Annotated in this window: 101 protein-coding genes, 1 pseudogene and 3 riboswitches (2 of these 105 running past the window's edge); of the genes and pseudogenes, 85 read left to right on the top strand and 17 right to left on the bottom strand. The window is 43.3% G+C overall.

The genetic code is table 11. From position 1 onward, the window contains the following. The 22 genes and pseudogenes from BMZ58_RS08600 to BMZ58_RS08495 form a co-directional block, all read left to right on the top strand. A protein-coding gene (locus BMZ58_RS08600; RefSeq protein ID WP_075036147.1) for a CapA family protein crosses the window boundary here: on the top strand, positions 1 to 1,063 show its 3' portion. 191 nt of this gene lie to the left of the window's left edge; 1,063 of the gene's 1,254 nt are visible here — the last part of the coding sequence; its start codon lies beyond the left edge, outside the window; the stop codon is at positions 1,061 to 1,063. 13 nt (positions 1,064 to 1,076) lie between these two features. Next, positions 1,077 to 2,924 (top strand): gamma-glutamyltransferase family protein, encoded by a 1,848-nt coding sequence (locus BMZ58_RS08595; RefSeq protein WP_075036146.1) that lies wholly within the window; start codon positions 1,077 to 1,079, stop codon positions 2,922 to 2,924. A gap of 254 nt (positions 2,925 to 3,178) precedes the next feature. Next, complete coding sequence (locus BMZ58_RS08590; RefSeq protein ID WP_075036145.1) at positions 3,179 to 4,162, top strand: ring-cleaving dioxygenase; 984 nt, start codon at positions 3,179 to 3,181, stop codon at positions 4,160 to 4,162. Positions 4,163 to 4,297: 135 nt separating this feature from the next. Next, on the top strand, positions 4,298 to 5,704 hold the full coding sequence (locus BMZ58_RS08585; RefSeq protein ID WP_075036144.1) for a CDP-glycerol glycerophosphotransferase family protein: 1,407 nt from the start codon (positions 4,298 to 4,300) through the stop codon (positions 5,702 to 5,704). 11 nt (positions 5,705 to 5,715) lie between these two features. Then, the gene (locus BMZ58_RS08580) at positions 5,716 to 7,134 is read left to right on the top strand and encodes a glycosyltransferase family protein (protein ID WP_075036143.1); all 1,419 of its coding nucleotides are present in this window, start codon (positions 5,716 to 5,718) and stop codon (positions 7,132 to 7,134) included. Positions 7,135 to 7,335: 201 nt separating this feature from the next. Then, a complete protein-coding gene (locus tag BMZ58_RS08575; protein WP_075036142.1) occupies positions 7,336 to 8,583 on the top strand; it encodes a surface carbohydrate biosynthesis protein in 1,248 nt (415 codons plus the stop codon). Further along, entirely contained in the window at positions 8,580 to 9,947 is a 1,368-nt protein-coding gene (locus BMZ58_RS08570) for a hypothetical protein (RefSeq protein ID WP_075036141.1), read from the top strand. Before BMZ58_RS08575 ends, BMZ58_RS08570 begins: the two co-directional genes overlap by 4 nt. A gap of 201 nt (positions 9,948 to 10,148) precedes the next feature. Beyond that, positions 10,149 to 11,153: a UDP-N-acetylglucosamine 4,6-dehydratase family protein gene (locus BMZ58_RS08565; RefSeq protein ID WP_075036140.1), complete on the top strand. Its 1,005-nt coding sequence runs from the start codon at positions 10,149 to 10,151 to the stop codon at positions 11,151 to 11,153. 22 nt (positions 11,154 to 11,175) lie between these two features. Continuing rightward, positions 11,176 to 12,582: a CDP-glycerol glycerophosphotransferase family protein gene (locus BMZ58_RS08560; RefSeq protein ID WP_075036139.1), complete on the top strand. Its 1,407-nt coding sequence runs from the start codon at positions 11,176 to 11,178 to the stop codon at positions 12,580 to 12,582. A gap of 69 nt (positions 12,583 to 12,651) precedes the next feature. Continuing rightward, a complete protein-coding gene (locus BMZ58_RS08555; RefSeq protein WP_075036138.1) occupies positions 12,652 to 13,596 on the top strand; it encodes a dTDP-glucose 4,6-dehydratase in 945 nt (314 codons plus the stop codon). A 14-nt stretch (positions 13,597 to 13,610) separates the two neighbouring features. Further along, on the top strand, positions 13,611 to 14,819 hold the full coding sequence (gene pseC / locus BMZ58_RS08550) for a UDP-4-amino-4,6-dideoxy-N-acetyl-beta-L-altrosamine transaminase (RefSeq protein ID WP_075036137.1): 1,209 nt from the start codon (positions 13,611 to 13,613) through the stop codon (positions 14,817 to 14,819). Then, positions 14,816 to 15,865 (top strand): UDP-2,4-diacetamido-2,4,6-trideoxy-beta-L-altropyranose hydrolase, encoded by a 1,050-nt coding sequence (gene pseG, locus BMZ58_RS08545; protein ID WP_075036136.1) that lies wholly within the window; start codon positions 14,816 to 14,818, stop codon positions 15,863 to 15,865. Before pseC ends, pseG begins: the two co-directional genes overlap by 4 nt. Then, on the top strand, positions 15,858 to 16,409 hold the full coding sequence (gene pseH, locus BMZ58_RS08540; protein WP_083412632.1) for a UDP-4-amino-4,6-dideoxy-N-acetyl-beta-L-altrosamine N-acetyltransferase: 552 nt from the start codon (positions 15,858 to 15,860) through the stop codon (positions 16,407 to 16,409). The genes pseG and pseH overlap by 8 nt, the downstream gene beginning before the upstream one ends. Beyond that, positions 16,387 to 17,439, top strand: a complete 1,053-nt coding sequence (pseI, locus tag BMZ58_RS08535; protein ID WP_208601414.1) for a pseudaminic acid synthase — start codon at positions 16,387 to 16,389, stop codon at positions 17,437 to 17,439. Before pseH ends, pseI begins: the two co-directional genes overlap by 23 nt. A 16-nt stretch (positions 17,440 to 17,455) precedes the next feature. Beyond that, positions 17,456 to 18,190, top strand: a complete 735-nt coding sequence (locus tag BMZ58_RS08530) for a cytidylyltransferase domain-containing protein (RefSeq protein WP_075036133.1) — start codon at positions 17,456 to 17,458, stop codon at positions 18,188 to 18,190. Positions 18,191 to 18,243: 53 nt separating this feature from the next. Further along, positions 18,244 to 18,951 (top strand): hypothetical protein, encoded by a 708-nt coding sequence (locus BMZ58_RS08525; protein ID WP_139207314.1) that lies wholly within the window; start codon positions 18,244 to 18,246, stop codon positions 18,949 to 18,951. A gap of 19 nt (positions 18,952 to 18,970) precedes the next feature. Then, complete coding sequence (locus tag BMZ58_RS08520) at positions 18,971 to 20,287, top strand: methyltransferase domain-containing protein (RefSeq protein ID WP_075036131.1); 1,317 nt, start codon at positions 18,971 to 18,973, stop codon at positions 20,285 to 20,287. 480 nt (positions 20,288 to 20,767) lie between these two features. Beyond that, positions 20,768 to 21,733 (top strand): AAA family ATPase, encoded by a 966-nt coding sequence (locus BMZ58_RS08515; protein WP_075036130.1) that lies wholly within the window; start codon positions 20,768 to 20,770, stop codon positions 21,731 to 21,733. Continuing rightward, positions 21,730 to 22,995, top strand: coding sequence for a DUF58 domain-containing protein (locus BMZ58_RS08510; protein ID WP_075036129.1), 1,266 nt, complete (start codon positions 21,730 to 21,732; stop codon positions 22,993 to 22,995). Before BMZ58_RS08515 ends, BMZ58_RS08510 begins: the two co-directional genes overlap by 4 nt. After that, positions 22,995 to 25,196 carry a transglutaminase TgpA family protein gene (locus BMZ58_RS08505; RefSeq protein WP_075036128.1) on the top strand — a complete coding sequence of 734 codons (2,202 nt, stop codon included), beginning with the start codon at positions 22,995 to 22,997 and terminating at the stop codon, positions 25,194 to 25,196. Before BMZ58_RS08510 ends, BMZ58_RS08505 begins: the two co-directional genes overlap by 1 nt. Positions 25,197 to 25,230: 34 nt before the next feature. Next, positions 25,231 to 25,332, top strand: a riboswitch (purine riboswitch). A gap of 141 nt (positions 25,333 to 25,473) precedes the next feature. Continuing rightward, on the top strand, positions 25,474 to 27,012 hold the full coding sequence (guaA, locus tag BMZ58_RS08500; RefSeq protein WP_075036127.1) for a glutamine-hydrolyzing GMP synthase: 1,539 nt from the start codon (positions 25,474 to 25,476) through the stop codon (positions 27,010 to 27,012). 79 nt (positions 27,013 to 27,091) lie between these two features. After that, positions 27,092 to 27,194, top strand: a riboswitch (purine riboswitch). A gap of 226 nt (positions 27,195 to 27,420) precedes the next feature. Further along, a pseudogene (locus BMZ58_RS08495) lies at positions 27,421 to 28,754 on the top strand (NCS2 family permease). Between the two features lie 174 nt (positions 28,755 to 28,928). Here the strand turns inward: BMZ58_RS08495 and BMZ58_RS08490 are convergent. After that, on the bottom strand, positions 28,929 to 29,354 hold the full coding sequence (locus BMZ58_RS08490) for an Hsp20/alpha crystallin family protein (protein ID WP_075036126.1): 426 nt from the start codon (positions 29,352 to 29,354) through the stop codon (positions 28,929 to 28,931). 143 nt (positions 29,355 to 29,497) lie between these two features. Here BMZ58_RS08490 and BMZ58_RS08485 point away from each other — a divergent pair, with 143 nt between their 5' ends. The 14 genes from BMZ58_RS08485 (at position 29,498) to purD (ending at position 43,189) form a co-directional block, all read left to right on the top strand. Then, positions 29,498 to 30,067, top strand: a complete 570-nt coding sequence (locus BMZ58_RS08485) for a DUF2179 domain-containing protein (RefSeq protein WP_075036125.1) — start codon at positions 29,498 to 29,500, stop codon at positions 30,065 to 30,067. Continuing rightward, positions 30,036 to 30,236, top strand: a complete 201-nt coding sequence (locus tag BMZ58_RS08480) for an NETI motif-containing protein (protein WP_075036124.1) — start codon at positions 30,036 to 30,038, stop codon at positions 30,234 to 30,236. The genes BMZ58_RS08485 and BMZ58_RS08480 overlap by 32 nt, the downstream gene beginning before the upstream one ends. A gap of 81 nt (positions 30,237 to 30,317) precedes the next feature. After that, positions 30,318 to 30,418, top strand: a riboswitch (purine riboswitch). A 113-nt stretch (positions 30,419 to 30,531) separates the two neighbouring features. After that, a complete protein-coding gene (purE, locus tag BMZ58_RS08475) occupies positions 30,532 to 31,023 on the top strand; it encodes a 5-(carboxyamino)imidazole ribonucleotide mutase (RefSeq protein ID WP_075036123.1) in 492 nt (163 codons plus the stop codon). Further along, positions 31,013 to 32,140 carry a 5-(carboxyamino)imidazole ribonucleotide synthase gene (gene purK, locus BMZ58_RS08470; protein WP_075036122.1) on the top strand — a complete coding sequence of 376 codons (1,128 nt, stop codon included), beginning with the start codon at positions 31,013 to 31,015 and terminating at the stop codon, positions 32,138 to 32,140. The genes purE and purK overlap by 11 nt, the downstream gene beginning before the upstream one ends. A 10-nt stretch (positions 32,141 to 32,150) precedes the next feature. Beyond that, the gene (purB, locus tag BMZ58_RS08465; protein ID WP_075036121.1) at positions 32,151 to 33,443 is read left to right on the top strand and encodes an adenylosuccinate lyase; all 1,293 of its coding nucleotides are present in this window, start codon (positions 32,151 to 32,153) and stop codon (positions 33,441 to 33,443) included. An 87-nt stretch (positions 33,444 to 33,530) separates the two neighbouring features. Next, positions 33,531 to 34,253 carry a phosphoribosylaminoimidazolesuccinocarboxamide synthase gene (gene purC, locus BMZ58_RS08460; protein ID WP_075036120.1) on the top strand — a complete coding sequence of 241 codons (723 nt, stop codon included), beginning with the start codon at positions 33,531 to 33,533 and terminating at the stop codon, positions 34,251 to 34,253. Continuing rightward, positions 34,241 to 34,486: a phosphoribosylformylglycinamidine synthase subunit PurS gene (gene purS / locus BMZ58_RS08455; protein WP_075036119.1), complete on the top strand. Its 246-nt coding sequence runs from the start codon at positions 34,241 to 34,243 to the stop codon at positions 34,484 to 34,486. Before purC ends, purS begins: the two co-directional genes overlap by 13 nt. Position 34,487: 1 nt before the next feature. Continuing rightward, complete coding sequence (gene purQ, locus BMZ58_RS08450; protein WP_075036118.1) at positions 34,488 to 35,171, top strand: phosphoribosylformylglycinamidine synthase subunit PurQ; 684 nt, start codon at positions 34,488 to 34,490, stop codon at positions 35,169 to 35,171. Next, entirely contained in the window at positions 35,155 to 37,380 is a 2,226-nt protein-coding gene (purL, locus tag BMZ58_RS08445) for a phosphoribosylformylglycinamidine synthase subunit PurL (RefSeq protein ID WP_075036117.1), read from the top strand. Before purQ ends, purL begins: the two co-directional genes overlap by 17 nt. Then, on the top strand, positions 37,356 to 38,768 hold the full coding sequence (purF, locus tag BMZ58_RS08440; RefSeq protein WP_075036116.1) for an amidophosphoribosyltransferase: 1,413 nt from the start codon (positions 37,356 to 37,358) through the stop codon (positions 38,766 to 38,768). The genes purL and purF overlap by 25 nt, the downstream gene beginning before the upstream one ends. A gap of 12 nt (positions 38,769 to 38,780) precedes the next feature. Further along, complete coding sequence (purM, locus tag BMZ58_RS08435) at positions 38,781 to 39,785, top strand: phosphoribosylformylglycinamidine cyclo-ligase (RefSeq protein WP_075036115.1); 1,005 nt, start codon at positions 38,781 to 38,783, stop codon at positions 39,783 to 39,785. Continuing rightward, positions 39,782 to 40,360, top strand: a complete 579-nt coding sequence (gene purN / locus BMZ58_RS08430; RefSeq protein ID WP_075036114.1) for a phosphoribosylglycinamide formyltransferase — start codon at positions 39,782 to 39,784, stop codon at positions 40,358 to 40,360. Before purM ends, purN begins: the two co-directional genes overlap by 4 nt. Beyond that, positions 40,357 to 41,889, top strand: coding sequence for a bifunctional phosphoribosylaminoimidazolecarboxamide formyltransferase/IMP cyclohydrolase (gene purH / locus BMZ58_RS08425; protein ID WP_075036113.1), 1,533 nt, complete (start codon positions 40,357 to 40,359; stop codon positions 41,887 to 41,889). Before purN ends, purH begins: the two co-directional genes overlap by 4 nt. 19 nt (positions 41,890 to 41,908) lie before the next feature. Beyond that, positions 41,909 to 43,189: a phosphoribosylamine--glycine ligase gene (gene purD / locus BMZ58_RS08420; RefSeq protein WP_075036112.1), complete on the top strand. Its 1,281-nt coding sequence runs from the start codon at positions 41,909 to 41,911 to the stop codon at positions 43,187 to 43,189. Here purD and BMZ58_RS21745 read toward each other — a convergent pair. Next, the gene (locus BMZ58_RS21745; protein WP_425268649.1) at positions 43,151 to 43,258 is read right to left on the bottom strand and encodes an EYxxD motif small membrane protein; all 108 of its coding nucleotides are present in this window, start codon (positions 43,256 to 43,258) and stop codon (positions 43,151 to 43,153) included. The genes purD and BMZ58_RS21745 overlap by 39 nt on opposite strands. A 270-nt stretch (positions 43,259 to 43,528) precedes the next feature. Continuing rightward, positions 43,529 to 43,783 carry a YgaP family membrane protein gene (locus BMZ58_RS08415; protein ID WP_075036111.1) on the bottom strand — a complete coding sequence of 85 codons (255 nt, stop codon included), beginning with the start codon at positions 43,781 to 43,783 and terminating at the stop codon, positions 43,529 to 43,531. Between the two features lie 72 nt (positions 43,784 to 43,855). Here BMZ58_RS08415 and BMZ58_RS08410 point away from each other — a divergent pair, with 72 nt between their 5' ends. The 17 genes from BMZ58_RS08410 (at position 43,856) to BMZ58_RS08335 (ending at position 65,067) form a co-directional block, all read left to right on the top strand. Next, positions 43,856 to 45,601, top strand: coding sequence for an adenine deaminase C-terminal domain-containing protein (locus BMZ58_RS08410; protein WP_075036110.1), 1,746 nt, complete (start codon positions 43,856 to 43,858; stop codon positions 45,599 to 45,601). 36 nt (positions 45,602 to 45,637) lie between these two features. Beyond that, on the top strand, positions 45,638 to 46,687 hold the full coding sequence (locus BMZ58_RS08405) for a DUF3048 domain-containing protein (RefSeq protein WP_075036109.1): 1,050 nt from the start codon (positions 45,638 to 45,640) through the stop codon (positions 46,685 to 46,687). 14 nt (positions 46,688 to 46,701) lie between these two features. Next, positions 46,702 to 47,004, top strand: a complete 303-nt coding sequence (locus BMZ58_RS08400; protein ID WP_075036108.1) for a YerC/YecD family TrpR-related protein — start codon at positions 46,702 to 46,704, stop codon at positions 47,002 to 47,004. Positions 47,005 to 47,217: 213 nt separating this feature from the next. Further along, the gene (locus tag BMZ58_RS08395) at positions 47,218 to 47,805 is read left to right on the top strand and encodes a YitT family protein (protein ID WP_075036293.1); all 588 of its coding nucleotides are present in this window, start codon (positions 47,218 to 47,220) and stop codon (positions 47,803 to 47,805) included. A 232-nt stretch (positions 47,806 to 48,037) separates the two neighbouring features. Beyond that, the gene (pcrB, locus tag BMZ58_RS08390) at positions 48,038 to 48,748 is read left to right on the top strand and encodes a heptaprenylglyceryl phosphate synthase (protein WP_075036107.1); all 711 of its coding nucleotides are present in this window, start codon (positions 48,038 to 48,040) and stop codon (positions 48,746 to 48,748) included. Next, on the top strand, positions 48,745 to 50,985 hold the full coding sequence (gene pcrA / locus BMZ58_RS08385) for a DNA helicase PcrA (RefSeq protein ID WP_075036106.1): 2,241 nt from the start codon (positions 48,745 to 48,747) through the stop codon (positions 50,983 to 50,985). The genes pcrB and pcrA overlap by 4 nt, the downstream gene beginning before the upstream one ends. Before the next feature lie 14 nt (positions 50,986 to 50,999). Then, on the top strand, positions 51,000 to 53,000 hold the full coding sequence (gene ligA / locus BMZ58_RS08380; protein WP_075036105.1) for an NAD-dependent DNA ligase LigA: 2,001 nt from the start codon (positions 51,000 to 51,002) through the stop codon (positions 52,998 to 53,000). A 40-nt stretch (positions 53,001 to 53,040) separates the two neighbouring features. Beyond that, positions 53,041 to 54,216: a CamS family sex pheromone protein gene (locus BMZ58_RS08375; protein ID WP_075036104.1), complete on the top strand. Its 1,176-nt coding sequence runs from the start codon at positions 53,041 to 53,043 to the stop codon at positions 54,214 to 54,216. A 323-nt stretch (positions 54,217 to 54,539) separates the two neighbouring features. Further along, complete coding sequence (gene pruA / locus BMZ58_RS08370; RefSeq protein WP_075036103.1) at positions 54,540 to 56,090, top strand: L-glutamate gamma-semialdehyde dehydrogenase; 1,551 nt, start codon at positions 54,540 to 54,542, stop codon at positions 56,088 to 56,090. A gap of 362 nt (positions 56,091 to 56,452) precedes the next feature. Further along, positions 56,453 to 56,578, top strand: a complete 126-nt coding sequence (locus tag BMZ58_RS21590) for a hypothetical protein (RefSeq protein WP_255534807.1) — start codon at positions 56,453 to 56,455, stop codon at positions 56,576 to 56,578. A gap of 6 nt (positions 56,579 to 56,584) precedes the next feature. Beyond that, entirely contained in the window at positions 56,585 to 58,096 is a 1,512-nt protein-coding gene (gene putP, locus BMZ58_RS08365; RefSeq protein WP_075036102.1) for a sodium/proline symporter PutP, read from the top strand. Between the two features lie 479 nt (positions 58,097 to 58,575). Further along, positions 58,576 to 58,866, top strand: coding sequence for an Asp-tRNA(Asn)/Glu-tRNA(Gln) amidotransferase subunit GatC (gene gatC / locus BMZ58_RS08360; protein WP_075036101.1), 291 nt, complete (start codon positions 58,576 to 58,578; stop codon positions 58,864 to 58,866). Between the two features lie 12 nt (positions 58,867 to 58,878). Then, the gene (gene gatA, locus BMZ58_RS08355) at positions 58,879 to 60,351 is read left to right on the top strand and encodes an Asp-tRNA(Asn)/Glu-tRNA(Gln) amidotransferase subunit GatA (RefSeq protein ID WP_075036100.1); all 1,473 of its coding nucleotides are present in this window, start codon (positions 58,879 to 58,881) and stop codon (positions 60,349 to 60,351) included. Beyond that, the gene (gene gatB / locus BMZ58_RS08350) at positions 60,348 to 61,778 is read left to right on the top strand and encodes an Asp-tRNA(Asn)/Glu-tRNA(Gln) amidotransferase subunit GatB (RefSeq protein WP_075036099.1); all 1,431 of its coding nucleotides are present in this window, start codon (positions 60,348 to 60,350) and stop codon (positions 61,776 to 61,778) included. Before gatA ends, gatB begins: the two co-directional genes overlap by 4 nt. Positions 61,779 to 61,937: 159 nt before the next feature. After that, a complete protein-coding gene (locus BMZ58_RS08345; protein WP_075036098.1) occupies positions 61,938 to 62,849 on the top strand; it encodes a diacylglycerol kinase in 912 nt (303 codons plus the stop codon). Between the two features lie 187 nt (positions 62,850 to 63,036). Continuing rightward, positions 63,037 to 64,413: a 23S rRNA (uracil(1939)-C(5))-methyltransferase RlmD gene (rlmD, locus tag BMZ58_RS08340; RefSeq protein ID WP_075036097.1), complete on the top strand. Its 1,377-nt coding sequence runs from the start codon at positions 63,037 to 63,039 to the stop codon at positions 64,411 to 64,413. 30 nt (positions 64,414 to 64,443) lie between these two features. Next, positions 64,444 to 65,067 carry an RQC-minor-1 family DNA-binding protein gene (locus tag BMZ58_RS08335; RefSeq protein ID WP_075036096.1) on the top strand — a complete coding sequence of 208 codons (624 nt, stop codon included), beginning with the start codon at positions 64,444 to 64,446 and terminating at the stop codon, positions 65,065 to 65,067. A gap of 137 nt (positions 65,068 to 65,204) precedes the next feature. Here BMZ58_RS08335 and BMZ58_RS08330 read toward each other — a convergent pair whose 3' ends face one another. Further along, positions 65,205 to 65,504, bottom strand: coding sequence for a hypothetical protein (locus BMZ58_RS08330; RefSeq protein ID WP_244151517.1), 300 nt, complete (start codon positions 65,502 to 65,504; stop codon positions 65,205 to 65,207). A gap of 276 nt (positions 65,505 to 65,780) precedes the next feature. Between BMZ58_RS08330 and BMZ58_RS08325 the strand changes: the two genes are divergently transcribed. The 3 genes from BMZ58_RS08325 to BMZ58_RS08315 all read left to right on the top strand — a co-directional run bounded on the left by BMZ58_RS08325 (position 65,781) and on the right by BMZ58_RS08315 (position 68,757). After that, positions 65,781 to 67,031 carry a flavin-dependent oxidoreductase gene (locus tag BMZ58_RS08325; protein ID WP_075036095.1) on the top strand — a complete coding sequence of 417 codons (1,251 nt, stop codon included), beginning with the start codon at positions 65,781 to 65,783 and terminating at the stop codon, positions 67,029 to 67,031. Between the two features lie 12 nt (positions 67,032 to 67,043). Beyond that, complete coding sequence (locus BMZ58_RS08320) at positions 67,044 to 67,337, top strand: Dabb family protein (protein ID WP_075036094.1); 294 nt, start codon at positions 67,044 to 67,046, stop codon at positions 67,335 to 67,337. A gap of 64 nt (positions 67,338 to 67,401) precedes the next feature. Then, the gene (locus tag BMZ58_RS08315) at positions 67,402 to 68,757 is read left to right on the top strand and encodes an MFS transporter (RefSeq protein ID WP_075036093.1); all 1,356 of its coding nucleotides are present in this window, start codon (positions 67,402 to 67,404) and stop codon (positions 68,755 to 68,757) included. Positions 68,758 to 68,830: 73 nt separating this feature from the next. Here BMZ58_RS08315 and BMZ58_RS08310 read toward each other — a convergent pair whose 3' ends face one another. From BMZ58_RS08310 to BMZ58_RS08300, 3 genes are all read right to left on the bottom strand, one after another. Continuing rightward, a complete protein-coding gene (locus BMZ58_RS08310; RefSeq protein ID WP_075036092.1) occupies positions 68,831 to 69,349 on the bottom strand; it encodes a hypothetical protein in 519 nt (172 codons plus the stop codon). 326 nt (positions 69,350 to 69,675) lie between these two features. Beyond that, positions 69,676 to 70,131 (bottom strand): hypothetical protein, encoded by a 456-nt coding sequence (locus BMZ58_RS08305; protein ID WP_075036091.1) that lies wholly within the window; start codon positions 70,129 to 70,131, stop codon positions 69,676 to 69,678. A 187-nt stretch (positions 70,132 to 70,318) separates the two neighbouring features. Next, positions 70,319 to 70,975 (bottom strand): DUF4396 domain-containing protein, encoded by a 657-nt coding sequence (locus BMZ58_RS08300; RefSeq protein ID WP_075036090.1) that lies wholly within the window; start codon positions 70,973 to 70,975, stop codon positions 70,319 to 70,321. A 332-nt stretch (positions 70,976 to 71,307) separates the two neighbouring features. Between BMZ58_RS08300 and coxB the strand changes: the two genes are divergently transcribed. From coxB to BMZ58_RS08285, 3 genes are read left to right on the top strand one after another with little or no spacing between them, the layout of a single operon-like run. Further along, complete coding sequence (gene coxB / locus BMZ58_RS08295) at positions 71,308 to 72,006, top strand: cytochrome c oxidase subunit II (protein ID WP_075036089.1); 699 nt, start codon at positions 71,308 to 71,310, stop codon at positions 72,004 to 72,006. A gap of 19 nt (positions 72,007 to 72,025) precedes the next feature. Further along, on the top strand, positions 72,026 to 74,515 hold the full coding sequence (locus BMZ58_RS08290) for a cbb3-type cytochrome c oxidase subunit I (protein ID WP_075036088.1): 2,490 nt from the start codon (positions 72,026 to 72,028) through the stop codon (positions 74,513 to 74,515). 12 nt (positions 74,516 to 74,527) lie between these two features. Beyond that, entirely contained in the window at positions 74,528 to 76,105 is a 1,578-nt protein-coding gene (locus BMZ58_RS08285) for an FMN-binding glutamate synthase family protein (RefSeq protein ID WP_075036087.1), read from the top strand. A 340-nt stretch (positions 76,106 to 76,445) separates the two neighbouring features. On the opposite strand, the gene katG is transcribed toward BMZ58_RS08285, so the two are convergent. Further along, positions 76,446 to 78,680 carry a catalase/peroxidase HPI gene (gene katG, locus BMZ58_RS08280; RefSeq protein WP_075036086.1) on the bottom strand — a complete coding sequence of 745 codons (2,235 nt, stop codon included), beginning with the start codon at positions 78,678 to 78,680 and terminating at the stop codon, positions 76,446 to 76,448. Between the two features lie 597 nt (positions 78,681 to 79,277). Here katG and BMZ58_RS08275 point away from each other — a divergent pair. Further along, entirely contained in the window at positions 79,278 to 80,579 is a 1,302-nt protein-coding gene (locus BMZ58_RS08275; protein WP_244151516.1) for a hypothetical protein, read from the top strand. Between the two features lie 47 nt (positions 80,580 to 80,626). Here the strand turns inward: BMZ58_RS08275 and BMZ58_RS08270 are convergent, their stop codons facing one another. Together BMZ58_RS08270 and BMZ58_RS08265 are read right to left on the bottom strand one after the other, a co-directional pair. Next, on the bottom strand, positions 80,627 to 81,811 hold the full coding sequence (locus BMZ58_RS08270; protein ID WP_075036085.1) for a cation:proton antiporter: 1,185 nt from the start codon (positions 81,809 to 81,811) through the stop codon (positions 80,627 to 80,629). 473 nt (positions 81,812 to 82,284) lie between these two features. Continuing rightward, positions 82,285 to 83,451, bottom strand: coding sequence for a DUF4317 domain-containing protein (locus tag BMZ58_RS08265; protein ID WP_075036084.1), 1,167 nt, complete (start codon positions 83,449 to 83,451; stop codon positions 82,285 to 82,287). 129 nt (positions 83,452 to 83,580) lie between these two features. Between BMZ58_RS08265 and BMZ58_RS08260 the strand changes: the two genes are divergently transcribed. Next, positions 83,581 to 84,081 (top strand): hypothetical protein, encoded by a 501-nt coding sequence (locus tag BMZ58_RS08260; RefSeq protein WP_075036083.1) that lies wholly within the window; start codon positions 83,581 to 83,583, stop codon positions 84,079 to 84,081. 59 nt (positions 84,082 to 84,140) lie between these two features. Here BMZ58_RS08260 and BMZ58_RS21065 read toward each other — a convergent pair whose 3' ends face one another. Continuing rightward, positions 84,141 to 84,314: a hypothetical protein gene (locus tag BMZ58_RS21065; protein ID WP_167360053.1), complete on the bottom strand. Its 174-nt coding sequence runs from the start codon at positions 84,312 to 84,314 to the stop codon at positions 84,141 to 84,143. Positions 84,315 to 84,612: 298 nt separating this feature from the next. Here BMZ58_RS21065 and BMZ58_RS08255 point away from each other — a divergent pair, with 298 nt between their 5' ends. The 3 genes from BMZ58_RS08255 (at position 84,613) to mmuM (ending at position 88,620) form a co-directional block, all read left to right on the top strand. Beyond that, complete coding sequence (locus BMZ58_RS08255; RefSeq protein ID WP_075036082.1) at positions 84,613 to 86,814, top strand: ATP-dependent helicase; 2,202 nt, start codon at positions 84,613 to 84,615, stop codon at positions 86,812 to 86,814. 280 nt (positions 86,815 to 87,094) lie between these two features. Continuing rightward, positions 87,095 to 87,484, top strand: coding sequence for a DUF4870 domain-containing protein (locus BMZ58_RS08250; protein WP_244151515.1), 390 nt, complete (start codon positions 87,095 to 87,097; stop codon positions 87,482 to 87,484). Between the two features lie 188 nt (positions 87,485 to 87,672). Further along, entirely contained in the window at positions 87,673 to 88,620 is a 948-nt protein-coding gene (gene mmuM, locus BMZ58_RS08245; protein ID WP_075036081.1) for a homocysteine S-methyltransferase, read from the top strand. A gap of 228 nt (positions 88,621 to 88,848) precedes the next feature. Here the strand turns inward: mmuM and BMZ58_RS08240 are convergent, their stop codons facing one another. Both BMZ58_RS08240 and BMZ58_RS08235 read right to left on the bottom strand, forming a co-directional pair. Continuing rightward, positions 88,849 to 89,715 carry an alpha/beta fold hydrolase gene (locus tag BMZ58_RS08240; RefSeq protein ID WP_083412627.1) on the bottom strand — a complete coding sequence of 289 codons (867 nt, stop codon included), beginning with the start codon at positions 89,713 to 89,715 and terminating at the stop codon, positions 88,849 to 88,851. Next, positions 89,687 to 90,745, bottom strand: a complete 1,059-nt coding sequence (locus BMZ58_RS08235) for an SDR family oxidoreductase (protein ID WP_075036080.1) — start codon at positions 90,743 to 90,745, stop codon at positions 89,687 to 89,689. The genes BMZ58_RS08240 and BMZ58_RS08235 overlap by 29 nt, the downstream gene beginning before the upstream one ends. A gap of 346 nt (positions 90,746 to 91,091) precedes the next feature. On the opposite strand from BMZ58_RS08235, the gene BMZ58_RS08230 reads away from it, so the two are divergent. The 15 genes from BMZ58_RS08230 (at position 91,092) to BMZ58_RS08170 (ending at position 105,049) form a co-directional block, all read left to right on the top strand. After that, on the top strand, positions 91,092 to 91,559 hold the full coding sequence (locus BMZ58_RS08230) for a UPF0158 family protein (protein WP_075036079.1): 468 nt from the start codon (positions 91,092 to 91,094) through the stop codon (positions 91,557 to 91,559). Positions 91,560 to 91,713: 154 nt separating this feature from the next. Then, entirely contained in the window at positions 91,714 to 92,397 is a 684-nt protein-coding gene (locus BMZ58_RS08225) for a phosphatase PAP2 family protein (RefSeq protein WP_075036078.1), read from the top strand. Between the two features lie 65 nt (positions 92,398 to 92,462). Next, on the top strand, positions 92,463 to 92,891 hold the full coding sequence (locus BMZ58_RS08220) for a cell wall hydrolase (RefSeq protein WP_075036077.1): 429 nt from the start codon (positions 92,463 to 92,465) through the stop codon (positions 92,889 to 92,891). Between the two features lie 160 nt (positions 92,892 to 93,051). Further along, positions 93,052 to 93,516 carry a divergent PAP2 family protein gene (locus BMZ58_RS08215; RefSeq protein WP_075036076.1) on the top strand — a complete coding sequence of 155 codons (465 nt, stop codon included), beginning with the start codon at positions 93,052 to 93,054 and terminating at the stop codon, positions 93,514 to 93,516. Positions 93,517 to 93,559: 43 nt separating this feature from the next. Then, complete coding sequence (locus BMZ58_RS21060) at positions 93,560 to 93,721, top strand: hypothetical protein (RefSeq protein ID WP_167360052.1); 162 nt, start codon at positions 93,560 to 93,562, stop codon at positions 93,719 to 93,721. Between the two features lie 543 nt (positions 93,722 to 94,264). Continuing rightward, complete coding sequence (locus BMZ58_RS21695) at positions 94,265 to 94,810, top strand: DUF3231 family protein (protein WP_341864772.1); 546 nt, start codon at positions 94,265 to 94,267, stop codon at positions 94,808 to 94,810. Continuing rightward, positions 94,770 to 95,246 carry a DUF3231 family protein gene (locus BMZ58_RS21690; protein ID WP_341864771.1) on the top strand — a complete coding sequence of 159 codons (477 nt, stop codon included), beginning with the start codon at positions 94,770 to 94,772 and terminating at the stop codon, positions 95,244 to 95,246. Before BMZ58_RS21695 ends, BMZ58_RS21690 begins: the two co-directional genes overlap by 41 nt. Positions 95,247 to 95,463: 217 nt before the next feature. Then, a complete protein-coding gene (locus BMZ58_RS08205) occupies positions 95,464 to 96,294 on the top strand; it encodes an amino acid ABC transporter substrate-binding protein (protein ID WP_075036075.1) in 831 nt (276 codons plus the stop codon). Continuing rightward, positions 96,281 to 96,982 (top strand): amino acid ABC transporter permease, encoded by a 702-nt coding sequence (locus BMZ58_RS08200; RefSeq protein WP_075036074.1) that lies wholly within the window; start codon positions 96,281 to 96,283, stop codon positions 96,980 to 96,982. Before BMZ58_RS08205 ends, BMZ58_RS08200 begins: the two co-directional genes overlap by 14 nt. Positions 96,983 to 96,991: 9 nt before the next feature. Then, positions 96,992 to 97,729, top strand: a complete 738-nt coding sequence (locus BMZ58_RS08195) for an amino acid ABC transporter ATP-binding protein (RefSeq protein ID WP_075036073.1) — start codon at positions 96,992 to 96,994, stop codon at positions 97,727 to 97,729. Positions 97,730 to 97,908: 179 nt separating this feature from the next. After that, complete coding sequence (locus BMZ58_RS08190) at positions 97,909 to 100,986, top strand: GNAT family N-acetyltransferase (protein ID WP_075036072.1); 3,078 nt, start codon at positions 97,909 to 97,911, stop codon at positions 100,984 to 100,986. 4 nt (positions 100,987 to 100,990) lie between these two features. After that, on the top strand, positions 100,991 to 101,842 hold the full coding sequence (locus tag BMZ58_RS08185) for an amidohydrolase family protein (protein ID WP_075036071.1): 852 nt from the start codon (positions 100,991 to 100,993) through the stop codon (positions 101,840 to 101,842). A 217-nt stretch (positions 101,843 to 102,059) separates the two neighbouring features. Continuing rightward, entirely contained in the window at positions 102,060 to 103,502 is a 1,443-nt protein-coding gene (locus BMZ58_RS08180) for a protein adenylyltransferase SelO (protein ID WP_075036288.1), read from the top strand. A gap of 199 nt (positions 103,503 to 103,701) precedes the next feature. Beyond that, positions 103,702 to 104,130: a MarR family winged helix-turn-helix transcriptional regulator gene (locus BMZ58_RS08175; RefSeq protein WP_075036070.1), complete on the top strand. Its 429-nt coding sequence runs from the start codon at positions 103,702 to 103,704 to the stop codon at positions 104,128 to 104,130. Positions 104,131 to 104,191: 61 nt separating this feature from the next. Continuing rightward, positions 104,192 to 105,049: a pirin family protein gene (locus BMZ58_RS08170; RefSeq protein ID WP_075036069.1), complete on the top strand. Its 858-nt coding sequence runs from the start codon at positions 104,192 to 104,194 to the stop codon at positions 105,047 to 105,049. Between the two features lie 277 nt (positions 105,050 to 105,326). Here the strand turns inward: BMZ58_RS08170 and BMZ58_RS08165 are convergent, their stop codons facing one another. Then, on the bottom strand, positions 105,327 to 105,788 hold the full coding sequence (locus tag BMZ58_RS08165; protein WP_279626124.1) for a GGDEF domain-containing protein: 462 nt from the start codon (positions 105,786 to 105,788) through the stop codon (positions 105,327 to 105,329). A gap of 32 nt (positions 105,789 to 105,820) precedes the next feature. Further along, positions 105,821 to 106,267 carry a hypothetical protein gene (locus BMZ58_RS08160; RefSeq protein ID WP_075036067.1) on the bottom strand — a complete coding sequence of 149 codons (447 nt, stop codon included), beginning with the start codon at positions 106,265 to 106,267 and terminating at the stop codon, positions 105,821 to 105,823. A gap of 147 nt (positions 106,268 to 106,414) precedes the next feature. On the opposite strand from BMZ58_RS08160, the gene BMZ58_RS08155 reads away from it, so the two are divergent. The 4 genes from BMZ58_RS08155 to BMZ58_RS08140 all read left to right on the top strand — a co-directional run bounded on the left by BMZ58_RS08155 (position 106,415) and on the right by BMZ58_RS08140 (position 109,606). After that, the gene (locus BMZ58_RS08155) at positions 106,415 to 107,623 is read left to right on the top strand and encodes a GNAT family N-acetyltransferase (protein WP_075036066.1); all 1,209 of its coding nucleotides are present in this window, start codon (positions 106,415 to 106,417) and stop codon (positions 107,621 to 107,623) included. Positions 107,624 to 107,708: 85 nt separating this feature from the next. Then, positions 107,709 to 107,999 carry a hypothetical protein gene (locus tag BMZ58_RS08150; protein ID WP_075036065.1) on the top strand — a complete coding sequence of 97 codons (291 nt, stop codon included), beginning with the start codon at positions 107,709 to 107,711 and terminating at the stop codon, positions 107,997 to 107,999. Between the two features lie 239 nt (positions 108,000 to 108,238). Next, positions 108,239 to 108,436 carry a cold-shock protein gene (locus BMZ58_RS08145; RefSeq protein WP_075036064.1) on the top strand — a complete coding sequence of 66 codons (198 nt, stop codon included), beginning with the start codon at positions 108,239 to 108,241 and terminating at the stop codon, positions 108,434 to 108,436. 972 nt (positions 108,437 to 109,408) lie between these two features. Beyond that, complete coding sequence (locus BMZ58_RS08140; RefSeq protein WP_075036063.1) at positions 109,409 to 109,606, top strand: cold-shock protein; 198 nt, start codon at positions 109,409 to 109,411, stop codon at positions 109,604 to 109,606. Between the two features lie 203 nt (positions 109,607 to 109,809). Here the strand turns inward: BMZ58_RS08140 and BMZ58_RS08135 are convergent, their stop codons facing one another. Together BMZ58_RS08135 and BMZ58_RS08130 are read right to left on the bottom strand one after the other, a co-directional pair. Further along, on the bottom strand, positions 109,810 to 111,771 hold the full coding sequence (locus BMZ58_RS08135) for a hypothetical protein (RefSeq protein ID WP_075036062.1): 1,962 nt from the start codon (positions 111,769 to 111,771) through the stop codon (positions 109,810 to 109,812). A gap of 30 nt (positions 111,772 to 111,801) precedes the next feature. Further along, the gene (locus BMZ58_RS08130; RefSeq protein WP_083412623.1) at positions 111,802 to 113,061 is read right to left on the bottom strand and encodes an ATP-grasp domain-containing protein; all 1,260 of its coding nucleotides are present in this window, start codon (positions 113,059 to 113,061) and stop codon (positions 111,802 to 111,804) included. A gap of 302 nt (positions 113,062 to 113,363) precedes the next feature. Between BMZ58_RS08130 and BMZ58_RS08125 the strand changes: the two genes are divergently transcribed. Beyond that, positions 113,364 to 113,807 (top strand): YkvA family protein, encoded by a 444-nt coding sequence (locus tag BMZ58_RS08125; RefSeq protein ID WP_075036061.1) that lies wholly within the window; start codon positions 113,364 to 113,366, stop codon positions 113,805 to 113,807. 94 nt (positions 113,808 to 113,901) lie between these two features. Beyond that, positions 113,902 to 115,343, top strand: partial view of a Z1 domain-containing protein gene (locus BMZ58_RS08120; RefSeq protein ID WP_075036060.1) — the 5' portion only. 751 nt of this gene lie beyond the right edge of the window; 1,442 of the gene's 2,193 nt are visible here — the first part of the coding sequence; the start codon lies at positions 113,902 to 113,904; its stop codon lies off the right edge, out of view.

The following is a 115,343-nucleotide window of genomic DNA, read 5'->3' as shown; positions in this document are numbered from 1 at the left end:
TATGATGCTCGGTCGTCACGTGCGGGATGCTGCTGTAAGAAGTGGAGAACCGATCGGACGAGTGTTCGATTATGTAACACCATTTTTTGAGGAATCCGATTATGTGACAGGGAACTTTGAGAACCCTGTCATTGATGCGAAAGATCCAGAAGTGAAAAGTGTAATGGAAGACTTCGAGCTGAGAAACAAAGATATCCATTTATACGCGGAAAAAGGGGCAGAGCAAGCCATTGAAGACGCAGGGTTCAGTTCAGTGAATCTAGCAAATAATCATATGCTCGATTATGGAAACCTTTCTTTAGAAGAGACGCTGAAGCATATGGAAAATGTGGACGTTGATTTACTAGGAATAGGCCGCGCTTTGGATCCAGCAGAAGGAATGTTTGACGAAGAGGAAACTATGACAGATGCTGGGGAAATCCATTATTTTGATGCGGATGGAAGAAATATAGCCATTCTAGGGTTCACGGATGTTTTTGTTCAAGGGTATAGCGCGAGTGAATACGTGGGTGGTGTGCTGACGAACGCAGGTCTTGGTGTTCTGCAAAGTCGTATTCGTGAGGCAAAAGAACAGGCGGATATTGTTATGGTTCATGCCCACTGGGGAGACGAATACCAGGTTGGCTCGAATGATACACAGGAGACGCTTGCGTATTTGATGACTGATATGGGAGCGGATGTTATTATCGGTCACCACTCTCACGTACTTGAGCCTGTCACCCGGGTGCATATCGAAGCTGATCCTGAAGATCCTGATAGTGAAGATAAAACATCGATTGTTATGAATAGTCTTGGAAACTTTGTTTTTGACCAGGGCTGGTCAAGAACGAAGGATTCAACCATGGCTCAGCTTGACTTTTTAAATGATGACGGTGTGGAATTGTCGTTTGTACCTATGCAAATATCGGATACGAGACCACGGGAAACGGATGGTATTTTAAAACCTTTCCGTGACTATCGTATTTTCCGTACATTACGTAAAGAGCTTGATTCAGAATTTTGGCGGATGGAAGATGGCCGTTTCGTCATTGATTTGAAAAAAGCGGGCGTTATAGGGGGATAGGAGGTCTATCGGTTTGAATGATTTGAAAGTGACCTATATACTTGCGGGTATCATTTTCATCGGTTTAGTTGGGTGGAACGTTTATTTTGAGGAAGAGTTCGACCAGTTCCGGGAGCCTTATACTGTTGAGGATCGTGAGGAAACGGTGGAAGTGGATACTTCAAGTGAGGAAGAAGCTTTTGTATACGGTGTAAGTGCTGTCCACCCGCTTGCGGTTGAAGCAGGGATGAAGGTCCTTAATCAAGGAGGGAATGCGGCAGAAGCAGCTATTGCTGTTTCTTTCGTATTGAATGTTGTTGAACCATATGGGTCAGGCATTGGTGGTGGCGGTCAAATGATCGTGCACGAACCGGATGAAGGAGCTATCACTTATGATTATCGGGAAGCGGCACCTATTAGTGGGGCACGCCCACAAAGAGGGATTGCGGTTCCTGGTTTTGTCAAAGGGATGGAAGCGGTCTATGAAGACTATGGAGATGAAATGGAGTGGAGTGCGTTACTTGAAGACGCCGTAACTCATAGTGAAGAAGGAATTCAAGTAGGTCGGATTTTTCATGAACAATTGCAAAACTCACAGCGGTTTATACAGTCTGGTAACGAAAACCCAGAGATTTATAGTATGTTTTATCCGGAAGACAGACCTCTACAAATCAATGATATGCTCGTCCAAGAGGAACTTGCGGCAACATTGAAAGATTTGCAGGAAAACGGACCGGAGGCTTTTTATGAAGGGAAAATTGCCGATTCTCTTACTTCACAACTGGGATTCGAACCTGGGGATTTGGCAGCATATGAAGTTGGAAAACGTACAGCGCCAAAGGGAGAATTCAAAGGGCAGACCCTCTATGCAGGATCTTCGCCCACCTCAGGCATCATCGTCATTCAAGCACTGAAAATGCTGGAACAGTTGGAATCCAACCTTGAGGAAGTGTTGAAAGAAGAGTACGCTTTACCAGGTGGTGATTGGCCAGCATTTTTAAATGGGAATGTACCGGAAAGCCTGGAGGAAATCGTTAATGATCCTCAATATGAAGATGTCTATATTCATTTAGTTAACAAAATAGTCAATCGTGTATACACGGATCGAGTATATACACTGGGCGATCCTGCATTTGAAGAAGTAGACCAGGAGAAACTGACTTCCACAGAATATGCAGAAGAATTATTTCAAGAGGAATTTTCCTTAGGAGAGGACAACCTGACGAGTTCAGCAGATCTTTATACCGCTCCTGGTGAGAAAGAAGATAACCGGAATACAACGCACTTTGTTATCGTTGACAAAGATGGAATGATGGTATCGACAACAAATTCTCTTGGGAAATTCTTCGGTTCTGGTTTGTATGTTGATGGTTTCTTTTTGAATCACCAAATGAACAACTTTGATACGGCCGAGGATGCTATGAATTCCTATGAACCTGGGAAGCGTCCGCGTTCTTTTGTATCGCCGATGATTTTTGAATCAGACGGAAGAGCGGTTCTTGGTATAGGCTCGCCAGGCGGAAAGAGAATTCCTGCAATGTTGATCCAAACGTTGATTCAATATGAGTATGGAATTAATGAGGATACGGGCGAACAATTGACTTTACAGGAAGCTATTAGCCGTAGTCGCTTCTATACAGAAGACAATGTAGTCCATGTTGAAAATTTGATTGAGCAGGCACCGATTGCCAGGTTGCGCGATATGAAAGGATACTCAGTGATCGAACATGATTCTCCAGTATTTTATGGTGGAATCCAGGGGCTTGGTATACGTACGAATGGTGATGTCCTCCAGATGTATGGAGGAGGAGACCCTCGACGTTTAGGGACTTGGCAAATCGGGAATCAAGATGGTATGGATGATGTGAGTACAGCAGAATAGATGCAAAAAGGAGCGCTCCATTGTGGAGGGCTCCTTTTTCGTATCAATGAATGGAAATAAATGTATGACCTGGTCACCCAAGTTTTGGGTGACCAGGTCATACATTTATTTCCAAATGGCATTTTGGTGAATGAGCTTTCTTTGGTTAAGAATAAGAATGGAATCGCAATAAATTGACAAGGGGAGTGATATATATTATATTTATCTTGAAACTGAGATAATTTACGGAGAATATAGAAATCGGAGGGGATTACATGAATGAATTGAAAGGAATCCACCACGTTACAGCTATAACAAGCAGTGCAGAGAAGAACTATGAATTTTTCACTTATGTACTCGGTATGCGCCTCGTTAAAAAGACAGTCAATCAAGATGATATCGAAACATACCATCTATTTTTCGCAGATGATAAAGGGAACCCTGGGACAGATATGACATTCTTTGATTTTCCTGGCATTCCAAAAGGCTCGCACGGGACGAATGAAATAGCGAAAACATCTTTCCGGGTACCGAGTGACGCTGCGCTTGATTATTGGGAAAAACGCTTCGATCGTTTAGAAGTGAAGCACAAAGACATTCAGGAACGATTCGGAAAGAAAGTTTTACCTTTCGTTGATTTTGATGACCAGGCATATGAGCTTATATCAGATGAAAATGATGAGGGGGTAGCTTCTGGCACACCTTGGAAAAATGGGCCAATCCCTTTGGAATATGCCATTACAGGACTTGGCCCTTTGTATGTGAGAGTCGATAATGCAAAATACTTTAAAGAGATGCTCGAAAAAGTGATGAAATTCCACCAAGTCGGTGAAGAAGGATCTTTTACTCGTTTTGAAGTGGGCGAAGGAGGAAATGGAGCGGCAGTCATTGTAGAATATAATGCGATTTTGCCTCCTGCTCGACAAGGATTTGGAACTGTCCACCATGCTGCATTTCGTGTGGAAGATCGGGACGCATTAGAAGAGTGGATTGATCGTTTGCCGAAATTCGGATTCCGTACATCTGGGTTTGTGGACCGATTTTATTTTGGATCACTATATGCTCAAGTCGCACCACAAATACTATTTGAGTTCGCAACAGATGGACCAGGATTCATGGGCGATGAACCTTATGAAACGCTCGGGGAAAAACTGGCTTTACCGCCGAAATTGGAACCGAAGCGTGAAGAAATCGAAAACTACGTTCGTCCGATTGATACAGTGAGAAGTACGAAGACCATAGAAAAAGAATATGAGTAAATGGAAGCCAAGGTGCATGGATGCACCTTGGCCTTTTACTTTTATTAATTTTTCTCCACCATCTAACATAAGATGGTTCAGGGTAGAACTATGCCGACGAGATCTCCTATCTTACAGACATAAGGAGGGATTAGAATGAACACCTTCGAACGCAATTACTGGGCCTCCTGCCTGGACTTTATCAATGCTTTCAAGCATTTCTCTTACCTGGGTGTACCACTTCCTTTAGTTTGTCCATACTATTTGCTGGTGAATGAGAACGAAGCAGTTTTAAAAAAACTGGAAGGTAAGTCCACGGTGATGAATACTCAAATAACCAGCGAAAGTCAAATTCAGGCGTTGTTTGATAAGCACTTTGCTCCATTTAAAAAGAAGGTTAATAATACCAAAGGGAAAGTTGTTTTCTATGAAAATGTTCTCCGGTTCCCTGAACAGCTCATGAGAGCAAATTTTACGCCATCCAAATGCATTATGCTGAAGAGAAAGTCAAAGGTTTATGGATCGAGCTCCAAAAATGAAATTGCCGTTGATAGTCTGGAAGGTTATCAAAAAATCCAAAAGAATACTATTAATGCCTATCAGCGGAAGGCTATGGTGCACTTTGAAAAAGCCAAAAAACATCCCATCTATAGTAATAAAGGGTTCCGCGAGAAGTTTATTAAGCAAATCCCCAGCATGATGATACAGATTCTTTCTGCGAAGAATTTTTTTGAAAAAAATCAAGTTTCCTGTCTAGTGACAGGAACCACGAACAGTAGTGATACAAGGATCCTCACTTTAGTTGCTGCATCTAAAGGGATCCCGAGTATATGCCTTCAGCACGGAGTGGTTATGCTCGAATTTGGTTATCTCCCGAGGGTCGCTACGTACCAGGCGGTTTACGGACCTTCAGACATTGAGTGGTATAAAACGAAAGGGCTGTCAGATGATTCATTAAAATCGATTGGTCATCCAAGATTTGATGAATTGGTAACAAGGAACACATTGAGTAAGAAAGCTTTTGCCGGCCACTTCAATTTGGATGTAGGGAAGAAGACGATATTAATGGTCATCCATCATATCGAAACAGAATTTCCGGAAGCCATAATTGAGAATCTCGATAAGAAAGACAGTGTCAATATCATCATTAAGCAACGGAACGGGAAACAAAGGAAATCAGAGAAGACACTGGCTTTACAAAAAAAGTTCCCACATCTAAAATTCGCGGATGATATGCACCTTTACGATTTGTTGAATAATGTGGATGCTGTGGTAAGTTATGAATCTACTATTGTTCTTGAAGCAATGCTTGCCAAGAAACCTGTCTATATATGGAGGCTGAAAAGTCTGCATTCAAGTTCAACGAATTATTATGAGGATCTTCATATGTATATTCACGACAACCCTCAAACGCTGGTCGATCAGATGATTGCTGTTATGAATGCTCAGAGAAATAAAAATTGGGAAAAGCGTTGCCAAAAATTTCTTTCCACACATTACCCGCATAAGTCAGGAACCAGCAGTGCGAAATTAAAAGCATTGGTTGATTCTATTACAAAATAAGGGGTGAAAATATGGAAACGTTTGAAAGGAATTTTTGGTCTCTATACCTGGATTTCATTGAAGTCTTCCAAGAAGTAAAGTATAAAGGGATTTCCATTCCATATTTGTGTCACTTTCGCAGTCTTTTTTCTAATAATGATGAATTGAAGAAAAGCCTCTCCACTGAAGAAATGATTCACCGACTATTCCACGTAGTTAAAGATAAACGTTCCTTCCAACAGCAGTTTACAGACTTTAAAGCTTTGCATACCAATAAAAATGTAAAAAGGAAAGCGAATGGAAAAGTAGCCTTATATAATGCCGCTAATCTTCTTCGTTTCCCAACCGAAATTACAAAAAAGCATTTTAAACCGGAGAATGCTTTTGTTATTCGCGATATTCGGGGGAAGAAAACAACGGCGAATCCCGTGACGGCAGAAGGGCTCACCGCTCACTACTTGATAGATTATGATGAATCGATTGATCATCATGTAACGGCGATTCAAAAACAAGCAGCGGCAATTATCGCCAAACATAAGGATCATCCATTGTTTAACCACCCCACATTTAAGATGGCATTTAACAATCAAATTGATCGTATTGCTCACCGTATTGTTGAATCGTATAACATGATCAAAAAATTGCCGATTTCGTGTATTGTTTTTTCTTCGACTCATTATTACCAAAGCAGGACACTTTGTGTAGTAGCGGCGAAATATAATATACCAACCATCTGTATGCAGCATGGGATTGTGGGCAGTGAGAATGGATATATGCCTAAAATTGCAGATGTTGATGCGGTTTATGGGCAATTTGAGGTGGACTGGTTTCAAAAAATAGGTATATCCAGTGAGGCAGTGAAAGTTGTCGGTCATCCCCGTTTTGACTTGATAAGTAAAAATTCAACCATCCCAAAACAAGAACTGTCTGAAAAGCTAGGTCTTGCCCCCAAGAAGAAAACAATTTTATTGATTGTACGAGGAAATGCTTATATGAAGTATTGGCGTAAGTTGATGGATGAATTTGAGAAATTCGGATCTTATAATGTAATCATTAAGGACTTCCCTGTTCGGACACCCCACCCATTGACTGAAAATTATGCGTTTGCTTTCTCCTCCCAGAGTTATCACTTGTACACTATTTTACCTCATGTGGATGTAGTGGTAGCCTACCTATCCACGGTTGGTTTAGAAGCGATGCTTGCTGGAAAGCCGGTCTTTCTAATGTCCACCCCTGCTCCAACGTATTCCGGTTATTATGACCGGCTGGGACAAATGGTTCAAGATGATCCACAAGGCTTGGCTAATCTTGTGCATCGGTATTTTAATAGTGAAAAGTTCCGTGCGAAAGTTTCCTCTAAGCGGAAGAAGTTCCTTGCTTATGCTTATCCAAATGGAAGAACTTCCGGACAGAAACTGTTGGATCTCATTGGAGAGATGACGAAATCGTAAGGAAAACGTGATGGTTCTGGTTCATCACGTTTTTCCTTTTCCTTGAATTCTTCCGTTTCCTTCTTTGTGTCCAAAGATTATTGCGTGTTTTTATTCATCACCTACAAAACGCTGTGTATGTTGCTTAGCTCCTTATTTTCCATGAAGAATTAGGCAAGATTGTATTTTTTACTCATAAAGTGAAGCAAAGGGGTGGGGATGATGCTTTATTTGCCGATTGAAATTAAATCGAGGGAACTGCATGGGAAGCTTCTTCTTGCTTATCATACTTTATTTCAAGGGGACAGTGTAATCATCGGGGAGCACAGTAAAGTGGAAGAGGCGGCTCAAGTCTATCCAACCGGTGTTTTTTTATGCAAAGGGTATCCGGGTGGCTATATGAAGCGAGTAGTCGTCCCTGCTAAACAGGCTGGCCATATGGTTACTAATCTGGATGAGGAAGGGTTGATTTATACTGACTCGGCCTTGTACTTGAAAACTAGGATGAACAGGAAGTGGATGCCATATCATGATCATGTGTATTGCTGGGGACAGAAACAGAAACAAATGATTGAAGAGGCTTATCCTGAAATGAAGGGTAAATGCACACCGACAGGGAATCCGCGGTTCGATCTGTTGACCCCTAAGTATAGGGAGGTGTACCGGCAGGAAGCGACCAGGTTGAAGAAGACGATCGGCCCTTACATATTGGTCAACACACGTTTCACTTTGTATAATGCCATCAAAGGTAAAAAAGAGAAAGATTTAACTCCCCATGCAAGATATATACGGAATCTTTATCATCAATTCATATATATGGTTAAACAAATAAGTAAGGAATTTCCTGAAGGGGTGATCATCGTCCGTCCCCACCCTGCAGAGAGGAAAGGGAGTTATATCGAAGATTTGAGGGATTGCAGGAATGTGCTGGTGAAGAATGAAGGACCAGTTATTCATTGGCTCATGGGGGCAGAAGCACTTGTCCATAATGGCTGTACAACGGGAATTGAAGCATACCTGCTTGAAAAACCTGTTTTTTCCTATGAACCTATTACCTCCCCTATTTATGATGTCCCCCTTACCCAGGATGTAAGTATAAGAATAAAAGAGCCTGAAGAATTATTAAGTCAGCTGAGAGAAGTTTGGAAAAAGGACGAAGGAGCACAGAAGCCGGCATCGTCTTTATTCAGAGACCATTATGCCAATTTAAAAGCAGGAGAGTATGCTTACCTGCTTATTCTGAATCATATAAGAAAAGAAGGTAGCCAAGCCCATCCCTCTGTTCAACCGATTGCTCATCGCTATCCAAAAGACAGTAGACAAAAAATTCGCTTTATGTTCCCTTCTTTAACAGAAAGTGAAATTCAATCTTTTTTCAATAAACTAAATGGAATTGAGCAGGAGGGGCTGCTTATCAAAACCATTCCACTGGCAGATCGCTTGTTCCTGTTGACTGCGGAGGGGCAATGAATACATTTGAAAAAAACTATTGGGGCCTCTACATGGACTTCTTAGCCGCATTTAAGGATTGGGACTATCAGGGCATCTCTTTGTCTTTGTGTACCCATTTTTACAGTCTGGTTCAGAGCATACCGAATTTGGAAAAGTCGATCATAAAACCATCCTATTCAAAGTTGTGGGCAGATAAGTCCGTTTTACAGGGACGGTTTGAAACCTATCTCCCTGCATATCAAAGACAAATCTGTCGAGGGAAAGTCATTTATTATGACAAATTGCTGCGTATCCCTTATCCATTTTATAAGGAACTCTCCCCTCTAACGGAAACGGTCTTACTTAAACCGGAGGTTACAAATATGATAGCCCATCCAGTTCCTGGGGCGACTTTGAGGGGGTTGAAACAATACGGGAAGGATGTTGATGGGCAGGTCAGGAAACAGGAGAAAAGGTTTACCAAGATCGCAGGTGCCTATAAAAGTCACCCTTTGTTCGGAAAACGGCAATTCTTAACAGCGATGAAGAAGCAAATAGCTAAAATCATTCATTTTGTAGAGGCATCGGAAAGTTTCCTTATGAAAGAAGAGGCTTCCCTTATTGTCCTTGGAGAAACGAACAGTATCGATACCCGAGCACTCACGTTATCAGCGAGAAAAAGGGGAATCCCTACCATCTGTCTCCAGCATGGTGCCATGGTATCTTCATTTGGTTATCTTCCAAAAGTGGCTGATTATCAAGGCGTTTACGGAAGGTATGAACAAACGCTTTTTGAAAAGCGGGGAATAGATCGGGAACTTGTGCCGATGATCGGGCATCCACGCTTTGATGAAATGGTAACGAGAAAACCCCTCCCCCCTTCACAGCTCGATAGAAAAACGAAAGCTGAAAAAAAGGTTCTGCTCATAGACCACCATACAGATAAAGCTATGATTCATAGGGTCATAAAGCTTTTGTTAAAAGATGCACCGGATTTGGACTTGGTTATTAAAGTTCAAAAAGGGGGCGGGACTTTTGATATGTACGCGAAACATAAACGGGTCCATCTAGTAAGACGGGTACATCTCTATGACTTGCTAGCTTATGTGGATGCTGTAATCAGTTACGAGTCTACCGTTGTGCTGGAATCCCTTTTATTAGGCAAAAAAACGTTTGTATGGAACCTAAATCAGTCCGGGTTAACGGACTACTTTAATCAGTTACCTGTTTCCACTTATCAGAAAGAGGATCTTCTTGTTCATGACTTGCTGACCTTTATGAACGAAAGGAACCCAAGTGATGGGGATAAGCTCTCGAAACAGGTTCGTCCCAATTTTTACATTCCTTCCAATCAAAAATCTACTCTTCTCTTGAAAGCGTTGATCGATTCCATACGTGACTAATGTGCGTATGGTAGGTCGACGCTTTTTTGGTGGCTGGAAAAAGATATCGGCGGTCCTCCCTTAAAGCTTGCTAGGTACTAATCTATTATTTTCACCGAATTCTAGTTCTTGAATATATATACTAATCAGCAGCGTGAATTAGAGTGGTTCATAGTTGCTGGGTGGAGGAACTAGATTAGGAAAAGAAGGGAAAGGGATCGAGTGTTTTTCAAAGGAAAGAAGGTATTAGTCATAGGAGGTACGGGAACGATTGGGCGAAGTATTGTAAAGACGCTCCTTCAGGATTCTCCAGAAGTCATCCGGGTTTTCAGCAGAGATGAACATAAACAGCACGAGTTACAGAATCACCTAGGTTCAAGGATTGACGTCCGCTATTTAATCGGGGATGTCAGAGATTATGACCGGGTGTATACGGCGATGCAAGGCATTGATTATGTCTTTCATCTAGCTGCAATGAAGCATGTCCCTTCATGTGAATACAACCCATATGAAGCCGTACTCACGAATGTTCATGGAACGAATAATGTGGTGCGGGCAGCTCTGTCCCAAAATGTGAAGAAAGTAGTTTTCACAAGTACAGATAAGGCGATCTCCCCGACCAATGCTTACGGGGCGACCAAACTCACTGCCGAGCGTCTGATCACGGCAGCTGAATATAGTAAAGGAGAGGGACAGACGGTGTTTGCAAGTGTACGTTTCGGGAATGTCATGGGATCACGTGGGTCTGTCATCCCACTTTTTAAGAGACAGATCCTTGATAATGGGAAAATCACGGTGACCGATCGCACTATGACGAGGTTCATGATGACATTGGAACAGGCGACATCTTTAACAATCAAAGCGTTGGAGGAAGCACAGGGCGGAGAGATTTTTGTCTTGAAAATGCCTATTGTTTCTCTAAACGATCTAGCAACCCTTGTCATTAAAGAAACGTGCAGACAAATCCATAAGGACCCTGAAGAAATAACTATCGAGGAAATCGGCTTGCGCCCCGGTGAAAAAATGTATGAGGAATTGATGACACATGAAGAGTCCCTGTCGGCTTGGGAGCTGCCCGATATGTATGTCATTCCTTATTCTTTTAAAAAGGATGTTCCCTATGAGAACGCCAGAAAAGCTACGCCTGGAATGTACAGTTCTTCGGGAATCGCTCCGATAACCTTAGATCAATTGTATCAGCTGTTGAAAAATCAGCACTTAATATAAGAAAAAAGAAAGGAGGAAGATGATGGATACGTTCTCCAAAAATTATTGGGGATTATACCTTGATTTCTTAGATGAGTTCAAAGGGTTGATCTATCAAGGTTACTCTATTGCTTATTTGTGCCACTACCGAAGTTTAATTAGTGGCAACAAGAAGCTGATGGGGAAGTTTGAATCCGCTGCCTTTACAAAAAAACTAAAAAATAGAGTGGAAAAACCTACAGCCGTCCAAGCGAAGTTCAATAACTACAAAGCAACTATCAAGAAAAAGCAGCAGAAGAGAAAGGGGGGGAAAGTCGTTCTCCATGATGTCTATGATTTGCTTCGTTTTCCAGAGGAAACGCTCCAAAATCATTTTAATAAATCGAGGACTCTCATCCTTGAAGAAAAAGGAAGGAAAAAAAGAAAAGAATCTTTCCCACGGGCAAAAGGCTTTAAATATCAATATTTCACTCAGTACAGTGTCGACGTAGCAGAGGCGATAAAAAAAGTTAAACGTAAAGCAAGAGAAATGATCGCCTCCCATCCTGGGCACCCCATGTATACCAACCCAATATTCCAAAAGAGATTTATGCTTCAAATTGTAAAAATTATGAATCGGATTAACGAATCGATCCGTTTGTTCAAACGTGTGAATGTTTCGGTTATTGTTGTTCCTTCTACGCATTATCCTGAATCGAGAACATTAGTAATGGTAGCGGCCAAATATGGTATCCCGACTGTTTGTATGCAGCATGGAATCATTTCCGGAGAATTCGGTTATTTGCCAAAAATAGCAGATATAGACGCTGTTTATGGGCAATTCGAAAGGGATTGGTTTAAAGCGAAGGGAGCCACAACAGGAACTGAAATTATCGGACATCCAAGATTTGATTTAATTAATAAACAACCAACGGTCAGTAGGGCGAATTTGACAAAGAAACTTGGATTGAATTCTTCCAAAAAGAATGTCTTATTAATCGTCCGCGGACAGAAAAAATACAAAGAGTGGGACCAATTTTTGAAGAAACTCACCGTTAAACAAAAAGTCAACATAGTCCTAAAAGACTTCCCAAATCATAGTAATCATCCTCTTATTAAAAACCATTCCTATGTTCACAACTCCGCCGGATATAAATTGTATGACTTGATTCATATGTCTGATGTCGTGGTGACCTACTTTTCTACAGTTGCGCTAGAAGCCATGCTTGCGGGAAAAACAGTGTTTATTTTGGACAGTCCCTTTGGGGGATATTCCGGCTATTTTTCAAGAATGAATAAACTTCAACAAGAAGACCCCGGAAAATTGGCAACTATATTCTCCGATTATATTCGGGCGAATAAGAACAAGACCTTCGCGGATCGAACAGTGAAAGAGTTTGTTTTTTACAACTATCAGCCGAAACAGTCATCAAGCAAACGATTAATGAATTTATTGAAGAGATGGCTATGATGAAGGAAATCAAGAATATTGTCACCCGTTGAAAAATAAGAATGGTGAATATAAGGGAGGGGTGTGTCCGTGAATATTCTCGTAACAGGAGGCGCCGGCTTCATCGGCCGCTGGGTAGTGAAGAAATTATTGGATGATTCGCACCAAGTTTGGGTGGTGGATGATTTATCGAATGGAAGAGTGGAGAATATTGAGGAATTACTTTCACACAAAAATTTCAGGGCATTTATCCACGGAGATATCAAAGAGGAGAAAACGATTGAAAGTATTTTTTATCCTGGAATTGATATTTGTTACCATCTCGCTGCAAGCATCAATGTACAGGATAGTATCGATGATCCAGAAACCACATTCAATAATGATACCATCGGCACCTTCCACCTGCTTGAGCAATGTCGGAAGCACAAAGTGAAAATGGTCTTTATGAGTACGTGCATGGTCTATGATCGAGCCGGTGATGAGGAAGGTATTTCTGAAAAACATCCAATCAAGCCAGCTTCTCCATATGCGGGAGCAAAAATAGCTGCTGAAAATATGGTCTTGTCCTACTATCATGCCTATGACCTTCCAATGACAGTTATACGTCCCTTTAATACGTACGGACCGTTTCAAAAGACGGGAGGAGAAGGCGGAGTAGTCGCCATTTTCATTAAGAATAAATTGAATGGTTTGCCGTTACAAATCTACGGTGATGGCATGCAGACGCGGGACCTTTTATATGTAGAAGATTGCGCACGTTTTGTTGTGCAGGCCGGTTACCGGGATGAAGTTAACGGAGAAATTGTGAATGCTGGTCTAGGGAGGGATATAGCGATTAATGAGTTGGCTGAATTGATTGTTGATGACTCAAGCCGGATTAAGCATATCGAACATATACATCCGCAAAGCGAGATACCAAAATTATTATGCGATTATAGCAAAGCTAAGCGATTATTGGGCTGGGAACCTGATGTGACATTAGAAGAAGGGATTAAAAGGACAGAGGAATGGATTGAGAATACGAAATTAATTTAAAGGAGTACATCAGAGTGGGAGATAAGTTAGCGATATTTGGGGGGGAACCCGTTCGAAATACGTTGTTGCCTTATGGCAGACAGTCCATTGATGATCAAGATATTGAAGCGGTTGTGGCCACATTGCAGAGTGATTATATTACCACCGGGCCTGAAATCGATGCTTTTGAAAAGGGTTTGGCTGATCATGTAGGGGCTGCGTATGCGGTCGCTTTTTCCAATGGCACAGCAGCTTTACATGCGGCATGCTTTGCTGCAGGAATTACAAAAGGTGATGAGGTTATTACGACCCCATTAACTTTTGTTGCAAGTGCGAACTGTGTCCTTTATACAGGGGGGAAACCGGTGTTTGCGGATGTCAACCCGAAGACGTACAACATTGATCCTTCTTCGATAGAATCATTAATCACACCACGAACAAAAGCAGTTATTCCGGTGGATTTCACAGGGCAGCCGGCCGATTATGAGCAGATAAAAGCGATAGCCGATAAGCATGGGATTGTCATCATCGAAGATGCCGCCCATGCATTAGGAGCTGATTATAAAGGGGAAAAAGTAGGGTCCTACAGTGATATGACCATGTTCAGCTTTCACCCTGTGAAGCACATTACCACAGGGGAAGGAGGGGTGATTACCACAAACGATCGAGACTATTACGAGAAATTATTGATGTTCCGTACACATGGAATTACCCGGGACCCAGCTCAACATTTAGAAAATCGACACTCATGGGAATATGAAATGCAATTTCTTGGATTCAATTACCGAATGACAGATCTGCAGGCTGCCCTTGGGAGCAGTCAACTAAAAAAATTAAATACTTTTGTGGCGAAACGAAGAGCGTATGTGGAAGCTTATAACAAGGCGTTTAACAAGATGGGGAATGTCATCATTCCTGCCCAGCTCCCTGATACGACTTCTTCTTATCATCTTTATATTATCCGCTTGTCAGGTCCACTCAAAGGATTAAGAAAAGAGATTTTTGAAGCACTGCGCGCAGAGAATATCGGGGTCAATGTCCACTATATGCCTGTCCATACCCAACCCTATTACAGAGATCGTGGCTATACAAGAGGGATGTGCCCTGTCGCGGAAGAGGTATATGAACAAATCATCAGTCTGCCACTATTTTCAGGAATGACGGAAGAGGATGTAGCAGATGTGGTGAAAGCCGTTAAAAAAGTAATAGCTCATTATGAAGCGGTTACGGGTGGAAATGGATGAAAATCGGATTTAGAGTGGATGCTTCTATCAATGATGGAACAGGCCACGTGATGCGCTGCCTCACGCTTGCTGATGAGCTTCGTGAACTTGGGGCGGAAGTTTTTTTTATGTGTAGAAGGCGTCCGGGTGATTTGGTTGAGTTCATCCAGAATCAGGGTTATCCCGTTTACGAAATGACAGGGGCAGACCAAGTATCCTGGGAAGAAGATGCTGTGCGCGTGATACAGATATTGGATCATGCAGGGGTGGTGGATTGGCTTGTGGTCGACAATTATGAACTGGATGCACGCTGGGAGAAGGCCATAAGGCCCCACGTCAAAAAACTGATGGTGATTGATGATCTTGCGGATCGCCCGCACGATTGTGATTTGCTGCTCGATCAAAATTTATATAAGAAAATGGAGGTAAGGTATACAGGGCTTGTTCCTGAACGGGCCACGCTTCTTCTAGGGCCAGCTTACACACTTTTGCGGAGGGAGTTTTTGCAAGCTTCTCCTCTAGAAAGGGAGAGGGATGGAACAGTAAGAAGAATCTTAGTGTCTTTTGGGGGTAGTGATCCAACGAATGAAACATTGAAAACTCTTCAGGCGATTGAGAGGCTTGAAATCACTCCAGAGGTGGATGTGGTTATTGGCGAATCTCACCCTTACAAACAAGCCATCATTCGTTTTTGTGATCGAAATGACAAGATGGAGCTTCATATCCAGACAAAAGAAATGGCCCGGCATATGGAATGTGCAGATTTAGCTATAGGGGCTGGGGGGAGTTCTGTGTGGGAACGGTGCTACATGGAGCTTCCATCTTTGATCATTGAAACAGCCCCCAATCAAACAGAAGTCATTTCTTCTTTACTAGAAAAGGGGGCCATATTCTATTTGGGTAAAAGTGCTGAAGTAAATGTAGAGCACCTTTCACAATGTCTTGCAAAATTAATGGGAAATCCCTCACAGATGAAGAATGCCTGGGCTTCTGTGAAAGAAGTGATGAAAAATCATAAGCGTTACGGAGTTTCTAAATTGATGATGGGTGGTGCTGCAAATGGATGAGTTTCGTTTGCGTGACATCGAGCGTGCGGATCTGCCTGTGATATGGAATTGGCGAAACTCAGAGTATATACGTAAGCATATGTATAATGATCAATGGATTCCGTGGGAAGATCATATCGCATGGTTTGAAAAGGAACAGCAAAACCCATCTTCTTACGCAAAGTTATTCATCCACAAAGATCGTCCGCTCGGGGTTGTGAGATTCACGAATGTTGACCTTGAACACGGGACTTGCGAATGGGGCTTCTACATCGGAGAGCAAAATGCTCCAAAAGGGGCAGGTACCATTATGGGATTATTAGCTCTGAATTTTATTTTCGATAAGTTAGGCATGAGAAAAGTTTGTGCAGAAGTACTGGACTTCAATGTAATGAGTCACCGTTATCATAAGAAACTCGGTTTTGTGCAGGAAGGGCGGTTTACGGCACAAATGAAACGTGGGGATAGGCTCGTAGATATTATCCCTATGGCGCTGTTTGATGAAGTATGGGAAGAGAGACGTAAGATTATAAGGAGGAAGGTTGATGGAGATCAAAATCGGTGAGCAGAGGGTCGGCCCTGACCATCCTCCATTCATCATTGCTGAAATGTCAGGCAATCACAATCAGTCCATTGATCGTGCCCTGGAAATCGTGGAGCAGGCAGCGAAAGCCGGCGCTCATGCCCTGAAAATCCAGACCTATACGGCAGATACCATGACTCTTGATCATAAAAGTGACGAATTTCATATCGGAGATGCTGAGAGTCTTTGGAAAGGAAAGAGTCTCTACGAACTTTATCAGGAAGCCTATACCCCATGGAATTGGCATAAGAAGATTTTTGAAAGATGCCGTGAACTGGGCATGATCGGCTTCAGCACACCGTTTGATGAATCATCAGTCGACTTTCTAGAAAGCCTCCGTGTTCCCCTGTATAAAATCGCTTCTTTTGAAAATACAGATCTGCCTTTAATAAAGAAAGTTGCGAAGACAGGGAAGCCTGTAATCATCTCGACAGGAATGGCGACTGCGGGTGAAATTACGGAGATGGTCGAAGCTTTCGAATCAGCGGGAGGGAAGGACCTTATTTTGTTGAAATGCACAAGCAGTTATCCGGCCACGCCGAAAAATTCTAATATAGTTACCATCCCTCATATGAAAGATCTGTTTCAATGCCAAATTGGTTTGTCTGATCATACCCTCGGCACAGGTGTGGCAGTTGCGAGCGTGGCCCTCGGCGCAACTGTCGTCGAGAAACATTTTACACTAGCACGGAAAGATGGAGGGGTTGATGCACAATTTTCACTGGAGCCGGAGGAAATGAAGGAGCTGGTCGAGGAAACCGAACGTGCTTGGCAATCGCTTGGAAAGGTGAATTACGGACCAACAGCCAGTGAAAAGAAATCAGGGAAGTACCGCCGGTCCTTGTACATTACGGAAGATTTAAAGTCAGGAGATACATTGACGGAAAGCAATTTTCGGGCGATCCGGCCAGGATATGGATTACCCCCGAAATATTATGAATTGCTTTTAGGGAAAAAAGTGAATGCTGATGTCAAAAGGGGGACTCCTATGTCATGGGATCTGATTGGTTAACGAAGGAGGTGAACCAATGAAAGTCACCGCTGTTGTTCAGGCGCGAATGGGATCTACAAGGCTTCCGGGAAAGGTTTTAAGACAAGTCAATGGGAAACCCTTGCTAGAGTACCAGATTGAGAGGATGAAGCGCTCGGAGAGAATCGACCAGCTCGTTGTCAGCACATCGAGGAGGTCCTTGGACGATCCGATCATAGAGTTGTGTCAGCGTTTGAAAGTCGATACATTCCGTGGGTCGGAGAAAGATGTCTTAGGAAGGTTCTATGAAACATGTGCGTACTATAAGGCAGACGCTGTTGTCAGGCTGACAGCAGATTGTCCATTAATCGATCCGGCTGTCATCGATAAAATCATCCACTACTTCTTAAAAAAATATCCCCGATACATGTATGTTTCCAACACAAGAAAACGCTCGTATCCTAGAGGGTTGGATACCGAAGTGTTCACATACGAAGCTCTCAAAGATGCCTACATGAATGCTAATTCCCCTCACGACCTTGAACACGTCACCCCTTTTATTATGAAACGGATCGGAGACGCAAGTATAGCCCAGGTATTGCATGATTCCGATGAAAGTCATCATCGCTGGACGGTGGACACACCGGAGGATTTTCAATTCGTATCGAAGGTTCTTGAGAGACTGTATCCGACAAATCCAACTTTTACATTTCAAGATATACTGGAAGTCTTGAGAAAGAACCCCGATTGGCAGGAGATTAATCGTCAAGTCAAGCAGAAAGGCGATCCTTAATTCGCTAACAAGAAAGGCTGTGAAGGAGATGAATTTAAAAAGGGTGGATGGTTGTGGATGTTCCAAGAGGGTTTAGTGCCATAGAAAGTTCTGCAGAGATAGTCAATATGCCATTATCGATGTGCTGTGACTGGCAAGGATTCACCTACACAATGAGTGGTTGGCATTATTTATGTGAGATGCTGCGAGAGTATAAATTGAAACCTAAAAACAATTACCGAAAATCTATTTTAAAGAAGTATTATGACAAGTATCAGCCATACTCCACGTTTGAATGTTTCTTATGTGAAGAAGAGTATGATCCGCTTCGGCATTCTACCCCATGGGTGCCGCTTCCATGGGAAAGCGCCTTTCGAATAAGGCTTTCAGATAATCAGCATTTCGGTCCCAATTCCAATACTTTCATTAGAAAAGAGTTTGTGCGGACCATTTCGCTTTATCACAGGTTGGAAAGTCAAGGATATCAGCCACAGGAAAATAAAGATGGATATATCCGTGGACATTTTTTGAAAAAGGGAGATGATTATCGATTCAAAGTTTCCGGGGGACAACATCGAATGGCTGCATTAGGAGTGCTCGGTCAAAAAGATCTCCATGTTAAAATCCAGCCGGATTGGAAAAGAGTCATCGATATCCAGCACATCCATCATTGGGAGCATGTCAAAAATGGAACTTATAGTGAAGAGGCAGCTAGAAAAATATTTAACTTCTATTTTGAAACGACAGGAATAGAAAAAGCAAAAAAATACGGGTTGCTATAAGGGGGGAGAAATCTGGGATATGACGATACCATCGGGGGCGGAGGCTTTGGATAGTTCTTCTCCAACTGTTAAGGTGCCTTTGAACAAGTGTGTGGATTGGCAAGGGTTCACTTATACGGCGCAAGGTTGGCACTATTTGTGTGAGACGATCAAAGAATATAAAAAGAAACCAAAAATTCAATATCGGAACTCAATACTGTATAAATACTACTCTCTTTATCAACCAAAATCGATGTTTGAATGTCTTATGTGTGAGGATGCGTATGATCCGTTGAACGGAGATGGACCGTGGGTACCTTTGCCCTGGGGAATGGGACATAGACGTGTCCTGGAAGAAGGGAACCAACATTACGGCCCGAATACGAACACATTCATAAGAAAAGAGTTTAAGAGATTAATTTATGTTTACGAAAAAATGAAAGTAGAAGGGTATCAACCTACCCAATATCATGATGGGTTCATAAAAGGTTATTTCTTGAAGAAGGGAAAGGATTACCGTTTTTTAATCACGGGAGGGCAACACCGGATAGCTGCTTTGTCCTTGTTAGGATATGACTCTATTCTGGCGAGAATTCCACCACGAAGAAAGAGAATCATCAATCTAGATGACATGATGGAATGGGAACAAGTCGTGAACGGGAATTATCCACCAGAGGTGGCCTCTCATGTGTTTCTTATGTACTTTGAGGCAAACGGAAGGGAAAAAGCGTTCTTGTATGGGCTGGCAAACATGAATGAAAGTAATTATTTTTTAAGGGGGAATCGGTTCGTGTATCAAGATATTTGGGTAAAAGGGAAACTCGTCAAGAAAGGGCTGAGGGAGTGTGTGAACAGGTATGAAAAAATAAAAGAGAAAATGATGGAATGGGATGATCCATTTACCGTGCTTGACCTCGGAGCTAACAATGGATATTTCTCTTTCCGGATAGCTGAAGACTTTAAAGTACCTGTGACTATGATAGAAGAGAAAAAAGAAGCCCGGAAAATTTATGATATGAATGAAAATCCTTATGTGACGCTTATGAACAGAAGGGTGGATATTGAAGAATTGAAGGAACTTTGTAAAGAAAAGAAGTTTGATGTAGTCCTCGCTTTGAGTGTCCTGCACCATTTCGATAACTATGAGGAAGTCATTGATGTGCTTTTTGCTCATTCGGAACATCTTTTTATCGAATCATCGGCGCAGGAAGAAGCGAAAGGTGGATATAGAAATTATACAGTGAAAGGAATTAACGATCTTTTAATGGGTAAACACCCTGAAATTTTGGCGTACACGGATAATATCAGGGGACTCGGGAAGCGTCCTCTTATGTATTTTAATAATCAGAAAGGTTAATGCCATCCCCTTTACTGGATACTTTTCCGGATAAAGGGGGTTTTGTTTTTTTGTCCTGGTTTTCACAAACCTGTTTCCTCGGGCATCAGAAATTATTCAACCGGACAGAAGCCGATATTGGCATCGCATTCCCAAGACCACAAATATAAAAGCCTCAGCTTTTCAAGCTGAGGCCCCTGCCACCTATACCTATACAAACTTTCGTCTCTTTTTATTAATATCTCTAATTAAGATGGCTCAAATTAAAGATATCATATTATGTAACATAAGTTAACCATTTATTGAAAAAATAACCTTTTATTTTCCAATTCAATTTGGGCTCTTCGACAATTTTTTCTGTTGCATGTATTGTTGATATGGCGGAATTTCCTTTAATACCCAGTGGGTCACATCCTTTGTCGATGTTTCCACCTTATAGTATAGTTATAATAAGCATGATAATTCTGAAAACAGTAATTCAGGGAGAAAGGGGTACACCAAATGACTCAGCAAACATTTTTGTATCAACCGAAAATATCGGATGTACTTAAAAATATAAGAAAAGTCATGATCGGAAAGGAAGAAGCGGCAATGCTAAGCGTCGTGGCATTACTCGCAAAAGGACATGTTCTATTGGAGGATGTTCCTGGCGTTGGAAAAACGATGCTGGTAAAGACGCTCGCGAAATCACTGGATTGCGATTTTAAGCGTATCCAATTCACTCCAGATCTACTCCCTTCTGATGTGACGGGTGTATCCATATATAATCCGAAAAGCATGGAATTCGAGTTCCGTCCAGGGCCTATCCTTGGAAATATAGTTTTAGCAGATGAGATCAATCGTACATCTCCGAAAACTCAGTCCTCCTTGTTAGAAGGCATGGAAGAGACGAGTATCACAGTGGATGGGAATACTGTTCCGCTTAGTGATCCATTTTTTGTCATGGCTACGCAGAACCCCATTGAATACGAAGGAACTTACCCTTTGCCTGAAGCACAGCTCGACCGTTTTCTGCTGAAAATGAAGATGGGGTATCCGAGTGCGAAACAGGAAATGGAAATGTTATCGAGGACTTCCAACGGTCATCCGATCGAAGAGATTTCTGCTGTGCTTACTCGTGAAGAGTTGGTAGGATTGCAAAAAGAAGTGGCAGAAGTGTATGTCGATCAAACCGTGAATCGCTATATCATTGATCTTGTTACAGGTACTCGTGCACACGAATCTGTCTATTTAGGTGTGAGTCCTCGTGGGTCGATTGCATTAATGAAAGCGGCAAAAGCCTATGCCTTTGTCCATGATCGTGATTATGTAATACCGGATGATGTCCAGTATATGGCTCCTTTTGTGTTGTCCCATCGGATGATTCTTACGTCTGAAGCACGATTTGAAGGGCACACTTCGGAGTCCATCATTGATAGTCTTGTATCTTCAACTTCCATCCCAGTTAAGAGGAACATCAGTGAATGAGACGAACGCTAGGATTCATTGGCAAATGTTGTGTCGTAGTGATGTTGTTTACTGTCCTATTTTCTTATGCCATGTTCCAGGGTGGCTTCGTTAGCTGGTTTCTCTTCTATGCCTTCCTGCCTTTCCTCGTTTATATGATAGCTGTTCTTTTTTATCCGATTAACAACTGGAAGATTGACCGAAAGCTTTCGAAGCGGATGGCGATGGGCAGTGAAACCGTAGATGTTGAGGTGACGATGGAGCGGAACATTCCCTTTCCTATCTATTATTGTGTCATTGAAGAGTATTTGCCAGAGTCACTGAAGAAAGTGGATGAACATCTTGAGAAATTCAAGGATATGGATAAAGAGAATCATTTTAATGAATCTCGCAAAGTAAAGCGAGTAGTGTTTCCATGGTTCAGCAAGAAAATCACATATCGCTATTCCTTAGAGAAACTGCCACGTGGAGAACATGTATTAAAGTCGATTCGTATTAAAACAGGAGACTTTTTCGGCTTTGTAAAAAAAGAGCACGTTTATCATCGGGAAAGTAAACTGCTTGTTTTTCCTTATTTGCGTCCTGTCAAAATGAAGGAACGTGTGTACAGTTTTGAGCAAGGCTCAAGTCCTTCGTTCAAGCTTAATGAAAAGAATACGAATGTTGTTTCAGGTGTCCGTGACTACATGCCGGGTGACCGGTTTGCGTGGGTGGACTGGAAGACGACAGCCAAGAAAAACGAAATGATGACCAAAGAGTTTGAACAGGAAAAAAGTGTTGATATGATGCTCATTTTGAACGCTGTTTATCATCCGGACCTGGGGGAGTTGAGTTTTGAAGGTGCGGTAGAATTTACCGCTTCTTTGCTGAAAGAATGTCATAAAAATTCGTCCCCAGTGGCATTCATGTCCCTTGGTGATGAGCGGAGGTATTTTCCTTTTCATCAGGACTATCAACATCAACAACAAATGCAAGGCCATTTGGCGAAGATTCGTCCGGTCGGCCGGATTCCTTTTGCTCAACAGTTAGAAAGGGAAAAATCGTCGATACCCAGCGGTGTAATGTTGATGGTTGTCAGTCATCATTTAGATCATGATATTCAAACGGCGATGAGTAAATTGGCGAAAAAAAGTAAGCGCCTCCTCTTTTTTTATGTACGCCCTCACGATCAGATGACCTTCCAGGATCACCAAAATGTGAAGCAATTGAAAAGCCAGGGTATCATCGTCAATGTTTTGAATGAAGAGCAATTAACGCAACAAGAATTCGAGGTGAACACGTGATGCAGGAGCGACAAACGTTCATCTATAAGCTTGTTTTGTATATTACGGGTTTCCTATTGTTTTGTGAGTGGCTTAGACCGTTGGAGTCTATATCGGAAACAAATGATGTGACCGTTTTCTTCATCTATGCAACGTTCTGCTTTTTTGTATCCTTTTTGCAGATCCCCTGGTATTTATCCATCCCGCTAAAAGGGCTTGGACTTGCCTTTATCATCGATGGGTTATACATCGCTGAGAGGATTTTTTCTCCTGATTGGTTCACTGTCATTTTTGAGCAAATCGTATTTAACATCCAGATGATCCAATCTCAGGAATGGTGGCAGATGACACCGTTGTTCCGCAGTTTATTGTTTTTGATTCTTCTATGGCTGATGAGTTATTTGCTCTACTATTGGTTTGTAGTGGCAGGAAGAATGCTTTTTTTCGTATTATTGACGCTTATCTTTGTTACCGTCACCGATACGTTCACACTGTATGATGGAAAGTGGGCCATTGTGCGTACCTTTATTTTAGGAATGGTCGCTCTTGGTCTATCAAGTTTTGCAAAAGAAATGGATAAAGAATCGATTGCATTTAAAGGGTTACAAAAAGCACATGTGTGGGCGCTTCCTTTACTTGCTATTATCCTTTGTTCATCAGCTGCTGCTTATGCGTCGCCAAAACTATCACCGCAATGGCCGGACCCTGTGCCGTACTTAGAGAGTGCAACAGGTGGACCTGGTCCTGGCGGAGAGGGGAATGGAACGGTTCAGAAAGTAGGTTATGGGGAAGATGATAGCAGACTCGGAGGTTCGTTCATCCAGGATGATACGCCTGTGTTTGAAGCTGTGGTTGATGGGGAGCGGTACTGGCGTATTGAATCAAAAGACACATACACAGGAAAAGGATGGGAAGACACGCTCGAAGAGCCTGTGACAAACATGGACCCCGGGAATATCACCTATGAAACCTTCGCAGACACCGTGGAAGTAGAGGAGCAGACTGCCCTCATAACCATGTCGGATCAAGCGTCCTTTCGTAAGTTGGTTTATCCGTATGGCTTAAGTTCTCTGATTAGGTATCCTGCGAATTATGATCTCCTTGTACACGAAAACACAGGAGAAATGGATACGGTTAAAGGTGATTCTCCGGCTAAATTGAATACAGCGATTATCAATTACGATTTTCCTGCATTTGAATATAATCAACTGAGGGAAGCAGGAGATGATGATCCTCAAGAAATTCGAGATCGCTATTTACAGCTCCCGGACGATTTGCCGAACAGAGTAAGAAATCTGGCTGGTGAAATCGTTCAGGAAGAGGAAAATCGGTATGATCGAGCAAAAGCGGTAGAATCCTATTTTTCATCGAATGGATTTGAGTATTCGACGACAGATGTAGCGGTACCGAGTGGGGATGAGGATTATGTCGATCAATTCTTGTTTGAAACGCAACTTGGTTATTGTGACAACTTCTCAACATCGATGGTTGTGTTGCTCCGCTCGGAAGGAATACCCGCCCGTTGGGTGAAAGGTTTTACTGGTGGTGAACGCGTAGATTCTCGTGAAACGTCTTTTACGGATGGAGTCAAAGACGTGTATGAGGTTACGAGTGAAAATGCCCACTCATGGGTCGAAGTGTACTTTCCTGATGTCGGTTGGGTTCCTTTTGAACCGACAAAAGGGTTTACGAACTCTACAGACTTCTATACAGATATCGATACAGATGATAGTGAAGACTCAGTAGCAACACCGGAAGAAAATGAGACTCCGGAGAATGACATGGGGAACCCTCAGCAAATGGAAGAAGAAGAGCAAAACTCAGATAGTGCGGGTGCAGATGGTTCTTCTGATCAAAACTATACATGGCTGTGGGTGATGCTTGCTATAGTAGGTGTTGCAGGGCTTGTGCTTTATGTGACCCGTTTCCGTTGGATGTCATTCTTCCTGATCTGGAAGTACCGGAAAAATAAGGATGAGAATACGTATGAAAAAGCGTATCTTTATCTACTGAAATTGCTCCACCATAAAGGGATTAAACGAGAACCGGAGCAAACGCTTCGTGATTACGCTAATAAAGTGGACCGGCATTACCAATCTAACGATATGCGTCGTCTCACTAACCATTACGAACGTGTGATTTATCGTAATGAATCCCAATACTCGCATTGGCCAAAGGTCACTGAATTATGGGAAAATTTAATTAAAAAGACATTGTCTTGATTCCTTTTCATGCGATTGATAGAATGAATGAAAATTATCAAATGCATTCTTCCTTCGTATATCCTCGAGAATAAGGCTCGAGAGTCTCTACCGGGGCACCGTAAACGCCCTGACTATGAAGGTGGGAATCACGTGACATGTATGTACATGGATGGATTTCTGCCTTCGTCGTTTTTTGAACAAGGTAGAAGCCATCCATTTTTTGTTTTGAAAAAGGTATACAATAGTTGAAGATCACTGAACAATAAAAGTATTATCAGACGAGGAGTGGAACAGTATGGAACAAGTGCAAGGTATGATTCTTGTTCTGGACTTCGGGAGCCAGTACAATCAGTTGATTACACGAAGAATCCGGGAATTTGGAGTGTACAGTGAGCTTCACTCTCACAAAATGAGCATAGAAGAAATTAAGGAACTGAATCCAAGTGGAATTATTCTATCCGGTGGGCCGAATAGTGTATATGGGGAAGAGAGTTTCCGTTGCGATGAGGATATTTTTGAACTAGGAATTCCTGTGCTTGGCATTTGTTATGGCATGCAATTGATGACACATCATTTTGGTGGAAAAGTAGAACGTGCCAAACAACGTGAATATGGAAAAGCGGACATCAATGTCGCTAAAGAGCCGGTCATTTTTGCTAAAACTCCTCGTGAACAGGCGGTGTGGATGAGCCACAGTGATAAAGTCATCGAAGCACCCGAAGGTTTCCAGGTGGATGCAACAAGTCCATCTTGTCCTGTTGCGGCAATCAGTAATGACGAAGCACGTATGTATGGCGTGCAGTTCCACCCAGAAGTCCGTCACTCGGAATACGGCAATGACCTTTTGCGCAGCTTTGTTTTTGACGTGTGTGAAGCGACAGACGACTGGACGATGGAGCACGTCGTCGAAATGGAAGTAGAAAAGATCCGCGAAAAAGTCGGAGATCGCAAAGTGTTGTGTGCGCTTAGTGGAGGTGTCGATTCTTCTGTGGTAGCGGCTTTAATTCACCGTGCGATTGGTGATCAACTGACATGTATTTTTGTCGATCACGGTTTACTGCGAAAGAATGAAGCGGACGATGTCATGCGGACGCTTGGAGACGGCTTTAACATGAACATCATCAAAATCGATGCCAAAGAACGCTTTATGAGTAAGCTTGCAGGTGTTTCGGATCCCGAGAAAAAGCGTAAAATCATCGGGAACGAATTCATTTATGTGTTTGATGATGAAGCAGATAAATTGAAAGAGATCGACTTCCTGGCTCAAGGGACGCTTTATACAGATATTATTGAAAGTGGTACAGAAACAGCGCAAACGATCAAGTCGCATCATAACGTCGGAGGACTTCCGGAGGATATGCAGTTTGACCTGATTGAACCGCTCAATACTTTATTTAAAGACGAAGTGCGTGCGCTTGGGACAGAGCTCGGTGTGCCGGAGCATATCGTCTGGCGTCAACCATTTCCTGGTCCAGGCCTTGCCATTCGTGTTCTTGGTGAAGTGACAGAAGAAAAACTGGAAATCGTCCGTGAATCAGATGCAGTCTTACGTGATGAAATCAAAAATGCCGGTTTGGATCGGGACATTTGGCAATACTTTACTGTACTTCCTGATATTCGCTCGGTTGGTGTCATGGGTGATGAACGTACCTATGACTATACCATCGGCATTCGTGCTGTCACATCGATTGATGGAATGACATCTGACTGGGCACGTATTCCATGGGATGTTTTGGAGAGAATCTCGACACGTATTGTGAATGAAGTCGACCATATTAATCGTGTAGTTTATGACGTAACTAGCAAGCCGCCTGCGACAATTGAATGGGAATAATCGGACGAAATAACATTTTAAAATTAAAATGTTCGTGTTTAGGGTTGACGAAAGTTGTCGAACCTTGTAATATAAAGACAAATTAATAAAGCAACACCGTCGTATAATTTTGGGAATATGGCCCATGAGTTTCTACCAGGCTACCGTAAATCGGTCTGACTACGTTGGTGAATAGACGATGATGGATCTTTAATCGGTCTGTCTGTCGTCCGTTTCCTTCGTATATATGTAGACACTTATGGAATTTCCATGAGTGTCTTTTTTATTTTAGAGGCATCCAATGAATTGTTACCGGTATAAGAAACAGAATAAAGATATCGGACAGACGGTAGACTACCAGGTATGAAAAATAGAGAGAGAGTGTGCCTGGTACGAATAAAGAGAGAGGGAAAAGGGGAGGAAACAGGAATGAGTAAGTTTTTTAAATTTAAGGAGTTTGGAACATCTTATCGCAGGGAGTTCATGGCGGGTCTTACAACATTCTTAGCAATGGCCTACATTTTATTCGTTAACCCATCTACATTAGCACTGGATGGAATCGAACAGCTTCCAGACGGGGTGACGCGAATTGACAAAGGAGCGGTCTTTACGGCGACAGCGATTGCTGCTGCGATCGGTACGCTGATCATGGGTCTTTTCGCAAGGTATCCAATCGCCTTGGCTCCAGGAATGGGATTGAACGCATTCTTTGCTTATACGGTTGTTTTAGGTTTTGGTATTCCATGGGAAACGGCCCTCGCAGGCGTCTTAGCTTCTGGACTTATTTTTATTGTATTAACAGTTACCGGCCTGCGTACGTTGATCATTGATGCTATCCCGGCCAACTTGAAGCTTGCGGTTGGAGCTGGTATTGGATTGTTCATTGCTTTTATCGGTTTTCAAAACTCCGGAATTGTCCAAAATAGTGATGCAACCTTGGTGGAGTTGGGTGATTTAACAGCTGGTCCGACCCTGCTAGCGATTTTCGGGATCATTGTCAGTGTAATGTTGTTGGCAATGGGATTAAAAGGTGGCATCTTTTACGGAATGGTATTGACTGCGATTGCTGGAATGGTGACAGGGCTGATCGCTCCGCCTTCTGGTATGGGGGATATTATTGGTTCCGCACCGAGTGTAGCGCCAACATTCGGCGCAGCATTTACTCATTTCGGTGATATTTTCACGATTGAAATGCTTGTCGTTATTTTGACGTTCTTGTTCGTCGACTTTTTCGATACTGCAGGAACACTAGTAGCCGTAGCGACTCAGGCAGGATTTATGAAAGACAATAAATTGCCACGTGCCAATCGTGCATTGTTCGCTGATTCTGCAGCAACTGTTGTAGGTGCGGTTGTCGGAACATCGACTACGACTTCTTACATCGAATCGACAGCGGGTGTCGGAGCCGGTGGGCGGACAGGATTTACTTCTGTTGTAACGGCTGGTTTTTTCATTCTGGCTCTTTTCTTCTCACCTTTATTATCTGTGGTAACTGCAGAGGTGACGGCCCTGCGTTGATCATTGTCGGTGTGTTGATGGCTTCTACGCTGAAAAATATCGACTGGGATCAGTTTGAAATTGCGGTACCTGCATTCCTCACTATTGCAGCGATGCCGATGACGTATAGTATTGCAACAGGGATTGCGATCGGCTTCATTTTCTATCCGATCACAATGTTGTTAAAAGGCCGTGCTAAAGAGATTCACCCGATCATGTATTTCCTTTTCGTCATTTTTATCTTGTACTTTATCTTCCTGGCGTAGGGAATACGGATAAAATAGGGCGAGTAGCGGATATATATATAAAGTAGCGGATATATCGCAAGAAGTGGCGGATATATTTAAAAAAGTAGTGGATATATCAGGTGGAGCGGCGGATATATCCACAAATGCAAAAAGAAAAAAGAAACCGGCAGTTCGCCTATGTGGCTGCCGGTTTTATTCATCTTCAAGGTGGCGAATGGTAATCGGACGCTGGCGGGTCGAATCAGAAATGTAGCGGTGTAACTGAACAATGAGCAGTCCATGTTTATAAGTCGCTTCCACTTTATCATGCCTTACTGGAAAGGGGAGATCGATGCTGCGTTCAAAAGTTCCATCTGCGATTTCTGATTTAATCTGATGTCCCCCACGGTTGTTGATCTCAATCTTGCCACGTAATGTTAGCGTAGAATGGTCCACAAGAACGTCCACGTTTTTCGGGTGATTCATGCCGGGGATGTTCACAAAACAAAGCAGTTCGTTGTCATACTGATACAAGTTGATGGCTGGAATGGATGGTTTCATCATTCCTTCGAATTCGCCCCAAAAATCCTGGCCGAAAAAGCGATCGAGGTTGCCTTTCCAATCTTTGAACTGGTTCATTTGATCAGCCTCCAAAAAATGTCATAGATTGCGATGAAAACTTATTGTGCATGCCTCTTCTCATGGTTTATAGTTTATGCAAAGAACATCGTCTAGGTGAATGTCCTAATTTGTGGATGCCCCTGGCGTAGGAGGCTGCATCTATGTTAGAAAACCCATTAATGCTTATTGCGATTATTTTGGCTGTCAATGTTGTTTATGTCTCGTTTTTTACCCTCCGGATGATTTTCACTCTGAAGGGACAGCGTTATTTTGCCGCATTCATCAGCATGTTTGAGATTGTCGTGTACATTTACGGTCTCGGTTTGGTGCTTGACCGTTTGGATCAAATTGAGAACGTCATCGCGTACGCCGTCGGGTATGGCCTTGGTGTAATTGTGGGGATGAAGATTGAAGAGAAGCTCGCACTCGGGTATATTACAGTTAATGTGATATCTTCAGACCCAGACATCGAATTTACCCGTATGCTCCGTGAGAAAGGGTACGGTGTCACGAGTTGGTATGCTTATGGTATGGAAGGTGACCGCCTGGCGATGCAAATTTTGACTCCACGGAAATATGAGCTTGCTTTGTATGAAACGATTCGGTACATCGATCCGAAGGCATTTATCGTGGCTTATGAGCCAAAGCAAATCCATGGTGGGTTCTGGGCAAAATCTGTAAAGAGAGGAAAGATTCGCGATGCCCAAAAAGAACAACAAGAAGCGCTTTGAAGTCGGTGAAAAAGAAACGATCGGTCAATGTCTCGATCGAATGAAAAAAGAAGGGTACACTCCGATCAGGCGAGCGGAAGAACCGATATTCCGTGAAGAAACACGGAATGGAGAAAAAGTGATGGAGCCTGTCGGGAAGACCATCGTTTTTCAAGCGGTGAAAGAATAAAACCGAACAATTATTTATCAAGTTTCTATTAATGTTCGATATTAGCGTTGACATTTGCTAGTCAGTCTTGATAAGATGAAGGCAGAATTGCATAGACGACCTCATATATGACGGGGATATGGCCCGTACGTCTCTACCTGGGAACCGTAAATTTCCGGACTATGAGGGGAGTTTAAGCTTTTTAAGCTTTCTCAGGCCGGAGACACGTATGCCTGTTCGACTCCTCTCATTATAGAGGGGCGTCGAACAGGTTTTTTTATGTTTTAAATCACTTTTATAGGAAAAGAGGGATTGGATGACAAGTGTTGGCGTGATCATGGGGAGTATATCAGACTGGGAAACAATGAAACCCGCGTGCGATATTCTTGACGAATTGGCAATCGGTTATGAAAAGGAAATTATTTCTGCGCACCGTACGCCTGAAGATATGTTTACTTACGCTGAAACAGCCCGTGAAAAAGGTTTGAAGGTGATCATCGCAGGTGCAGGTGGAGCGGCTCATTTGCCAGGTATGGTGGCTGCGAAAACCACGCTTCCTGTTATAGGTGTCCCGGTTGAATCGAAAGCATTGCAAGGATTGGATTCCCTTTTGTCAATCGTTCAAATGCCAGGAGGGGTTCCTGTAGCTACCGTTGCTATCGGGAAGGCTGGAGCGAAAAATGCAGGTTTGCTCGCTGCAGAGATGATTGGAGCCTTCGATTCGGAAGTTGCTTCAAGGCTCTCCGATTACCGCCAGCAAATGGTAGAAAAAGTCGATGGAATGAGGAGGGATTTGCTTGAAACATAATGTGGTCCGTACAGGAAGAACCATCGGTATTCTTGGTGGAGGACAACTTGGCAGAATGATGGCTGTCGCTGCCAGACATATGGGGTACCGGATAGCTGTCCTTGATCCTACAGAAAATTGCCCCTGTGCATCGGTAGCTGATGAACAGATTATCGCTGCGTACGATGACTTAGAAGCGGCGGAACAGTTAAGTCGCTTGAGTGATGTGATTACGTACGAGTTTGAAAACGTCGACCTTGAAGTGGCGCGATTGTTTGAGTCTAAGAGGAAAATGCCCCAAGGATCTCTCGCCCTGGAAGTGACCCAAAATCGTGAGAAGGAAAAAGAGGTGGCGGTCGAAGCAGGGCTCGTTGTTCCGACTTATCGTATTGTTCATAGTTTTGACCAATTAGTGGATGCGCTTGATGCCATTGGTTTTCCGGCTGTTATCAAGACGGTAAGCGGGGGATACGATGGAAAAGGTCAATTGAAAATCGAGCAGAAGGATAACTTAGAGGATGCTCGTTTGTTTATGGAAAATGGAGATACTTATATTGTTGAAGAGTGGCTATCCTTCGATTTGGAAGTCTCTCAAGTTTTTACCCGGGGGATGGACGGACGAATCGAACTGTTCCCACTTGCAGAAAATATTCATAAAAACCATATCTTGCATGAAACGCGGGTACCTGCAGCTGTGCCAGAAAATGTTCGGGAAAAAGCGCGTCAGGTGGTAGAGGCATTGGCGGAGCGGATCGGTGTTGTCGGCACATTTGCTGTGGAAATGTTCGTCCGCGGGGAAGATGTGTTCATCAATGAAATGGCACCACGCCCTCATAATTCCGGGCATTATACTATTGAAGCTTGTAATGTTTCGCAATTCGAACAGCATATCCGCGCTATTTGTGGCCTGCCTCTTCTTCCTGTCCATTCTTTCGGAGCAGCGGTGATGGTGAACATGCTCGGTAAACACCGTGGTATTCTCGTGGATCGATTAGAAGAGTATAGCGGCTTCCATTTTCATGATTATGGAAAAAAAGAAGCGCGGACGAATCGAAAGATGGGCCACCTCACTTTTATAGGAGAAAATTTAGAAGAGATAGACGAACGAATATCACAAAATCAGATTCATTTATGGTAGGAGGAAGACAATGATAGAACGTTATACACGCCCTGAGATGGGGGCGATTTGGACAGAAGAGAATCGTTATCAAGCATGGCTGGAGGTAGAACTTTTAGCCTGTGAAGCGTGGAGTGAACTTGGGGTCATTCCTAAAGAAGATGTAGAGAAATTGCGTGAAAAAGCCTCTTTTTCCATTTCACGAATTCATGAGATTGAAGCAGAGACGCGTCACGATGTTGTCGCTTTTACAAGAGCTGTTTCTGAAACAGTCGGGGATGAGCGGAAATGGGTGCATTATGGACTGACTTCGACGGATGTCGTTGATACGGCACTTTCCTATCAATTAAAGCAAGCGAACGAAATCATCCGCAAAAACTTAGTGGACTTTATTGAGATTCTTGCTGACAAAGCACGCGAGCACAAACACACAGTCATGATGGGGCGTACGCACGGGGTGCACGCAGAGCCGACAACGTTCGGTTTGAAACTGGCTTTGTACTACGAAGAAATGAAGCGAAACCTGGAGCGTTTAGACCTTGCGATGAAGCAAATGGAAGTTGGGAAGCTATCAGGAGCTGTCGGTACGTATGCGAATATTGACCCGTATGTAGAAGAGTATGTGTGTGAAAAGCTTGGCCTATCAGCTGCTCCAGTTTCCACTCAGACGCTGCAGCGGGATCGCCATGCTCATTATGTATCCACGTTAGCTTTGGTAGCGACCTCTATAGAGAAAATCGCTGTTGAAATTCGCGGCCTTCAAAAAACGGAGACAAGAGAAGTGGAAGAATTTTTCGCTAAAGGTCAAAAAGGATCTTCTGCGATGCCGCACAAACGTAATCCGATCGGGTCCGAGAACATGACGGGGATGGCGCGCGTGTTGCGCGGAAACATGATGACAGCATTTGAGAATGTTCCTCTGTGGCATGAACGTGACATTTCCCACTCTTCTGCTGAGCGTATTATTCTGCCTGACGCTACGATTGCATTGAACTATATGCTGAACCGCTTTGGTAACATCGTGAAGAACTTGACTGTCTTCCCTGAGCGTATGCAGGAAAACATGGAGAAGACTTATGGATTGATTTTCTCCCAGCGTGTATTGCTGACGTTGATCGATGAAGGAATGGTGCGGGAAGAAGCCTACGACCTCGTTCAGCCGAAAGCAATGGAAGCGTGGGAGCGCGGGGTGCCGTTCCGTGACTTGATTGAAGCGGACGACAAGATTACCTCCACCTTATCTCAAGAACAACTGGATGCGTGCTTTGACTACAAGCACCACCTAAAACAAGTCGACCGCATCTTCGACCGTATCGGACTGTAATGGTAAAAACTGTAAGACCTGGTACACCATTTTATGGTGTACCAGGTCTTACAAAAAAATCCAATTCTTAAGCGGGGTGTTTCTTCTATGAAGGGTTCATTATTATACGAAGGAAAAGCGAAGCGAGTTTATCATACAACAGACGAGTCTGAACAACTCATTTTATCTTATAAAGACGATGCAACAGCATTCAATGGCGAGAAGAAGAGCGAGTTTGCGGGGAAAGGACGCCTCAATAACTTGATCACCTCGAAAGTTTTTCAATATTTACATCAACACAACATCACGACCCACTTTATCGAAGCTTTGAACGAGACCGAACAACTGGTCAGACGCACGACAATCATTCCTCTTGAAGTAGTCGTCCGCAACCAGGCTGCTGGCAGTATCACCCGCCGGCTTGGAATCCAGGAGAAAACGGGCTTCACCCCACCAATCATTGAATTGTTTTACAAAAAAGACGAATTGAATGACCCGCTCATTAACGATGTCCATGCATATCATCTGACGGACATCACGGAACAGGAACTCACATTCATCAAACAGGAAGCACTTGAAATCAATCAAACTTTACAACAACTATTCCTTAAAGCAGGGCTGACGCTTGTCGATTTTAAACTGGAATTCGGCCGTCTCGCTGATGGATCTATCGTATTATCAGATGAAGTATCTCCTGACACCTGCAGGCTTTGGGATAGGAATACAGGAGAAAAATTGGATAAAGACGTATTTCGTGAAGGCACAGGCAATTTGATTGATACGTACGAGAATATCTTACATCGACTGGAGGAGAGCGTATGCGTAAAGTAAAGATCCATATCACATTAAAAGAAGGAGTCCTTGACCCTCAGGGAAAAGCGGTCCAGAATTCACTGAAATCCCTCGAATATAACAATGTCCAGGAAGTTCGTGTCGGAAAATACATGGAAGTACTGGTAGAAGATACGGAAAATATCGAAGCACAAATCGACCAGATGTGTGACCAGCTCCTTGCAAATCCTGTCATCGAGAATTACAGCTATACCATTGAGGAGGCTGTCTAACATGAAGTTCGCTGTGATTGTTTTTCCGGGTTCGAATTGCGACCGTGATATGTACTTCGCTGCCAAAGATCAGCTTGGGGAAGAAGCAGATCTTGTCTGGTATAAGGAAGCGAATCTAGCAAACTATGATGCCATTCTATTACCGGGAGGCTTCTCCTATGGAGACTACTTGCGTTCAGGGGCGATTGCATCCACTTCAAATGTGGTCGAGCAAATCCGCCAAGCGGCAGAAGCTGGTAAGCCTGTCCTCGGAGTGTGCAATGGCTTCCAGATCCTTCTCGAAATGGGCCTCTTACCTGGCGCCATGCTGCCGAACGAAAAGCTGAAGTTCATGTGCCATTATGAAACACTGAACGTTGAGAACGCAGATACGATTTTCACCAAACATTACGAACAACAGGAAAAAATCGAAATTCCAATCGCTCATGGAGACGGGAATTATTTTTGCGATGAAGAAACGCTCCAGCAGCTTCGTGAAAACAATCAGATTGTCTTCACTTATGAGGAAAACCCGAACGGATCTGTCGGCAATATTGCTGGTATTGTCAATGAAAAGGGCAATGTGCTTGGGATGATGCCTCACCCGGAAAGGGCTGTAGAAGCTCTGCTCGGTCATGATGACGGCTTACGGTTATTTCAATCGATTTTGACAAACTGGAGGGAACAACATGCCATCAATGCTTGAGATCAGTCCAGAAATGATTGAAGAACAGCGTGTCTATGCAGACATGGGGCTGACAGACGAAGAATACACATCGGTTCGCTCGATCCTCGGTCGCCGTCCGAATTACACGGAAATAGGTTTGTTCTCGGTCATGTGGTCCGAACACTGCAGCTACAAAAACTCGAAGCCACTTTTGAAAAAATTCCCGACAGAAGGGGCACATGTGTTGCAAGGGCCCGGGGAAGGTGCCGGAATCATTGATATCGGAGATGAACAGGCTGTCGTTTTCAAAATCGAAAGTCATAACCATCCATCTGCTGTAGAACCGTATCAAGGGGCAGCAACAGGTGTCGGCGGAATTTTACGCGATGTTTTCTCGATGGGAGCCCGTCCGATTGCTTTGCTGAACTCCTTACGTTTTGGTTCTTTGCAACAGCCCCGTGTGAAATACCTTTTTGAAGAAGTTGTCCGCGGAATCGCTGGCTATGGCAACTGTGTCGGTGTTCCGACGGTTGGTGGCGAAGTTCAATTTGACGATGCATACAACGGTAATCCGCTTGTCAATGCGATGTGTGTCGGGTTGATCGAACACAAAGATATACAAAAGGGGATCGCGGCCGGAGTTGGCAATACGGTCATGTATGTCGGTGCTAAAACAGGACGTGATGGGATTCACGGTGCGACCTTCGCTTCAGAAGAATTATCGGAAGCTTCTGAAGAAAAGCGTCCATCTGTCCAGGTTGGGGATCCGTTTATGGAAAAATTACTCATCGAAGCTTGCCTGGATGTCATCCAGCATGATGCCCTCGTTGGTATTCAGGATATGGGTGCAGCAGGGCTCACGTCTTCAGCAAGTGAAATGGCAAGTAAAGCAGGTACAGGCATGACGATGAACCTCGATCTTATTCCACAGCGGGAACAAAACATGTCTGCCTATGAAATGATGCTCTCTGAATCTCAGGAACGTATGCTTCTTGTTGTGGAAAAAGGACGGGAAGATGAGATTGCGAGTGTTTTCCGTAAGTATAACCTGGAAGCGGTAGCCGTAGGAGAAGTGACGGACAATAAACGTTTCCGTCTTGAGCACCACGGGGATGTAGTCGCTGACGTACCGGTCGATTCGCTTGCGGAAGATGCTCCTGTCTATCATCAGCCGTCCCGCATTCCAGACTATTATCAATCGTTTCAACGGATGGAAAACTACCTGCCTTCCGTTACTGATTACCGCGAAACATTACTAGATTTACTGAAGCAACCAACCATCGCGAGCAAAGAATGGGTGTATGATCAATACGATTCGATGGTTCAGACGAATACGGTCATCACTCCTGGATCTGATGCAGCAGTTCTCCGGGTACGTGGAACGAAAAAAGCGTTAGCGATGACAACAGACTGTAACTCCCGCTACATTTACGTCGATCCCGAAGTTGGCGGAAAAATTGCTGTTGCCGAAGCAGCAAGGAATATCGTTTGTTCTGGTGGCCGCCCACTCGGAATTACAGATGGATTGAATTTCGGATCTCCTGAGAACCCGGAGATTTTCTGGCAAATGGAGAAAAGTGTGGAGGGCATGAGTGAAGCATGCCGCGAACTCGAAACACCTGTTATTGGTGGCAATGTCAGCTTGTACAATGAATCTTTCGGAGGAAAAGCGATCTATCCAACACCGGTAGTCGGCATGGTAGGTTTAATTGACGACGTGGAACATATCACTACTTCACACGCTAAAAAAGCAGGCGACTTGTTGTATGTGATTGGAGAATCGAAACCAGAATTTGGTGGCAGTGAATTGCAGGGGGTACTAGAAGGCGGACACTTCGGCCAGGCGCCGGTTCTTGATTTACAAACAGAAGCTATCAGACAAAAGCAACTGCTTACAGCTATCCGTTCTGGTCTTGTAGAGTCAGCACATGATATCGCAGAAGGCGGTCTTTCTGTCGCCCTTGCAGAAATGTTGTTCCATGACGAACTTGGGTGTGAGGTAACTCTTAGTGGAGAGCTAGTTTCCGAACTCTTTGCTGAAACGCAATCCCGTTTCCTTGTCACCGTAAACCCGGCACATCAACAAGCATTCGAACAGGCAGTCACAGATGCACGTGCAATTGGAACCGTAACGGATGATGGCATCTATCGAATTCGCCAGAAAGAAGTCGTGCTGGAAGAAAAGACATCAGTGCTCAAAGAAGCGTGGAAAGGAGCCATTGCATGCTTGGTGAAATCAAAGGTTTAAATGAAGAATGCGGGATTTTCGGTGTGTGGGGGCATTCAGAATCAGCGCAGTTGACGTATTATGGTTTGCACGCCCTGCAGCACCGCGGACAAGAAGGGGCGGGCATTGTCACGACTGATGGAGAACAGTTGAAGCTTGCCAAAGGTCACGGTTTGATCAATGAAGTCTTTTCTCAACACCGTCTCGAAGATTTGAATGGCCATGGATCCATCGGTCATGTTCGCTATGCGACCGCAGGAGACGGGGGATATGAAAATATTCAACCGCTCCATTTCCGTTCCCAAACAGGTGGACTCGCCCTTGCTCATAATGGAAACCTCGTCAATGCGCAAGCTTTGAAAAATCAACTGGAGGCGCAAGGAAGCATTTTACAGACGACATCGGACACAGAAGTGGTCGCCCATTTAATCAAGCGGGCCCGTCATTTACCGCTTGAACAAGCGATCATGGAAGCTTTGTCGATGATTAAAGGGGCGTATGCCTTTTTAGTGATGACAGAAGATCGGATGTTTGTCGCCAATGACCCGCGTGGGTTACGCCCGCTTAGCCTCGGCCATCTTGGTGATTCATGGGTCGTCTCTTCGGAAACGTGCGCCTTTGATGTGATCGGTGCGACATATGAGCGGGAAATTAAACCAGGGGAACTGCTCGTCATCTCTGATGAAGGCATCGAATCCAAACGCTTTTCCGCCCCTATTCAACGGACGCTCTGTTCGATGGAATATGTATACTTTTCAAGACCAGACAGTAACCTGGACGGGAAAAATGTACACGCATCAAGGAAAAGAATGGGCAAATCGCTGGCAGAAGAAGCTCCTGTTGAGGCAGATGTCGTGACAGGCGTGCCTGACTCAAGTATTTCAGCAGCTATCGGTTATGCAGAGGCTTCAGGAATACCTTATGAGCTCGGCTTGATCAAAAATCGTTATGTCGGTCGAACCTTTATACAGCCGTCCCAAGAGCTTCGCGAGCAAGGAGTAAAAATGAAATTGTCTGCAGTAAGGGGAATTGTCGAAGGGAAAAGGGTCGTGATGGTTGATGACTCCATTGTAAGAGGTACGACAAGTCGGCGGATCGTCAAAATGCTGAAAGAAGCAGGTGCGAAAGAAGTTCATGTAAGAATTGCTTCCCCTCCGATTGAAAACCCTTGTTATTACGGGATCGACACGTCCAATAGCGGGGAATTGATTGCTGCCAATCATTCCGTAGAGGAAATCGAGACGCAAATTGGTGCCGACAGTCTCTCCTTTTTATCTGTAGAAGGATTGAATGACAGCATCTATCAGGGGGAGGAGTCGCTTGAACATGGTGGCTGCATGGCTTGTTTTACAGGCAAATACCCGACAGAAATTTATCCGAATACGATGCATCCATATGAAAAGGCATAGGAGGGAAGAGAGATGAGTCAATCGTACAAACAAGCAGGTGTCGACGTGGAAGCAGGATACGAAGCGGTCGAACGTATGAAAAAACATGTCGGTAGGACGATGCGCAAAGAAGTGCTCGGTGGTCTCGGATCATTTGCCGGTTTATTTGACATTAGTGGCATGACTTATGAAGAGCCGGTACTTGTCACTGGTACGGATGGGGTCGGAACGAAGCTGAAGCTCGCATTCGAAATCGATCGTCATGATACGATAGGTGTAGATGTGGTTGCCATGTGTGTCAACGATATTGTCGCACAAGGAGCCGACCCTCTTCTCTTCTTAGACTATATCGCCTGTGGAAAGAATGATCCGGCCCGTATTGAGCAAATCGTCAAAGGTATTGCGGATGGTTGTGAACAGGCAGGAGCTGCCCTTGTCGGTGGAGAAACGGCTGAAATGCCCGGCATGTATGAGGAGAGTGAGTATGACCTCGCAGGTTTTGTTGTCGGGATGGCTGATAAGCGGAAGATCATCACCGGAGAGTCGGTCCAAGCAGGGGATGTCCTGATCGGTTTACCTTCTTCGGGTATCCATTCCAATGGCTTTTCTCTCGTAAGGAAATTGGTAGCAGATCTTGATTTGGAAAAAGTGTACCCAGGGTTACAGAAGCCTCTCGGTGAACAGTTGCTTACGCCTACTCTTATTTATGTGGAGGCAATTCAAACGCTGAAAAAAGAACTTACCCTTAAGGGTGTCGCTCATATTACTGGCGGAGGTTTTTATGAAAATATCCCTCGCGCTCTTCCTGAAGGACTCGGAGTCGTTATTGAAAAAGACAGTTGGGAAGTGCCGGCAATCTTTCGCTTTTTGCAGGAAAAAGGTTCGCTCACAGAAGAAGATATGTTCGGGGTATTCAACATGGGGATCGGAATGGCCGTCGTTGTCGATGAAGCGGAAGCTGACCAAGTACTTGAGACGGTAGAAGATGCTGTCGTAATTGGAAAGGTAACGAGAGAAGAAGGAGTGCAATGGTCATGACTAACATCGCTGTTTTCGCTTCCGGTACTGGTTCCAATTTTGACGCAATTATCGATGCGATTGAAAATGGAATCCTGGACGCACGAGTCCGCTTACTCGTCTGTGACCGTATCGGTGCACCGGTAATCGAAAAGGCGCAAAATCATGAAATTGATACGGTCGTCTATCGTCCTAAATCTTTTGAAAATAAGGCAGCATACGAAACCGCGGTTCTTGAAGACTGTAAACAACGCGATGTGGATTTCATCGTCCTCGCTGGCTACATGCGACTGATCGGTCCGACATTGCTAAAACCGTATGAGCGAAGAATCGTTAATATCCATCCATCTTTGCTGCCTGCTTTTCCGGGTAAAGATGCGATTGGGCAGGCGCTTGCGCAAAAAGTGAAAGTCACTGGGGTCACCGTCCATTACGTCGATGATGGAATGGATACAGGACCGATCATCGCTCAAGAAGCCATCAAGATTGAAAAAAACGCTACAGCAGAAGATGTGAAACAAAGCATTCAGGCGGTCGAACACCGTCTCTATCCAGAAGTGATCCAATCATTATTCATCAAGGAGGAATCTCTATGAAAAAACGTGCCCTACTCAGTGTATCCAATAAACTAGGATTGACCGAATTTGCCAAACAGCTGCATGACCTCGATTATGAACTTGTTTCGACAGGTGGCACGAAACGAACGATTGAAGAAGCAGGGATTCCTGTACGATCCATTTCTGAAGTGACCGAATTTCCGGAAATCATGGACGGACGTGTGAAGACACTTCATCCTTCGGTCCATGGTGGGTTACTCGCGAAACGCTCGTATGAGAGTCATATGAAGCAACTTGAAGAGCTGGATATCAAAACGATCGACCTAGTAGCTGTCAATTTGTATCCCTTCAAAGAAACCATTGCAAAAGAAGGGGTAAGCGAAGCGGATGCAATAGAGAACATTGATATTGGCGGACCAACCATGCTTCGTGCTGCTGCCAAAAGTTTTGAAGATGTAGCCGTGGTTGTCAATCCATCCGATTACGAAGAAGTGATCGCCGGTATACAGGAGGGCGGACTTTCCTTTGAAACGCGACGTAAATTGGCTGCTAAAGTGTTCCGTCATACTGCGAATTATGATGCGATGATCGCTGGTTATTTTTCCGAGTTGACCGAAGAACCGTATCCGGAAACATATACCGTCACCTATGAAAAAGTACAGTCCCTCCGTTACGGAGAAAACCCGCACCAGAGTGCTGCTTTTTATAAAAAAGCGAACGTTGAAGGAACTTCTCTAGCTGAAGCAGAGCAGTTGAACGGCAAGGAGCTTTCTTACAACAATATTCAAGATGCCAATGCAGCGTTAGAGGTGGTCCTTGAGTTCCATCAACCCGCAGCTGTCGCCGTGAAACATATGAACCCTTGTGGTGTGGGTGTTGGAGAAAATCTTTATGATGCCTATGTAAAAGCCTATGAAGGTGACCCTGTTTCTATTTTCGGAGGTATTGTTGCTTTGAACCGTGAAGTCGATGGAGAAACAGCTGCGAAATTGAAGGAGATTTTCCTTGAGATCATTATCGCGCCATCCTTCAGTCAAGAGGCGTTAGACCTTTTGACAACGAAGAAAAACTTGCGACTGTTGAAAGTCGATATGAAGAAAGCGGACCGACCTGCTCATAAGCTTGCGACTGTCAATGGAGGATTGCTTGTCCAGGACACAGATGAGGGTTCGCTTGACGGAGTCGACCTGGAAGTGGCGACTGAGCGTGAGCCGACAGAACAAGAAATGGAAGATATGAAACTTGGCTGGAAAGTTGTAAAGCATGTAAAGTCGAACGCTATCGTTGTAGCAAAAGGCGATCGGACACTTGGGGTCGGAGCAGGACAAATGAACCGCGTCGGAGCGGCAAAAATCGCTTTTGAACAAGCAGGTGAAAAGGCGGCAGGCAGTATTATGGCCTCGGATGCATTTTTCCCAATGCCGGATACTGTCGAAGCAGCCGCTGAAGCCGGTGTCACGGCGATCATTCAACCCGGAGGATCAAAACGGGATCAGGACTCAATCGATGCCTGTAATAAGCATGGCATAGCGATGGTCTTTACAAAAATGCGTCATTTCAAACACTAATCGAAAGGGTGGGCGTTCTATGAATATCATGGTAGTCGGACGTGGCGGTCGTGAACATAGCATTGTTCAAAAATTGTCGGAAAGTGCGCAGGTGAAGCACATTTTTGCAGCTCCAGGGAATGCTGGAATCAAGAAGGGCGCTGAGTGTATCAATATCGATGAAAATGATCATGAGTCTCTGGTCGCTTTTGCGAAAGATAACCAGGTCGGTTTAACAATTGTGGGTCCTGAAAATCCTTTGATTGATGGTCTTGTCGATCGTTTTTTGGCAGAAGGTCTGTTGGTTTTTGGTCCTTCAAAGGCAGCCGCACTTCTTGAAGGAAGTAAGCATTTTGCTAAACAAATCATGCAAAAATACGAAATTCCTACTGCAGAGTACCAAGCTTTTTCAGAGGTGGAAGCTGCAAAAGCTTATATAGAAGAAAAAGGGGCCCCAATTGTCGTGAAAGCCGATGGTCTGGCTGCGGGTAAAGGAGTGGTCGTTGCAGAAACAGAGGATGAAGCTCTATCTGCTGTAGACGAAATGCTGAAACATGGTCAATTTGGTGCGGCGAGTCGGGAAATCGTTGTCGAAGAATATTTAGCTGGAGATGAATTTTCATTAATGGCGTTCGTGAACGGGACGGACGTCTACCCGATGATCCCCGCGAAAGATCATAAACGGGCATTGGAAGGGGATCAAGGTCCGAATACAGGTGGCATGGGGGCATTTGCTCCTGTGGCAGATTTGAAAGATGCCTCCTATGAAACTGCCCTTGAGTCGATTGTCCGCCCTGTTGCTGAGGCGATGGTGCAGGAAGGGCGGCCGTTTACAGGAATATTATATGCTGGCCTCATTGAAACAGAGGACGGTCCAAAGGTCATCGAGTTCAATGCTCGCTTTGGGGATCCTGAAACACAAGTTGTGCTGCCACTTCTCGAAAATGATTTGGAACAGGTGGTGATCGATGTTTTGGAAGGGAAGGATCCTGGTTTAGAGTGGTCGAACGAAACTTGTGCGGGTGTCGTTGTCGCATCAAAGGGGTATCCAGGGGAGTATGAAAAAGGACGTCCTCTCCCCGAACTGTCCGTAGATGAAAAAGTGTTCGTAGTTCATGCAGGAACAGCCTTTGCCGATGAGGAGTATGTATCCAGTGGCGGGCGCGTCCTATTGGTCGGCAGTAAAGGTAGCGATTTAGCGCAAGCTCTGGATCAGACGTATCAGTCGTTACATGTGTTCGATGATTCGGATGACTTTTTCTACCGCCGGGATATCGGTCGGTCAATCCTTTCGTCGCTTATGCATACCGACAAAAAATAAAGCTGCAACCGATCCGATAATGATCGCAATAACGAATCCGACATCTGTAAAGTACTCCAAAAATTCCATAGTATTCATCCTTTTTAGAAGAGCGGGGGAGGCCCCGCTCTCTTACTATTATTGGGGCAGGAAATAATTCCATGCTTTGTTATTACTAAAATGGTTACCCATTAAATTTAAAACCCTCATCATTCTACTTTTATCCAGCACACTTGGTCCCTCTCAAGGTCATAAGCAGCTCCTGTTTTGGCAAAGGACATCACCTCTAAGTCTGCTTTAGTTTGCCAGAAGCCGCAGGACGTGGAGTTCTATGGAACATCGTCTGACCGAGGACTTTTTTCATTGATTATGCGGAATGTCTTGTTGCCAGCTTTCCTCTATTCCGTCTGTTTCCGCTGCCATGTCTTCATAAACGGCAGTAAGGGGACAAAAACGGACGATCCCTTCAGCGACTTTTAAAGCGGAGAGTATGATCAGCAATGGATGAGAGGAGCTATTCTCATGACGTGCCCCGCGAATGGTCAAATAGGTGAGCATACTAAGTCCGGCAGTGATGCGAATCATACTGTTTACAATTCCGATGTTTGGTTTCATAATGTTCCTCCTTACCAGATTGGAATATCCTGTGTTACGATAGAAGATAATGAAATCAGGGAGGGAAGCTCCATGAATGAAACGCGATTTCGTTGGCGGAACCGGCAGCTGAGAGAACATGCAGCTGTAATCGATGGCAAAACGGCGCCGACAAAACTAATCAAAAATACGACCTACTTGAATGTTTATTTAAAACAATGGATGACCGGCCATATTTGGCTATATGAAGATCGCATTATTTATACAGGTAAAGAACTACCTTCTAATACGGAAGGCACGGAAATGATAGATGGACAGGACAGTTATATCGTCCCGGGTTATGTGGAACCTCATTCCCATCCATTTCAGTTATATAATCCCCAAAGCTTAGCTGAATATGCGGCTGAGACAGGAACGACGACCCTCGTCAATGACAACTTGATGTGGCTTTTTTTAACAGAAGAAGAGAAAGCGTTTTCTTTGTTGGAAGAATTCATGAATTTGCCTGCCACAATGTATTGGTGGGCGCGCTTTGATCCACAAACGGTACTCAGGGAAGAAGATAGAGAAGCTTTTGATGAGCAAATTCCAGATTGGATTGACCATGATGCGGTAATACAGGGGGGAGAATTGACGGCCTGGCCTGATGTCCTTCATAAAGGGGATGAGCAAATTTTGCATTATATGCAGGAGACGAAACGTTCCCGAAAACCTCTGGAAGCTCATTTGCCTGGTGCTTCTGAGCAGACGCTTGTGAAAATGAGATTACTTGGCATGGATTCAGAACATGAATCGATGACAGCAGAGGATGTCCTGCAACGGCTGGAGATCGGATATCAGACTGGATTAAGGTATTCTTCCATCCGTCCGGATCTTCCACAAATTCTGCAGGGACTTATAGAAAAAGGACATCGTCACTTTGACCACCTCATGTACACGACAGATGGATCGACCCCTGGCTTCTATCGTGAAGGACTGATCAATCAATGTGTCCAAATTGCTCTTGAAGCAGGTGTGCCGGAAGTAGAAGCTTATATGATGGCTACATATCAAGCAGCAAAGCATTTCGGGATCGAAAACCGTGTCGGAAGCTTGAATGCAGGCCGTGTGGCTCACTTGAACTTTTTATCAGATCCAAAAAATCCTACCCCTCATTCTGTCATCGCCAAGGGGGAGTGGATCAAGCGTGATGATAAAACGGTGAAACCGACCACCCACATTCAATGGAATAAGAATGGAATCAAGCCGCTCGCACTTGATTGGGAAGTGACGGATGGGGATATGCAATTTTCCATGCCGGTTGGACTTGAGATGGTGAATGATGTCATCATGAAGCCTTATGCAATTTATACTGAGTCTGCTGCGGAACGCCTTTCAGATGATCATGATGAATCATTTTTGATGTTAATGGACCGTGATGGAGAATGGATGGTCAATACATTGCTTAAAGGTTTCACCAAGACGCTTGGGGCGCTTGTCAGTTCTTATAGCAATACAGGTGACATCATATTGACAGGGAAGTCGCGTAAAGATATGAAGAAGGCATTTCATCGGATGAAGGAAATTGGGGGAGGGATTGTCCTCGTCAATGAAGGAGAAATTCTCTTTGAACTTTCTTTACCTCTTGGAGGGGTGATGTCAGATCTTCCAATGCGTGATTTGATAGAGGAAGAAGCGAAGTTGAAAGCATATCTGAAGGAAGAAGGGTTTGCTTTTTCCGATCCTGTCTATACATTACTTTTCTTATCATCCATGCATTTGCCTTATATTCGAATCACACCTCTTGGCATTATGGATGTGAAAAAGAAAGAGGTACTCTTTCCTTCGATAATGCGTTAAAATAGAAGAGGAATTATTGAGAAGGGGAAGTGCTACATGAGAAAGCTCACTTTTTTCAGTGTTCTTGTTGTCCTTTTTTTGGCTGCATGTAATGAAGAAGCCGGGGCAGCAGAACCTGAAAAGAATACAGAGAAAGATACAGAGGTCGTAGAAAAAGAGACAAAAGAAAAAGTGACCGTTGAAGATGAGGAAACTGTTGAGGATTTTGAGATTTTTCCACTGACTGGGGAACGGACAGATGAAGGGACGAATGGTCGCATCCTATCTGTCATGGTCAATAATCACCCGAAAGCGCGGCCGCAGTCAGGTTTGAGTCAGGCGGATGTCGTCTATGAAGTATTAGCAGAAGGGCAAATCACCCGTTTCCTTGCTTTGTTCCATAGTGATATTCCTGATACAATTGGGCCAGTAAGAAGTGCCCGTCCGTATTATTTCCAGATTGCTGATGGTTATGATGCTGTATATACCTATCATGGCGCTTCGACAGCTATTAACCATAAGGTCGCGAACAGTGGGATCGATTATTTAGATGGCGCGTTATATGACAACAATGGTTGGTTGTTCGATCGTTCCACAGACCGAATCGCCCCGCATAATTCTTATCTTTTGACGGAAGGTTTGGCAAAGGCAATGGAAAGGAAAAGTTATGAAACAACAAAGGAAGTTGAAGCTCTGCCCTTTGCCGATAGCGAGAATTCGGCAGGTACGCCTGTGGATGAAGTATCAATTTCGTATGGGGCTCATACAAATGTAAGTTTTACGTATGACCAAGAAGGAGGACACTTTCTGCGCTCGAGTGACGGAGAACCGACGATGGACCGTAGCAATGACGAGCGTGTGAGTGTGGAGAATGTATGGATCATCGAAGCGGACCACCGCATTATAGATAATGCTGGCCGCCGTGATATCGACCTCACTTCAGGTGGGAATGGTTTTCTTTTACAAGATGGAAAAATGAAAGAAGTACAATGGAAAAACGTCGAAGGGCGACTGCTTCCGTTTAAGAATAATGAGCCGCTCGCGTTCACTCCTGGTCAAACGTGGGTGAACATTATTCCAGGTAATGCGGTTGTTGAGAATGAGTAAGGGAGGGAACTGGCATGCAAATCGATAAACTGAGAGGGAAGACGCTAGACCAGCTATTTGAAGCGATTTTATCACTGCAAAACGTTGAAGAATGCTATGAATTCTTTGATGACTTAGCGACAATGAATGAAGTCCAATCACTTGCCCAACGATTAGAAGTAGCCCGCATGCTACGTGAAGGCTATACCTATCATAAGATTGAAACAGAAACAGGCGCGTCGACAGCGACGATTTCCCGTGTGAAACGTTGTTTGAATTACGGAAATGACGCATACACGAAAGCACTTGATCGTGTCCAGGAAAAGAGAACCGAATAGTGGAGATAGGCTGCCGCAAGGGATGTGGCGGTCTTTTTTTATGGCTTTGTACTTTCCGGCCCGCTGTGATCATCTATTGTTGTATATGGAATATCCTATATTCAATTTTACTCTGTAGGCATTACGAGCATGTTATAGGCAATTCTTTCATTCTATATGGAGGAGGACAGGCATAACCTTTTATTAAGAAAGGGGACCTGTCCGATGAAAGAGATGATGAAAAAAGGCGCAATGATCATAAGCGGCAGTTTGATCCTTTCTCTCGGCATCAATTTTTTCCTAATCCCGGATCATGTCCTGGATGGCGGGATCATTGGTATAGGTATGATTGCTAATTATATATGGGGGCTGAAAGTTGGCCTCACGATTATCTGTTTTAGTATTCCGATTTTTACACTCGCCTGGTTCTTCTACAGGGGTTACTTTTACAATAGTTTACATGGATTGTTGATTTCTTCGTTCTCTATTGACGTTTTGCAAGGATTGAGGGCATATCATCTGCCGCTCGATCCTGCTATCAGCTCGATTATAGGAGGAGCGCTAGTCGGAGGGGGCATTGGATTGATGCTTCGGGTCCATACAAGCACTGGGGGGACAGACTTATTGGCACAAATGATTGCCGATTGGTTCAAAGTGAATGTTGGATTTGTCATTTTAGCGATCGATGCGCTCATCATTGGGGCGAGCGGGTATTTATTTTCAATGGAAACATTGTTGTTGTCAGCTATTACCATATTAAGTGTCGGCCTCGTAACGATGACGTTCACATCTTCCCGTCTCCTTCCTGAACATCCTTCATAAAAATCCGCTGCTCCTTAAACAGAACAGCGGATTTTTTGCGTCCGTGAAGCAATCAAAATATTTACAAATATTCCCACACCAGGTCATACAAAAATTACCGTACCAGGTCTTACAAATTATTCCAGTAAGTGCAATCAAATTGGTCATAGAATTCTCATTGTCCAGCCCTCAACCCCGGGGCAAAAATTTGCTATAATGGGTAGATGGATAATTGTTGTTTTGGAGGACGGAAATGTACAATATAAGCGAGTGGGATCATGTATTCAAGCTTGATCCGAATAAAATGATCACCAATGCAGCGTTAGAGAAAGTGTGCACATCAGGAACAGATGCAGTCATCGTCGGTGGAACGGATGGGGTGACGTTCGAAAATGTCGCAGATCTTCTGGAGCGCCTGGAGCCTTACAATGTTAGTACAGTTCTTGAGGTGTCGGACCTTGAGGCAGTCGTACCGGGATTTGATGCGTATTTTATCCCGCTAGTGCTGAACAGTCGTCATAAAAAATGGTTGCTTGATGTACAACACCAGGCGATTAAGGAATATGCAGATATGATTGACTGGCAGGATATGCTAACAGAAGGATACTGCGTACTCAATCCAGAAGCGAAAGTCTATCAGAAGACGGATTGCACCTTACCAAATGTACAAGATGTCCTCGCCTATGCGAAGATGGCGGAGCACGTATTCCGTCTGCCCGTTTTTTATATGGAATATAGTGGCACGTACGGCGATCCGGAATTAGTAAAAAAGGTCGCAAGACAATGTCACCATACGACCCTTGTTTATGGCGGAGGCATTCGGACAAAAGAACAAGCCGAACAAATGGCTGAATTTGCGGATGTTATCGTCGTCGGTGACGTGATTTATGATAACCTAGAGGTTGCTCTCGAAACGGTCGAAGCAACTAAATCAATGAAAATGAAGGATGGTGGCCCCTCATGACCCAGGCATTGAATGCTTTGATTCAAGGCTTGAATACAGAACAAAAGAACGCGGTGACCCACACGGAAGGCCCGCTTCTGATCATGGCAGGTGCCGGGAGTGGAAAGACTCGAGTCTTGACGCACCGCATTGCTTATTTACTTAGTGAAAAAGATGTAGCTCCCCGTAATATCCTAGCGATTACGTTTACAAATAAAGCGGCACGTGAAATGAAAGAGCGTGTCGAATCTCTTGTCGGAAAAGATGGCGAAAAAATTTGGATGTCGACGTTCCACTCGATGTGTGTGCGCATTCTGAGGCGTGACATCGACCGCATCGGTTATGATCGCAACTTTTCCATCCTGGACTCAAGCGATCAGCTTTCCGTCATTAAGCAAGTACTGAAAGAGATTAATCTTGACCCGAAAAAGTGGGACCCACGCGCGATGCTTGGAGCGATCAGTAATTCGAAGAACGAATTGATGACAGCAGAAGACTATGCCAAGCAAGCCGGTAATATGCATGAAGAACAAATTGCAGAAATTTATAAAGGCTATCAAAAAAAGCTGCGGAAAAACCAGTCCCTCGACTTTGATGATTTGATTATGCAGACCCTCCGCCTTTTTGATGAAGTGCCGGAAGTATTAGAAACATATCAGCGCCGTTTCCAATATATCCATGTGGATGAGTATCAGGATACGAACCACGCACAATACCAGCTCGTCAAACATTTGGCTAGTCGTTATCAGAACCTTTGTGTTGTTGGAGACTCGGATCAGTCGATTTATGCATGGCGCGGAGCGGATATCCAGAACATCCTCAACTTTGAAAATGATTACCCGAATGCAAGAACGATTTTGCTGGAACAAAACTACCGATCAACCGAATTGATTTTGAACGCGGCAAACAATGTCATTGATAAAAACAGCGGGCGTAAACCGAAACGCCTTTGGACCGATAACAAAGGTGGCGAGAAAATCCATTATAAACAAGCGGGAACAGAACGGGAGGAAGCCCTTTTTGTGACTGATAAAATTGAAGATTTGGTGCGCGCAGGCAGATTCCGCTATCAGGACGTTGCACTGCTGTATCGTACGAATGCACAGTCCCGTACGATTGAGGAAACGTTCGTCAAAGCAGGCGTTCCTTATCAAATGATTGGCGGTACAAAATTCTATGATCGAAAAGAAATCAAGGACATGCTTGCATATCTTCGTTTGATTGCTAACCCGAATGATGACTTGAGCTTTCAACGAGTCGTCAACGAACCGAAACGTGGCGTCGGAAAAACGAGTATGGACAAAATGCTCGCCTATGCGGCGGATCATGACATTTCTCTATACGAAGCGGCAGCAGAGGTGGATTTTGTCGGTGTCAGTGCCAAAGCAGCCAAAGCTATCATGAGTTTCCGAAAAATGATTCAGAACTGGTGCGATCAACAAGAGTTCCTATCGGCTACAGACATGGTTCAGGAAGTCATCGATAAAACAGGCTATGAAGAAATGTTGAAAAATGAGAAAAGTATCGAAGCGCAAAGCCGATTGGAGAACATTGAGGAATTTAAGTCGGTTACGAAGAATTTTGAAGAGAATGCAGAAGATAAAACACTTGTCGCTTTCTTGACAGACCTTGCGTTGATTGCGGATATCGATTCTATGAATGAAGACCCTAGTAGTGATGATACTGTTACATTGATGACCCTGCACTCGGCGAAAGGACTCGAATTCCCTGTTGTTTTCTTGATTGGCATGGAAGAGAATGTTTTCCCGCACAGCCGCGCTCTCATGGATGAAGAAGAAATGGAAGAAGAGCGCCGGCTTGCTTATGTAGGGATTACCCGGGCAGAAAGGGAATTATATATTTCTCATGCGAAAATGCGTACATTATATGGCCGCACGAACATGAACCCGATCAGCCGGTTTATCAACGAAATTCCCGAGGAACTGATTGAAGGCAAGGAGCAAAAAGAGGAACTGCCATTTTTCAATAAAAAACGGGAAGCAAATCCGTTCGATGCTAAGCCACAACAGGCGGCACCGAAAAAGCGTGCAGCAAAGAAACCGGAGAAAAAAGCCTCGACAGGTGGCGAAAAGATTGGCTGGCAGCCTGGAGACAAAGCTCAGCATAAGAAGTGGGGCGAAGGAACGGTTGTTAAAGTACAGGGCGAAGGAGATGGCATGGAGCTTGATATCGCCTTTCCTGCACCAACCGGCATCAAACGCCTGCTTGCCCGATTTGCTCCGATTACGAAAGTATAAGGAAGTGGATGGATATGAACGCAACGGAAGCTCAACAGAAAATAGAGACACTCAGACAAGAACTCGAGCAATATAGTTATGAATATCATACGCTAGACACCCCGAGTGTGTCGGACTATGAATATGATAAAAAAATGCAGGAACTCATCTCGCTTGAAGAAGAGTACCCAGATTTACAAACCCCTGATTCACCATCACAGCGTGTTGGCGGGAAACCTCTGGATGCTTTTGAAAAAGTACAGCACGACATTCCGATGCTCAGTCTTGGCAATGCGTTCAATGATGAAGAATTACGCGATTTCGATCGTCGTGTCAAGAATGGTACTGATACAGACGTGAACTATGTGTGTGAACTGAAAATCGATGGTCTTGCTGTGTCTTTAAAATATGAAGATGGTGTGTTCGTTCGCGGGGCAACTCGAGGAGATGGGACAACAGGAGAAGACATTACAAAAAACTTGCGTACCATTCGCAATATCCCCCTCCGTTTGCAAGAGCCTGCCACAGTGGAAGTTCGTGGGGAAGCTTACATGCCGAAGCGATCTTTCCTCGCTTTGAACGAAGTAAAAGAAGCCAACGGAGACGAACCGTTTGCCAACCCTCGGAACGCAGCAGCGGGGTCCCTGCGCCAGCTTGATCCTAAAATTGCAGCTAAGCGTAATTTGGACATTTTTTTATACGGGATCGGTGTGTGGGAAAACGATACATCCGAATCGCACAGTGAACGTCTTGAGAAAATGCAAGCACTTGGCTTGAAGACGAATCCTGAGTGGAAAAAGTGTAACGATATGGAGGAAGTCATCGACTATGTTCATAGTTGGGTCGAACGACGTCCGGATCTAGACTATGAGATTGACGGAATCGTCATCAAAGTCGATAACCTCGATCAACAAGAGGATCTAGGGTTTACTGCGAAAAGTCCGCGTTGGGCGACGGCATATAAGTTTCCAGCAGAAGAAGCGGTTACGAAACTTACCGAGATTGAATTGAGTGTCGGACGTACAGGAGCTGTGACCCCGACGGCGATTCTTGAACCTGTCAAAGTGGCGGGTACCACGGTTCAGCGTGCTTCCTTGCATAATGAAGATCTAATCAAGGAGAAGGATATCCGTATAGGCGACACGGTCATTATAAAAAAAGCAGGCGACATCATCCCGGAAGTAGTCCGTGTTTTAGAAGACCAGCGCACAGGCGAAGAAGAACCTTATCGAATGCCAGAGGAATGTCCGGAATGTGGCAGCAATCTTGTCCGGCTTGATGAAGAAGTAGCATTGCGTTGTATCAATCCGAACTGCCCGGCTCAATTGCGGGAAGGGTTGATCCACTTTGTTTCCCGAAATGCTATGGATATCGAGGGGCTTGGAGAAAAAGTGATTGCACAACTTTTTCAAGAAAATTTGATCCATAATATTGCTGATTTGTACAAGCTCAAGCGAGAGGAGTTGCTAGAGCTTGATCGCATGGGGGAAAAGTCAGTCGATAATCTATTGAACGCAATAGAAGCATCTAAAGAGAATTCATTAGAACGTCTGCTATTCGGACTAGGTGTTCGTTATGTCGGGTCAAAAGCAGCAAGCACGCTCGCCCAGCATTTCGAACATATGGATGCACTTGTACAAGCAGATGCGCCTGCACTAGAAGCTATTCCGGAGATTGGCAGCAAAATGGCGGATTCGATTGCCAGCTATTTCGACAAGGAACAAGTCATTCAGTTAGTGGAAGAACTCAAACAGCTCGGTTTGAATATGGAATACAAAGGTGCGAAAAAGAGCGACCAGCCAGCAGATTCTCCGTTCATCGATAAAACAATTGTTTTGACAGGGAAAATGGAGCAGTACAGCCGTTCAGAAATGAAGAAAATCGTCGAAGAACTTGGTGGGAAAGTGACAGGCAGCGTCAGTAAAAAAACAGATCTCTTGATTGCTGGTGAGGATGCCGGGTCCAAATATACGAAAGCATCAGATTTGGGGATTGAAATTTGGGATGAAGAGCAGTTCAGGAATGCTCTATCCTGATCAGTAGGTCAGTTTTAGGTTTATTAAGGGAGTGGAAAGCATGAGGAAGATGCACGCACTGTTACTAAGTTCACTGCTCGTCATAAGCGCGTGTACGCCTGTTTTTGACAACAGGGAAGAAGTCATCCAGGAAACAAAGGATGAAAGCAACAACCAATCCGCCATTATTCCGAACTACAATATGTCGGAACAAGATTATCGGATGATTTTAACGGAAAGCAGTCCCAAGGTGTCCAGCGCCCGGACTGTCACGACGAATCAAATGGGAAACAGGATGGATATCGATGAATTCGAACGAGGACTAAGGCGTCATTCGAAAGAATACTTCAGTCCCGATGATTATTTTTTCCAGCCGGGGCAATACCTGGATGGGGATACTTTGTTCACCTGGCTCGGACGTGAAGGCAACGTACAACCTGACGAAGACCAGGATCCCGAAGATGTAGAAGACGGTCTCAACCCTGAATTGAATGAAGAGGAGGCGAGTGAGGAAGAATTCCGGGAAAACCCTCGATATATCTCCAATATCATCGAACAAAATTACTTAGTGAAAAAAGATGAGAACGTCGTGGAGCTAAGTGGTGTCACTATCGGAATTTCCTTGCGAACTGTCTACAACTTTACGGCAGATGATCGGAGTTATTCTGTAGACCATTCGACAGAAGAACTTCTACAAAAAGGGAAAGAGTACGCAGATGAAATCTTACAGCGAATTCGTGAGAGAGAAGAACTGAAAGATGTTCCGGTCGTATTCGCGCTGTACGAAGAGGAAGAAGCAAGTTCCAAAATCCCAGGCAAGTTTTTAAGCAAAGCATATGTCGATGAATCGTCTAGTACTGTCAGCGGATGGAATTCGATTAATGAAAAACATGTTCTTTTTCCATCAGATGAAGCAGAAGAGAATCATTTCGATGACGCTCAGATTTTCTCCGACTTTAGAAAAGAGGTATCTGATTACTTTCCTAATTTCGTAGGGATGATCGGAAATGGCTTTTATGTGGATAACAACTTGCGCGACATATCCATCGAAATTCCGATACAGTTCCAGTCAGAATCGGAAGTCGTTGGTTTTACCCAGTATGTCTATAGTCTAGTCAACGAAATGTTTGCTGACCATTATAATGTCCAGATAAATATTCATAGTATGGATGAAACGGAAAGCTTGATTGTCAAAAAAGCAGGAGAGCAAGAACCGTTTGTGCATGTGTATGAATAACTCAAACCGTCCAGATTATCTGGGCGGTTTGTTATTATCAAGATTTTTTTGTGGTTTTTAATAAGTACCTGTATACGTATCTTATTATATGGAAGAAACTTGATCGTATTTTTCGACAAAATAAGAAAAAATACGAGGAATAAAGACTATATAGTATTATTAAGATAATAAATTATATATAAAGTGATATTTGGACTAAAATGAGGCATATTGATTTGAAGTTACATTCAAGTTACGGTAGAATAGTTTTGGAAACGCTTAATGTGGTAATTTTCTAAAAATTACATAGCGTCACCCATTTACTTTCAAGGAGGCGGTTTTTTATGGTGGTCCCTTACAAACATGAACCATTTACTGACTTCACAGTGGAAGAAAACCGAAAGGCTCTAGAAGCTGCAATTAAACAGGCTGAAGCAGACCTTGGCAAGGACTATCCACTTATTATCGGCGGAGAGCGTATCATGACAGATGAAAAAATTAAAGTTGTGAATCCTGCCAATAAAAAAGAAGTGATTGGCTATGTATCGAAAGCGAATCAGGATCTAGCTGAAAAAGCTCATAAGATAGCAGACGAAACGTTCGACTGGTGGCGCAAGACGAAAGCGCAGTTCCGTGCAGACATCTTGTTCCGCGCGGCCGCAATCGTTCGTCGCCGCAAGCATGAGTTTACCGCTCATCTTGTAAAAGAAGGTGGAAAGCCATGGAAAGAAGCGGACGCGGATACCGCAGAAGCGATCGACTTTTTGGAATTTTATGGGCGGCAAATGTTAGAAATCGATAAAGGGGTGGAAATCAATTCTCGTCCAATTGAGAATAACCGTTTCCATTACATCCCTCTGGGTGTAGGAGTAGTCATCTCCCCGTGGAATTTCCTTTTTGCGATCATGTGTGGAACAACGGTCGCAGCGATGGTGTCTGGAAATACAGTGCTTCTGAAGCCGGCCAGTGCAACGCCCATCATTGCTTATAAAATGATGGAAGTGTTAGAAGAAGCAGGTCTTCCGAATGGGGTTATTAACTACATTCCTGGCAGCGGGAAAGAGGTGGGCGACTATCTTGTCGATCACCCGCGCACACGGTTTATCAGCTTCACTGGTTCTCGTGAAGTCGGTACCCGTTTGTTTGAGCGTGCTGCAAAAGTCCATGAAGGTCAAAAGTGGTTGAAACGTACGATCATTGAAATGGGAGGGAAAGATACCATCGTCGTCGATAGTGAATCCGATCTTGAGCTTGCAGCAGATGCCATTACGTATTCCGCGTTTGGCTTCTCTGGTCAAAAATGTTCGGCATGTTCACGAGTCGTTGCCCACGAAGAAGTATACGATGAGCTCCTAGACCGAGTAGTCCAGAAAACGAAGGAACAAGTCAATTACGGGGATCCGACTGATAATAGCAATTATATGGGCCCAGTCATCGACCAGAGCGCCTATGATAAAATTATGGACTATATTGAAATCGGCAAGAAAGAGGGTAAGCTGATGACAGGTGGAAAAGGGGATGACAGCAAAGGGTGGTTTGTCGCACCGACCGTTTTTGCTGACCTTGCCCCGGATGCTCGCCTCATGCAAGAGGAAATCTTCGGTCCTGTTGTCGGATTTACGAAAGCAAAGTCGTTTAAGGAAGCGATTGAAATTGCTAATAATACAGAGTACGGTCTGACAGGTGCGGTCATCTCCAATAACCGTGAGCACATTGAAATGGCCCGTGAAGACTTCCATGTCGGGAACTTGTACTTTAATCGCGGGTGTACGGCAGCTATCGTCGGTTATCATCCATTTGGTGGATTCAACATGTCCGGTACTGATTCCAAAGCGGGTGGTCCTGATTATTTGATCCATCATATGCAAGGAAAAACCACTTCCGAAATGTTATAATGAACGGACTGAAAAAATCCCTTTTCTCCCACAAAGAGAAAGGGGATTTTTTTATAGGGAATGGAACATACTAACTACATCTCGAAAAGGGGAATATTCCCCATTTTTACATCCATATAAAAATTTAAAAAATAAATTTTGTGAATGTTTATCATAAAAATGTCACATATGTGTATTTTTATACCGGTTATATGTATAAAAATTCAAATATGATAAAATATCTAAATTTTTGCAATGTTCCGATTAAAGTTATATGATATAGTGGTACCTGTGTTTGGATTTTTTAAGTCTTTGTGACTTAAGAATCATGCGTCGGTGCGATTGCATAGGATTGTATATACTAAGGCCTGGGAGGTGGAAATGTGTTTGAACTCGCTACTGCAACATCAGCATCAATCGCTGGGGCAACATGGTTCTGGTTATTTGTCCCAATGCCAATCTTAATCATTCTATCTATCATTACACTATTCACTGAGAGGAGCGAATAACAAAACATGAGTACTGCAACGTTAATAACGTTTATTGTTTATTTAATCGGTATGCTGGGGATCGGTTTTGCAGCTTATCGTCTAACATCTGATTTATCAGATTATGTCTTAGGTGGTCGTCGTTTAGGTCCAGGAGTAGCCGCACTATCAGCTGGTGCTTCTGATATGAGTGGCTGGTTGCTGCTAGGTTTACCAGGTGCCATTTATGCAGGTGGTCTATCTGGAGCCTGGATTGGTGTCGGCCTAGCTATTGGTGCATACTTAAACTGGCAGTTTGTAGCGCGTCGTCTGCGTATATTCACGGAGGTTGCGAACGACTCCATTACTGTTCCAGACTATCTTGAGAACCGTTTCCAAGACCATTCCCATATCTTACGTGTCATCTCTGCAGCTGTTATTTTATTATTCTTTACCTTCTACACCTCTTCCGGTATGGTCGCTGGTGCGAAGCTGTTCGAAGCTTCTTTTGCATTGAGTTATACACAAGCGCTGTGGTTAGGCGCAATTGTAACCATTTCTTACACTTTCTTAGGTGGATTCCTAGCGGTAAGTTGGACAGACTTTGTTCAAGGTATCCTAATGTTCTTCGCCTTGATTGCAGTGCCGATCGTTGCTGTATCTGAGTTAGGTGGATGGAATGAAGCGACAAATGCAGTTGCTCAAATCGACCCAACCTACTTGAACATGGTTCAAGGTGTCGGTGCCCTGGCCATCATCTCCTCCCTTGCATGGGGGCTTGGATACTTCGGTCAGCCACATATCCTTGTTCGTTTTATGGCTCTACGCTCAGCTAAAGATGTACCGAAAGCTCGACTGATCGGTATCGGTTGGATGGTTCTAGGTCTATATGGTGCAATTTTCACAGGTCTATTCGGACTTGCTTATATCAACACAGCAGATGTAGCCGATCTTTCTACATTTAACGCAGAAGTTATAACAGAAGGCGGCATCCAAATGCTTGCCGACTCTGAGAAAATTTTCATTACGTTTTCACAAATCTTGTTCCACCCTGTCATTGCAGGTATCTTGCTGGCAGCAATCCTATCTGCCATCATGAGTACGATTGACTCTCAGTTGCTTGTATCTTCTTCAGCACTTGCAGAGGACTTCTACAAAGCAATCTTCCGTAAGAATGCATCAGAAAAAGAATTGGTATGGGTTGGTCGTTTTGCGGTAGCTGCAATCGCTTTGATTGCTGTTCTACTTGCTGGTAACCCAGACAGTACCGTTCTTAGCCTTGTATCTTACGCTTGGGCAGGTTTCGGTGCCGCATTTGGTCCGATCATAATCTTGTCCTTGTTCTGGAGCGGAATCACACGTAATGGTGCCCTCGCAGGTATCATCGTCGGTGCTGTTACAGTCGTTGTATGGGGAGACTTCTTGAGTGGCGGGTTCTTCGATCTTTATGAACTCGTACCTGGTTTCTTATTGAGTGGTCTTGTTGCTATTCTTATAAGTTTAGCTGGTACACCACCAAAAGCTGTAGTTGAATCTTTCAACAAAGCTAAAAATCATTAATTTATAAGAAAGAAATCCTCGGCCCCAAAGGTCGAGGATTTCTTTCGTCAACTCTTCCATATAAGCTCCCTATTCTTGAAGGTTCCGTTTCGAGACATCTGTTGAAGTGCGAATGGGGGCTTGGAAGCTACTCGCTTTCCGCGGGGAAGACGGCAAGCTTCCTCGGACTGTGCGCCCTGTGGGATCTGCGGGACAGGTGAGACCCCGCAGAGCTTTAGCTCGATGAGGCTCACCGCCCGCCCCACGGAAAGCGAACCTTTTCCCGTAGCCCCCAAACTCCCACTAAAGTCTCGAAATCGAGTTCTCCAAATGCTGCCATATATCGGAACAACGAGGCTTATTAAAATCCTCCTTGTTCCGATATAAGACAGCGCCAGGCTGATATGTTAAGATAAGAAAGGTGTGCAACGTACGTTGAAAATGGATTCTGAAATTTGGTATGATCATATATTATGTGAGATCGAAATGGAGGTCGCATTATGTCCAGAATTAGCAAAGACGAAGTGAAGCATGTCGCGAATCTTGCGCGTCTTGCAATCACGGAAGAAGAAGCAACAACATTCACAAAACAACTTGATGACATCATCACGTATGCCGAACAATTGAATGAACTCGATACAACCGGCGTTGAACCTACGACACACGTTCTTGACTTGAAGAACGTTATGCGTAAGGACGAGCCGAAGAAGTGGATCACACAGGATGATGCACTGCAAAATGCACCAGACAAACAGGATGGGCAGTTCAAAGTGCCATCCGTATTGGAATAAGGAGGTTCGACGATGTCTTTATTTGACTATACATTGCGTGAGCTTCAAGAGAAGCTACATAACAAAGAAATCTCTGTGACCGATCTAGTGGAAGAGTCCTATAAGCGAATTGAAGAAGTAGACGAAGAAGTCCAGGCGTTCATCACCTTGAACAAAGAAGCGGCGAAACAGAAGGCGGCTGAGCTTGATCAAGAACGAGGAAATGCTGATGCGAAGTTGTTTGGTCTTCCAATCGGTGTAAAAGATAATATCGTTACTAAAGGTTTGCGGACAACAGCAGGAAGTCAGTTCCTTTCTAACTTTGAAGAGCCACTTTATGATGCGACGGTCGTCAATAAGTTGAACGATGCAAAGTCCGTCACGATTGGTAAATTGAATATGGATGAATTTGCGATGGGTTCTTCCAATGAAAACTCCAGCTATGCAGCTGCCCGCAACCCTTGGAACACGGATTATGTTCCAGGTGGATCAAGTGGTGGCTCGGCTGTTGCGGTAGCCGCGGGAGAAGTTCCTTACTCCTTAGGTTCTGATACTGGTGGTTCAATCCGTCAACCAGCTGCATACTGCGGTGTTGTAGGGTTGAAGCCGACTTATGGTCGTGTTTCCCGTTTTGGTTTGATTGCATTCGCGTCCTCGCTAGACCAGATCGGCCCAATTACTCGTAACGTTGAGGACAATGCCTTTTTACTAGAGACGATTGCAGGACACGACAAAATGGATTCGACTTCTGCGAATGTAGAAGTTCCAAAGTACACAGAATCTCTTACAGGTGACGTAAAAGGCCTGAAGATCGCTGTTCCGAAAGAATATCTCGCTGAAGGTGTTTCTACGGAAGTAAAAGAAGCGGTGCAAGCTGCTCTTAAGGAATATGAAAAAATGGGCGCTACATGGGAAGAAGTTTCCCTTCCTCACTCTAAGTACGCGCTATCCACTTACTATTTGCTCTCTTCTTCTGAAGCGTCCGCTAACCTGGCCCGTTTCGATGGTGTTCGTTACGGCAAGCGCGCCGAAGATGCAGAAACAATGCTTGATATGTTCAAGCGGTCCCGTGCAGAAGGCTTCGGAGATGAAGTGAAGCGCCGAATCATGCTTGGAACATTCGCATTGAGTTCTGGTTATTATGATGCGTATTACAAGAAGGCTCAGCAAGTACGTACATTAATTAAAAACGATTTTGAAAAAGTATTCGAAGATTATGATGTCATCATTGGACCGACAACGCCGACACCCGCCTTTAAAGTCGGGGACAAAGTGGATGATCCGATGACGATGTATGCCAACGATATTTTGACGATTCCTGTAAACCTTGCCGGTGTACCTGGAATCTCTATTCCTTGTGGGTTCTCTGGTGATGGACTTCCAATCGGATTGCAGATCATCGGGAAGCACTTTGATGAAGGTACGGTTTATCGTGCCGCACACGCCTTCGAACAGGCAACTGAATATCATAAACAACGCCCGTCCCTTGGAGGTGCGCGCTCATGAATTTTGAAACGATTATCGGACTTGAAGTCCACGTAGAACTAAAAACTGATTCTAAAATCTTCAGCCCGTCTCCGAACATGTTCGGAGATGACCCGAATACAAACGTCAACCCGATCGACCTCGGATACCCTGGAGTTCTTCCTGTCTTGAATGAAGAAGCTGTCAATTTCGCAATGAAGGCTGCTATGGCCCTGAATTGTGATATTGCTACTGATACGAAGTTTGATCGTAAAAACTATTTTTATCCAGACAATCCGAAAGCTTACCAAATTTCTCAATTCGATAAGCCGATCGGTGAAAATGGGTACATTGATATAGAAGTGGATGGCAAAAAGAAACGGATCGGGATCACTCGTCTTCACATGGAAGAAGATGCTGGTAAACTGACACACAGTGATGATGGCTATTCGCTTGTCGATTTTAACCGCCAAGGGACACCACTTGTGGAAATTGTATCAGAGCCGGACATCCGTTCACCGAAAGAAGCATATGCCTATCTGGAAGCATTGAAAAACATCATCCAGTACACTGGTGTTTCTGACTGTAAAATGGAAGAAGGGTCTCTAAGATGTGATGCTAACCTGTCCATCCGCCCGATTGGTCAGGAAGAGTTCGGTACGAAGACAGAGCTTAAAAACTTGAACTCCTTCTCTTTCGTACAAAAAGGACTCGAATTCGAGGAAAAACGTCAGCAGAAAGAATTGCTCTCTGGTGGGGAGATTCTTCAAGAAACACGCCGCTATGATGAGCAGACCAAGGAAACAATTTTAATGCGTGTAAAAGAAGGTTCTGATGATTATCGTTACTTCCCAGAGCCGGACCTTGTTCCACTCCACATCGATGAAGCGTGGAAACAACGCATTTATGAGCAAATTCCTGAGCTTCCGGATGCCCGTAAGAAACGCTACATCGAAGAGTTGAAGCTACCAGAATACGACGCAATGGTCCTGACTAACAACAAAGAGCTTTCTGATTTCTTTGAAGAGACGATCGCTCAAGATGCAGATATCAAGCAAGCATCCAACTGGTTGATGGGGGAAGTTTCTGCTTACATGAATAAGCACTATAAGGAACTTCATGAGCTTGAACTTACACCACAATCACTAGCCAAATTGATCCAACTGATCGAAGATGGTACGATTTCTTCGAAGATTGCGAAGAAAGTCTTCACTGAGCTAGTCGAAAATGGTGGCGAGCCGGAAAAAATCGTCAAAGAAAAAGGACTCGTACAAATTTCTGACGAAGGTCAATTGACAGAAATCGTTGTTAACATTATGGATAACAACCCACAGTCCATAGAAGATTTCAAAAACGGTAAAGACAAAGCACTCGGCTTTTTAGTCGGTCAAGTGATGAAAGAGACAAAAGGGCAAGCGAACCCACCGATGGTTAACAAAATCATCCTTGCTGAAATGGAAAAACGCTAAAGCTTCTCATATACACGAAAAAGCACGCACAGTGACACAAGTGCGTGCTTTCGTATGGTTTGGGACTTCCTATCATATAATATATAAATAGTTTGCAATTTCAGGAAAACACGCTATGATGTAGAATGGAACACGCTTGGAATAAAAGGGGGTCATCTAATGAAACGTGCCCGAATTATATATAACCCGACCTCTGGAAGAGAAGTCATACGTAAGGTTCTCCCGGACATTCTGCAACGATTCGAACAGTCCGGATATGAAACATCCGCCCATGCGACCACATGTGCTGGCGATGCCGTCAAAGCCGCTCAGTATGCTGTCGATCGTAAGTTTGACGTCGTGATCGCAGCCGGAGGAGACGGAACCATAAATGAAGTGATCAATGGACTTGCCGAGCAACCTCACAAGCCGAAACTCGGTGTTATTCCAGTCGGGACAACTAACGATTTTGCCCGTGCATTGCACATACCAAGAAACATCCATAAAGCTGTCGATATTATTTTAGAAGGTTATACTCATGCCCTCGATATCGGCCGCGTTAATGACCAGTATTTCATGAACATTGCTGGTGGAGGGAAAATCACCGAAATTTCCTATGAAGTGCCAAGTAAGCTGAAGACGATGATCGGTCAGCTCGCTTATTATTTAAAAGGAATCGAAATGCTGCCTTCTATCCGACCGACCCGGGTGGAAATGGAATATGATGGGAAATGGTATGAAGGCGAGATCATGCTTTTTCTTGTCAGTAATACTAACTCTGTCGGTGGGCTGGAAAAATTAGCTCCCTCAGCACGCATGGACGACGGCCTTTTTGATTTGATGATCATTGAAAAAATGAACATTGCCGAATTTGTCCGGCTGGCCACGCTCGCTATTCAAGGCAACCATCTAAACCATCCGAAGTTCATTCACACAACGGCTAGCCGGGTGAAAGTAAAGACAGATGAGAAGATGCAGCTGAATATTGACGGGGAATTTGGTGGATTATTGCCCGGGGAATTTGTCAATTTGTACAAGCACCTGGATTTTTTTGTCCCGGAAGACAAGTTTAAGGAAGAAGAAGTGGAATAATGGGGAGCGCTGCTGTGGATGACAGTGGCGTTCTTTTGTTTTTTAGTGCCTAAGACCACCGTTTCTGAAAAAGAAAAGCATTTTTCAGCTCCGTTGTTCTTATGCTTGTCGCAGCTATCAGGGCGACTTCGCACTTAAGGATATGATAAACTACGTATAGAGTATATATAAAAAGGACGGATGAATGATGGCGAAACCAAAACCGCCGGTGCAGAAAAACCAGACGATTGAACTCAGCTTTGAAGATTTGACACATGAAGGTAATGGGGTAGGGAAAGTCGATGGCTATCCACTTTTCGTACCGTATGGCCTTCCTGGTGAAAAGGCTGAGGTGAAAGTCATCAAAGTGAAAAAGAATTTCGGGTTCGGCAAGCTGATCAATGTCACAGAAATGAGTGACGATCGCGTAGAGCCGCCTTGTGATGTTTTCTATCAGTGTGGCGGCTGCCAGCTTCAGCACATGAGTTATCAGATGCAGCTTGATATGAAGCAAAAGCAAGTGAAAGACAACATGAAAAAAATCGGACACTTGGAACACGTCCCCGTCCATCCAACCATAGGGATGGATGATCCGTGGCGCTACCGTAACAAAGTGCAAATTCCTGTAGGTCAAAAAGATGACGGGGAGCTAATGACAGGTTTTTATCAAAAGCGAAGTCATAACATCATCGATATGGACACTTGCTTGATCCAGGATGAAATGAATGACCGCATGGTGGAAACTGTCCGTCGTATCGCATCCAAGCACGGTATTGATGCTTATGATGAACAAACACACCGTGGCGTCTTAAGGCACATCATGGTACGGACTGGTCAGAATACGAAGGACATTATGATTGTCATCGTAACGAAAACGAAGAAACTTCCACACAAAGACAAAATGATCGATGAAATCCGCGATGCCTATCCGAATGTGAAATCAATCGTCCATAACGTCAACAGTGCAAAAACGAACGTGATCCTGGGGAAAGAAACGAACATCCTTTGGGGAGATGAATATATCTATGACACAATCGGCGACATCAAATTCATGATTTCCCCAAAATCGTTTTATCAAGTGAACCCCACACAGACGAAAAAGCTTTATGACCAAGCGCTTGAGTACGCTGATCTAAGAGGTGGCGAAACCGTCATTGATGTATACTGCGGCATCGGTACCATTTCATTATTCCTCGCACAGAAAGCGAAGAAAGTATATGGAATTGAAATCGTGCCGGAAGCTGTTACAGATGCAAAGAAAAACGCCCGCCTAAACAAAATGGAAAACGCCGAATTCTATGTCGGACAAGCCGAAGAACTCATGCCATGGTGGCGCAACCAGGGGCTACGCCCAGACGTCATCGTTGTCGACCCGCCACGAAAAGGCTGTGATGAAGAACTGCTGAAAGCGATGCTCGATATGGAGCCAGAGCGAATCGTTTACGTATCTTGTAATCCTTCCACGCTTGCTCGTGATTTAAGGGTATTGGAAGATGGCGGATATGAAACGAAAGAAGTCCAGCCTGTCGATATGTTCCCACAGACAAGTCATGTGGAGTGTGTGACGTGGTTAGAGAATAAATAGTATACTAAATAATTCGGAGGTGTGTGTCCAATGACAACTACTCCATTAAATCACAAAGAAATAAAGATTATCCTGGCTACAGCAGATTCAATTATAGCTCAGGGTGGAAGGACACAACTTGCCAAGATACTGAAGGGATCAAAGGAGAAGAAGTTGTTGGAGCTTGGTTTGGATAAAAATCCTGGCTATGGTTTTTATAAAGACGAAGGCCTTGATGACATTACAAAAAAGATCAATTGGATGATTAAACGTGATTTTTTAGAACTCGAAAAATTCGGGAGGCTTCCTTTGATTGTTTTCACTGACAGGGGGTGGCTGATTCAATCTGATCAATATGCAGATAAATTGATTCGTGAATGGGAAGAGTGGCTCGAACAAGGAAAACAGAATCCGGATATGACCTACCTGAAGGATCGGAACAGACAGATGATTCTCTTAATGCTTGAAAAAATCAAAGAATCTCGCAACAAAGCGTTCATTCCTTATTTACAACTATGGGGAGAAGTAGATTATAAAAAAGTTCGTGCGGCTATTCGAGAGACGATAAGTGTACTGGAAGGCAACGAACCTTTTGATGACTCGTTTCTAATAGAAAGAAAAGAGCAGATTCAGAGAGCATTAGAGGGTTGTTGGTGGTACGAGGTTCTAGGGTAGGTATATAAATGATGGATAGTTAGTCTACTTGAGATATTAAAGTGTTCATCGACATTACACTTATGCTTTTTATATTTTAATGCCTGCCCCACATTGTTAAAGAATTAACGGAGTGGGGCAGACACCATCAAAAAGGCTTACTTCAAATTTCTATGGCTTATTAACTCAGATACAACAAAAGCGAGGTCGTCATTTCCATAGAGAGACAACACTTCAAGCAAAGTCTCAGAATCAATGTGATCGGACTCCTCTTTCGGGACGGTCAACTCCAAGGCATCGACCAGTTCTTTATTTTTATCCTGATATGGATAGGCTTTTTTATAAATGGCTACAGGGTCCAGTTCATGATTGATACACCACTGGGCAAAAAGCAAAATCATCATTTTTTCGCCTTTTTGATAATTACGAATAACTTCTTCTTCATTGCTCCGGTCCACACAGCATACCTCCTTTGTGAGTGGCGCACGTTTTTATGTCGTTTACCCTCAGCAGTAGTCTTCCCCATACCATGATAGCAGATATCTATTAAAGTATGGTCTGTTGTCTCATGTCGCGTTTAGTTGTTTTTGCTTTATTGGTAGAAGTCAGGCACTGGGACTCCATACAAGTAAATTTAATATTGAAATCTTAATTTTTTATGTAATAATAGTAAAACAGATTAAATTGTTAGAAAAAATACAATATTATTATTTTTTAACCAGGGAGGAATCGAGATGTCTGATACCAGGACGGCGATGATCGTCGGCGGGGGGATAGGCGGACTTGTTACTGCTCTTAAACTTCACCGCGTTGGCGTGTCAGTGCGTGTCTTCGAAAGTGTAGAAACAATTAAAGCGTTGGGAGTCGGAATTAACCTTTTGCCTCATGCGGTGAAGGTTCTGACGGAATTGGGTCTGGATGATGAGCTTAAAAAGATAGGGCTTCCGACTGCAGAGCTTATGTTTGTGAATAAGTTCGGCAAGAAGATTTGGCAGGAGGATCGAGGGCTGAATGCCGGCTATCATTGGCCCCAATATTCAATCCATCGCGGCCGCCTGCAAATGCTTCTACTGAAAGCAGTCAAAGAAAGGCTTGGTGAGGATGCGGTTTATACGGGTCATCATTTGACTTCATTTAGTATGTTCGGTAACAAGGTAACCGCTCATTTTATAAATAAAAAAACAGGGGAACAAGCAGGTACATATAGCGCTGATACAATGATTGCAGCGGATGGTATTCATTCGGCTGTCCGTAAATTCTACTATCCAAATGAAGGGGAGCCGAAGTTCAGTGGCAGGATTTTATGGCGTGGTATCACAGAATCCACTCCTTTTCTGACAGGAAAGTCAATGATTATGGCCGGTTACCAGGATCAAAAGTTTGTTGCCTATCCAGTATGTCCGGATGCACATGAAAAAGGAAGGTCTCTTGTCAATTGGATTGCTGAACTGAAAGTGGATGACGGATTGGTTTCACGGGCAGATTGGAATAGGGAAATTGATAAGGGGAAATTTGAGCCTCATTTTGCTGGTTGGGATTTTGGCTGGCTGAATGTACCTCAATTGATTGATGAAACAGATGCTGTCTATGAATTCCCGATGGTGGACCGTGATCCGGTACCTCGGTGGACATTCGGGCGTGTAACGTTGCTCGGAGATGCAGCTCACCCTATGTACCCGATTGGATCAAATGGTGCATCACAGGCAATTCTTGATGCTGATGCTTTAGCACATGCCTTAGTAGAACAGCCGCATACAGAGGCTGCATTAAGAGCATATGAATATGCGAGGTTGGAACCAACAGCCAATATCGTTCGGACAAATCGTCAGAATGGGCCAGAAATAGTGATGCAGATTGTCGAAGATCGGGCACCTGAGGGTTTTGATAAGTTGGACGATGTGATTTCGTATGAAGATCTAGAGGAAATTGCTAATAAATATAAAAAACTTGCCGGCTTCGACCGGGAGACATTAAATAGTAAATAGGGGAGTGCAACTATGATAGAACACATTGTATTGGTCAAGTTTTCTCAGGAAACAACAAATGAACAAAAGCAGGAATTGATCCGCAGGACACTGGAGTTGAAAAATATTATCCCGGGAATCGTTGATATTCAGCAGGGGATCAATTTTTCCAATCGCAGCCAGGGGTATGAAGTAGGACTGACGGTGCGGTTCAAGGACAGGGAGGCCTTGGAGACTTATGGCCCACATCCTGCCCATCAGGAAATTGTTTCTTATTTGAATAACATTGGCATGGAAGACAGTGTTATTGTAGATTTTGAAATATAGGTTTATTTTAGTTTTGTACTTTAGCGCTTAAACGCGTTAATTTGATTTTGATAGGGGGGATTCCATGAAAGCTATACATGCAGGAAAGATTATTGATAATAGCCGTTTTAGTTCCTTCCATTTTTCTATTATTTTCTGGTGCTTCTTCATCATTCTTATGGATGGATATGATGTGGTCATTTATGGCTCCGTTGTACCTTCATTAATAGAAGAGTGGAATATATCTTCCGTGACAGCAGGGGCAATCGGGAGCTATACCGCTGCTGGCACGGCTGTTGGTGCTGTGTTTTTCGGATTATTGGCAGATAAACTTGGCCGGAAGAATGTCATCCTGCTATGCACCGTCCTATTCAGTTTATTCACCGCACTGTCGGCATTTTCTGCAGGACCAACGATATTTACGGTCTTCCGGGTTATTGCGGGATTGGGGCTTGGTGGTGTTATGCCGAACGTTATCGCACTATCCACGGAATATGCCCCGAAAAAAATCAGAGCTGCTATGGTTTCCTTTATTTTTTGCGGGTACTCGATCGGAGCTATTGCGGCAGCCCTGTTCAGTAAATCCATTTTGCCTTCGCTTGGCTGGCAGCCGGTTTTCTGGATTGCTGGTCTGCCGTTATTGCTGATCCCTTTTATAGCAAGAAGTCTTCCAGAATCAGCAAGCTTCTTGTTAGCCAAAGGGAAGGAAGAAAAGTTGAGGGAAACCCTGCAAAGAATCGATCCAGAAATACGAATGGATGACAGAACTTCCTTTGAAAAACCTGAGCCTGCAAGGAAAGGACTTCCATTGGTGAAACTTTTTGAAAAGAAACGTGCCATCAGCACAATTATGTTCTGGATTTCGTGTTTTTCCTGTTTTGTACTGATTTATGCGATGAATACTTGGCTACCACAACTGATGATAGATGCGGGATACAGTTTAAGTTCGAGTTTAGTGTTCGTCGCTATGATGAATGTCGGTGCCATCGTCGGCACGGTGGTTTTTGGAAGACTGGCGGACAAGTGGGGCTTTAAAAAAGTGATGGTGCCTCTTTATATTGTCGGGGCGATTGCACTAGCCAGTATTGGACTGACGCAGAAGCTTATATTGGCTTATCTGTTAATAGGGATGATCGGGGCTGCATCTGTTGGTGTCCAGAATATTAGCAATGCCTTTGTTTCCCAATACTATCCGCCTTCCATGCGTTCCACCGGTATTGGTGCCGCAATGGCCTTCGGGAGGGTAGGCGGCATCTTCGCTCCTACGTTTGTCGGTGTTCTGTTGACGTTGAACATGTCTCCCCAGGTGAATTTCACTGTTATCGCCATGGCCGCCGTCCTCGGAGGAGTATCGATTCTGTTTGTTCAGGAAAAACATGCCTATTATAACAGGGAAAGTGAATCTCATAAGGGGGACACTGAAAGGAAAGAAGTGGTGTGAATTTAGAAGGTATTAAAAACAAGCTGGGTTATTGCCCAGCTTGTTTTTTAATACGGAAAGCTCTATTTCTTTGTCACATGTTAAACATGTTTTTGAATGTCTGAAAAGTTTCTTCCTGTTTCTCTCGTGAACTCTCAGGAGCCGTGTTTTTAATGAATTTATCCATTAAGGCAATGTAACGATTGAGAAGCATTGTTTGCTGCAGGGCCATATGTATATGAATATTACGGACATTTTCAGCTTTCATCCTTAATCCTGAATTGAAATTTTTATTCGCCATTGTTTCCGCAGAGGTTTTGAGTTCTGTTAATATATTCTCTTGACTCATACCTAAGGAGATTTGTTGACAGTCTATCTGAACAGGTTCCCACTTGTGTAAATCTTGGATGCCGATGGTTTCATTTTGAGCGGGATTCATAAGTGCAATCATTACTTTCACATGGTTCTTCATGATCATGTATTGCTCTGTCGCAACCTGTTTGATCTCCGGTTCTTGGATGCTGCAAATGAAAGTGGCTAATTTATCCAATTCAGCTTTATGAACGGTCAAGTGTTCTGCCATTAAACTTAAGTCGATCATTTTTAGAATCATAACTGTCATCCCTCCATATCTTTATATTTATTTCTTTCATAAAAAATAATGACTGGAGGTACCAAGTAACAATATGGCATTTGAATGAGAAATAGCGATGTGTGCTCTCAGGAGGGTTTTATCTATAAAAGGGAGGTTTGAAGCTTGCAAAAGGAAAGGTAACATAGAAAGGTCAAAACGTTGTATAAAAGGTTAACTGAATAATTACAAGGAAAAAGGCCCAGCTGTTATCTTCTTGACTGTTGGAATTTGGAATGGAATATCTGAAGGTGAATAAATAAGGCAGCCTGCGTGTTATTTTTTTCTGGTTAGTGATAAGCCTCAAATTATTTATTACGGGAAGTAATTAAGCGGATGACAATGATGAAACCTAAAATTAATATTGGCCAAAATTCTCTGGTTACAATGGAATAGGAGAAATTTCTATCGGTTATAGGAAAGAATAGGTGTGCTCCATTTCCAAGAAAGTCTATTAAGATACCACCAATCAATAACACGCACATAATTCCGATCCATTGCATAATAAAAGATTCTGTAATCATTTTTCTTGTCAACAAAGCAATTCCTGCACCAATAAAGGGTACAAAAAATAGCGAATGAGTAAAAATAAAACCAAACAGTTTAGGGATATCTAATATAAAAACCAATAGACTGCCTAATAGGATAATGGATAAGCGCCTTTTTACAGGAAGTTTACTCCCAAAGAAAATATCTATTATTAAGGCACCTGCTAATGCATGGAGTAAACTGGAAGGGATATGATCGATTATCATCTGTAGCATGTTGGTCATCCTTCTTTCTTACATAGGTATGGTCAGTGATATATGGACTTTTCGGAATTCATTTCATTGTAGAAATAGAAACCTGAGGGGGACATAGAGTGGGAGAAAACAGGGGGAATAAAGAGAGGTTGGATAAACACTACAGACCAATGAAGAGGAACAATCAGCTCCCTGGCCGGTCAGGGAGCTACATAGCCTCTTTTATACCTTTTCTTACAAGCCACCAGTTAGGCGGGAAACTAACCAGGAAGCCGATAATCATCGCTATTTGCATCATAAACCAGTACGAAGGTTCACTAGGGTTAGGAGGATTCGTGAATAATAGATAGTGCACAATTGCCATCCAGCCGAACATACCGATTTGAAATGTGATTACGGATAAGGTATCTGCCTTAATGGATTTCTTAAAGGATTGCATTACTCCTTGGTCCTTATCCATTGGATAAATCGCGAGGAATTGGAACGCGATACCGAATAGATAGGCTAAAATGAATTCCACCAGATAGTGGGCAAACAAGGTAGAACCTGCGATCGCTATTCCAGTCATCGCAACAATAGGGACACCTACTATATCTCCGAATGTACATCCACCGGCACAGTGACTGGCGGAAACAAAGACTTTAGCAGATTTGTTCCGATCATCCTCTTTGTTAGCATCTTTGGCTTTCAAACGACCCCATTTGAAATATGCCCACACAGCAAAGGGGCCAAAGAACCAACCATTGATTGGCCAGACAATATTCATGATTCTCATCATTTGTGGATGTCTGATGACATCAATTGCAATAATGATAGTGCATATGATCCCAATAGCTAATGCTATCCACGATATAGTAGTTAACATGCAGTCACTCCTTTCTGTTTTTTATTGGTGTACCCGTTACTGTGTAAGATGAAAACATAAAGTATGGTCCTTACTTAAGATGCAGGATATAAGTTACTAACAAAAGACTACTTCCTTTACCGGGAAGTAGTCTTTTTCGATAACTAGTAGTGTTGCGGGAGTCAGACACCTAAAAAGAACCAAAAATTTAAGTTTTGTTTATAGTTGTCAGGGTAAAGACCTATGTTGCTAAAATACTGTATTTAAATATGAAAGAACTCGGAAAAGAAATGTTTTACCATGTCTGGAAGCAATTATGAAATTATTGAATCAATAGGGAAGGAGATGGCTTTATGGGAATTCGCTGGGCGCCACTCATCGTTCTACTCATGCTGGTGAGTGGGTGCGGGATACGAGTGCTCGACCCGCAAAGTGATACGGCGAAAGTTCAAACGGAGCTGATTTATTTTAGTTTCGGTATTATGGTGCTCGTGCTGCTAACCGTTTTCGGTCTTATGGCAAGGTTCGTAAAAAAGTATCGGGATGATGGTTCTAGTGATTACCTCCCCACCCAAACCGAAGGAAATAAGAAACTAGAAATCACTTGGACCGTAATACCGATTCTGATCGTTATCATTCTAGCTGTGCCGACAACGATTGTCACAATGAATCAATCCCCGAATAGTGAGGCGATAAGTACAGCTGAAGATTCCACTGGCGAAGAAGTACACGTGAGAGTAGAGGCTGAACGGTTTTCCTGGACTTTTCGTTATGAAAACGGCAAAACTTCAGAGGATTTGTATTTGCCAGAAGGCGCTACGGCAGTTCTAACACTAAGATCCAAAGATGTCATCCACTCTTTCTGGGTGCCATCGTTAGGCGGTAAAGTTGATGTGCTTCCTCATAAGGACAATGTCTATGAAATCGAAAATGTGGAGGAAGGTGTCTATCTGGGCAAATGTGCCGAATTCTGTGGTACATATCATACGAAAATGCGGTTTACTACGCATGTCGTTTCAGAACAGGAATACCGTGAATGGTTAGAAAATTGATGAAGGAAGGGGGATAAGCATGCTTTTTGGAATTTCCAAAGATACGCTATATCAACAGTCTGATGTCATACTCGCTTGGATTGTAACGCTCCTTGCAGGGGGGTGGCTATTGTATTACATTACTAAAAAAGAGAAATGGCCATTAATCATGGATTATATTCAATCAACGAATCACCGAAAAGTCGGGATCATGTATATGTTGAGCGGCCTTCTGTTTTTCTTCAGAGGGGGGATGGATGCTTTATTAATTCGTACTCAGCTCGCTTTTCCTCAGTTTGAATTTTGGGTGATCCAGGGGGATAAATATAGTGGTGTGTTCACCACACATGGGACGGTTATGATTTTCTTTGTGGCAATGCCATTATTGATCGGTTTGATGAATATTGCGGTACCGCTCCAGATTGGCGCGAAGGATCTTGCGTACCCCTTTTTGAATTCACTCAGTTTTTGGTTGTTTTTCAGTGGGGCGGTCTTATTTAACTTATCGTTCTTTTTTGCAACACCTCCTTCGGCTGGCTGGACGGCCTATGCCCCTTTATCACTCGATGAATTTACAAAAGACCCAGGAAACTCCTTTTATATTTTCAGTATTCAAATTTCTGGACTAGGTACATTACTTACGGCGGTTAATATGATTTCGACGATTATAAGACATCGTGCTCAAGGCATGAAGTATACGAGAATGCCATTGTTCCCGTGGGCGACCTTAATCACCTCTTTCTTAATTTTAATTGCCTTCACTGCCTTATCGTCCGGTCTGTATTTATTGATGTTTGATCGGTTATTTGGTACAACCTTTTTCATGGGTGAAGGGGGAAATCCGATTTATTGGCAGCATTTATTTTGGATCTTTGGTCACCCTGAAGTGTATATTTTAGCACTGCCTGCATTCGGTATTTTTTCAGATGTCATCTCAACGTTTTCTAAAAAAGTGGTTTTCGGCTATACAGTCATGGTCATTTCAATAGGACTAATCGGATTATTAGGCTTTATGGTATGGGTCCATCACATGTTCACAGTGGGTCTTGGACCGATGGTGAATACTTTTTTTGCGATTACGACGATGTTAATTGCTGTACCTACAGGGATAAAGGTGTTCAACTGGTTATTCACAATGCGTGGCGGGCGGATTCAAGTGACGACGCCGATGCTATTTGCCCTTGGTTTCATTCCTACCTTTGTAATGGGGGGAGTGACCGGGGTCATGCTGGCCATTCCCGCTGCAGACTTTCAATTTCATGATAGTCATTTCGTCGTTGCCCACTTTCACTACACTATCATTGGGGCAACGGTGCTGGGGATTTTTGCAGGGATGTACTATTGGTATCCGAAAATGTTCGGGAAAAGTCTTGATGAAAAACTTGGGAAATGGCATTTCTGGCTGTTCGTTGTCGGTTTCCATTTAACGTTTTTACCGATGCATTTCTCTGGCCTCCAGGGAATGCCGAGAAGAACGTACACCTATATAGCAGAGGATCAAGTGTTCACCTTTAATGCAATGAGTACGGTCGGAGCTTTCTTGATGGGCGTTGGCATGCTGTTTTTCGCTTGGAATATTTACCGTACTCATAAATCATCTAAGGAAGTTTCTGCGGACCCATGGGATGGACGAACACTGGAATGGGCTGTATCTTCCCCTCCATCTGAGGAAGCATTTGAGAGACCGCCTGAAGTTTTTGCTTCCGATCCGTTGTGGAAGTCGAAAATGGGAGAAAAGGAACTCAAGTTTATAAAAAGTACTCGCCCTGGCCCTGTTGCGACGAATAGCTTTATTCCGATCTTATTCGCTGGCGCCTTGTTCCTGTTCAGTATGGGAATGATATATCAATGGTACTGGCTGGCTGCTGTATTTGCCATAGCGGGCTTTGGTTTATTGTTTCTACGTTCATTTTTGGACGAGCGTATCGAGCATTATAAACAAAAACGCTATAAGCCAGAGGATTTGAAGAAGCTCTTACACGATAAGCGTACAGGATTCTTTAGTTATTTGGTGATCGACTCGATCATGTTTTTAATTCTTTTTACTACTTATGTTATGTTCACCCCTGCTCCGACAGGTCCAAAACCAGAAGAAGTTTTTGAGGCCCGGACCCTGATTATTTCTTCTTTATTTTTGTTACCGAGCAGTTTGACAATGCTTCTTGCCGAGTACGGTTTAAAAAAAGGGAAGAAGGGTGCGTTAAGAGCTGGAGTTTGGCTCACTTTACTCCTTGGCATAGGGTTTTTAGTAGCAGAAGGTCACGAATTTTATACGTATATTCATGAAGGCTACTTGATCGATTCTAATGTATTCATGGCTTCTTTTTACGTACTTGTCGGGTTGCATTATTCCCATGTACTTTTCGGCGTAGGGTGGTTATCAAACCTGCTGATACAGCAAGGTTTCCGTTCCTTGCCGGAAGGTTTGTATGAAGAGAAGCAGACGATTTTTAGTTATTATTGGCACTTTGTCGATCTGATTTGGATTTTTATTATCGGCATTGTCTATCTACCATATTTAATCAGTTAGGAGTTGAACAGTTTGGATAGCGTACTTTTAATCATTTTAATCACTCTATTCGGGCTATTCACCTTCATTCCGCTAATTCTAGTCTTTTGGTTGTATGTTCATGATGAAAAGCAAAACGAACATTCTGTATTGCAAAACTATCCATTGTTAGGGAAATTCCGTTACATCATTGAGAAAATGGGGCCGGAGTTCCGCCAATATTTATTTCATAACGACCGTGAAGGAAGGCCGTTCAACCGTAAAGAATTTGAATACGTCAATAAAGCGGGAAAGTATAATACGCGAATGATGGGTTATGGAGCGGAACGGGACTTTACCCAAGACGGCTGGTTTTTAGTGAACGATATGTTTCCAGTTCAAGATGAAGAATTACGAGTGGATAAAAGTGAAACAATTAAGACGAAACTTTACGAAATAGATAAAGAGCAACTTTTTAAACGAAAAGAACATCGTTTCGAATCAGAGCTTGACCCTGTTTATTTACATGACGATGATTGTGTAGTGCTTGGGGAGCATACGGTCGATCAGCCTTTTCGTTTGAAGGGATTGATTGGTCAATCTGCCATGAGCTTCGGGTCCCTTGGTGATCATGCCATTACAGCGTTATCGAAAGGACTCGGACGTGCGGGCGGCACATGGATGAATACTGGTGAAGGCAGTGTATCCCCTTATCATTTGAAAGGGGACGTAGATATCATCATGCAGATCAGTCCAGGCCTGTTTGGTGTTCGTACAAAAGACGGGGATTTCTCCTGGGAAGCCTTTAACCATAAGGCATCGAATGAACAAATCAAAGCATTCGAACTGAAGCTAGCGCAAGGCGCTAAAACTCGTGGTGGCCACGTAGATGGAGATAAGGTTACGGAGGAGATTGCAGAGATACGAAAAGTCGAGCCGGGAGAAGATATTGATAGTCCAAACCGCTTCCCCGGGATCGATACCCCTGCTGAGCTGCTTCACTTTTTGGATGAGCTGAGATCTGTTGGTGGTAAACCTGTCGGGGTGAAAATTGTGGTAGGTAACGAACAACAGGTAGAACGGTTGATTTCAACTATGGTGGAGGAAGACATTGTGCCTGACTTTATTACGATCGATGGAGGAGAAGGGGGAACAGGAGCCTCGTATTATGGCCTTGCTTATTCTGTGGGCTTGCCTGCTTTCTCTGCCATTCCGATGGTAGACGACACCTTGAAAAAACACGGCATCCGAGAACGCACAAAAATCATTGCATCAGGTAAACTGCTGACACCTGACAAAATTGCGATGGCGTTATCTTTGGGAGCGGATTTAATTAATATTGCACGCGGATTCATGATGAGTGTTGGCTGCATCATGTCCCAGGTCTGCCACAAAAATACTTGTCCAGTAGGAGTGGCGACCACGGATGATGAACTACAAGAGGCCCTTGTTATCGAAGAAAAAGAATACCGGGTGACCAATTACTTGATTGCATTGCGCCAAGGATTATTCGATCTGGCAGCAGTGGCTGGACTAGATTCACCGACAAAATTCAAGAGGAGACATACGGTCTATCATTCGGATTTTCGTAAAGTGATCAATGAAGGTGGGGAAGTGGATAGTAGAGTGTAAAGGCAGAATGCGGCTAGTAATACTACGCCGTAAAGAGGAAGCGGCGAAAGGAAGTATTTTAGCATATGAAAATGCAGAAACTGTCGAATAAATTAGGAAGAGTAATAGAGATGGATGAATGAAAGAAAAGCAGGAGGCTGAAACCAGCCTCCTGCTTTTTGAGATTCTACGAAATAAAATAATAATTGTGGATACCTATATTTATTTGGGTATCACCGAGCTTTAGCATCCAGTCACTCGCGCCGTTAGCAATCCGTCTTGTGGAGGAAGGGAAGATCACCTTCCTACGGGCTGTTTTGCTGAGGTGTTCCGTTTCTATTGAGAGGATTGTGCTATTGATTTATGCGTTATGGTACATCAAATCTTTGTTCTTCTTCAAATCGAAACGGTCCGCGTTCATCACTTTCACCCATGCGGCTACGAAAGCGAGAACAAATTTCTGTTTGTTGTCGTCTTGAGCATAAACTTCGGCAAGTGAACGCAGGACAGAATTGGAACCGAAGACAAGGTCGACGCGTGTCGCTGTACGAACGAGTTCGCCTGTTTGGCGATCGCGTCCTTCATATTCGTTATAGTCAGATGGTTTCCACTCAATATTCATATCCAGCAGGTTGACGAAAAAGTCGTTGGTCAGTGTTCCGACTTTGTCTGTGAATACGCCGTGTTCTGTTCCGCCATGGTTTGTCCCAAGGACGCGCATTCCGCCGACAAGGGCAGTCATTTCCGGTGCGGAGAGTCCTAAAAGCTGTGCTTTATCTACGAGGAGTTCCTCTGGACTCAATGTGTATTTTTTCTTCTCATAGTTACGGAATCCATCAGCCATCGGCTCCAGGACTTCGAAGCTTTCTACATCTGTCTGCTCCTGGGTAGCATCTCCGCGACCAGGGGCAAATGGAACAGTGATATCGACTCCGGCATCTTTGGCTGCTTTTTCTACGGCTGCACTACCTCCAAGGACAATCAAATCAGCCAGGGATACTTCCTTATCAAGGTCATTTTGAATGTCTTCATAAACAGAAAGCACTCTTGAAAGCTGTTCTGGTTCGTTGACTTCCCAATTTTTCTGAGGCTCCAGACGGATGCGGGCACCATTGGCACCACCACGATTATCCGAGCCGCGGAACGTGCTGGCAGAAGCCCAGGCTGTTGTCACAAGCTCACCAACAGTTAACCCTGTATTAAGAATTTTTTCTTTCAAGTCTGCGATTTCAGTGTCTGTCAAATCATAATCAACCGATGGAACAGGATCCTGCCAAATTAGATCTTCTTCGGGAACTTCAGGTCCGAGATATCTATCTTTAGGACCCATGTCACGGTGAAGCAATTTGAACCATGCGCGTGCAAAAGCATCTGCGAATTCATCTGGATTCTCATGGTAATGGCGTGATATTTTTTCATACTCAGGATCCATGCGCAAGGCCATATCGGCTGTAGTCATGAAAGTAGGAACTTTGATAGTTGGGTCTTCAGCGTCCGGTGCAAGATCTTCATCTTTAGGGTTTACCGGTGCCCATTGATTGGCGCCTGCTGGACTCTTCGTAAGCTCCCATTCATAGCCGAATAAAAGATCATAATATCCGTTATCCCAAACTGTCGGATTGGCAGTCCATGCTCCATCAACGCCACTCGTAATTGTGTCACGGCCTTTTCCGCTTCCATGAGAGCTCTGCCAGCCTAAGCCTTGAGCTTCAATGGGTGCCGCTTCTGGTGATGGTCCTACTTTTTCAGGATCTCCTGCACCATGGGCTTTACCGAATGTGTGGCCACCGGCAATAAGGGCAACTGTCTCTTCATCATTCATTCCCATGCGGGCAAATGTTTCACGGATATCGCGGGCACTTGCGAGTGGGTCGGGGTTTCCATTTGGTCCTTCAGGGTTTACATAGATCAGTCCCATTTGAACGGCCGCAAGTGGGTTTTCCAGCTCCCGGTCCCCGGAGTAACGGTTGTCACCGAGCCATTCCTTCTCCTGACCCCAGTAGATGTCTTCTTCCGGGTGATAAATATCTTCTCGTCCCCCTCCGAAACCGAATGTTTTCAATCCCATCGATTCCAGCGCAACATTACCTGTCAGGAGAAGAAGATCGGCCCAGGAAATCTTGTTGCCATATTTCTGTTTGATCGGCCATAGCAATCGGCGGGCTTTATCAAGGCTTGCATTATCTGGCCAGCTGTTCAGTGGGGCAAAACGCTGGTTACCTGACCCACCGCCGCCACGTCCGTCACCAGTACGGTAAGTTCCGGCTGCATGCCATGACATACGGATAAATAGTGGTCCATAATGTCCATAGTCTGCCGGCCACCAGTCTTGACTGTCTGTCATCAAGTTATGAAGATCCTGTTTCAAAGCCTCATAGTCCAGTTTTTCGAACTCTGCAGCATAATTGAAATCTTCCCCCATTGGATTCGTTTTTTTATCATGCTGACGTAAAATGTGCAAATTCAGTTGGTTTGGCCACCAATCTTTATTGGTTGTACCGACTTTTGTAGTCGTAACAGCACTTTCTTCCTTAGTTTTCCCGTGGGATACTGGGCATTTCCCAGCTTGGCTATCATGCATTTCATTCTTGTCCATTTGTGATGCCCCCTTGTTTAATTGTGAAAAAATTATAATTTATCTTAGATTATAATTATAATAAAAAAGTCCATGCTTGGAAAGAAAGACGCACTAGTTTTCAAAAAAATTATAGAATGAGAGAGTCTTCTTGATTCTAATTCATTAGATATTAAAATAATGAGGGAGCAGTAGAAAATCAGCTTACTGTCCACATGTTTCCCCTTTAAAAATAGGGGTCCTGTTATTTTTAGAGCATCCCGGGAAACGGAATGCCCATGTCTTGGAGCCTTATCATGTATCTTAAGGGATTATCTGTAATCGATTTGAAGGAAGGTCCGGTGTTAAGAAATACTCGTCTGGAATTATACGCAAGATAGTGGGAGTTAAACACAAATACCCAGGTCATGAGCCTCGATATTTTTTGCCTTTTAGTCAAGTGTGGATCATTGAAAAATCCCCCATTAGTGTATAGGATAGAATCATTGATTGTATTACTTAGAAGCACGCCAAACAACTATGAAAACCGTCTCACTAGATAGGAGAATCGATGTGCGCCATATATCAAACTATTTATACATATTTTATTCATTTGTTTTTATCCTGAATGTTGTTCATGTGTTTTGGAATAACTCCATCTTATACTCTATCATCGGGATTTTTGGAATTGTGATGACGGCAATCAGCTTTCCGCGTGCAACCCGGGTGTTTAAAATTCTTGGAATCGTTCTCTTGTCTGTAGGGACCTTTTTCTTTATTTCCAGTGAAGCAACTGTTGCAGATATTCCAGTGTTTTTCGCGGGTAACATTGGACTTCTTTTTCTCTTGTCGATGCTTCCATGGATGAATAGTGTGGTGAAGGCGGGGAGGTATAATAAACTTCTTCAGTCTCTGCTTGGAAATAATGCAAAAGGGTTAGGCTCCTTGTATGTGCGCAGTGAGATTACAATGGTATCGCTTGCGGCCTTTTTGAACTTGTCATCAGCTACGATTTCACAGGATTTGTTGAAAGAACAATTGAAGGATGTAAAAACGAAGGTAAAGAACAGCTTTATTTTGATGGCGACCTTGCGTGGTTATTCCCTCGCACTGCTTTGGAGTCCGCTTGAAATTTTGCTCGCCACTTCGATTTTCATTACAGGTGCAAATTATTTAGAAGTATTGCCCTGGATGTTATTGATTGCAGCTCTCGGTATCTCCATGGATTCTTTGGTTGGAAAAATGATGTTCAGGAAATATGAGATCGAGGCGCCTCCGTCTATGGAAAAAGGGGCAGGGCAAAGCAAAAGCAAGCTCATCCAATTCATCATTGCACTGGTACTCTTTTTATCTGTTGTCGTCTTTTTAGGCAATGTCATACAACTGGACTTCTTGTTTGCCGTCACTATTTCTATTTTTCCGTTCGCTTTAGGGTGGGCGGTACTTGCAAAACGTAGAAAGAGCTTCATGAAAATCGGCTGGCCGACATGGAAATGGAAAACGAATAATTTGAGCAATTTCATCGTCTTGTTGTCAACGCTCTCTTTTTTTACAGGGACATTAAATGCATCTCCCTATTTAAAATACTTACAAGACCCTCTCGTTTCTCTTGAAGGAAGTCCGCTGTTGATCATGCTGTTCATTCAAGCTGCTTTTTTAGGATTGACGATATTAGGTGTCCATCCGATTGCTACGATGGGGATATTCGGTGGTGTCAGTGGATTGTTGACCGGGGCTTTTCCCCCTGTGACGTTGACGGTTCTTCTTTCAGCCTGTGCGATTGCCACCGTTCCATCCGCTCCTTATGGTTTGATCGTCACGATCACTTCTGTGGCTTTACGGATGAATCCGTACCAAATTGTTTTGAGAAATCTACCATATAGTGTCTTGCTAGGTTTTTTAGGGATAGGGGTAGCATTATTAACCTTGTTGATTTATTAACGCTGATCGAGAATGTCTCGATCAGCGTTTTTTATGTCGAACTAGGTTTATAGAAGTTTTTTCGATAATGGATAAACGCCTAAGCTTTGAATGACTAGTGAAATCAATACCGTTGTAAAGGCTAACGATAATAACATTTCATTGTCGCCTGATTGTTTGACTTGAAAACTTAAGATAAGAAAGACAGACATGGTGCCTTTGAGGCCGGACCATGAAATCATGGCTGATTCCCGCCAGGAAATACTATTCCGCCACCGTGGAAAAAGAGCTGTACTGCCTCCGATGATGAGGAACCGGACGACTAATGATAGTAGAAATAGGAGGGAAGCGAATCCCCAAGCAGGTGTGCTTAAATGTGGAACAGCTACAATGCCAATCAATAAGAACAGTAAAGAAAGCGCAGAAATTTCTACAATCCCCCAAAAACCATCCAGTGACTCTTTGAAGTGTTCCTCTTTAATCGTCCTTCCGTATTCGAAGGAGAGCATGAGACCAGCTGATACTGTTGCAAGAACCCCGGAGACCCCAACCGTTTCTGCCAAGTTAAAGGCCCCGTAAGCAAGAACAATACTTAACATCACCTGGTATTCTTTGTTATGCGTGTAGTGAATCCCCTTACTCACTAACCAGCCAAAAACAATGCCTAAAGCGGCTCCACCTAAGGAAACAACTAAAAACTCCTGCATGAAAGAGAGAATTGAGAAATCATGATTGCTGGTGAAAATTCCTAAAAGCACCGTAAATATAACGATACTTGTCCCGTCATTGAGAAGGGATTCTCCTTCCACGACATCCGCTATTTTTTCGTCCCCCGTGGAGTTTTTCAAAATAGATACGACAGAAACAGGGTCCGTCGGAGTTAAAATGGAGGCGAGTAGTAAACCACCAATCAAAGAGAGGGATAGGAAAGGCCCGCTGACAGCATAAGCAACTCCCCCTAAAATCCCAACCGTCAACAGAATCCCGATGGTAGCGAGAAAAAGGATTAACCCCATATGTTTCTTAAATTGATCTGCCGGAAACTGGTAGGCAGAAATGAACAATAGGGCAGGAAGAAAAACATGATAAATCATATGCTCTGTTACTTCTATGGAAGAGAAATAAGGGATGAAAGATAAACCGATCCCAATAAAGATAAGAACGGTCGGCACAGGTACGTTCTCTTGTTTTTTATCGAGAGTAAAAATAAAGAAACCGATGAATAATAATAAAATTCCTTGTGTGATAGACAACGTAATCCCTCCTTTTGTTAAAGATAAGAAAAAAATCGACGACTTTGGAGAGTTTTTTTTATAACCTCCTTCGGCCACCAAATAAGACGTAAATAACATGTCTGGAGAAAGGTTACCTTCCTCCAGGCGATTGGTTCTGCATGCTGATTCTTTATGCACGACATGTGTTTTTAAGTGTATGTTTCCTTCTTAACCTCTGGAAAAAGTAATTAAACTTCTTTGGGGAAGGCTTATACTATGCGATGGTCAAAGAAATCAATGAAATGGAGGTCGTGAACGCTTTTGATGTTCCTGCAGAAGAATAGTGGAAATATGGTACGGGGCACCGTTAAGGTTTTACGTGGATCATGCATGTACTTTGGAACCGGCCGGCAGACAGGGGGAGGGGTTGTTATTCAGGCATGCTTACAAAATTAAAGAAAAGCCCATACATTCTCTCGTACAGGCTTTTCTTAATAGACAGTTAACTTCCACTATTCTCCGAAAGCTTCTGGCAGCATCTTGAATCCTTCAATCTCTGCATCCTCTTCGATTTCGATCATAATACAACGTTTCCCTTTGTAATTGACCTGCCTGACATACTCCAAATCCTGAGGACTGATGGAGATGTTGGCGACCTTCGTGTTGATTTTAATGGACTTTGATTTATATTTTGGAACAATGCTGCTTGCTTTAAGCTCATACCCTTCGTTGTCTGTGATCTGCTGGAAGGCATGCTTCACTTTTTCTCCTTCCACCTGTTCACCACTTTGATTCAAGACACGTTCCACGTCGCGGTAATCGAGTTTTGGTGGTTCGTCTTCTTCATTTTCTTCGACAACACGGTTAATCTCCCCATAAACACTAGCGAGGGTAGAGGGGTTGAGCTGGTCACCGACGACATCACGAATGACTTCCTCGAACACAGCTTTGTCTTCTTTTGCTGTCATAATTTCTTCGCCGTTTAGTACGTCTTCAATAAATCGATAGTCTGGTTCGTTTGCTTTTCCGGCTGCGTAGAGCACATGGTTCACATCGGAAGTACCTTCTGTAATCGCTGGAAAAAGGAAGCCTGTCATCGGATTTTTCAGGTCTATGATGGGATCGACTTCAATTTTGTATTTGAATTCTTTTTCGACATAATCGAATTGGATTTCTTTTTTAGGTTCTTCGGTTTTGTTGATGCTGCAAAGAATAAAAGGATTGGAATAGACGGCATCGCGTCCACTTTCTTCTGATTCTTCGCTGCGGCGCCGTGTCGGTTTCATGTATTCGGCCCTAATGAAGCTGATAACTACATCTGTTTCATAAGGATGATCTTTGATGATTTTTTCTGTCATCAACAGCATCTGATCTTTCCAATCATCGACATGGTTGCTTAACAGGCCCTTATGTAATATAAGCTGACTATGATCTTCTGCCTCACGCTGGAATTTCAGTTCAAATAATTTCTCATCGAGCTGACCTGTCAGCAGCTTTTTGAAATTGTTCATGAAAAGCTCCTGTTGATCTTTGTCGAGTAATTCAAATGGCTGGCTCTGGTGATGATAGATCTCTGTACTTTCCTTCATTATATAGACGTTGAAGATGTTCGAGATCTTCAATAAGTCATTTTCCACTTTCAATTGTCTGCGGATGCCAGCTATGTCTTTTTTGTCCATCCATCGTCACTCCTATGTTGATGTATCGTTTTCTTGATTGTTTTATTTTAACATAGAGAAAATAGAAACATCTCACGGAAGGAAACAAAAGAGTCCCTCTTTACGTAAAGGGAAAGAGGTGGTGACAGAATGAAATGGACTATTTATCAGTTATTAGTAATGATAGGTGTGACCTTCTTCATGTGGGGTATGGAAAATATCAATAATGAAAATTTGATAGCACAACCTCCAGGTGAGTGGACAGCTGTCAATTCACCGCTGTTGACTTTTTTGGCAACCGGGTTATTGATAACTGGATTTTACTTTATTTTCTTATTCGAGGTGAAAAAGAAAAAGAATAGATTTCAACATCCCGTTTGGATCTACATGCCTCAACTTTGTATGGCGATTGGGGGTGTATCATTCGTTCTTTTCTTAATAGGGGGTACGATAGGCCCGCTTGGAGGGTGGGTCGAACAGATGCGTTCACTCCTTTATCTAATTCTGGCATATTTTCTCTTTTTGATTTTTTTATTTATTTTTTCTTTTGAGCACAAACGGAACCGGTCAGCACAAGCAACGGAAAAGACCATTCACTTAACGTTCTTTTGGACACTGATGTTGTTTTTTGGACTGTTTTTCTTATTTTAAGATAAAGCTTCTTAGCGGATACAAAAAGGATTTCTTCGTAGTGAAGAAATCCTTTTCAGTTAATTATCTTGCTTAGCTTTTTTGGATTTGCGGGCCCGTTTTGCTTCTTCTTTATGTGCCTTGTTGGCTGCAGCACTTCCGAATTCTTCTGAAAACTCAGTATCCGCTTTTTTCGGGTCAAAACCCTTCTTATTCTTTTGTTGTGGATCGTGTTTCTTCGTTCTCTTCGCCATATGTGGCCACCTCCTTTTCAATCCTTAGTATGAAACATCATAGAAATTCTCATGTGTAAGAGAAGAGAAAATCATCTAGAATCAATCGCTCATCGAAGGTATAATAAAAGAGGAAAAAAAGACTGGGTGGAAGAAGCTGGGCATGCTTCTTCCATCTGTTTTTTCTTAAACTGATAAATTTTTGAATTAAACAATGGGACAAATGTAGTAGCGACATTCACCACCAGTGTTCCTGTCAAAAAAGGGACACTGGCGCTTTTAAAATTAGATTCGACTAAAAGGAAAGAGGAAGACGATCATGAATTTCTTTGAACAAATGGAAAAACAAACCGGTGTCCGCCTGAATGAGGTCCAAAAACAAGCAGTCCTGCATACGGATGGACCCCTGCTTCTTCTTGCATCGCCAGGTTCAGGGAAAACGACGACGTTGAATATGAAAATCGGTTATCTTCTCCTCGAGAAAAAGGTGAAAGCCGACCGCATCATGGCAATCACATTCAGCAAAGCCTCCGCACAGGATATGTCAGAGCGCTTTGATCAATTTTTCTCTAATATCACAAACGAAAAAGTCCATTTCTCGACGATTCACAGCTTCGCTTTCAAAGTAGTCCGTGAATGGTTTAGAAACAACAGACAGGACTTCCAATTGATCGAGGGGAATATTAGTGAGGAAGAATTGAAAAAAGGCTGGAACGGTCCGGACATTCCGTTACACAAAAAATTCATTTTGAAAAAACTATATGAAGATACCAATGGCACGCAAATGACGGATGATGAAATAGATGAACTGATGACGTATATCAGCTTTGTCAAGAACCGGATGATCGGGCAAAAGGAGCTTGCTCAAGTTCCGTGCAACGTCAAAAACGCCAGTTCCATCTATCAGTCCTATGAGGGCTTTAAGGAAAACCATCACGGCAAACTGTTGTTGGATTTCGATGATATGCTGACATACTGCCACCGAATCTTGCTGGAGGATGCAAAGATTTTATCCAATTATCAACAACAATATGCATACATTTTGACCGATGAGAGTCAGGATAATTCAGTTGTTCAGCATGAAATTGTCGAGCTATTATCCAAACCGCAAAATAACCTTTGTGTGGTGGCTGATGATGATCAGTCCATTTTCATGTGGAGAGGTTCCGATGTGACGAAACTATTGCAGTTTGAGAAGACGTATCCTGATGGTGCGGTGATGACAATGTCACAAAATTACCGTTCATCCCAAGAAATCGTCAAGGCTTCGAATCAGTTCATCAAGCGTAATAAAAACCGTTATGAAAAGGAAATGTTCACAGACAATGCCTCTCACAAACCGGTCGAGCTGAAGTCTTTGAGTAACTATGAAGAGCAATTACAGTATGTGTGTGAGGAAATAAATAAGAGTGCGCCTGGCGAAGAAGTAGCGGTTTTGTATCGGAACAATTCTTCGGCAGTCCCGCTTGCAGATAAGCTGGACAAAGCGGGGATCCGTTTTTATATGAAAGACATTGATGCAAAGTTCTTTAAGCACTGGATCGTTGAAGACATGCTGAACTTTATGCGTTTTTCATATAACGATCGCCGTGTCGATATTTTAGAAAGAATTCATACGAAGTTCAATGCCTATATATCCAAACAACAAATTGAATATTTGAAAAAGAAGAACGACCAGACGTCCGTCTTTGATACGCTATTGAAAAGGGATTTGCCTGATTATCAGTCTAAAAACATCAAGCAAGCGAAGAAGTTGTTTAAAGATATCAATGAAATGCAGCCAGCCAAAGCAATCCGCACGATACGCGAAAAGCTCGGGTATGACCATGCGCTCAATAAAATGTGTGAGAAATTCGGATTCAACTCTGAACACCTCTTCAGCATTTTAGACACACTGGAAAAAATAGCAGAAGGTCTCGGCTCTCTCAAAGGCTTTGCAGATCGCCTAAAAGAGTTAGAGACCCTGATTCAAACATCGAAGTTCAATAAACATAAAAGTTCCCTCACTCTGACAACTTTTCATAGTGCCAAAGGGCTGGAATATGACAAAGTCTATATGATCGATCTCATCAATGGCGTCATCCCCTCCAAGGATGATATGGAAACCTACCGAAATAAAGATACAGGGCCTATGGAAGAAGCTGTACGCCTTTTCTATGTAGGGATGACAAGAGCGAGAAAGAATCTTGAGTTATTAACTTACAACTATAAAGGAAAAGAACGGGTGACAGAATCCATTTTTGTCATGAACGTAAGAAGGATTGTCCAGCCTGCGGGTGAAAAGAAAAATTCTAAGAAGCGTAAAAGACCGACCGCTGATTTATCTGATGAAAGTCTTCTGACGATCGATGAAGTGGAGCTAGGGAAGATGGTTGAGCATCGTACATTTGGTGCTGGCGTCATTAAAGCATATGGAGGGGACCAAATCGGAATTCAGTTTGCGGAGACTGGTTATAAAGAGTTGTTGTTAGAGGTTTGTCTGGATAATGGATTGCTGCGGAAAGCTAAGGAAGAAGTATAAAGTCAGTCTCTCATGAGGCTGGCTTTTTTGATTTCGAAATCTTCAATTATTGGAATGATGGAATCGCCGACAACATTGACTGTTTTCTACATCGTGTCTCTTCCTTTCATATTAAGAAAAATAGAAATCGGAATAACCACACTCCAATTAGGTATCAAGTATTTTTTATAAACAATTGTCATGTTATTTAACCGAAGCGATATGTATAAGTAAAAAGGAAGGGGGACTTTGGATCAGAAAACCTCCATAACATTTATAAGGAAAGGAGGGGGGACAAAGGGTGGATGAAAAAATGAAACAAAAGTCAGCCGAAAAGGAAGAAGTAGCAGAAGGGAAAAAATCTTCGACAGGTTTAGATGAGAATGTCGGTGGTGTTCTTGCTTATTTACTGGGGTTCATAAGCGGGATTGTCTTCTTGTTAATTGAAAAAGAAAACGAAACTGTCCGTTTTCATGCGATGCAATCCATCATTTTATTTGGGTCCTTCTTCGTTTTAGGTTTTGTCGTAAATTTCATTCCGATTATTGGCCTTCTTGTCAGTTTATTGATTGCTCCTGTTACACTCATTTTATGGATCGTTTTGATGGTTAAAGCATATCAGGGAGAAAGATATCACCTTCCTATCACCGGAAAACTTGCGGAACAACAGCTGGAGAAAATGGCTAAATAACAAAATGGAACCCCCTTTTAAAAAGGGATTAAGAAGATCATCTCACAATTGATACATGGGAGGTGGTCTTTTAGTTTGTTATTTTATTGTGCTTGAAAGGTTAGCAGGATAAAGATACAAGACTGTCGAACAGTGGAATATACGCTAGGTGTGAATATGTAGGTGAAAGAAGAGAGGAAGCGATGATAATGAACATACATAAAAGCAATCCTATAGAGGAAATCTTAAACCAGCAATCTGTTTTGATTCTTGATGGTGCTCTGGCGACGGAATTAGAAGCTTATGGATGTGATTTGGACGATCCCTTATGGTCAGCGAAGGTTTTACTGGAACATCCCGAAGCGATTGTCCAAGTGCACAAGGACTATTTTCGGGCTGGAGCAGATTGTGCCATCACTGCGAGTTACCAGGCGACAGTGGAGGGGTTTGGTGAACGAGGCTTGTCCGAAAAGGAGTCAGTCGCATTAATCAAGAGAACCGTCGAACTTGCAAGAGAGGCGAGGGATGAGGTTTGGGAGGAATCAGCATCTTCGCGAAACTTCAAGCCACTTGTAGCCGCATCTGTAGGGCCTTATGGCGCTTATCTTGCAGATGGGTCAGAATACACCGGCAATTACGAAGTAAGTGATGAACAATTAATTGCATTCCATCGTCCAAGAATGAAAGCATTGGTAGAAGCAGGTGCCGATTTATTAGCATTGGAAACAATGCCGTCTTTTCAGGAAGCGAGAGTACTAGTTTCCTTATTAAAAGAGTTTCGAGGAACTTATGCTTGGCTTTCGTTCACTTTGAAAAATGGGAAGGAAATCAGCGATGGAACAGGTCTGAGAGTTTGTGCAGAGGGATTCAATGGGGAAGATCAATTAGCAGCCATCGGTGTGAACTGCTCCTCGATGGAAACGGCTGCTGAAGCAGTGCAGGTGCTGAGTCAGTTCACAAGAAAACCGCTCTTAATGTATCCGAATTCTGGTGAGGTGTATGACGCGAAGACTAATACTTGGCATGGAGATGATTCATCGGACAGTTTCGAATCCCAATCCGAACTATGGATAGAAAGAGGAGCATCCATCATTGGTGGGTGTTGTCGCACGAACCCTGAGCATATCAGGAAACTATCTGATAAGTGGAAAGCATGAAAGAGAGTAATATAAAAGAATTTCGTGCCTGCCCCCTTACGCTAAAACATAAGGGGGCAGGTATTTTATTAGAAATAATCACGATTTGCCGAGTATATTTATGAATTTGGCGGATATGCTCACAGAAGTTGCGGATATCTTTCCAGAATGCCGAACCGTCCCCGTGACCCGTCTTCGAATAGAAGCTACGAACACAGACGAAAAAGAAGAGAAGCAAATGCTCCTCTTCTATGATACATCACCATATTCTCCTGTTTGGACAACCATATTGATAAAATCCAATGCTACTTCATTAAACTCAGCAGCTTTCTCGATGTTGCACACATGCCCGCATTTTTGAATAATGTGCAGCCGAGCAGAAGTTTCTTTATTTACATGATTCGTGATGCCGCGGAGAAACATGTAATCTTCTGCTCCAGAGACATAAAGCTTAGGGATTGTATTGGTGCTTTTTCTCAAACGATCATAGACCTTATGGGAGTCTCTGATTACAGAAGCCCATCCAAGATAGACATGTTGACCAAGATTGCGGGCCTCACGTATAAAAATATTACGGGAGAAACTATGCTTCCGTTTTGGCATCATAATATGTGCGAATGTCTGAAATGGGACCATATACGGCAAGGTTTGTCGGAATAAAGGAGATACGGTAATCTTCCCCAAAATCTCGCCCCATTTCAGCCATTTACCTGCTGCTCCCCCTAAAGTCATTGATTTGATTCGTTTGGGATATTCCAACGCTATGGACTGCATAACGATTGTCCCAAGTGATACACCAAGGAAATGCGCAGATTCGATTGATAAGTTATCCATAACACTTATAACATGTTGGCTCGTTCCCGTTAATAGGCATGGGACTCCTGCATGGAAAGGCGATTGGCCATGGCCCGGCAGATCAATGAACAGGAGATTGAAGTGCTTTTTGAAATAGTCCATCTGTTTGAAGAAAATAGTATGATTGCCACCAAAGCCATGTAGGAATACAACCCATTCATTGGTTTGTTCATTTAAAAATGCTTTATAATCCAGGGTCGGTTCCTGCTTTGCCTTACCTGGGGCATCGCTTCTAGACTTCAACTTTATCTCTGTTTCCATAAAGGATACGTTCCACCATTGCTTTGTCCATATGGAGATGGTCCAGGCCGTTTTTCCTTAGTAGTTTCTGAGTGTTCTTGTCATCAAAACTGATATTTTTACTCCAATACGGACGGAAGACACTCAAGGGTGCATTGAACATTTGCTCCTCTTTTGTCAGGACACCATCGTAATCAGAAGGCACCATTTCGATGTTCGGAAAGTCTAGTTTTTCTTTGACCATTTCGAATAACAATCGATTCGTTGGTGGATTCGGATTGGTAATATGATAGATGGTGTTTGTATCATCGGTTTTCAACGCAGTAGTTAGAACATCCACAACATAGTCGACAGGGACGAAGTTTTGACTCGTATCTCCTGTGCATAGAAACTTGTACGTTCTGTGTTGCAGTTCTTTATTTCGAGCAATTCGCTTTTTTAGGATTTCCAGTCCGCGTATGATGCCATATAGAGCAAAGTTTGTATCCGCTTCTCCTGTTTTCGAATCGCCTATAATGATAGAAGGGCGGAAGATTTTTATATGGAAGGTATTCTTATAACGGAGTACAAGGTGTTCGGCATGGCATTTGCTTTCTTCATACGCGTTCACAAATGATTGGTTTTTAGAATGCAGTGTCTCTGTGGCATGCAGTTTCGTCCCGAGCGTATAGGCGGTACTTACATAAAAGAAATTAGGAGCCTGGATTTCTTCAGCCAGCTCAATCATATGTTGTGTTCCTTCTACATTGATACGGAAAGTTTTATCACGCTCCTCATCATCAAACGAAAGATAAGCGGCACTATGGTAGACGGTGTCAATTTCACCTTGCAAGAGTTGGAGCTGCTCATTGCTGATCCCGGCATGTCTCTCTGAAAGATTGCCTTCAATGATCGTAAGGTTACGCTGAGAATGAGGAGGCACTTCCTGCTTCAGTTTTTCCCCTTTTCGCTTATTTCTCGCTAGTGCATAAACGCTGTGACCTTCGCTGAGCAATTTCAGCGTCAGTTGTTTTCCTAAAAAACCTGTGGCGCCAGTAATCAAAATGTTCATGTTGTCTAGCTCCCTTGATGTGTCTTTTATATCGTCATTTTCTCTGTTTTAATTCGTGGTTTAAAGTAAAGAAGTTTTCTCTAAAACAAATGGACCCACAAAGCAGAGATTCATATTTTTCTAAATTTTAAGCTATTATTATAATAGCAGTAGGTCAAGGATAACATATCAAAGACTATAAGAATGTGGATAAAATATGATAAAGCTAGATTTGTATGGGGATTTTGTTTATCGTTTCCTTATATGGGAAAAAGTGATGTTTTACACATGTTAGTATAAATTTAGCAGGTAGGTTAGAATTCTTTCATGGAAAATCGTATGATCATAAATCGAAAGGGAGGATACCGTGAAAGTAAAATTATCAACTGTAGCTGAAAACATAGATATGCATGAGTCAGATTATCAGATGTTTTTTGATAAACAATCCTATAAAATTGTCTTACTCACAGAAGGTGCGCTAGAGAGAGCTGAAGATGGAGAACCTTATGATCATTTACCAGAATGGCGCCAAGAAGAGCGAAAACAAGCGGAAATAATTGTGGATGATTGCGAGGGAAGGTTCGTCGTTTTACCCGAAAAGAGAGACTTAGAGGATTATAGCATTATGGAAGACTTCACTTTTTCAATTAAGGATGAAAAAGTGAAGGGAAAATTACTTCATGCCATTCGTGGACGGGGGGCGTTCCGCCGCTTTCGGTCACAGGTAGAGAATTCTGGTTTATTGGAAGACTGGTATAGGTACCGTGATTCCAAACATATGGAGGTTGCAAGGGAATGGTGCGAAGAAGAAGGTATCCAATTTTATGAAGAATAGGGTTTCGAACAGCTGGGATATTTACTAAGTATCCCGGCTTTATTTTCTCTTTCTTATTGGACAAAGCTTCTAAATTCTTCTTTAGTGGCACTTGTTTATAAGAAAAGTGTGAAGGGAAATTACTAACACTTAAGAATGAATGAGGTGCCTGTTGATGTTGTTTTCTAAAACGAAAATGTCTGATTTTTCCATCACATCGGTGCTACTGCTTTTAATTGGTTTTATAACACTTGGGTTTAGCATTTATTTTTTCATTGAATTGAGCAGGAGTGTTTTACAAACACAAAAATTAGCTATCGATCAGCGAGCCTTTGAGATCGTTCGTAAAACTTCCTTTTCAGGAGTGGGACCTTTAGCAAAGGGGGTATCGCAGGCGGGATCGGTTATTGTGATGGTCATTGTTTCGCTTCTCCTCGCAGGATATCTGTTATTTTTTTCGCCGCTCAGTCGTTGGGTGGGTATACATTTTATACTTGCCATGGGAGGCATCAGCTCTCTTACGAAAGGAATGAAATCATTATCTGATCGTGGCAGACCAGAATTCATGGGTGATTTCCATGGGGCTACGTCGAGCTTCCCGAGCGGCCATGCATCAGGAGCGCTTGTTTTTTATGGTTTTCTTATCTATCTTATTATGAGGAGTAAACTTGAACCAAAATGGAAATGGCTAATTAATATAGCATTGATTCTTCTCATTATTTTGATTGGTTTTAGTAGACTATATATTGGCGTCCACTTTTTCACAGATATCATTGCAGGTTATTTGTTCGGTCTAGCCTGGTTGATGATATGTCTAACAGCTCTTGAAATCATACTCTGGAGCCGACGTAGACGCTAGGCTTTTTCATGTAGCTTCCATTCCTTGAATATACATAAGAGAGTGAGCGAAAAGGGGGCGACGACATGGCCGTAATCAAGGCTCCGAGCAAGCATATCGACATGCTAGCACGATTGCTCCGAGCAGAAGCTGTCGGTGAAGGTAAACAGGGAATGTTGCATGTAGGAGCTGTAACGGTGAACCGCGTGAGAGTGGACTGTTCGGATTTTGAAGGGCTTAATACACTCCCTCGTGTCATCAATCAACCGACCGCTTTTGAAGCTCTTCAGCACGGCATGTACTATCAAAGGGCACGGGAAAGTGAGAGGCGGCTGGCACGAAGGAATGTGAAAGGGTATAGGAGTTGGCCGGCGAGGTACAGCTTATGGTATTTCCGTCCGGCGGGTGATTGTCCACCGACATGGTATGATCAAAGCCTTGTAGGAAGGTATAAAGCGCATTGTTTTTATGAACCAATCGCAGGGGAATGTGATGAGATTTACAATGTATTTTAAAATGAAAAGAAAGATCAGGAGTTGAACCATTTCTCCCTGATCTTTCTTTTTTATAGAGAACATTTTTATTTCTATGGCACCAAAATAGGTAACAATCTGCATAAATACATCCACAACGGGTAATGAAATTAATAGATGTTTTTGGACTGGAGGGTGAAAAATGGAGAAGATGAATAGAGGGGTCATTACAGCACTAGCCGCCATAGGGATTGCCCAGGGATTAAAGATACTTACCCACAAGAAAGTGTCAGGAGAATGGGACGTGGGCCAAGTTTCCACTACTGGAGGTATGCCAAGTTCTCATTCTGCTGGGGTTTCTGCTTTGGCGACCTATATAGCAGCAAACAAAGGATCGCGTCATACGGAAACAGCTTTGGCTGTTATTTTTGGTGTCATTGTTATGTATGATGCGCAAGGCATTCGTCGTCACACTGGGGAAATTGCACAATTGGTCAATGATTTAGAAGATAATTTTGCAGCAATCAAAGGAGATTTTCCTAGCTTTGAATTCGTCGAGCGTGAAAAAGAACTGAAGGAGCTGTTAGGCCACCAGCCGATCGAGGTCGTTGGTGGAGCAATTCTCGGAGCGGCCTTAGGTTATTTTTCTGCCAGGATTGAGGGATAAAACATCGTTAGAAAGAAAAGGATAAAAGCAGGAGGTGCAGGACATGAAAACGTCTCATCAGCCTGATAAAAACCTTAATAAAGATATTATCTCAAGCTCAGGAACAAACATCAGCGAAGTTAAAAGGCAAAATGAACGCTCGGGCTTATCCTACAATCAAGTGAAAGAGATGCTCGCAAATGCAAATCAAAATCAGACTCACTAAAAGATCCAATGGATGTAGTCGGCTATGTCCCCGATTGAATCCCAGATGGAGGGGGATGGGAAGGCATAGGTTTTCAGTGGGGTAATGGAGCAAAGCCAGATAATCTTTTATAAAGAAGGTAGAGCCTGTCCTTTCAATTGGGACAGGCTTTTATATATTTATGAATGATGGTTGAAGCTTGTCATGTTGGATGAGAAACCTTTATTTTGCTTTGTTGTAGTTCATAGCGGACCATTCATCCTTCTGTTGTTTGGCTTTCATGCTTTCTATTGACAGGATGGTTTGTTACTTTTCGGTCTCTTCCTTTGGGGTTGTTTTTCTTCTGATTGTTTTTACTCATGAACATCCTCCTATGGGTGTTTTTTTAATGAGTCCTTGCCTTTATAATTTCTCCTATATTCCTTGATATATGTGAGTGATCATGGCGTGATATTACCAAATCGTATTTATGAATGAATACCCTAATGTTGAAAAGACTAAGGAAAAGCAATGTTTTTTTCCGGAAATACCTATTATGAAGTCCCAAAAATGGAGGAGTTCTAAATGCCAGAAAGCCCTCGCCTTTCATCATCAGAAATCGGGATATTATGGATGACCTACCAACAGAAGACAATGGTGCTGATGATGTTGGAATATTTTATTGAAAAAGCAGATGACGAAGAGGCAAAAAAAATCATGACAGAGGTGCAGGTACAAATCCAGCCTTATATCCAGAAGATTGAAGAATTATTTAAGGCTGAGAATATTGCTGTCCCTATTGGATTCACAAAGGAAGATGTCAACAAAGAAGTCCCCAAGCTCTATGATAATGGCTTTGACATTATGCTTTTACGAATGTTGAAAGAGATCAGCATGGGGATGCACACCCTCAATATAACAATGACTTATCGTGCAGACATAACTATGATGTTCCGGGAACTTACTCAAAATACCCAAAAATTTTATGACGACTGCACTCAATATTTATTAGAAAAAGGCTTGCTTCCCCGTTCCCCCTATGTGGCTACTCAAAAGCCGGTGGAGCATGTAAAAGGGACAAATTATTTAGGTGTTCAATTTGAAAGGAAAGCGGGCACTGAATACAGTTGAATTGGCACATTTGCACCACTCGATCGAATCGAATGTGACAGGAATGCAGATGATTTTCGGCTTTGCCCAATCCGCGGAGAACAAAGTGGCGGCTGATTATTTTTATAAAGGTGGCGAGTTAGCCAAAGGGATTATCAAAGAGATGAGTGAAATCTATTTGCAAAACGATCTCCAGGTTCCTGCTACTGCTGGAGGTAACGTCACTACCTCTAAAATTCCTCCTTTTTCAGATAAGATGATGATGTATTGTGTAAGTCTATTCTGCAGTTTTTCATTAGGGGGGAACTCTTTAGGAACTGCCTTCAGCTTAAGAAATGATCTACCGACGAAACTTTCTGTTTTCATGAAGGATATTTTTGAATTCGCTCATGAAGGGGCGAAAATCATGATCGGTCAAGGTTGGATGGAGGAACCGCCTCAGACGATTAAACACTAAATAGGCAGCCCTTATATGAAAGGTGTTTCTTTTGAAAAAGAATAGAAAAAAAGCTTACCTGTCTTTTATGAGGGTAGCAGCTGGAAGCTTTCTGAATCGTTCGTGGTGAGGGCTTCCATTAGGGAGAGGTGTTGACTGTTGACATCTTTCCCTTCATCCTATAACATCATAAAAGTCATAAAACATATGAGTTTACTCGGTATTAGGAGGAATACACATGAAAAAACTTTCATTGCTTTTATCTTTAAGCTTTTTAGCTTTCATACTTATCGCATGTGGAGAGGGGAACCAGGAAGATGGGGAAACTTCTTCAGACGAAGGAACCGATGAAGGTTCTACAGAACAGACTCTGCTTGAACAAATCCAGGAAAGTGGAGAGTTAGTTATCGGAACAGAGGGGACTTATCGTCCTTATACATTCCATAATGAAAACGATGAATTAACAGGATTTGATGTGGAAATCGCAAGAGAGGTTGCAGATCGTCTTGGAGTAGAAGCTGTTTTCAATGAAACGAAATGGGACTCCATGTTTGCAGGATTAAATGCAGGACGTTTCGATATGGTTGCAAACCAGGTAGGAATCAAAGAAGATCGCAAGGAGAAATATTCTTTCTCTGATCCATACATTCAGTCTTCTGCTGTCATTGTTACGCATGAAGAGAATGACTCTATTCAAAGTTTCGAGGATCTTGAAGGTGTTACAGCTGCACAATCTATGACAAGCAACTATGCTGATATTGCCAGAAACAATGGTGCAGAAATCGAAAGTGTCGAAGGTTTCAATGAATCGATGCAGTTGCTGTCGACAAAACGTGTCGATGCGACCGTCAACGACCGTTTGTCTGTGCTTGATTACATGCAGCAACGTGAGGACGTTCCTGTGAAGATTGCTGCAAGACAGGATGAAGCTTCTCAAAGTGGTCTTCTTTTCCGCCAGGGGAATGAGGAGTTAGTTGAAGCAGTTAATGAGGCGCTTCAAGAGATGAAAGAGGACGGTACGTATCTCGAGATTTCTGAGAAGTGGTTTGGTGAAGATGTATCTAAGTAACATTTTTACCAACCCTGAAATGCAAGACAAGTATATGGATATATTAGTGAGCTCTTTTCTCCCTTTGGTGAAAGGGGCTTTCTATTATACGATTCCATTGACATTGATCACTTTTGCGATTGGACTCGTTCTGGCAGTCCTGACAGCATTGATGAGGTTGTCCAATGTAAAAGCCTTCCAGTGGATAGCCAGGTCTTATGTATCGATCATTCGTGGTACGCCTTTACTAGTACAACTGTTCATCATCTTTTTCGGTTTGCCATCCATCGGTGTAACAATAAATCCGTTTTATTCAGCGATTATCGGGTTCTCCTTGAATATGGGTGCATACAATTCGGAAATTATCCGTGCGGCTATTCTATCCATACCAAAAGGGCAGTGGGAGGCCTCGCATTCGATCGGGATGACGAACTTTCAAGCATTGAAAAGAGTTGTCTTACCTCAAGCGACGAGGGTATCCATCCCCCCTTTATCGAATTCATTCATCGGTTTGATTAAGGATACATCTTTGGCATCCACCATCACATACACAGAAATGTTCCGTAAATCACAGGAAATCGCCGCCAACAATTACGAGTTTCTGCTCGTTTATTCAGAAGCGGCCTTTATCTATTGGGTCATTTGTGTAGGATTATCCTTCATCCAGGATCGTGTCGAGAACCGGTTAGATCAATATGTCGCAAAATAGGAGGCTGGCATGATTACAGTTAAAGGGTTGAATAAGTCATTTGGAGATTTACACGTATTGAAAAATATCAATATGAATGTGGACCGCGGTGAGGTCGTTGTCGTTATCGGTCCATCAGGGTCAGGGAAAACGACATTGCTTCGTTCGTTGAACATCCTTGAAACTCCGGAACAAGGAGAAATTACGATTGGTGATCAGTCTATCGATTTTTCCAAACCTGTAAAGAAAAAGCAGGTGGTCGAATTCAGGAAACAAACGGGCATGGTGTTCCAAAACCATAATCTATTTCCGCATTTCACCGCATTGGAAAATGTCATGGAAGGTCCAGTGACCGTCCAAAAGATTTCTAAAGCGAAAGCGAGAGAAAGAGCGGCTGATATATTGACTAAGGTTGGACTTGGTGAAAAGTTGGACTCTTACCCTCATCAACTTTCGGGCGGTCAACAACAGCGTGTGGGCATTGCCCGTGCTCTTGCCACCGGAGTAGAAGTGATTTTGTTTGATGAACCGACATCTGCGCTCGATCCAGAACTCGTTGGAGACGTTTTGGATGTTATGAAGGAGCTCGCGGATGAGGGCATGACGATGGTAGTCGTGACCCATGAAATGAGTTTTGCCGAAGAAGTCGCGGATAGAGTCATTTTTATGGATCAAGGAGCAGTCGTTGAAGAAGGGCCTCCAGAACAGATTTTTCAACATACACAGGAACCGCGCACACAACAGTTTCTAAACCGGATAAGGAAGTGAAAGTCAGGCTCATTGCCTGGCTTTTTTTCTTGTGATTTTTTGTTTGCTAAAGAATTCATAACACTAGTACTGGTAGATTCATCCATGCATTTATCTGAATATTCTTTACTTCAAGACCATAAAATCATAAACTGTGAGAAGAAGGTTTGTTTTCCATTACATAATATGGAGGAAATGCTATGAAAACGTTAGAGCGAGTCGAAATTGTCGAATATGAAGAAAGTATGGCTGCCGGTGTAGCGAAGATGTGGAACGAAAGTCGGGACAACTGGGGTGGAGATGCGGTAGTCGTGACTGAACAGGACGTGATCGACAAGGAAGCAAAGTCTACTAACTTGAACTTGCTGTTAGCTATTGTCGATGAGGAAGTGGTTGGATACTGCGGCCTTTCTGAATATAAGGAAGATACAGGAGCTTTATATATCCCATTGTTGAATGTGCATCCAGATTATCAAGGGTTGAAAATCGGCAAACAGCTTTTGATCCGTGCGATTGAAAAGACGGTGGAATATGGTTGGCCTAGGCTTGATCTGTTTACATGGCCGGGCAATACGAAAGCAGTTCCGCTCTATAAAAAGTGCGGATTCTTTTGGGAAGAGCGAGATGATGCCACCCACTTAATGAACTTCATGCCACTTGTGCTGCAAATGGATGCATTGCGTCCCTTCTTCGAAAAACATGACTGGTACGCAACGAGTCAGCGTTCGATTGGAGTGCAGCCTGATGGCATCAAGGAAGAGGGGTACACGTTTTATGAGTACCGTTGGGAAGCAGGAGATGAGTTTGTACGCATCCAGTTTGAACGTACAGGTCGTGGGATCCGCTTAGTAGAGACAAATGATTGGCTGGTTGAAATGAAGGCGCCTTCTTTCAAACTGCGGGAAAAAGAGGAGCATGAAGTATTCTACCAAATTGTCAATCATAAAGAAGAACCTATGATGGTCGCTGTGAATGGAAAGTCCTCCTCTATAACCCATCATGATTTGAATGTTAGCAACATGGTAGAAGAGGAATGGAAGGTTACTGTGCCGACAACTGTTCAAGTACCAAATCGAGAACCGAGCCCATGGAAAACACATCCGGTCATTGAGAGCGACGTAGTAATAAACGGTGCAGGAATCCCGATGAAATTGGGTATTTTTCCTATTAAAGCTGGAAAAGTAGAAGTCCGAGCTGTGAAAAAACAATGGCGTGCAGGACAAACAGGGACCATTTACGTAGATCTCGTGAGCCAACTTGAAGAAACATCGACATGGAAATTCAGTTTGCCACAGCAAGGGGTAGTAGAGTGGGGCGAACCATCACGGGTAGCGACAGTCCAGGGGAAAGAGAGGTTGTCCCTCCCTGTAGCTATAAAATTATTGAAAAATGACTTTTTGAATCAAGAAGTTGCAGTAGAGGTAGAGACGGAATCGGGACATGCATTTTCATTCAAATCATTCCTGTCGATTGCATTTCCGGGTTATGGTGGGAAGTTCGGAGGAGAGAGTGAAACACACTGGTATGGATACAATGGGCCGCATTTTGTGAAGATTGAAAAGCGTAATAACAGTGTGGAAGTCGGATCATTCCGGTCCAAAGAAGATCCGCTCCAATTTATGACAGCCAAGCTAGGTGAGCCGTTTAGTGAAGAATTTTCGAAAAAAGAAGCAACAGTTGTAGAGTACATCGAGCTTGCTGAGGCATTTGTCGTAAAAACATCCTTACAATCTGAGTCATTCGCAGGTGTTTGGCTGAATAGCTATTATAAAATTTTTGGAGATGGCTTACTTGAGCTTCATCATGAAATCGTTAATAAAGGGACAGAAGAGTATGCAAATTTGCATTTATTGCAACCGATTTTCCCTAAATTCAAGGCAGTGGCACTACCGGAAGAGGACGGAGTGATGGTCGGTTCTGAGGCGCTTATTCCTTTTGTTGAATACTTCCGAGGTCAAAAAATATTTGAACGGTGGATGTTCACCACGAACAGGGAAGGGGAAACATTTGGCTTAGCGTGGCCAGAAGAGGCGGTAGGTCGTAAAGACGACTGGCGTTTTGCCATTGAATACAGCCTAGATGATATAAAACCAGCCGGAAAAGTATGTGTAGGGCCGATTCAAGTAGGCGTGAACACCGTTCCGCATTGGCGGGAATGGCGGGAATTGGTTTTAGGGGAAGAGGCACCGTCTGTGCAAGAAAAACCAGTGTTTGAATTAGAAGCAGACAGTGGACTGATTTCTTCCGTAGACCAGGAGGTGACCCATTCTTTTCGCTCGCTCTTGACACCGTATGTTCACGGTAAATTGACAGTCGAAAACGAGGGAGAGCGTTTGGTGAAAGAGGTCAAACAGGAGGAAGGGGTGACAGAGATCCCCATTCCTATCGTCCATAAAAGGCCTGGAATCAAGCATTTGGAGGGGCGATTCCGTACTCCAGGGAGACAAGCTGACTTTCAACAGTACCACATTGTGACTGGGAAGGAAAAGGTGAAAGTAAACCAGATAGAAGATCGCTGGATAGTTGATAATGGGGCTCTCCAATTCGCTGTTGCACCTTCCTACTTTCCAGGCGTTTATTCTTTGAAGTATAAAGGGCGTGAGTTCCTTCATCATCAGTATCCAGAGGCAGGGCCGAAGAGTTGGTGGAACCCATGGGGAGGCGGAATACGTTATGCGCCTACACAGGTGAGTCCTTATTCGATGATGAAAGAGAGGACGGAAGTCGACCCTGTAACAAAGATCGATCAAAAAGGAAATACTTGGACAGGGGTGTGTCTGGCTACGACATTTACTGAACATGAAACGATGAAAGGAGTCACCTTGAAGCAGTATGCTTTGACACTTCCAGAAGTTCCTATCGTTTCATTCTTTGCAGAAATTGACCAAAAAGCTTCTCGAACGTTCACAAATGAAAAGCTTGGCTTGGAGGCCTTTTTCAAACCTGAAGAGAAGTTGTCCTCCTGTTTTGCCCGGATTCCAACCGAAGGCGTATTCCACACCTATTATGCAGGGGTCGAGGAGTATGATATAGAAGCGGACTCCTCCTTAGTCATTGGTGTAGACGACCAGAAAGAGAACTTGACGGTTGTTCATCCGAAGGCGAAACAACGTGCGGATTTATATATGAACCAGGAGGTATTTTTCATAGAAGCGATCCAAGAATGGTCCGCTGCCTGCGGCGATACCGTTTCTGTAAAGCCTACCTTTCTTTTTGTCGCCGAAAACGATCGTCCTCTAAAGCAGAACCCTTTTCACAACATCTCTTTCGAGGAGTAGTAAGATGAAAGTCATTGATGCTCATATTCATTTTTCTGATATCAAAAGTTTTCGCGACACGGGAAGAGAGTATTCCCGTGTCGATTACTCAGGAAAAGGGCTGCAAAAAGAAATGGAAGAAGCGAATATCTCCCTTGCTATCGGGATGGGCGTTGCCGAAACAACGGACCAGGAGTTCCCGGATCGTCATGTGAGAACACCGATGATGCTTGACCTGGAAGAAGAATTGCCACCCCGGGTTGCGTTGTGTCCAGGGGTTAATCCGGATCACTTAAACCAATCGGATTTAGACCGTTTGGAGAAAGAGCTGAAAAAAGCAGAAGTCGTCGGAATCAAAATTTATTTAGGTTATTACCCTCACTATGCGTATGATAGAATCTATCAGTCTGTCTATGACCTTGCTGCTGCTTACTCCGTTCCGGTTGTTTTGCATACGGGGGATACTTATTCCGAGCGCGGTCTGCTGAAATACTCCCACCCGCTAACGTTGGATGAATTGGCAGTGACGAGAAGGGATGTCAATTTTGTGATGGCCCACTTCGGAGATCCCTGGGTATTGACGGGAGCGGAAGTAGTTTATAAAAATCGAAATATGTTCGCAGACTTATCCGGTTGGCTCGTCGGCACGAAAAAGCAGCTCGATGCAAGATTGGTCGATAATCATTTTGATCATGTCCGTCACGCACTTACGTATTGCGACCATTATGAGAAGCTACTATTCGGTTCGGACTGGCCACTTGTTCCCATCCAGGCTTATGCGGATTTCATTGCAGCGTTCATTCCTGGTGCTCATATGGAGAATGTGTTTTATAAAAATGCTGTCAATGTTTTTCCGAAAATAGAAGAAATGTTATAAGAGAAAGCTCGCCTATTGTTGGCGGGCTTTTGTGTTGTGGACAAATTATCCTCTATTTTGGACAGAATAAGGAACAACTTGGCAAGAATCAAAGTTTTTCCGGAAAGATTTTTCATTAATGAGGCAAGATTATCGCTCTACTCGGACAGATTAAATTAAAAAGAGGCTTTCTTATGATATGGTGGAGACAACTACAAAAGCGATAAAGGAGAATATCATGACAACACAAGGATGGAACTTAGAAAATAGCTATAGTTCTTTGCCAGAGGTTTTTTATACGAAAACGGAACCGACCCCTGTGCAAATTCCTGAGCTAGTTCTATACAATGAAACAGTAGCGAAAGAGTTAGGGATAGAAGAACATATGGATGTAAGTGTGTTTGCGGGCAACAAAATACCAGACGGAGCTGAGCCGATTGCTCAAGCCTATGCAGGACATCAATTCGGACATTTGACGATGCTTGGAGATGGACGCGCTGTCCTTTTAGGAGAGCAGATCACTCCTGCAGGAAAGCGGTTTGATATTCAACTTAAGGGTTCAGGGAGGACGCCTTACTCTCGAGGGGGCGATGGTCGTGCAACATTGGGCCCGATGCTCAGAGAATATATCATCAGCGAGGCGATGCACGGGTTAGGGATTCCCACCAACCGGAGCCTGGCCGTCGTGATGACTGGCGAAACGGTTACGCGCGAAACAGATTTGCCGGGAGCAATTGTAACACGAGTAGCTTCCAGTCACTTGCGAATCGGAACATTTGAATATGCTGCCGGGCTACAGGATAAGGAGGCCCTTCAAGACTTAGCTGACTATGCCATCGATCGTCATTATCCTGAGCTTGCCGGAACAGAGCAGCCGTACGTGGATCTTTTTGAAAAAGTAATAGAAAAACAAGCATCGCTGATTGCACAGTGGCAGCTCGTAGGGTTCATCCATGGCGTGATGAATACGGATAATATGACGATAAGTGGGGAAACGATTGATTATGGACCATGTGCGTTTATGGACAAGTACGATCCGAAAACAGTCTTTAGCTCCATCGACGTGCAAGGACGGTATGCCTACAAAAATCAGCCCCCGATCGGAGCGTGGAATTTAGCGCGATTTGCTGAAGCCTTACTGCCCCTTTTTCATGAAGACCAGGAAAAAGCAGTAGAAATGGCGCAGGAGGCACACGCTAAATATGACTCCTTCTACCAATCGTACTGGCTTTCTGGCATGAGATTAAAATTAGGAATGGTGTCCCAAGAAGCGCAGGACCAGCCCTTGATTGATGATTTGTTAGAAATTATGGAGAAGCACGAGGCTGATTATACGAACACGTTCCGCGCATTGACGCTCGGTCGACCTGACCAAACGGCGATGTACGGAACAGCAGCGTTCGCGAAATGGTATAAGCAGTGGCAATCACGCCTCGAACGTCAGGACGCATCGGAAGCAAAGGTGCGTGAGGTGATGAAAAAAACAAACCCAGCGATTATTCCCCGGAATCACAGAGTGGAAGAAGCGTTAACCGCTGCAGTTACCAATGATGATTTCAGTGTGGTTAAAGAGTTACTTACCGTGTTGGCTGATCCTTATGCTTACTCGGAAGAGCAGGAAGCTTATGCGGAACTGCCAGAGCCGTCCGATCAACCTTATCGGACATTTTGTGGAACCTGACAAGTAGCTAGGCTGATGGGGAACTTGGAGGGAGAGGGAAAGTGCCCTAATACAAGAGGAAAGTGACTTAACAGAGAAGGAAAGCAATCTAATGCAGAAGAATCAAGACTGACTGTAACGAAAACGAATGAAGACTTTTGACAGGGTACTTTTGTCTGATTATAATAGTATGTATAGCAACTATTTAAGGGGACCATTTATGAGATTGAGTTTTCAGGATTATATCAGTATTAAGTTACATCAAACAGATTTGAAGTTGACGGGCTATATCAAGTCCAGGCTTCAACCGTACAACTTAGCCCCAGAACAGAACTTGATCATGATGCTTCTTTGGGAAAAAGATGGTTTAACACAGAACCAACTAGCACAGTATTTAGGTAAAGATAAGACGAATATTGCCCGGATGGCTTCGAACCTTGAGAATAAGGGATTCATCAAGCGGAATTTTTGTAGTGAAGACCGCCGCTCGCTGGAGCTTTATCTGACAGAAAAGGGCGGGGAGTTGAAGGAGCAGGTCGTACCTGTTGCTGAGAGGTTTAATGACGTAGTGACGGATGGCATTAGTGATGAAGAATTGAAAGAATTAGACAGGCTCCTTACGAAAATGCAAAAAAACCTTGAAGGGTGAGGAGTCCTTCTTTTGAGCAAATAGTAGATATAGCAACTAACTTATGGAAAGGATGAGTCTGATGGCAGAGCGTTTTCAACGAGAAGTGAAAGATCGTTGGTACGTAAAGTACAATGAAATGGGTTTTCCTGCTATTCAAAAAGGATGGGTTTTACCTGCAGATCGCTGGCGGGATTTCGATCCATTCATATTGATGGCAGAGGATTGGTTCAAAAAGGGAACTTTTCCTGACCATCCACACCGTGGGTTCCAGACGGTCACTTATGTTGTTGATGGGCGTTTGGAACATATTGATAATGCAGGTGGCCGTGATATCTTAGAGCCTGGTGATGTTCAATATATGAATGCTGGCTGGGCTGCCCGTCACGCTGAAGATGGAGTAGAAGACGATGTCGCTCATACATTACAGCTTTGGCTCAATTTGCCGAAAGATAAGAAGGACTCGGAGACCATTTATCAAAATGTTTATGGAGAAGAGGCACCAGTCGTTCCCATTGATGGCGGGTCGGTAAAAGTTTTCTCAGGATGTGTTGCAGGAGTCACTGGTCCGTTAGATTCGATTGTGCCGATTACGTTGAGTGAACTAACTTTAGCAAAGGGAGCAGAATTCACCCTCGATTTGCCTGAAAATCATAACGCCTTTTTATATGTACTGGCAGGAGAAATCGAAGCAGGGGTAAATAAAGTGAATATGAAGAAGCACGGTGTCGGGACCCTGTCATTTAATGAAAACGGTGAAGGAACGAGTGAACTGACAATCAAGTCGCAAAAACGCCGTACGAAAGTACTCATCTATTCGGGTGCTCCGATCCGTGAAGAAATCGTCCCCCATGGCCCTTTCGTAATGAATTCAATGGAGGAAATCAAGCAAGCATATGATGATTTCCGCCAGGGTAAGTTTGGTCCACCAGCGGTTTAATAGAAATATTATCTAGGATATGAACTGTAATAAAAACGCGTGAAATCAGATTTAAATCTAGATTTCACGCGTTTTTATTACACATTTTGTAGGGGGAAGGAACATGTTTTTTCTCTACTTTCAACGAATTTTTAAAATTCCCTTGAGAGCGTAAGCTAGTACCAGCGCTCAGGCACTTAAGATATCAGCAACCCGCCTTGAATTGGCGTAGTGCCTTGTCATCAGCCATCAGCTTGCCAATAAAGAAATCGCTAGCAATAGGGCCATGTTTTTTCATTCACCTTTTTGCGTAGTTTTTATTATCATACATTCGCTTGTCGGCTATATTGAGATAGTTGTCGATACTCATGCTATCAGATTCATCAAAGTGGGTTAATTCAATAAACCCATAAGAAATGGAAGCTTTTTTGTGAAGGTTTTTAATGTCCTGGTTTAGTTTTCTTGCTATTTCTTCAGCCGTTTCTTCACCGCATCCTGGGATTACTAGTACAAACTCATCCCCTCCAAATCGAAAAGCTCCATCGAAGTTTTTACGGATGGCAAGGAGGAGGTTTGCAAAACTTTTTAATACTTGGTCTCCTTCCTGGTGACCAAGATGATCGTTGATATCTTTGAAATTATTAAAGTCGATCAGGATCAGGGATATAGGATCTTCCTTTTGTTGAGCCGCTTTCACTTTTTCTTCTACATATGGATAGAAATGCCTTCGGTTATAAAGGGATGTCAAAGGGTCCTTTATACTTTGCTCTCTCAGTTTTTTATTCTGTTCACTTATGTATCCCTGAAAAAAAGAGTTCTGTCTTTTGTTTGTAAGGTCAAAAAAACGTTCAATGATTGGAGAAGGATTCCCATCATTTCCTTAATTATTTCGAGCACTCTGTGGATACTGCTCATCCTTGTGCTATGGTTCAGTTGAAGCATCAAATCGATCGTAAAATAGTTGCGTTCAGCAAAAGCAATCCCTACTAGAACGCTTTCTTTATGGTCTTCTTCCATATAGTTGTTATACTCCTCTTCTGGAAGGAATAAAGCATCACAGGACCGGTGTAACGTTTTTGCTAAATGGGTGGAGTAATCAGGAAAGTGTTCAATATAAGAATTAAACTCTTTCACGTGCCGCATATCGCGTTTATGGTCTTCGATGACAACAGGAACGATCGCATGTAAAGCTTGGGAGTATTTCCGTTCTAACTCTCCCCAAGGTACGGGGTTATCCAAAGTAATCACCTGCTTGAATGGATTTATAGTTCTTATGTCACCAGACTTAAGAACAGGTTCTATCTATTAGAATAGATGAAAAATATGGGAAATGCTAGACTTGATTTAATGGATTGAACAGAAGGATAGTTTAAAGGAGGAAATAGTATGCACTTCAAAGAGGTGGAGGACTTTAAGGCTTTCACGAATTTGTCACAGCGTTGTTACCCCGGGATGAAACTGGAGTCGGTAGAGGAAAAGAACCGCTACACGGATCATCGCAAGAAAATGGCACAGAAAGAGGAGATCCATACCATCGGCCTTTATGAAGGAGAAAAGTTGGCCGGAGCTTATATTTCCTATGATCATGTTATGAATGTCTATGGTACAAAGGTTCCTGCAAGTGGAATAGGGACAGTCGCTGTTGATCTTCCTGACAAAAAGCAGGGCAATGCCAAACACATCATTCAGAAATTCCTGTATGATGCACGGGAAGACGGGAAAATTGTTACCCACTTGTATCCGTTCCAGCCATCTTTTTATAAGCGAATGGGTTTTGGGTTGGGGCCTCGTCTTTCGACATATCAATTCCATCCATCCCAATTGCCTGAATATAAAGAGACACTGTCTATGGAAGAATTAGAAGGAAACAACAAGAAGGAAGTTCAAGACTGCTATCACACTTGGGCAGCACAGACCCACGGAGCGACAGAAATACCAGAGTATGGCTTCTCATTTTTGGAAAAAGAACATTTGCATACATTCGGCGTTCGAAAGGATGGTGTAATCGAAGGGTATCTAACGTTTGAGTTCAAACCAGGTAAACACTTTCTGGAAAATGATCTTTATGTGACGAACTTTTTTTATACGACAACAGCAGCGTATCGGACTTTGATTCAATTCCTGCATAACCAGAAAGATCAGGTGCGTTCGGTTTATTTCCCCACCTTCGATCGAGAATTTGTTCATATGTTGAGTGATCCTGTCCATTTGGATGAAAAGCTTATATTCTCTATTTATCATAAAGTTAGTGAAGAAGGGCAGGGGTTAATGTATAGAATCATAGATCTCCCTGGTTTTCTTGATCAAATAGCTGATGTTTCTTTCGGTACAGAAACGGTTCGAATCGGTTGGAAGGTGACAGACACGTTTTTGGATGAAACTTATGAAGCGGTATGGCAGTTTACTGAAGGCAAGCCAGCGCTGACGCAGGGAGATGCAGAAGTGAAGGTTGAGTTAGATATCGCAAGCTTTTCGTCCTTAATGATGGGCTGTGTTTCCCTTGAGAGTTTATTAAGGGGTGGGACGGCTGTGAGTGATGGGAGTATAAAACTATTTAGACAATTGCACCCCCCGGAAAGCTGGACATTTTTCTAAAACAAGTATGAGTCAGCTACCTTTAACCAGATAACATGTGGAAACATATTTATATATAATAAAAATCTTAGGTGGTCGATTTACGATGGTGGGTGCTCATATAGAGGGAGCGGTAACGTACTTTAGGAATGGTCCTTATGATAAACTCCTCCGTGCTATCCGAATCAAATATGAATCCAATGGCGAGGCAGTGGGAGCAGTTTCGACATTGGCTCTTACAGATGTAGAGTTACTGGCTCTTGCAGCTTTCATGGATATGACAGCGCCTGCCTTGGAGTTGCGAGGAAGGTTTTCTATAGGGAGTTTTGAAGAACAGTTGAGCATGAAATATGAAGGCTTAAATCTTCGGCAGCTGTTGTATACTTATTTTGGATAGATGAAACTTTCGATGTTGGGTGGATTTTACCAATAAAACATGGAGTCCAGAAAAATAATAGAAGGTTTGATAACGTATTGACTTAAGTATGATAAGAGGTTATAATGAAAGTTAATTATTCTTGTTCGGTTAGAAATGAAAGCTGAAGTAACTAGAGAGTGACTTTCGTCTTGAATGAATAGACAGAGCAATAATAGTAATACAATGTGGGTCCAGATATCCACGCAGGAGGTAACAACATGTTACAAGGTACAGTTAAATGGTTCAACGCAGATAAAGGTTTCGGTTTTATTGAAGTAGAAGGTCAAGACGATGTATTCGTTCACTTCTCTGCTATTCAAGGCGAAGGTTTCAAGACTCTAGAAGAGAACCAAGAAGTTTCTTTTGAAATCGTTGAAGGCGATCGTGGCCCACAAGCGGCTAACGTTCAAAAATAAGTAAACAAAAAGACTTCCGCATTTGCGGGAGTCTTTTTTTGTTTGCTGTGATGATCCACCTTGTTGTTATTGCAAATAAGGGTCGGTGGGGGATAAGTCGCTTTCCGCGGGGAAGACGGCAAGCCTCCTCGGTCACTTCACACTTCATGACCTGCGGGGTCTCGCCAGTCTATCCATTCCTGTTCTTATACCTGAATGGACCTACATTCAAAAGGACTACATAAGCCATATGTGTGCTATCCAGCTCCAGTGCCTAGCGGCTAGTGAGACTTCCCTCGCTTCTGTACGATAAGTCAACATCGAATCGCTATGCTCTTCGTGTTTCCTTTATCTCCTCCAGCTCAGTCCAGTTCATACGCCGCTGCCCAAGGCACTTCCGCTTTCACATTAGGAGTCTCCTCATCCCCCACCTCCCCTTGCAGTAAGAGTTACTCGAAATCGCCTAACAATAACCCCGCCATAAGTAGAGGGAGAATAGCACTTCAAGCTTGGGATTACCGCATTTTCACTTACATCATGCTGCTTCCTTTACTTGAAGATGGTTTCGAGATACTTATCATGGAAAGGGGCGGAGGCTCACCGCCCGCCCCACGGAAAGTGTTCAAATGTGGAATCGCCCTGGGAGACACGACTGGCATAAGCAGAACATCAACGGAATGTTTTTTTCCCTTTGATGTTCTGCTTATGACGCGAGTGTCTGGGCGATGGAACTGGACGAACCTTTTCCCGTAGAACCCTGAACTCCCCCTAAATTCTCGAAACTGGGTCTTACAGAATAGGGAGCTTTTGTTGAAAATAATTGGGAGGGGAGCTTGACAGTTTGGGCAGGAGGGGTTATAATAAAAATTAATTATTCTTGTTCGTCTACGAATGATAGCTAAAGTAACTAGAGAGTGACTTTCGTCTTGAATGAATATGCAGAGCAATAATAGTAATACATTGTGGATCAGATCCACGCAGGAGGCAACAACTATGGTACAAGGTACAGTTAAATGGTTCAACGCAGAAAAAGGTTTCGGTTTTATTGAAGTAGAAGGTCAAGACGACGTATTCGTTCACTTCTCTGCTATTCAAGGTGAAGGTTTCAAGACTCTAGAAGAGAACCAGGAAGTTTCCTTTGAAATTGAAGAAGGAAGCCGTGGACCTCAAGCAGCTAACGTTCAAAAATAAGTAATATTAAAAAGACTTCCAACTTGATTGGGAGTCTTTTTTTTGATGCGAAACGGGGGTGAGAGGCGGATGTTTTTATAGAAACTATCATTGTATCCCCGAAGTGACTGATTATAATGAGTATATATAGGAATGAAAAACGCCGGTCCGCATAAAAAGGACTGGCGTTTTGTATTTCTATTCCATTTGTTTTGTTATAGACATTACACCCATGTATAGTCTTTCCCCCAGCTTTCCTGAGCAAGCTGACGGACGTTTTGGACGATTGTGTTTTCTACAGCGTATGCATCCCCTTGTTCGTATGGGTTATAGTGGAAGGCATACAGACGAGAGACGAATTCATGGAAGGGGAGGGAGCTTTCTCCTTCCATTTCTCCATTTCCATTGACGCTGGGTTCGATGTTTTGCCCCCAGTTTTGCGATCCATCATTATTTGGATTGTAAAAATAAATCCGTTCTTCGCCACTCTGGTCTTTGCTTATTCTCGTAATCGATACAGCATGAAGGCCAAGCAGTTTGCCGTGCACGTTCGTAATGAAAATGCCGACAGGGTTCGGATAGATCAGTTCATAATCATCGTTATACTCAGGGTGATGGGTGGCATAAAAGAGTTTGACGAACCCATTATAATCCAGCACATACCCTGTGATAGGATCGAAGACTGAGCTGAATCCTTTTTGCACCCAGTTCCCGTAAAAGGCAGGGTTAACCCAGCGGTGACCGTCTTCACCTCTCAAAGCGACCCGTGTCATCATTTCACTGTAAATTTTATCAAGGTGGGGAACGAGGACAAGAGAAACAGGATCGAGTTCTTTATGCAATTCAGGCGCAAGTCCACCTTTTAAATCTTTAGAGTGAATAGGTGTCCCTTCGAAGGTGAAATCTAAATCTCCATCGCGAGCTGCGCGCGGGATGATTTCAAGTAAAAAACCGGGCGCGTGTTGAGCCCACAAGCTAATGCCGCGAGCTGCCTGGCAGGTAGGATTGAACCCTTGGCCGACTCCCAATGGCTGACCGAGCACTTGAATGGCCCCGGCAACAAGAATACTATTTGCTGTCACACCTTCACCGGTATTCGTAGTTGAATATAAGGCTTTACGCACATCTGGACGAATGTCGAGTTCGACCAGCCTTCGTAAACCGGGAGCGACTGGTGAGTGAGATAAGACACCACGTTCGAGCAACATGGAAAGTCCGTAAATCGCCTGACGGGTCCCTGGGAAAATCGAGGCCCGAATCAGCTGAATGACGAGCTCCCGATGCTCCTCAAGGTTGGCACTTCCTTTACTGTTCAAGTTTAATGCGTAGGCAAGCAATCCTGGGTTCCTTTTGCTCAAAAAACGGATTAATGTCGCATGATGGGGAGATACGAGCCCTGTATCACGCATCGACTGAGCTAAGGAAACACTTTCTGATATAAGATCTGTCCGAGTCAGAAGCTTAAGTTGTGCCCAATAAGCATGCACATCTTTGTATTGGGCACTTAAGGTCGATGGTCCTTCAATGGCGGCGATAAATTGCTTCAATTCTGTTTTATCTTTGTCTTCGGAATCGTGATCAAGCATCTCTTTTGCCATTTTAATCATGGAAACAATCCGTTTAACCATGATTGGTCGTTGAGCTGTCAAACGTTTAATTTCATAAATGAGTGTCTGGACCAAGGCACTTGACGATAAATGGTTAGAGAGGAATTGAAAGAGTTTATTCGTTTTTTCATCGTTATCATGTTCTTCTATCCGTGAGCTTTCGCTAGCGTCAGGAAATAAGAGGTTCAAATTCAAGACCATCACTTCATTTAAAAATTCCTCTGCCATTTGAGCCGACACATTCGGATTCGTCGCTTTTCCTTTAGCAATAGCGAGCATCCGCAGTTCGCTCAATACCTCAATGATCATTGGCAGGCCTTTCGCTTTTAATGAACCTGCCACGAGAGGCGGTTGTAATTTCTCTGCTGATTCCCAGGGGCCATCTTGAAATACACCTGCTTTTTCAAAGCGATCCGCATGCTGGAATAACTTTTCTAAACCATCATCCGTTTCAATCAGTCTGTTGGCCTCCTGGTAGACGTCGGTTTGATACTTCGGTTTTGCGAAAGATGGAGCTTTGTCTAATTCATCGAGAGCAAATAAGAAACGTTCGACAAGGGCAGTCGTCGTTTGGGGCATGAATCCATCTCCTTTCTCTATCGCTTGTGCTTATACATAGAAATTGTATTGCTCGTACGTTTTAAGCAAATCAGTCATTTCTTCACTGTCACGGCCATAGAAAAAGATGGTGCCATAGTGGTTGCCGAATCCGACACGTTCAGCTACTTTCCCTTGCGGAGGGGTGAACATATCGTGTTTTTCGAAATAAGGGTGATCTTCGAGTTCTTCCGGGACCTTTAAATCTTCTACATAATCAACATGCGGATGGACCATCAGGCAACCGGCATAGTTTTGATAATCATATGGATCCGGGAACAACTCTTGGATTTCTTCTTCTGTCGTATTGGGATCGCTGCAAAGGATTTGTGCTTCATACGCACTAAACCCATAGGCGCGTTCAATCAGTTCGAAAATGTGCCCACCAGGTACTCGGGCAGCAACTTCCCCAAAGTGAAGCGTCCCGTCCTGGGTAATGAAATATTCTGGATGAATGACTCCGTACTCGATTTCAAAGGCATCGACAAGCTGCTGCACAGCACGTTCAATCAGTGGCCTTTTTTCTTCAAGGGCAGGAGAGGCAGGTACGAAGTTTGAGTATCCCAATTTGACGTATTCAGTAATATTAAGAAAACGAACTTTCCCTTTATGGATGAATGCTTCACAGGAAAATTCCTGTCCATCCAGATGACTTTCCATCAACAAGGGAAAATCTGTGTCTTGTATTTGTTCGATATCTTCATTGTTATATATGGCTAGGTGACCGACAGAACCGGCTTTATCGAGCGGCTTGACATGAATGGGATCAAGGTGGTCGCCTTCTAATTTCAACAATGCTTCATTCACACGTTTCAAGAAGCGTTCTACATCTTCTTTGTCGTGTGCCTCTTCAAAGACACCGACTTTGATGCCGGAAATTTGTGCTTTTCGTTTCATCATTCCTTTATCACGAAGCAAGAGGGATCGGTTGAAAACACGAGGATCCTCACGGAAACGGGCATTTAACGCACCAGCCCATTCTACACATTCTTCATATAATGGAACGGCAAGTTCTGCACCCATTTCTTTTAATTGTTTGTACAGCTGATCAGATCCTTCATTGAGTTTATTGAAGTCCCAACCTACAAACGGTATATCATGCTTTTCTGCATACGACTCGAATTCTGACGGTCCGACGACGATGAACGGTCGATTCATTCGAGCGGCAGCTTCTATCGCCTGCACACTCCAACCTATTAAAGCGGTATAATACGGTTTTGTTTTTTCGGCTTCATCAACCGTCGTATTCAATTCAAGTTGATCCAGTTCCATTTCGAACCTCTCCTTTGTCAGTGAATATATGAGGATTAAAAACTATGACACTGTTATTTTAAAAGTATCAGAATAGGACGAAAACTGTAAGCGTTATGAAGGCGTTCGACAAAACTAGTGTTTATTTTACAGTTTACTTGCAGGGAGTTCCTCTACGAAGTTCAACCATTCTTAGAAAGTGCCATTATGTGATAAATTTCCCGGGAAATAGGAGAGTTTCTTTTCTGCTTTCCCTTATCAAACGACATTTGGGTTTAAAAAACATATTTTTCGTCAAAAGTACCCAAAAAGGATGGTGTTTTATGACGGAACAGAAGACGTATCAAGATAAATTGAAGAAACTCGATCCGCGAAAAGCGATTGAACGAGGGCGTTCTCATTTTACGGAAAAGGAATATGGAGAGAAACTACGACAATATGGAAGCAAAATCGGAACGAAAATCGTCTATTATAGCTTGTTGCTTTATTATGCATTCAAAAGCCACAACACACCAAAGAAAGCAAAACTGACAATTGCAGGCGCGCTGGGTTACTTGATTTTACCACTAGATGTGATTCCAGATTTCATCCCTGTTGTCGGTTTTGCAGATGATAGTGCCGTTATTATTTACGCAGTCTATCAAGTCCTTTCCCATATTGATGAAGATGTGAAAGGGCAAGCGAAAGCTAAGTTAGTGAAATTTTTTGGAAATGATGTAGATTTAGAAAAACTGGAAGACCCTACAGAGGAAAGGAGCAAGGTGTAAGGAAAATGGTCTGGTCATAGGAGATGATCAGGCTTTTTTTATTTCTGTAAATTGATGTATAATAGGTGTGTTTTGTGAAAAAGGAGAAATGTCTATGCCTACAGCAATGGAGAACATAACAACAAAGGGGGCTTTTTTTCAGCATTTAAATCAAAAAAACCAATATAAACAACCCGCACGAGAATGTATGTTTCGGACGATGACTAAACTACAGGATATGGAGACTTCTGAGCATAGACCCGGAATGTTGCTAGGGAAAATTCAATCAGGAAAGACGCGGACATTCATTGGTGTGATGGGATTGGCTTACGATAACGGCTTCGATATGGTTGTTTTATTGACCAAAGGGACAAATGCCTTAGTAAAGCAAACGTACGCAAGGTTACAAGAAGAGTTTGAACCACTGATTGAGCATGATGCCATCAGAGTCTATGATATTATGACAATGCCTGACAATCTTAGAAAATATGAAACATCACAAAAGCTAGCTTTAATTGTTAAAAAAGAGACCAATAATCTCGACCGCCTTCGAGAGGCTTTTCAAGAGAAGTATCCACAGTGGAAGGATAAACGTGTGTTATTTATCGATGATGAAGCGGACTTTGCTAGTGTGGCATACGAATATAAGCGGGAGCAGAATGTGAAGCATATGCGTGTCATCGCATCAAAAATCAACCACTTTCGTGAGGTGCTCCATCGTTCCGCTTTTTTACAGGTGACAGCGACTCCGTATTCCCTGTATTTGCAACCTGAAGATATGACCATCCATGAAGGGAAAGTGTTCGAACCTATTCGCCCTGCATTTACAGAACTTGTCCCTGTCCATGATCGTTATATTGGGGGAAACGTGTATTTTGATAAAAGTGAGATCGAGGGTCATCTTGCTTCTTATTTTTTTCACGAGGTGGAGGAGAAAGAGCTTGAGGTAATGAAAAAGATGGATGGACGGCGGGTGAAGATGGACCGTCTGCTTAACCAGAAAAATATTGCAAACATCCGGAAGGCGATCGTCAATTTCATTGTGGGTGCATGTATTCGTAGATATCAACAACGAGCCAAAGGGCGTCGGGAGCAGAAATATTCCTTCATCATTCATACAGAGCGTGGAAAGAGTGCTCATGCTTGGCAAGCAGAACTTATCCAGGGGTTCGAGCGTTTACTGACTGAAGCGGCACGAAACGAGACAGATGATTTCTGTGAACTGATTAAAGAATCCTACCACGATCTTATCCGGTCTGTTCGTACATTGAAAAAAACACCTGCCCCGAAATTTGATGAAGTATATAAAGAGGTACGGTATTCGCTGGATGAAGAGTATATGGTTAGCAGCATTGTAAATTCCGAAAAAGATGTGAATGAACTGCTGGATTACAAAGGAGAATTGCAGTTGCGTGCGCCGATGAATATTTTTATCGGAGGTCAAATTCTCGATCGTGGGGTAACGATTCACAATTTAATCGGCTTTTTTTATGGAAGAAACCCGAAGTCTTTCCAACAAGACACGGTCCTTCAACATTCGCGGATGTACGGAGCAAG

Origin of the sequence: Halobacillus dabanensis (assembly GCF_900114165.1) — a bacterium.
Taxonomy (GTDB): domain Bacteria; phylum Bacillota; class Bacilli; order Bacillales; family Halobacillaceae; genus Halobacillus; species Halobacillus dabanensis.
This window is presented reverse-complemented; position numbering and strand designations above follow the sequence as displayed.

Bases quoted from the DNA above. Each gene is read 5' to 3' on its own strand.
- BMZ58_RS08590 (WP_075036145.1), top strand. From the start codon at position 3,179: ATGAATGAATTGAAAGGAATCCACCACGTTACAGCTATAACAAGCAGT.
- BMZ58_RS08585 (WP_075036144.1), top strand. From the start codon at position 4,298: ATGAACACCTTCGAACGCAATTACTGGGCCTCCTGCCTGGACTTTATC.
- BMZ58_RS08580 (WP_075036143.1), top strand. From the start codon at position 5,716: ATGGAAACGTTTGAAAGGAATTTTTGGTCTCTATACCTGGATTTCATT.
- BMZ58_RS08575 (WP_075036142.1), top strand. From the start codon at position 7,336: ATGCTTTATTTGCCGATTGAAATTAAATCGAGGGAACTGCATGGGAAG.
- BMZ58_RS08570 (WP_075036141.1), top strand. From the start codon at position 8,580: ATGAATACATTTGAAAAAAACTATTGGGGCCTCTACATGGACTTCTTA.
- BMZ58_RS08560 (WP_075036139.1), top strand. From the start codon at position 11,176: ATGGATACGTTCTCCAAAAATTATTGGGGATTATACCTTGATTTCTTA.
- pseG (WP_075036136.1), top strand. From the start codon at position 14,816: ATGAAAATCGGATTTAGAGTGGATGCTTCTATCAATGATGGAACAGGC.
- pseH (WP_083412632.1), top strand. From the start codon at position 15,858: ATGGATGAGTTTCGTTTGCGTGACATCGAGCGTGCGGATCTGCCTGTG.
- BMZ58_RS08530 (WP_075036133.1), top strand. From the start codon at position 17,456: ATGAAAGTCACCGCTGTTGTTCAGGCGCGAATGGGATCTACAAGGCTT.
- BMZ58_RS08520 (WP_075036131.1), top strand. From the start codon at position 18,971: ATGACGATACCATCGGGGGCGGAGGCTTTGGATAGTTCTTCTCCAACT.
- BMZ58_RS08515 (WP_075036130.1), top strand. From the start codon at position 20,768: ATGACTCAGCAAACATTTTTGTATCAACCGAAAATATCGGATGTACTT.
- BMZ58_RS08510 (WP_075036129.1), top strand. From the start codon at position 21,730: ATGAGACGAACGCTAGGATTCATTGGCAAATGTTGTGTCGTAGTGATG.
- BMZ58_RS08505 (WP_075036128.1), top strand. From the start codon at position 22,995: ATGCAGGAGCGACAAACGTTCATCTATAAGCTTGTTTTGTATATTACG.
- guaA (WP_075036127.1), top strand. From the start codon at position 25,474: ATGGAACAAGTGCAAGGTATGATTCTTGTTCTGGACTTCGGGAGCCAG.
- BMZ58_RS08490 (WP_075036126.1), bottom strand. From the start codon at position 29,354: ATGAACCAGTTCAAAGATTGGAAAGGCAACCTCGATCGCTTTTTCGGC.
- BMZ58_RS08485 (WP_075036125.1), top strand. From the start codon at position 29,498: ATGTTAGAAAACCCATTAATGCTTATTGCGATTATTTTGGCTGTCAAT.
- BMZ58_RS08480 (WP_075036124.1), top strand. From the start codon at position 30,036: ATGCCCAAAAAGAACAACAAGAAGCGCTTTGAAGTCGGTGAAAAAGAA.
- purE (WP_075036123.1), top strand. From the start codon at position 30,532: ATGACAAGTGTTGGCGTGATCATGGGGAGTATATCAGACTGGGAAACA.
- purB (WP_075036121.1), top strand. From the start codon at position 32,151: ATGATAGAACGTTATACACGCCCTGAGATGGGGGCGATTTGGACAGAA.
- purC (WP_075036120.1), top strand. From the start codon at position 33,531: ATGAAGGGTTCATTATTATACGAAGGAAAAGCGAAGCGAGTTTATCAT.
- purS (WP_075036119.1), top strand. From the start codon at position 34,241: ATGCGTAAAGTAAAGATCCATATCACATTAAAAGAAGGAGTCCTTGAC.
- purQ (WP_075036118.1), top strand. From the start codon at position 34,488: ATGAAGTTCGCTGTGATTGTTTTTCCGGGTTCGAATTGCGACCGTGAT.
- purL (WP_075036117.1), top strand. From the start codon at position 35,155: ATGCCATCAATGCTTGAGATCAGTCCAGAAATGATTGAAGAACAGCGT.
- purF (WP_075036116.1), top strand. From the start codon at position 37,356: ATGCTTGGTGAAATCAAAGGTTTAAATGAAGAATGCGGGATTTTCGGT.
- purM (WP_075036115.1), top strand. From the start codon at position 38,781: ATGAGTCAATCGTACAAACAAGCAGGTGTCGACGTGGAAGCAGGATAC.
- purN (WP_075036114.1), top strand. From the start codon at position 39,782: ATGACTAACATCGCTGTTTTCGCTTCCGGTACTGGTTCCAATTTTGAC.
- purH (WP_075036113.1), top strand. From the start codon at position 40,357: ATGAAAAAACGTGCCCTACTCAGTGTATCCAATAAACTAGGATTGACC.
- purD (WP_075036112.1), top strand. From the start codon at position 41,909: ATGAATATCATGGTAGTCGGACGTGGCGGTCGTGAACATAGCATTGTT.
- BMZ58_RS21745 (WP_425268649.1), bottom strand. From the start codon at position 43,258: ATGGAATTTTTGGAGTACTTTACAGATGTCGGATTCGTTATTGCGATC.
- BMZ58_RS08415 (WP_075036111.1), bottom strand. From the start codon at position 43,783: ATGAAACCAAACATCGGAATTGTAAACAGTATGATTCGCATCACTGCC.
- BMZ58_RS08410 (WP_075036110.1), top strand. From the start codon at position 43,856: ATGAATGAAACGCGATTTCGTTGGCGGAACCGGCAGCTGAGAGAACAT.
- BMZ58_RS08405 (WP_075036109.1), top strand. From the start codon at position 45,638: ATGAGAAAGCTCACTTTTTTCAGTGTTCTTGTTGTCCTTTTTTTGGCT.
- BMZ58_RS08400 (WP_075036108.1), top strand. From the start codon at position 46,702: ATGCAAATCGATAAACTGAGAGGGAAGACGCTAGACCAGCTATTTGAA.
- BMZ58_RS08395 (WP_075036293.1), top strand. From the start codon at position 47,218: ATGATGAAAAAAGGCGCAATGATCATAAGCGGCAGTTTGATCCTTTCT.
- pcrB (WP_075036107.1), top strand. From the start codon at position 48,038: ATGTACAATATAAGCGAGTGGGATCATGTATTCAAGCTTGATCCGAAT.
- pcrA (WP_075036106.1), top strand. From the start codon at position 48,745: ATGACCCAGGCATTGAATGCTTTGATTCAAGGCTTGAATACAGAACAA.
- ligA (WP_075036105.1), top strand. From the start codon at position 51,000: ATGAACGCAACGGAAGCTCAACAGAAAATAGAGACACTCAGACAAGAA.
- BMZ58_RS08375 (WP_075036104.1), top strand. From the start codon at position 53,041: ATGAGGAAGATGCACGCACTGTTACTAAGTTCACTGCTCGTCATAAGC.
- pruA (WP_075036103.1), top strand. From the start codon at position 54,540: ATGGTGGTCCCTTACAAACATGAACCATTTACTGACTTCACAGTGGAA.
- putP (WP_075036102.1), top strand. From the start codon at position 56,585: ATGAGTACTGCAACGTTAATAACGTTTATTGTTTATTTAATCGGTATG.
- gatC (WP_075036101.1), top strand. From the start codon at position 58,576: ATGTCCAGAATTAGCAAAGACGAAGTGAAGCATGTCGCGAATCTTGCG.
- gatA (WP_075036100.1), top strand. From the start codon at position 58,879: ATGTCTTTATTTGACTATACATTGCGTGAGCTTCAAGAGAAGCTACAT.
- gatB (WP_075036099.1), top strand. From the start codon at position 60,348: ATGAATTTTGAAACGATTATCGGACTTGAAGTCCACGTAGAACTAAAA.
- BMZ58_RS08345 (WP_075036098.1), top strand. From the start codon at position 61,938: ATGAAACGTGCCCGAATTATATATAACCCGACCTCTGGAAGAGAAGTC.
- rlmD (WP_075036097.1), top strand. From the start codon at position 63,037: ATGGCGAAACCAAAACCGCCGGTGCAGAAAAACCAGACGATTGAACTC.
- BMZ58_RS08335 (WP_075036096.1), top strand. From the start codon at position 64,444: ATGACAACTACTCCATTAAATCACAAAGAAATAAAGATTATCCTGGCT.
- BMZ58_RS08325 (WP_075036095.1), top strand. From the start codon at position 65,781: ATGTCTGATACCAGGACGGCGATGATCGTCGGCGGGGGGATAGGCGGA.
- BMZ58_RS08320 (WP_075036094.1), top strand. From the start codon at position 67,044: ATGATAGAACACATTGTATTGGTCAAGTTTTCTCAGGAAACAACAAAT.
- BMZ58_RS08315 (WP_075036093.1), top strand. From the start codon at position 67,402: ATGAAAGCTATACATGCAGGAAAGATTATTGATAATAGCCGTTTTAGT.
- BMZ58_RS08310 (WP_075036092.1), bottom strand. From the start codon at position 69,349: ATGATTCTAAAAATGATCGACTTAAGTTTAATGGCAGAACACTTGACC.
- BMZ58_RS08305 (WP_075036091.1), bottom strand. From the start codon at position 70,131: ATGCTACAGATGATAATCGATCATATCCCTTCCAGTTTACTCCATGCA.
- BMZ58_RS08300 (WP_075036090.1), bottom strand. From the start codon at position 70,975: ATGTTAACTACTATATCGTGGATAGCATTAGCTATTGGGATCATATGC.
- coxB (WP_075036089.1), top strand. From the start codon at position 71,308: ATGGGAATTCGCTGGGCGCCACTCATCGTTCTACTCATGCTGGTGAGT.
- BMZ58_RS08290 (WP_075036088.1), top strand. From the start codon at position 72,026: ATGCTTTTTGGAATTTCCAAAGATACGCTATATCAACAGTCTGATGTC.
- katG (WP_075036086.1), bottom strand. From the start codon at position 78,680: ATGGACAAGAATGAAATGCATGATAGCCAAGCTGGGAAATGCCCAGTA.
- BMZ58_RS08265 (WP_075036084.1), bottom strand. From the start codon at position 83,451: ATGGACAAAAAAGACATAGCTGGCATCCGCAGACAATTGAAAGTGGAA.
- BMZ58_RS08260 (WP_075036083.1), top strand. From the start codon at position 83,581: ATGAAATGGACTATTTATCAGTTATTAGTAATGATAGGTGTGACCTTC.
- BMZ58_RS21065 (WP_167360053.1), bottom strand. From the start codon at position 84,314: ATGGCGAAGAGAACGAAGAAACACGATCCACAACAAAAGAATAAGAAG.
- BMZ58_RS08255 (WP_075036082.1), top strand. From the start codon at position 84,613: ATGAATTTCTTTGAACAAATGGAAAAACAAACCGGTGTCCGCCTGAAT.
- mmuM (WP_075036081.1), top strand. From the start codon at position 87,673: ATGAACATACATAAAAGCAATCCTATAGAGGAAATCTTAAACCAGCAA.
- BMZ58_RS08240 (WP_083412627.1), bottom strand. From the start codon at position 89,715: ATGGAAACAGAGATAAAGTTGAAGTCTAGAAGCGATGCCCCAGGTAAG.
- BMZ58_RS08235 (WP_075036080.1), bottom strand. From the start codon at position 90,745: ATGAACATTTTGATTACTGGCGCCACAGGTTTTTTAGGAAAACAACTG.
- BMZ58_RS08225 (WP_075036078.1), top strand. From the start codon at position 91,714: ATGTTGTTTTCTAAAACGAAAATGTCTGATTTTTCCATCACATCGGTG.
- BMZ58_RS08220 (WP_075036077.1), top strand. From the start codon at position 92,463: ATGGCCGTAATCAAGGCTCCGAGCAAGCATATCGACATGCTAGCACGA.
- BMZ58_RS08215 (WP_075036076.1), top strand. From the start codon at position 93,052: ATGGAGAAGATGAATAGAGGGGTCATTACAGCACTAGCCGCCATAGGG.
- BMZ58_RS21060 (WP_167360052.1), top strand. From the start codon at position 93,560: ATGAAAACGTCTCATCAGCCTGATAAAAACCTTAATAAAGATATTATC.
- BMZ58_RS21695 (WP_341864772.1), top strand. From the start codon at position 94,265: ATGCCAGAAAGCCCTCGCCTTTCATCATCAGAAATCGGGATATTATGG.
- BMZ58_RS08205 (WP_075036075.1), top strand. From the start codon at position 95,464: ATGAAAAAACTTTCATTGCTTTTATCTTTAAGCTTTTTAGCTTTCATA.
- BMZ58_RS08200 (WP_075036074.1), top strand. From the start codon at position 96,281: ATGTATCTAAGTAACATTTTTACCAACCCTGAAATGCAAGACAAGTAT.
- BMZ58_RS08195 (WP_075036073.1), top strand. From the start codon at position 96,992: ATGATTACAGTTAAAGGGTTGAATAAGTCATTTGGAGATTTACACGTA.
- BMZ58_RS08190 (WP_075036072.1), top strand. From the start codon at position 97,909: ATGAAAACGTTAGAGCGAGTCGAAATTGTCGAATATGAAGAAAGTATG.
- BMZ58_RS08185 (WP_075036071.1), top strand. From the start codon at position 100,991: ATGAAAGTCATTGATGCTCATATTCATTTTTCTGATATCAAAAGTTTT.
- BMZ58_RS08180 (WP_075036288.1), top strand. From the start codon at position 102,060: ATGACAACACAAGGATGGAACTTAGAAAATAGCTATAGTTCTTTGCCA.
- BMZ58_RS08175 (WP_075036070.1), top strand. From the start codon at position 103,702: ATGAGATTGAGTTTTCAGGATTATATCAGTATTAAGTTACATCAAACA.
- BMZ58_RS08170 (WP_075036069.1), top strand. From the start codon at position 104,192: ATGGCAGAGCGTTTTCAACGAGAAGTGAAAGATCGTTGGTACGTAAAG.
- BMZ58_RS08155 (WP_075036066.1), top strand. From the start codon at position 106,415: ATGCACTTCAAAGAGGTGGAGGACTTTAAGGCTTTCACGAATTTGTCA.
- BMZ58_RS08150 (WP_075036065.1), top strand. From the start codon at position 107,709: ATGGTGGGTGCTCATATAGAGGGAGCGGTAACGTACTTTAGGAATGGT.
- BMZ58_RS08145 (WP_075036064.1), top strand. From the start codon at position 108,239: ATGTTACAAGGTACAGTTAAATGGTTCAACGCAGATAAAGGTTTCGGT.
- BMZ58_RS08140 (WP_075036063.1), top strand. From the start codon at position 109,409: ATGGTACAAGGTACAGTTAAATGGTTCAACGCAGAAAAAGGTTTCGGT.
- BMZ58_RS08135 (WP_075036062.1), bottom strand. From the start codon at position 111,771: ATGCCCCAAACGACGACTGCCCTTGTCGAACGTTTCTTATTTGCTCTC.
- BMZ58_RS08130 (WP_083412623.1), bottom strand. From the start codon at position 113,061: ATGGAACTGGATCAACTTGAATTGAATACGACGGTTGATGAAGCCGAA.
- BMZ58_RS08125 (WP_075036061.1), top strand. From the start codon at position 113,364: ATGACGGAACAGAAGACGTATCAAGATAAATTGAAGAAACTCGATCCG.